Source organism: Plantibacter sp. H53, assembly GCF_001650455.1.
Lineage (GTDB): Bacteria > Actinomycetota > Actinomycetes > Actinomycetales > Microbacteriaceae > Plantibacter > Plantibacter flavus_A.
Map to the genome: position 1 here is coordinate 57,672 of NZ_LWCT01000049.1, position 112,372 is coordinate 170,043.

113 protein-coding genes and 3 tRNA genes (2 of these 116 only partly in view) are annotated in these 112,372 nt (G+C 69.7%); 57 read left to right on the forward strand and 59 right to left on the reverse strand.

Translation table 11 applies throughout. The annotated features are described in order from the left end of the window. Together A4X17_RS16715 and A4X17_RS16720 are read left to right on the forward strand one after the other, a co-directional pair. Positions 1-57, forward strand: partial view of a nuclear transport factor 2 family protein gene (locus A4X17_RS16715; RefSeq protein ID WP_064296788.1) — the final stretch only. It extends 366 nt beyond the left edge of the window; the window shows 57 of its 423 coding nt (coding positions 367-423); the start codon falls outside the window, past its left edge; it ends in the stop codon at positions 55-57. Between the two features lie 144 nt (positions 58-201). After that, the gene (locus tag A4X17_RS16720) at positions 202-909 is read left to right on the forward strand and encodes an MmpS family transport accessory protein (RefSeq protein ID WP_197479112.1); all 708 of its coding nucleotides are present in this window, start codon (positions 202-204) and stop codon (positions 907-909) included. 833 nt (positions 910-1,742) lie between these two features. On the opposite strand, the gene A4X17_RS19050 is transcribed toward A4X17_RS16720, so the two are convergent. Then, positions 1,743-3,050 (reverse strand): AAA family ATPase, encoded by a 1,308-nt coding sequence (locus A4X17_RS19050; protein WP_082916249.1) that lies wholly within the window; start codon positions 3,048-3,050, stop codon positions 1,743-1,745. Positions 3,051-3,360: 310 nt separating this feature from the next. Next, positions 3,361-3,888, reverse strand: a complete 528-nt coding sequence (locus A4X17_RS16725) for a hypothetical protein (RefSeq protein WP_064296789.1) — start codon at positions 3,886-3,888, stop codon at positions 3,361-3,363. Positions 3,889-4,046: 158 nt separating this feature from the next. On the opposite strand from A4X17_RS16725, the gene A4X17_RS16730 reads away from it, so the two are divergent. Further along, positions 4,047-5,159, forward strand: coding sequence for a DNA alkylation repair protein (locus A4X17_RS16730; protein WP_064296790.1), 1,113 nt, complete (start codon positions 4,047-4,049; stop codon positions 5,157-5,159). Between the two features lie 56 nt (positions 5,160-5,215). On the opposite strand, the gene A4X17_RS16735 is transcribed toward A4X17_RS16730, so the two are convergent. Beyond that, positions 5,216-6,268: a hypothetical protein gene (locus A4X17_RS16735; RefSeq protein ID WP_082916250.1), complete on the reverse strand. Its 1,053-nt coding sequence runs from the start codon at positions 6,266-6,268 to the stop codon at positions 5,216-5,218. Between the two features lie 88 nt (positions 6,269-6,356). Here A4X17_RS16735 and A4X17_RS16740 point away from each other — a divergent pair, with 88 nt between their 5' ends. The 3 genes from A4X17_RS16740 to A4X17_RS16750 all read left to right on the forward strand — a co-directional run bounded on the left by A4X17_RS16740 (position 6,357) and on the right by A4X17_RS16750 (position 8,508). Beyond that, a complete protein-coding gene (locus A4X17_RS16740) occupies positions 6,357-7,172 on the forward strand; it encodes a CPBP family intramembrane glutamic endopeptidase (RefSeq protein WP_197479113.1) in 816 nt (271 codons plus the stop codon). A 4-nt stretch (positions 7,173-7,176) separates the two neighbouring features. After that, entirely contained in the window at positions 7,177-7,764 is a 588-nt protein-coding gene (locus tag A4X17_RS16745; protein WP_064296793.1) for a TetR/AcrR family transcriptional regulator, read from the forward strand. Positions 7,765-7,860: 96 nt separating this feature from the next. Further along, positions 7,861-8,508: an NADPH-dependent F420 reductase gene (locus A4X17_RS16750; protein WP_064296794.1), complete on the forward strand. Its 648-nt coding sequence runs from the start codon at positions 7,861-7,863 to the stop codon at positions 8,506-8,508. 117 nt (positions 8,509-8,625) lie between these two features. Here the strand turns inward: A4X17_RS16750 and A4X17_RS16755 are convergent, their stop codons facing one another. Further along, on the reverse strand, positions 8,626-8,985 hold the full coding sequence (locus A4X17_RS16755) for a hypothetical protein (protein WP_064296795.1): 360 nt from the start codon (positions 8,983-8,985) through the stop codon (positions 8,626-8,628). Positions 8,986-8,994: 9 nt separating this feature from the next. Further along, entirely contained in the window at positions 8,995-9,474 is a 480-nt protein-coding gene (locus tag A4X17_RS16760) for a GNAT family N-acetyltransferase (protein ID WP_064296796.1), read from the reverse strand. A gap of 46 nt (positions 9,475-9,520) precedes the next feature. Between A4X17_RS16760 and A4X17_RS16765 the strand changes: the two genes are divergently transcribed. After that, positions 9,521-10,069, forward strand: a complete 549-nt coding sequence (locus A4X17_RS16765; RefSeq protein WP_197479114.1) for a hypothetical protein — start codon at positions 9,521-9,523, stop codon at positions 10,067-10,069. Positions 10,070-10,106: 37 nt separating this feature from the next. On the opposite strand, the gene A4X17_RS16770 is transcribed toward A4X17_RS16765, so the two are convergent. Continuing rightward, a complete protein-coding gene (locus tag A4X17_RS16770; RefSeq protein WP_064296798.1) occupies positions 10,107-11,063 on the reverse strand; it encodes an alpha/beta fold hydrolase in 957 nt (318 codons plus the stop codon). A gap of 152 nt (positions 11,064-11,215) precedes the next feature. Here A4X17_RS16770 and A4X17_RS16775 point away from each other — a divergent pair, with 152 nt between their 5' ends. Together A4X17_RS16775 and A4X17_RS16780 are read left to right on the forward strand one after the other, a co-directional pair. Continuing rightward, on the forward strand, positions 11,216-11,848 hold the full coding sequence (locus A4X17_RS16775) for a hypothetical protein (protein ID WP_064296799.1): 633 nt from the start codon (positions 11,216-11,218) through the stop codon (positions 11,846-11,848). Positions 11,849-11,879: 31 nt separating this feature from the next. Continuing rightward, the gene (locus A4X17_RS16780) at positions 11,880-12,338 is read left to right on the forward strand and encodes a hypothetical protein (protein WP_064296800.1); all 459 of its coding nucleotides are present in this window, start codon (positions 11,880-11,882) and stop codon (positions 12,336-12,338) included. Between the two features lie 257 nt (positions 12,339-12,595). Here A4X17_RS16780 and A4X17_RS16785 read toward each other — a convergent pair whose 3' ends face one another. Further along, positions 12,596-12,892: a helix-turn-helix domain-containing protein gene (locus A4X17_RS16785; RefSeq protein WP_064296801.1), complete on the reverse strand. Its 297-nt coding sequence runs from the start codon at positions 12,890-12,892 to the stop codon at positions 12,596-12,598. A gap of 111 nt (positions 12,893-13,003) precedes the next feature. Between A4X17_RS16785 and map the strand changes: the two genes are divergently transcribed. Beyond that, complete coding sequence (map, locus tag A4X17_RS16790; protein ID WP_064296802.1) at positions 13,004-13,780, forward strand: type I methionyl aminopeptidase; 777 nt, start codon at positions 13,004-13,006, stop codon at positions 13,778-13,780. Between the two features lie 61 nt (positions 13,781-13,841). Beyond that, positions 13,842-14,342 carry a hypothetical protein gene (locus A4X17_RS16795; RefSeq protein ID WP_064296803.1) on the forward strand — a complete coding sequence of 167 codons (501 nt, stop codon included), beginning with the start codon at positions 13,842-13,844 and terminating at the stop codon, positions 14,340-14,342. Between the two features lie 3 nt (positions 14,343-14,345). Here A4X17_RS16795 and A4X17_RS16800 read toward each other — a convergent pair whose 3' ends face one another. Both A4X17_RS16800 and A4X17_RS16805 read right to left on the reverse strand, forming a co-directional pair. Then, positions 14,346-15,098 (reverse strand): SDR family oxidoreductase, encoded by a 753-nt coding sequence (locus A4X17_RS16800; RefSeq protein WP_064296804.1) that lies wholly within the window; start codon positions 15,096-15,098, stop codon positions 14,346-14,348. 27 nt (positions 15,099-15,125) lie between these two features. Beyond that, the gene (locus A4X17_RS16805) at positions 15,126-15,770 is read right to left on the reverse strand and encodes a hypothetical protein (RefSeq protein ID WP_157583587.1); all 645 of its coding nucleotides are present in this window, start codon (positions 15,768-15,770) and stop codon (positions 15,126-15,128) included. Positions 15,771-16,092: 322 nt separating this feature from the next. On the opposite strand from A4X17_RS16805, the gene A4X17_RS16810 reads away from it, so the two are divergent. Further along, complete coding sequence (locus A4X17_RS16810; RefSeq protein WP_064296806.1) at positions 16,093-16,338, forward strand: hypothetical protein; 246 nt, start codon at positions 16,093-16,095, stop codon at positions 16,336-16,338. Between the two features lie 60 nt (positions 16,339-16,398). On the opposite strand, the gene A4X17_RS16815 is transcribed toward A4X17_RS16810, so the two are convergent. From A4X17_RS16815 to A4X17_RS16830, 4 genes are all read right to left on the reverse strand, one after another. Then, positions 16,399-17,664: a GNAT family N-acetyltransferase gene (locus tag A4X17_RS16815; protein WP_064296807.1), complete on the reverse strand. Its 1,266-nt coding sequence runs from the start codon at positions 17,662-17,664 to the stop codon at positions 16,399-16,401. 112 nt (positions 17,665-17,776) lie between these two features. Beyond that, positions 17,777-18,127, reverse strand: a complete 351-nt coding sequence (locus A4X17_RS16820; RefSeq protein ID WP_064296808.1) for a cupin domain-containing protein — start codon at positions 18,125-18,127, stop codon at positions 17,777-17,779. 54 nt (positions 18,128-18,181) lie between these two features. Further along, complete coding sequence (locus A4X17_RS16825; protein ID WP_056013555.1) at positions 18,182-18,634, reverse strand: Lrp/AsnC family transcriptional regulator; 453 nt, start codon at positions 18,632-18,634, stop codon at positions 18,182-18,184. Positions 18,635-18,821: 187 nt separating this feature from the next. Continuing rightward, a complete protein-coding gene (locus A4X17_RS16830) occupies positions 18,822-20,279 on the reverse strand; it encodes an aldehyde dehydrogenase (RefSeq protein WP_064296809.1) in 1,458 nt (485 codons plus the stop codon). Between the two features lie 243 nt (positions 20,280-20,522). Here A4X17_RS16830 and A4X17_RS16835 point away from each other — a divergent pair, with 243 nt between their 5' ends. From A4X17_RS16835 to A4X17_RS16850, 4 genes are all read left to right on the forward strand, one after another. Next, positions 20,523-21,998, forward strand: a complete 1,476-nt coding sequence (locus A4X17_RS16835; RefSeq protein ID WP_082916253.1) for an APC family permease — start codon at positions 20,523-20,525, stop codon at positions 21,996-21,998. A gap of 48 nt (positions 21,999-22,046) precedes the next feature. Continuing rightward, complete coding sequence (locus A4X17_RS16840; protein ID WP_064296810.1) at positions 22,047-23,480, forward strand: FAD-binding oxidoreductase; 1,434 nt, start codon at positions 22,047-22,049, stop codon at positions 23,478-23,480. Between the two features lie 163 nt (positions 23,481-23,643). Continuing rightward, positions 23,644-25,023, forward strand: coding sequence for an NAD-dependent succinate-semialdehyde dehydrogenase (locus A4X17_RS16845; RefSeq protein ID WP_064296811.1), 1,380 nt, complete (start codon positions 23,644-23,646; stop codon positions 25,021-25,023). A 697-nt stretch (positions 25,024-25,720) separates the two neighbouring features. After that, complete coding sequence (locus A4X17_RS16850) at positions 25,721-26,140, forward strand: helix-turn-helix domain-containing protein (protein ID WP_064296812.1); 420 nt, start codon at positions 25,721-25,723, stop codon at positions 26,138-26,140. 166 nt (positions 26,141-26,306) lie between these two features. Here the strand turns inward: A4X17_RS16850 and A4X17_RS16855 are convergent, their stop codons facing one another. Then, a complete protein-coding gene (locus tag A4X17_RS16855; protein WP_064296813.1) occupies positions 26,307-27,869 on the reverse strand; it encodes a PucR family transcriptional regulator in 1,563 nt (520 codons plus the stop codon). A gap of 26 nt (positions 27,870-27,895) precedes the next feature. Between A4X17_RS16855 and A4X17_RS16860 the strand changes: the two genes are divergently transcribed. The 3 genes from A4X17_RS16860 (at position 27,896) to A4X17_RS16870 (ending at position 31,427) form a co-directional block, all read left to right on the forward strand. Next, a complete protein-coding gene (locus A4X17_RS16860) occupies positions 27,896-29,254 on the forward strand; it encodes an aspartate aminotransferase family protein (protein WP_082916254.1) in 1,359 nt (452 codons plus the stop codon). Positions 29,255-29,372: 118 nt separating this feature from the next. Next, a complete protein-coding gene (locus tag A4X17_RS16865) occupies positions 29,373-30,908 on the forward strand; it encodes a CoA-acylating methylmalonate-semialdehyde dehydrogenase (RefSeq protein ID WP_064296814.1) in 1,536 nt (511 codons plus the stop codon). Between the two features lie 228 nt (positions 30,909-31,136). Continuing rightward, entirely contained in the window at positions 31,137-31,427 is a 291-nt protein-coding gene (locus A4X17_RS16870) for a DUF1905 domain-containing protein (RefSeq protein ID WP_064296815.1), read from the forward strand. Between the two features lie 71 nt (positions 31,428-31,498). Here the strand turns inward: A4X17_RS16870 and A4X17_RS16875 are convergent, their stop codons facing one another. The 9 genes from A4X17_RS16875 to fdhA form a co-directional block, all read right to left on the reverse strand. Then, positions 31,499-31,912 (reverse strand): hypothetical protein, encoded by a 414-nt coding sequence (locus A4X17_RS16875; protein ID WP_064296816.1) that lies wholly within the window; start codon positions 31,910-31,912, stop codon positions 31,499-31,501. Position 31,913: 1 nt separating this feature from the next. Beyond that, complete coding sequence (locus tag A4X17_RS16880; RefSeq protein WP_064296817.1) at positions 31,914-33,245, reverse strand: Asp23/Gls24 family envelope stress response protein; 1,332 nt, start codon at positions 33,243-33,245, stop codon at positions 31,914-31,916. Between the two features lie 84 nt (positions 33,246-33,329). After that, complete coding sequence (locus A4X17_RS16885; RefSeq protein WP_064296818.1) at positions 33,330-33,932, reverse strand: hypothetical protein; 603 nt, start codon at positions 33,930-33,932, stop codon at positions 33,330-33,332. Next, positions 33,932-34,507, reverse strand: coding sequence for a hypothetical protein (locus A4X17_RS16890; RefSeq protein WP_064296819.1), 576 nt, complete (start codon positions 34,505-34,507; stop codon positions 33,932-33,934). The genes A4X17_RS16885 and A4X17_RS16890 overlap by 1 nt, the downstream gene beginning before the upstream one ends. Continuing rightward, positions 34,504-34,857 carry a hypothetical protein gene (locus A4X17_RS16895; RefSeq protein WP_064296820.1) on the reverse strand — a complete coding sequence of 118 codons (354 nt, stop codon included), beginning with the start codon at positions 34,855-34,857 and terminating at the stop codon, positions 34,504-34,506. Before A4X17_RS16895 ends, A4X17_RS16890 begins: the two co-directional genes overlap by 4 nt. After that, positions 34,854-35,042: a DUF2273 domain-containing protein gene (locus A4X17_RS16900; protein WP_064296821.1), complete on the reverse strand. Its 189-nt coding sequence runs from the start codon at positions 35,040-35,042 to the stop codon at positions 34,854-34,856. Before A4X17_RS16900 ends, A4X17_RS16895 begins: the two co-directional genes overlap by 4 nt. Then, positions 35,039-35,458 carry an Asp23/Gls24 family envelope stress response protein gene (locus A4X17_RS16905; protein WP_064296822.1) on the reverse strand — a complete coding sequence of 140 codons (420 nt, stop codon included), beginning with the start codon at positions 35,456-35,458 and terminating at the stop codon, positions 35,039-35,041. The genes A4X17_RS16900 and A4X17_RS16905 overlap by 4 nt, the downstream gene beginning before the upstream one ends. Positions 35,459-35,625: 167 nt before the next feature. Beyond that, positions 35,626-36,660: a helix-turn-helix transcriptional regulator gene (locus tag A4X17_RS16910; RefSeq protein WP_064296823.1), complete on the reverse strand. Its 1,035-nt coding sequence runs from the start codon at positions 36,658-36,660 to the stop codon at positions 35,626-35,628. 334 nt (positions 36,661-36,994) lie between these two features. Next, a complete protein-coding gene (gene fdhA / locus A4X17_RS16915; RefSeq protein WP_064296824.1) occupies positions 36,995-38,215 on the reverse strand; it encodes a formaldehyde dehydrogenase, glutathione-independent in 1,221 nt (406 codons plus the stop codon). A 315-nt stretch (positions 38,216-38,530) separates the two neighbouring features. Between fdhA and A4X17_RS16920 the strand changes: the two genes are divergently transcribed. From A4X17_RS16920 to A4X17_RS16930, 3 genes are all read left to right on the forward strand, one after another. After that, positions 38,531-38,779 (forward strand): type II toxin-antitoxin system Phd/YefM family antitoxin, encoded by a 249-nt coding sequence (locus A4X17_RS16920; protein WP_064296825.1) that lies wholly within the window; start codon positions 38,531-38,533, stop codon positions 38,777-38,779. After that, on the forward strand, positions 38,776-39,036 hold the full coding sequence (locus tag A4X17_RS16925) for a type II toxin-antitoxin system RelE/ParE family toxin (RefSeq protein WP_064296826.1): 261 nt from the start codon (positions 38,776-38,778) through the stop codon (positions 39,034-39,036). The genes A4X17_RS16920 and A4X17_RS16925 overlap by 4 nt, the downstream gene beginning before the upstream one ends. A gap of 68 nt (positions 39,037-39,104) precedes the next feature. Then, positions 39,105-39,881 carry an HNH endonuclease family protein gene (locus A4X17_RS16930; protein ID WP_064296827.1) on the forward strand — a complete coding sequence of 259 codons (777 nt, stop codon included), beginning with the start codon at positions 39,105-39,107 and terminating at the stop codon, positions 39,879-39,881. Positions 39,882-40,024: 143 nt separating this feature from the next. Here A4X17_RS16930 and A4X17_RS16935 read toward each other — a convergent pair. Then, positions 40,025-40,097, reverse strand: a tRNA-Arg gene (locus A4X17_RS16935). 269 nt (positions 40,098-40,366) lie between these two features. Here A4X17_RS16935 and A4X17_RS16940 point away from each other — a divergent pair. Further along, positions 40,367-42,046, forward strand: a complete 1,680-nt coding sequence (locus A4X17_RS16940) for a hypothetical protein (RefSeq protein ID WP_064296828.1) — start codon at positions 40,367-40,369, stop codon at positions 42,044-42,046. A 118-nt stretch (positions 42,047-42,164) separates the two neighbouring features. On the opposite strand, the gene A4X17_RS16945 is transcribed toward A4X17_RS16940, so the two are convergent. From A4X17_RS16945 to A4X17_RS16960, 4 genes are all read right to left on the reverse strand, one after another. Further along, positions 42,165-42,683: a hypothetical protein gene (locus A4X17_RS16945; protein ID WP_064296829.1), complete on the reverse strand. Its 519-nt coding sequence runs from the start codon at positions 42,681-42,683 to the stop codon at positions 42,165-42,167. A 119-nt stretch (positions 42,684-42,802) separates the two neighbouring features. Beyond that, complete coding sequence (locus A4X17_RS16950) at positions 42,803-43,129, reverse strand: multidrug efflux SMR transporter (protein ID WP_064296830.1); 327 nt, start codon at positions 43,127-43,129, stop codon at positions 42,803-42,805. Next, on the reverse strand, positions 43,126-43,488 hold the full coding sequence (locus A4X17_RS16955) for a multidrug efflux SMR transporter (protein WP_064296831.1): 363 nt from the start codon (positions 43,486-43,488) through the stop codon (positions 43,126-43,128). The genes A4X17_RS16950 and A4X17_RS16955 overlap by 4 nt, the downstream gene beginning before the upstream one ends. Continuing rightward, positions 43,485-44,021 carry a TetR/AcrR family transcriptional regulator gene (locus tag A4X17_RS16960; protein WP_064296832.1) on the reverse strand — a complete coding sequence of 179 codons (537 nt, stop codon included), beginning with the start codon at positions 44,019-44,021 and terminating at the stop codon, positions 43,485-43,487. The genes A4X17_RS16955 and A4X17_RS16960 overlap by 4 nt, the downstream gene beginning before the upstream one ends. Before the next feature lie 191 nt (positions 44,022-44,212). Between A4X17_RS16960 and A4X17_RS16965 the strand changes: the two genes are divergently transcribed. The 3 genes from A4X17_RS16965 (at position 44,213) to A4X17_RS16975 (ending at position 48,265) form a co-directional block, all read left to right on the forward strand. After that, positions 44,213-45,688, forward strand: a complete 1,476-nt coding sequence (locus A4X17_RS16965) for an LLM class flavin-dependent oxidoreductase (protein ID WP_082916255.1) — start codon at positions 44,213-44,215, stop codon at positions 45,686-45,688. Then, on the forward strand, positions 45,685-46,947 hold the full coding sequence (locus tag A4X17_RS16970; protein WP_082916256.1) for an acyl-CoA dehydrogenase family protein: 1,263 nt from the start codon (positions 45,685-45,687) through the stop codon (positions 46,945-46,947). The genes A4X17_RS16965 and A4X17_RS16970 overlap by 4 nt, the downstream gene beginning before the upstream one ends. A gap of 76 nt (positions 46,948-47,023) precedes the next feature. Beyond that, complete coding sequence (locus A4X17_RS16975) at positions 47,024-48,265, forward strand: acyl-CoA dehydrogenase family protein (RefSeq protein ID WP_064296833.1); 1,242 nt, start codon at positions 47,024-47,026, stop codon at positions 48,263-48,265. A gap of 100 nt (positions 48,266-48,365) precedes the next feature. On the opposite strand, the gene A4X17_RS16980 is transcribed toward A4X17_RS16975, so the two are convergent. From A4X17_RS16980 to A4X17_RS17000, 5 genes are all read right to left on the reverse strand, one after another. Further along, on the reverse strand, positions 48,366-48,815 hold the full coding sequence (locus A4X17_RS16980; RefSeq protein ID WP_157583589.1) for a hypothetical protein: 450 nt from the start codon (positions 48,813-48,815) through the stop codon (positions 48,366-48,368). Positions 48,816-49,199: 384 nt separating this feature from the next. After that, positions 49,200-50,582 carry an LLM class flavin-dependent oxidoreductase gene (locus tag A4X17_RS16985; RefSeq protein WP_064296835.1) on the reverse strand — a complete coding sequence of 461 codons (1,383 nt, stop codon included), beginning with the start codon at positions 50,580-50,582 and terminating at the stop codon, positions 49,200-49,202. 23 nt (positions 50,583-50,605) lie between these two features. Next, complete coding sequence (locus tag A4X17_RS16990; protein ID WP_064296836.1) at positions 50,606-52,108, reverse strand: hypothetical protein; 1,503 nt, start codon at positions 52,106-52,108, stop codon at positions 50,606-50,608. 95 nt (positions 52,109-52,203) lie between these two features. Further along, entirely contained in the window at positions 52,204-52,605 is a 402-nt protein-coding gene (locus tag A4X17_RS16995) for an MmcQ/YjbR family DNA-binding protein (protein ID WP_064296837.1), read from the reverse strand. Between the two features lie 117 nt (positions 52,606-52,722). Then, a complete protein-coding gene (locus A4X17_RS17000) occupies positions 52,723-53,136 on the reverse strand; it encodes a helix-turn-helix domain-containing protein (protein ID WP_064296838.1) in 414 nt (137 codons plus the stop codon). Between the two features lie 79 nt (positions 53,137-53,215). On the opposite strand from A4X17_RS17000, the gene A4X17_RS17005 reads away from it, so the two are divergent. Then, positions 53,216-54,013, forward strand: coding sequence for a hypothetical protein (locus A4X17_RS17005; protein WP_064296839.1), 798 nt, complete (start codon positions 53,216-53,218; stop codon positions 54,011-54,013). Positions 54,014-54,071: 58 nt separating this feature from the next. On the opposite strand, the gene A4X17_RS17010 is transcribed toward A4X17_RS17005, so the two are convergent. After that, positions 54,072-55,109 carry a DUF418 domain-containing protein gene (locus A4X17_RS17010; RefSeq protein WP_064296840.1) on the reverse strand — a complete coding sequence of 346 codons (1,038 nt, stop codon included), beginning with the start codon at positions 55,107-55,109 and terminating at the stop codon, positions 54,072-54,074. 81 nt (positions 55,110-55,190) lie between these two features. After that, entirely contained in the window at positions 55,191-55,433 is a 243-nt protein-coding gene (locus A4X17_RS17015) for a hypothetical protein (protein ID WP_064296841.1), read from the reverse strand. A 38-nt stretch (positions 55,434-55,471) separates the two neighbouring features. On the opposite strand from A4X17_RS17015, the gene A4X17_RS17020 reads away from it, so the two are divergent. Further along, on the forward strand, positions 55,472-55,963 hold the full coding sequence (locus A4X17_RS17020; RefSeq protein ID WP_064296842.1) for a MarR family winged helix-turn-helix transcriptional regulator: 492 nt from the start codon (positions 55,472-55,474) through the stop codon (positions 55,961-55,963). Between the two features lie 27 nt (positions 55,964-55,990). Here the strand turns inward: A4X17_RS17020 and A4X17_RS17025 are convergent, their stop codons facing one another. Continuing rightward, positions 55,991-57,373, reverse strand: a complete 1,383-nt coding sequence (locus tag A4X17_RS17025) for an MFS transporter (RefSeq protein ID WP_064296843.1) — start codon at positions 57,371-57,373, stop codon at positions 55,991-55,993. 142 nt (positions 57,374-57,515) lie between these two features. Here A4X17_RS17025 and A4X17_RS17030 point away from each other — a divergent pair, with 142 nt between their 5' ends. From A4X17_RS17030 to A4X17_RS17060, 7 genes are all read left to right on the forward strand, one after another. Then, entirely contained in the window at positions 57,516-58,787 is a 1,272-nt protein-coding gene (locus A4X17_RS17030; RefSeq protein WP_064296844.1) for a hypothetical protein, read from the forward strand. Between the two features lie 121 nt (positions 58,788-58,908). Continuing rightward, positions 58,909-59,136, forward strand: coding sequence for a hypothetical protein (locus A4X17_RS17035; RefSeq protein ID WP_064296845.1), 228 nt, complete (start codon positions 58,909-58,911; stop codon positions 59,134-59,136). Between the two features lie 220 nt (positions 59,137-59,356). Then, positions 59,357-60,337, forward strand: a complete 981-nt coding sequence (locus tag A4X17_RS17040) for a MetQ/NlpA family ABC transporter substrate-binding protein (RefSeq protein ID WP_064296846.1) — start codon at positions 59,357-59,359, stop codon at positions 60,335-60,337. A gap of 100 nt (positions 60,338-60,437) precedes the next feature. Continuing rightward, a complete protein-coding gene (locus A4X17_RS17045; protein WP_082916257.1) occupies positions 60,438-61,604 on the forward strand; it encodes a methionine ABC transporter ATP-binding protein in 1,167 nt (388 codons plus the stop codon). Beyond that, positions 61,597-62,262 carry a methionine ABC transporter permease gene (locus A4X17_RS17050; protein ID WP_064296847.1) on the forward strand — a complete coding sequence of 222 codons (666 nt, stop codon included), beginning with the start codon at positions 61,597-61,599 and terminating at the stop codon, positions 62,260-62,262. Before A4X17_RS17045 ends, A4X17_RS17050 begins: the two co-directional genes overlap by 8 nt. Further along, on the forward strand, positions 62,259-63,440 hold the full coding sequence (locus A4X17_RS17055; protein WP_064296848.1) for a hypothetical protein: 1,182 nt from the start codon (positions 62,259-62,261) through the stop codon (positions 63,438-63,440). Before A4X17_RS17050 ends, A4X17_RS17055 begins: the two co-directional genes overlap by 4 nt. Continuing rightward, positions 63,437-64,636 carry an acyl-CoA dehydrogenase family protein gene (locus A4X17_RS17060; RefSeq protein ID WP_064296849.1) on the forward strand — a complete coding sequence of 400 codons (1,200 nt, stop codon included), beginning with the start codon at positions 63,437-63,439 and terminating at the stop codon, positions 64,634-64,636. The genes A4X17_RS17055 and A4X17_RS17060 overlap by 4 nt, the downstream gene beginning before the upstream one ends. Positions 64,637-64,708: 72 nt before the next feature. Here A4X17_RS17060 and A4X17_RS17065 read toward each other — a convergent pair whose 3' ends face one another. The 5 genes from A4X17_RS17065 to A4X17_RS17085 all read right to left on the reverse strand — a co-directional run bounded on the left by A4X17_RS17065 (position 64,709) and on the right by A4X17_RS17085 (position 70,190). Continuing rightward, positions 64,709-65,638, reverse strand: coding sequence for a carbohydrate ABC transporter permease (locus A4X17_RS17065; RefSeq protein WP_082916258.1), 930 nt, complete (start codon positions 65,636-65,638; stop codon positions 64,709-64,711). Continuing rightward, complete coding sequence (locus A4X17_RS17070; protein WP_079003469.1) at positions 65,631-66,575, reverse strand: carbohydrate ABC transporter permease; 945 nt, start codon at positions 66,573-66,575, stop codon at positions 65,631-65,633. The genes A4X17_RS17065 and A4X17_RS17070 overlap by 8 nt, the downstream gene beginning before the upstream one ends. Next, positions 66,572-67,906, reverse strand: coding sequence for a sugar ABC transporter substrate-binding protein (locus A4X17_RS17075; RefSeq protein ID WP_231884427.1), 1,335 nt, complete (start codon positions 67,904-67,906; stop codon positions 66,572-66,574). The genes A4X17_RS17070 and A4X17_RS17075 overlap by 4 nt, the downstream gene beginning before the upstream one ends. A gap of 23 nt (positions 67,907-67,929) precedes the next feature. Continuing rightward, the gene (locus A4X17_RS17080) at positions 67,930-69,162 is read right to left on the reverse strand and encodes a Gfo/Idh/MocA family protein (protein ID WP_064296850.1); all 1,233 of its coding nucleotides are present in this window, start codon (positions 69,160-69,162) and stop codon (positions 67,930-67,932) included. 239 nt (positions 69,163-69,401) lie between these two features. Further along, entirely contained in the window at positions 69,402-70,190 is a 789-nt protein-coding gene (locus A4X17_RS17085; RefSeq protein WP_064296851.1) for a DeoR/GlpR family DNA-binding transcription regulator, read from the reverse strand. Positions 70,191-70,365: 175 nt separating this feature from the next. Here A4X17_RS17085 and A4X17_RS17090 point away from each other — a divergent pair, with 175 nt between their 5' ends. The 7 genes from A4X17_RS17090 (at position 70,366) to A4X17_RS17115 (ending at position 77,478) form a co-directional block, all read left to right on the forward strand. Continuing rightward, positions 70,366-71,250: an SIS domain-containing protein gene (locus A4X17_RS17090; RefSeq protein ID WP_064296852.1), complete on the forward strand. Its 885-nt coding sequence runs from the start codon at positions 70,366-70,368 to the stop codon at positions 71,248-71,250. Beyond that, positions 71,247-72,125: an ROK family protein gene (locus tag A4X17_RS17095; RefSeq protein ID WP_064296853.1), complete on the forward strand. Its 879-nt coding sequence runs from the start codon at positions 71,247-71,249 to the stop codon at positions 72,123-72,125. Before A4X17_RS17090 ends, A4X17_RS17095 begins: the two co-directional genes overlap by 4 nt. Then, positions 72,122-73,072: a 1-phosphofructokinase family hexose kinase gene (locus A4X17_RS17100; RefSeq protein ID WP_064296854.1), complete on the forward strand. Its 951-nt coding sequence runs from the start codon at positions 72,122-72,124 to the stop codon at positions 73,070-73,072. The genes A4X17_RS17095 and A4X17_RS17100 overlap by 4 nt, the downstream gene beginning before the upstream one ends. Then, positions 73,069-73,908 (forward strand): class II fructose-bisphosphate aldolase, encoded by an 840-nt coding sequence (locus A4X17_RS17105; RefSeq protein ID WP_064296855.1) that lies wholly within the window; start codon positions 73,069-73,071, stop codon positions 73,906-73,908. The genes A4X17_RS17100 and A4X17_RS17105 overlap by 4 nt, the downstream gene beginning before the upstream one ends. Before the next feature lie 571 nt (positions 73,909-74,479). Continuing rightward, a complete protein-coding gene (locus tag A4X17_RS19355) occupies positions 74,480-74,650 on the forward strand; it encodes a hypothetical protein (protein ID WP_153303529.1) in 171 nt (56 codons plus the stop codon). A gap of 145 nt (positions 74,651-74,795) precedes the next feature. Then, positions 74,796-76,376 (forward strand): sodium:proton antiporter, encoded by a 1,581-nt coding sequence (locus tag A4X17_RS17110; RefSeq protein WP_064296856.1) that lies wholly within the window; start codon positions 74,796-74,798, stop codon positions 76,374-76,376. A gap of 73 nt (positions 76,377-76,449) precedes the next feature. Further along, on the forward strand, positions 76,450-77,478 hold the full coding sequence (locus A4X17_RS17115; protein ID WP_064296857.1) for a YdcF family protein: 1,029 nt from the start codon (positions 76,450-76,452) through the stop codon (positions 77,476-77,478). Between the two features lie 98 nt (positions 77,479-77,576). Here A4X17_RS17115 and A4X17_RS17120 read toward each other — a convergent pair whose 3' ends face one another. Continuing rightward, the gene (locus A4X17_RS17120; protein WP_157583591.1) at positions 77,577-77,951 is read right to left on the reverse strand and encodes a hypothetical protein; all 375 of its coding nucleotides are present in this window, start codon (positions 77,949-77,951) and stop codon (positions 77,577-77,579) included. Positions 77,952-78,077: 126 nt separating this feature from the next. On the opposite strand from A4X17_RS17120, the gene A4X17_RS17125 reads away from it, so the two are divergent. Then, positions 78,078-78,968 carry a hypothetical protein gene (locus A4X17_RS17125; protein ID WP_064296859.1) on the forward strand — a complete coding sequence of 297 codons (891 nt, stop codon included), beginning with the start codon at positions 78,078-78,080 and terminating at the stop codon, positions 78,966-78,968. A 64-nt stretch (positions 78,969-79,032) separates the two neighbouring features. Here the strand turns inward: A4X17_RS17125 and A4X17_RS17130 are convergent, their stop codons facing one another. Continuing rightward, complete coding sequence (locus tag A4X17_RS17130; RefSeq protein ID WP_064296860.1) at positions 79,033-79,545, reverse strand: DUF4190 domain-containing protein; 513 nt, start codon at positions 79,543-79,545, stop codon at positions 79,033-79,035. A 180-nt stretch (positions 79,546-79,725) separates the two neighbouring features. Between A4X17_RS17130 and A4X17_RS17135 the strand changes: the two genes are divergently transcribed. Beyond that, entirely contained in the window at positions 79,726-81,963 is a 2,238-nt protein-coding gene (locus tag A4X17_RS17135) for a UvrD-helicase domain-containing protein (RefSeq protein WP_082916259.1), read from the forward strand. A gap of 102 nt (positions 81,964-82,065) precedes the next feature. Next, the gene (locus A4X17_RS17140) at positions 82,066-82,776 is read left to right on the forward strand and encodes an endonuclease/exonuclease/phosphatase family protein (RefSeq protein ID WP_064296862.1); all 711 of its coding nucleotides are present in this window, start codon (positions 82,066-82,068) and stop codon (positions 82,774-82,776) included. Positions 82,777-82,907: 131 nt separating this feature from the next. Here A4X17_RS17140 and A4X17_RS17145 read toward each other — a convergent pair whose 3' ends face one another. The 3 genes from A4X17_RS17145 to A4X17_RS17155 all read right to left on the reverse strand — a co-directional run bounded on the left by A4X17_RS17145 (position 82,908) and on the right by A4X17_RS17155 (position 85,720). Further along, positions 82,908-83,651 carry an RNase H family protein gene (locus tag A4X17_RS17145; protein WP_064296863.1) on the reverse strand — a complete coding sequence of 248 codons (744 nt, stop codon included), beginning with the start codon at positions 83,649-83,651 and terminating at the stop codon, positions 82,908-82,910. 91 nt (positions 83,652-83,742) lie between these two features. Further along, the gene (locus A4X17_RS17150; protein WP_157583592.1) at positions 83,743-84,711 is read right to left on the reverse strand and encodes a putative RNA methyltransferase; all 969 of its coding nucleotides are present in this window, start codon (positions 84,709-84,711) and stop codon (positions 83,743-83,745) included. 106 nt (positions 84,712-84,817) lie between these two features. Further along, positions 84,818-85,720: a hypothetical protein gene (locus A4X17_RS17155; protein ID WP_197479115.1), complete on the reverse strand. Its 903-nt coding sequence runs from the start codon at positions 85,718-85,720 to the stop codon at positions 84,818-84,820. A 102-nt stretch (positions 85,721-85,822) separates the two neighbouring features. Between A4X17_RS17155 and A4X17_RS17160 the strand changes: the two genes are divergently transcribed. Then, positions 85,823-86,071, forward strand: coding sequence for a DUF2795 domain-containing protein (locus A4X17_RS17160; protein WP_139205375.1), 249 nt, complete (start codon positions 85,823-85,825; stop codon positions 86,069-86,071). A 202-nt stretch (positions 86,072-86,273) separates the two neighbouring features. Here A4X17_RS17160 and A4X17_RS17165 read toward each other — a convergent pair. From A4X17_RS17165 to serS, 7 genes are all read right to left on the reverse strand, one after another. Further along, a tRNA-Ser gene (locus A4X17_RS17165) sits at positions 86,274-86,362 on the reverse strand. Between the two features lie 113 nt (positions 86,363-86,475). Then, positions 86,476-87,816 carry an LCP family protein gene (locus A4X17_RS17170; RefSeq protein WP_082916260.1) on the reverse strand — a complete coding sequence of 447 codons (1,341 nt, stop codon included), beginning with the start codon at positions 87,814-87,816 and terminating at the stop codon, positions 86,476-86,478. 60 nt (positions 87,817-87,876) lie between these two features. Then, positions 87,877-89,181, reverse strand: coding sequence for a hypothetical protein (locus A4X17_RS17175; RefSeq protein WP_064296867.1), 1,305 nt, complete (start codon positions 89,179-89,181; stop codon positions 87,877-87,879). Positions 89,182-89,321: 140 nt separating this feature from the next. Continuing rightward, a tRNA-Ser gene (locus A4X17_RS17180) sits at positions 89,322-89,406 on the reverse strand. A gap of 96 nt (positions 89,407-89,502) precedes the next feature. Next, positions 89,503-90,750: an LCP family protein gene (locus A4X17_RS17185; RefSeq protein WP_064296868.1), complete on the reverse strand. Its 1,248-nt coding sequence runs from the start codon at positions 90,748-90,750 to the stop codon at positions 89,503-89,505. Positions 90,751-90,897: 147 nt separating this feature from the next. After that, complete coding sequence (locus tag A4X17_RS17190) at positions 90,898-91,722, reverse strand: HAD family hydrolase (RefSeq protein ID WP_064296869.1); 825 nt, start codon at positions 91,720-91,722, stop codon at positions 90,898-90,900. After that, entirely contained in the window at positions 91,719-92,984 is a 1,266-nt protein-coding gene (gene serS / locus A4X17_RS17195) for a serine--tRNA ligase (RefSeq protein WP_064296870.1), read from the reverse strand. The genes A4X17_RS17190 and serS overlap by 4 nt, the downstream gene beginning before the upstream one ends. Positions 92,985-93,041: 57 nt before the next feature. Between serS and A4X17_RS17200 the strand changes: the two genes are divergently transcribed. After that, the gene (locus A4X17_RS17200) at positions 93,042-94,010 is read left to right on the forward strand and encodes a diacylglycerol kinase family protein (RefSeq protein WP_064296871.1); all 969 of its coding nucleotides are present in this window, start codon (positions 93,042-93,044) and stop codon (positions 94,008-94,010) included. A 22-nt stretch (positions 94,011-94,032) separates the two neighbouring features. On the opposite strand, the gene A4X17_RS17205 is transcribed toward A4X17_RS17200, so the two are convergent. After that, complete coding sequence (locus tag A4X17_RS17205) at positions 94,033-95,481, reverse strand: aromatic amino acid lyase (protein ID WP_064296872.1); 1,449 nt, start codon at positions 95,479-95,481, stop codon at positions 94,033-94,035. A 160-nt stretch (positions 95,482-95,641) separates the two neighbouring features. Here A4X17_RS17205 and A4X17_RS17210 point away from each other — a divergent pair, with 160 nt between their 5' ends. From A4X17_RS17210 to A4X17_RS17255, 10 genes are all read left to right on the forward strand, one after another. Continuing rightward, positions 95,642-96,361 carry an IclR family transcriptional regulator gene (locus tag A4X17_RS17210; protein WP_082916261.1) on the forward strand — a complete coding sequence of 240 codons (720 nt, stop codon included), beginning with the start codon at positions 95,642-95,644 and terminating at the stop codon, positions 96,359-96,361. Beyond that, positions 96,358-97,449, forward strand: a complete 1,092-nt coding sequence (locus tag A4X17_RS17215) for an ABC transporter ATP-binding protein (RefSeq protein ID WP_064296874.1) — start codon at positions 96,358-96,360, stop codon at positions 97,447-97,449. The genes A4X17_RS17210 and A4X17_RS17215 overlap by 4 nt, the downstream gene beginning before the upstream one ends. Next, positions 97,446-98,096, forward strand: a complete 651-nt coding sequence (locus A4X17_RS17220; protein ID WP_064296875.1) for an ABC transporter permease — start codon at positions 97,446-97,448, stop codon at positions 98,094-98,096. Before A4X17_RS17215 ends, A4X17_RS17220 begins: the two co-directional genes overlap by 4 nt. Next, positions 98,093-98,827 (forward strand): ABC transporter permease, encoded by a 735-nt coding sequence (locus tag A4X17_RS17225; protein WP_064296876.1) that lies wholly within the window; start codon positions 98,093-98,095, stop codon positions 98,825-98,827. The genes A4X17_RS17220 and A4X17_RS17225 overlap by 4 nt, the downstream gene beginning before the upstream one ends. A 75-nt stretch (positions 98,828-98,902) precedes the next feature. Next, positions 98,903-99,829, forward strand: a complete 927-nt coding sequence (locus A4X17_RS17230) for an ABC transporter substrate-binding protein (protein ID WP_064296877.1) — start codon at positions 98,903-98,905, stop codon at positions 99,827-99,829. 132 nt (positions 99,830-99,961) lie between these two features. Further along, positions 99,962-101,623 (forward strand): urocanate hydratase, encoded by a 1,662-nt coding sequence (gene hutU / locus A4X17_RS17235; protein ID WP_064296878.1) that lies wholly within the window; start codon positions 99,962-99,964, stop codon positions 101,621-101,623. Beyond that, complete coding sequence (locus A4X17_RS17240; RefSeq protein ID WP_157583595.1) at positions 101,620-102,837, forward strand: allantoate amidohydrolase; 1,218 nt, start codon at positions 101,620-101,622, stop codon at positions 102,835-102,837. Before hutU ends, A4X17_RS17240 begins: the two co-directional genes overlap by 4 nt. Beyond that, positions 102,834-104,303: a formimidoylglutamate deiminase gene (locus A4X17_RS17245; RefSeq protein WP_064296879.1), complete on the forward strand. Its 1,470-nt coding sequence runs from the start codon at positions 102,834-102,836 to the stop codon at positions 104,301-104,303. The genes A4X17_RS17240 and A4X17_RS17245 overlap by 4 nt, the downstream gene beginning before the upstream one ends. Further along, positions 104,300-105,496 carry an imidazolonepropionase gene (gene hutI, locus A4X17_RS17250; RefSeq protein WP_064296880.1) on the forward strand — a complete coding sequence of 399 codons (1,197 nt, stop codon included), beginning with the start codon at positions 104,300-104,302 and terminating at the stop codon, positions 105,494-105,496. Before A4X17_RS17245 ends, hutI begins: the two co-directional genes overlap by 4 nt. Continuing rightward, positions 105,493-106,125, forward strand: coding sequence for a HutD family protein (locus A4X17_RS17255; protein ID WP_064296881.1), 633 nt, complete (start codon positions 105,493-105,495; stop codon positions 106,123-106,125). The genes hutI and A4X17_RS17255 overlap by 4 nt, the downstream gene beginning before the upstream one ends. 295 nt (positions 106,126-106,420) lie before the next feature. Here A4X17_RS17255 and A4X17_RS17260 read toward each other — a convergent pair whose 3' ends face one another. The 5 genes from A4X17_RS17260 to A4X17_RS17280 form a co-directional block, all read right to left on the reverse strand. Continuing rightward, on the reverse strand, positions 106,421-107,995 hold the full coding sequence (locus A4X17_RS17260; RefSeq protein WP_064296882.1) for an ABC transporter substrate-binding protein: 1,575 nt from the start codon (positions 107,993-107,995) through the stop codon (positions 106,421-106,423). Further along, positions 107,992-109,218 (reverse strand): FAD-dependent oxidoreductase, encoded by a 1,227-nt coding sequence (locus A4X17_RS17265; RefSeq protein WP_064296883.1) that lies wholly within the window; start codon positions 109,216-109,218, stop codon positions 107,992-107,994. Before A4X17_RS17265 ends, A4X17_RS17260 begins: the two co-directional genes overlap by 4 nt. Beyond that, positions 109,215-110,507 carry an FAD-binding oxidoreductase gene (locus tag A4X17_RS17270; protein ID WP_064296884.1) on the reverse strand — a complete coding sequence of 431 codons (1,293 nt, stop codon included), beginning with the start codon at positions 110,505-110,507 and terminating at the stop codon, positions 109,215-109,217. The genes A4X17_RS17265 and A4X17_RS17270 overlap by 4 nt, the downstream gene beginning before the upstream one ends. A gap of 171 nt (positions 110,508-110,678) precedes the next feature. Then, positions 110,679-112,034, reverse strand: coding sequence for an NADP-specific glutamate dehydrogenase (gene gdhA, locus A4X17_RS17275; RefSeq protein WP_064296885.1), 1,356 nt, complete (start codon positions 112,032-112,034; stop codon positions 110,679-110,681). 188 nt (positions 112,035-112,222) lie between these two features. Continuing rightward, positions 112,223-112,372: the 3' portion of an MFS transporter gene (locus A4X17_RS17280; RefSeq protein WP_369808470.1), read on the reverse strand. Its footprint extends 1,140 nt past the window's final position; the window shows 150 of its 1,290 coding nt (coding positions 1,141-1,290); its start codon lies beyond the right edge, outside the window — the gene reads right to left on this strand; the stop codon is at positions 112,223-112,225.

Consider the following 112,372-nt stretch of genomic DNA (forward strand, 5'->3'; position numbering starts at 1 on the left):
ATCGTGCGCTTCGAGCAGTTCGTCGACACGGCCCTCGTCCGCGACGCGAGCCGGTAGCGACTGGGGCCGGCAAGCGAAGGGGCGGGGCTGACATGTCCCGCCCCTTTCGCTGTCGGCATGGACCACGAACCGAAGACGGCAGTGATCCAGGGCGCCGACCTCGGTACGGTGGAAGCAACGCAGCAGAGAGGCACCACGCGCATGTCGTATTCGAATCAGCCGCCCGCCCAGAACCAGCCCTACCCGCTGCCGGTGCCCGGCCCGGCCCCGGTGAAGACCGGAAAGCGCGGCAACGGCCTCGGCATCGCCGCCCTCATCGTCGGTGGGTTCGCGCTCATCGGTGCGTTCATCCCGATCCTGAACTACATCGCCGGGTTCGTCGGACTCGTCGGCCTCGTGCTCGGCATCATCGCACTGTGTCTGAAGAACCGGACGAAGGGCTTCGCCGTCGCCGGAACGATCATCTCGGCTGTCGCGATCGTCCTGAGCATCATCCTCGCGGTCACCTACACGGCCGGATTCGCCGGACTCATCAGTGACGCCGTCAAGACCGCCGAAGCGAAGTCATCCGAAGCCGCCAACAAAGAGATCTCGATCGTCTACGAGGTCAACGGCACCGCCGCCGACGCCTCCATCACCTACTCCACGTACTCGGCCGGCAGCAGCAGCACCGAGCAGTCCTCCGGTCAGGCGCTCCCCTTCATCAAGGAGCTGACCGTCAAGGCCGGTCAGCAGTACGACTTCGCCTCCTACTCCCTCCAGGCGCAGAACGGCGCGGAGGACACCGGGTCCGTCAGCTGCAAGATCACCGTCGACGGCGACGTGGTCGCCGAGCAGACCTCGACGGGCGCGTATGCGACGGTATCGTGCTCCGCGTCGGGTGCCGATGGGGTGTCGGAGAACAAGTAGGCGGTCGCAGGTTGACCGAAGTCCGAGCCCAGGCGTCTCGTGCTCGTGTTCTGCGGCTCGACGCCTCCGCCGGAATGCTGAAGGTCATGAGTGATTATCGCGAGGTGCTTACCGGACCACTCTGGGTAGCGCGCAGGATAGAGCACCTGGCAGCTTGTTCGAAGAACGAGGGCAGCACGCCGCCCTAGGTTCGAACACGCGCTAGTCTTCCCGGGCTGCACGCACGCGATTAATTGCGGCCACTCAAGTATCAGCGAGCCAGCGAGCGCCTCCCACATGACTCTCGGCCAGGAGGCGTTTCTGCAGGCAGCCTCACACAGCACTCGCGCGGACAATCTGAGAGGTCAAGTCACCCGTTACCGCTGGCCGTAGGAATGAAGTTGCCTATCGAAGGTCCAAACCCGAACTTGCGTGTTCGAAAGCCCTTCCTCAATCAAATCCCGTTCGACAAGAATCGCTATGTCCCCGGTTCCCAATGAACCAGCAGTGAGGTGCCCTAGCAGATCTGTACCAGTCGAATCTCCAGCCACGAAACGGTCGAGAAACGCAGAATCCCACGGAACATCTCTGATTGTCCATGGTGGACTCTGCTTTCGCGCAAGTTCCAAGGCATTCAAGAGCCGTTTCGCAGCCGCCCTACGGTCTCCGGAGCCATTGGCGATCAGATTCCCCGTCTCAATAATCGTCGAAACAGGAAGAATGAATGACACCCCACCATCGATGCGACGATCGAATTCAGCCAAAACCTCACTGTGGCGCGCATCTCTCCCGGGAACCTGAATTAGGGCAGCGAACACCGAAGTATCTACGAGGTCAATTAGTCGAGGCATCGCCTAGTCCTCAAACAATGAGCGAAGGTTGCGTCGTTTGGTCTCAGTATCCACAGATCCCGGTCTGAGCCGATCTTGGACTGCATTGGCTCCAAGAGAATCCTTGCCAAGGATTTCGATGTAGTCAGGAAAGTCAACGAGTCGCGTGATCCGACTCCATCCCTCTTCATCTCGGCTAGCCACAACAACCGAGGCGTGATCAGCGCCGTCGAGAGCGTCAAGAATCGCCGGGCTGTGGGTTGTAGCTATCGTCCGCACGGAACGATCCATCGCGGCCGCTTTCAACCGCTGCAGTAGTTGCGCCGCCTGGGAAGGGTGCAGACCGTTCTCGAGTTCCTCAACGACGAGAATACGCCCACCTTCGGAAGATCCATGCGAGGATTCGGGAGAGTCAAGCATTGCAGCAGCGATCGCCAAAAAACGCAACGTACCATCGCTCATAAGGCGGGCCGGGACAGCTTGAGTGACACCGCCAATTAGCTCTTCCACTGTCACCATGACATCGCCCAACTCGCTCGAGACACTGGAAAGGTCTGAGATCTGGGCCTCGGAGAGATTAGCGGTCATTTCGAGAAGGGCGGCCCGCGCCTCGCTCTCCCGAAGGAGCTGGCGGATTACCGCGGAAAGGTTGTCTGCCGTTCGACGCAGCCGACTATCCTTCTCGGGCACATACTCGCGCATCTGATGCGGTATGGGATCAAGGAGAAATACGCCAGATATCGCGGACAGCATGCCCTCAGCAACTTCGTGAACCCTCCTACCGGCAATTGTCGTGGCAGGTACCCGCGTTGCCACTTGGGAGGTCATGAGCTGGTTGGCGCGCATAGTCACGGGCGGGTTTGTGCCACGTTTTCCGTTGTCCCAACGCGCAACAATATCTCCTGAGTGAGGCGTGGGCGGATCTGACTTCAGGTATTCGAGTGGCTCACCCTTGCGATTACCTGATGTGCGCAGAGTCCAAAGTCTCTCACTCAGGATTTGAACGTCAGGCCTGACTCGAATTTCAAGCTCAAGGTGGACAAGCTCGTTTGATATTTCGGCGACGCAGCCGATCCGAAATGAGTCCTGTCCTAGCGGGGCACAACCTTCGGATCCACCTCGAACTACTGGCCCAAGCCGGCCCCCATCGAGCGCATCACGGACATCGGCCCCGCTTGCCAGTGCCGAGAGCACCGCTAAGCCATCGAGGACATTCGACTTCCCGGATCCGTTCCGTCCCACAATCAGCGTCACTGGACCAATAGGCACGACGCCGTCGCGCACGCTCTTGAAGGCGTCGAGTCGGAGTTCCTGGAGCGTTGAGACGGCCATATGCCCAGCCTAGAGGCTTCCCTCGGCTATGCACACTGTCACGCGATGGCTATGTCAAGAGCAGTGTCACTCAGCGCCGGAGGTCTCCAGGGCCACTAGCCGGGCACTTTCGTGCGAGCCTCTGCACGACGTCACGATGCATGGAGTACTCTGCACCCCACCTCGTTTGGAGGATTGGCAGCGCTTTCGAAGGAAGACGAACCTGCCAGGCGCGATCTGCGCCAGGAGCGACGCCCGGAAGCGGAGAAGTTGACGATCATATCCCCCTTGTGAACCGGAGGAGAGACGGGCCCGGCCACCGACGCCGCACTCACATCGAGAGGCGGCGCACGAGCTCTTCGACGGTCGAGAACTTGATCGACTCGACACCCTCTTCGTCGTCCTCGTCGGGCTCGACCTCGACGGCCTCGAACGCGAGGTCGGCGTCGAGCTGCACGAGCACCGAGCTGTCGGGGAACTGCTTCGGCGCGTCGAACGAGAGCAGTACGGCGTCGGTGAAGACGATCACCGAGCGCAGCACGAGGTCGTCACGCAGATCGGCGGTCTCGATGACCTCGTCCGACTCGACGGCTTCCTCGATCTCCGACGCCACGCGGTCGAGCAGCACCTTCCACTCCGCCGTGGGCGTCGACAGGACCCGCTGCGCCAAGTCGGCGAGCGCCGCCGGCTCCGGCTCGCCCTCCTGCTCCTCGGGCTCCGGGTCGACGTTGAGCATGACCTCGGCGTCGATCGCGTCGAAGCGGGCGAGCCCGTACACGAAGGTGTCCTCGATCTCCGGTGAGGCGACGAGGCCCCGACGCGTGAGTTCTTCGGCCAGGGCAGTCAGCGATGCAGTCATGCGCGCCAGGCTATCGCGACCGGGTGAACGGAGGCGGAACGTCCCGTCGCGTTGAGTTGCCCGGATGTGTCGGAAAACGGGCGATACCGGAACAGTTCCGGGCGACTCAGTACAGCCCCGACCCCTTGCCTGTCAGCGGCACACGCCATGATCGCCATATGCCCTTCGCAGACGAGCTCCTCGGCACCGCCGTCGCCCGCACCCTCACCCGCTCGCTCCAGGAGACCGCGCCGGGCACCCCGTTCGACGCCACGGCCCACGCTGCCGAGCGACTCGACGGCCTCGCCCTCCGCGAACGCGCGGACCTCCTGCGCGACGCCCTGCTCGAGGACGTCCCGGGCGACTACGCGACGCTCGCCGGCATCATCCGCACCGCCCAGGCGACGAACCCCGCGTTCACCGGCTGGCTCATCTGGCCGGTGACGAGCGCTGTCGCGGCCCGCGCTGTCGACGAGAGCACCCCCGATGCCTTCGACGACGCCATGCGACTCCTCGCCGAACTCACCGAGCGCCTCAGCGCCGAGTTCGCCATCCGCACCCTGCTCCGCCACGACCTCGACCGTGCGCTCGCAATCGTCCTCGACTGGACCACCTCCGACAACGAGCACGTCCGCCGCCTCGCCAGCGAAGGCACCCGCCCCTACCTGCCGTGGGCGGTGCGCGTGCGGGAGATCGTCGCGAACCCGGGCGTCACCGTCCCGATCCTCGACGCCCTCTACAGCGACCCGAGCGAATACGTGCGCCGCTCCGTCGCCAACCACCTCAACGACCTCAGTCGCGACGACCCCGACCTCGTCGTCGCAACTGCCGACCGTTGGCTCACCGACCCCGACGCCAACACCCCGGCGCTCGTCCGCCACGCACTGCGCACCCTCGTGAAGCGCGGCAACCCGGGTGCCCTCGCGGCCCTCGGCTTCGGCGCGGCGACGACGGAGGTCGAGGGCTTCGCGGTCGACAGCGCCCACATCCCGTTCGGCGGAACGGTCCGATTCGTCGCGACCGTCCGCAACGCCGGCACCGAGACGGCCCGCCTCGCGATCGACTACGTCGTGCACCACCAGAAGGCGAACGGCTCGCAGACGACGAAGACGTTCAAGCTGACGACGACCGAGCTGGCCCCCGGCGAGCACATCCTTCTCACCCGCGAGCACTCGTTCCGCGCGATCACCACCCGCCGCTACCACCCGGGTGCGCACGGGATCGCGCTGCAGGTGAACGGGATCGCAACCGAGCCACTGGCGTTCGAGCTACTGCCGCCGGTGGAGTCCTGATTCAGACGGTCTTACCTGCGGTCAGAAAGGTGCTCTGTCCAGTTCGAGCTGTTCGCTCACGCCCGTCCTCCGACATCACTCTTCGACCACTCGATCCGCAGTTTGCCGCGAGACGCCCTGGCCAGAGCGTCAAGCATCGTCTCCGTGTCCGGGCCTCCCCAGCGCGGTGTCGTCCAGGCGATGTCTCCTTCGCGCACCTCGAGATCGAGCCACCGATGGCCGGGACTGGAATCGGGATACTCCCGCACGAACGCGTCCTGAACGGACTCGCCTGCTCGCGGATGCACAGCGTTCCACCGGTGCCCCCTGGTCGCCGCCCTGATCGAGTCGATGTCAACACCAGCTCGGTGAGCTGCAATGATCGCGAGCTTCACTGCGCCTTGTTTGCTTGAAGCGGTGATGATCTCGTCGCCGAGCACCAGGTCGTATCGCGTGAAATCGCGGCCCGACTCGCGATTCGCTGCCGTCGCAGTCACCTTTCGTCGTTGCTGAATCTGAAAATCTGTGGCCTCTGGCAACGGGATCAACTGCTGCAGATCAACCAACAGCTCGTCGCCGAGTCGATAGGGCGACAGCCTGAAGCAGGCGATATCCGTGCCGTAGTTGTCATTCAGCCACAGCACCGTGCTCGTGACTTCAGTGCTGAAGTCCGCTGAAACGAGAATGATGCGCACTCGGTTCGGCAGTTCCTCAAGCGGCTCCTCGATCCAGTCAGTGAGCTTGAGCTTGGCCTGCTCGAGTTCGACATGGCGTGCTTCTGCATAGGTTTCCACAAGGTGATCGAGCGTCATCGTCGACACCATTGCGGCGTATCGAAGCGACTGGAGATCCATATGGCCACCGTCATCAGTCCGCTTCAATTCGATGACGACGAGATTGCCTCGCCGATCGAGAGCCAGGATGTCGATTCGCCGCGACGAGTCCTTGAACGCTCCGTATTCCTCAGTGATCGCAAGCAGGTCGTCGCCCAGGATCGACAAGTCATTCAGGAGCAGTCGCTGCAGATCCTGGCGTTCGCGGATCTGTTCGGACCCGAAGGTCGTCCGAGGCACGGGCGCGAGGCTGGCTGAGGAGTATCGATAGAGGGGCACGTCGTCATTCTGCTGCACCAGACCCTCGGGCCCAACGCGTGTCGATACACCCGACAGGGGATCCGTGCCGTCACCCAAGTCCGGAATACACATGTATTCTTTCCGCGTGTCCACTCTTTCTTCGCACACTTCCACGCCCGATCTGACCAGCGACCACCCCGCCGCGAGCTGGCGCGTGCGCGCGCCGTGGGTCGCCGCCATCGCCTTCGCGCTCGTCCCCGTGGTGTTCACGGCCGGCGCGTCAGCAGCAGCGCAACTCTCCGGGGCGAGCGAGACCGGAGCAGCCCTCACGCTCGCCGCGGGAGCAGCCGTCTCCGCGATCCTCGGCCTGGTCGTCATGCGCTTGTCGCCGCCTCGAGTCCGCGACTACGGCTTCCGGCGTCCGCGGCGAGCGCGCGTCGCACTCTTGTTCGTCCCGGCCGCAGCCACCGTCCTGATCATCCTCGGCACCCAGGGCATCCGGGTCAACGCACCGACCGTCGCGGCGTACGGAGTCCTCGTCGTCGCCGTCGCGCTGAACGAGGAGACCTGGTTCCGTGGCATCGTGTTCGCGATCCTCCGCGCACGCAGCACCCGCACTGCCGTCGTCGGCAGTTCCGTCCTCTTCGGCGTCCTGCACCTGGCGAACCTCGCTGGCGGCGCGGACGTCGGCTCATCCATCCTGCAGGTGGCGTTCGCAGCCCTGTTCGGCCTCGTCGCCGCCCAACTCCTCGTGCTCACCGGCAGCCTCTGGCCCGCGATCGCCTGGCACGCCGCCTGGAACTTCGTCAGCTTCATCGGCGGCGACTCGACCGACAGCCGGTCGCTCGTCGGACTCGGTGCCGCCTGCGTCGTCATGCTCGGCTACGCGGTGCTCCTCGGGCGACGAACGTCCTCGCGGCCGGACGGCGCAACGACGACCGACGCCCCAGCCCTACCCTGAGAACGTGGACCTGACCGAGCGCCAAACCCAACTCGCCGACGCGGCGCTGCGGATCGTGGCGCGGTCCGGCCTGGGCGCCCTCTCGTTCCGCGCCGTCGCGAGTGAGGACGACTGCTCGCTCGGTTCCGTGCAGAAGGCGTTCCCGAGCAAGCAGCGGATGGTGGCGGCGGCGTTCACGCGACTCCGCGACACCTCGGCACCCCTGCCACCCGGCGAACCGGGCCGCCCGAACCTGCGGCAGTGGCTCGTCGACCTGTTCATCGGCGTCCTCCCGCTCGACGAACCACGCCGAGCCGCACACCGCCAGGGCGAGGTGTTCGCACAAGTCGCGCTGGTCGACCCGGACATCGCCGGCGCCATCGCCGAGAGCGACACCCGACTTCGCGGGCTCATCGCCTCGCTCGTGGCGCGCGGGCGTGCTGAGGGAGAGATCCCCGCGTGGGTCGATCCCGACACCGCCGCCTGGGCCGTCTGGGCGCTCGCGGGCGGCGTCGCCTCCCAGCTCGGCTACGACCCGGAACCCGAGAGCGACGTCCGGAGCAGACTCGATGCGGCGATCGGCGCGCTCCTGGGCGTCGCTGCCACCGACTGACGACCGGCCCATACGACCGATCCAACGCGGATGAACGTCCGCTGAGAATCGCCGAGCGGAGGAATGCCCCACCCCGCCCGAACCGTTCCCCTGAACATGACAACCATCGGAATCATCGGTTCAGGAAACATCGGCTCTCAGCTCGCACGCCTCACGGTGGCGCAGGGTCACGACGTCATCGTGTCCAACTCGCGCGGACCGGAGACGCTCACCGACCTCGTCTCGGAGCTCGGCGAGCACGCCACCGCCGGCACCGCCCTCGACGCGGCCGAGCGTGGCGACATCGTGATCGTGACCATCCCGCTGCACGCGATCGACACCGTCCCCGTCGCACCGCTCGCGGGCAAGATCGTCATCGACACGAACAACTACTACCCCGAGCGCGACGGCCACATCGCCGAGCTCGACGAGGAGACCACCACCACGGCCGAGATGCTGCAGGCGCACCTTCCCGAGTCGAAGGTCGTGAAGGCGTTCAACCACATCTACGCCGCGGACCTCACCACCAAGGGCAAGCCGTCCGGCACCCCGAACCGCCGGGCCCTCGTCATCGCCGGTGACGACGCCGACGCGAAGGCCACCGTCGCCGCCCTCATCGACTCCTTCGGGTTCGAGCCCCTCGACATCGGCGCGCTCTCCGAGGGATGGCGCATCCAGCGCGACACCCCCGGCTACGGCCCGGACGTCGACGCCGACAAGCTGCGCGAACTCGTCGCCGAGGCCAAGCGCTACCGCGACATGTAGGTCACGCCGCGTCGCGAATCGCCCTGGACCGCTCCGAGCCACCGCTCGGCTCGCGGATCAGGGCGATTCGTCGTTCTCGGGGAGTAGGGCGAACGACCTTCGGATGAGCGCGTCCCGTCAGATGAGCGCGTCGACCGCCGCCCAGCCCGCCCCGAAGAGCACGGCGATCCAGCCGGACAGGGCGAGAGCGTCGCGTTCCCTGACGCCGAGCTTGCGAGCGTCCTCGGTCGCGTGGACGACCTGGAGCAGCGCCCCGACGAACAGCAGGAGCGGGGCGATCGCGGGGAGGATCGGCCACTGCTCGACGACCGCGAGTGCTCCGACCACGAGGAGTCCGAGGGTCGGCAGGTTCGTCAGGACGAGGACGGCGAACGCCCGGCCCGACCAAGCCGGCTTGCGGAGGTACTTCATCCACCCGGTGAGGACCACCACGACCGCGAGCGCCAGCAGGGTCAACCAGATCAGTTCTTGAGCCACCGTTGGAGGTTAGCGGGATCCGTCCGACTCGGCCCGCCACTCGAGGAGCAGTGGTGCCCGCTCGAACCCGGCACGGAGGTAGCCCGGCGCGGCGTCCTCGTTCGCGCTGACGGAGACCCGGCCGATGTCGCGAGCGCGTGCGGCATCGAGCAGTCCGTCGATAAGGCGACCGGCGATGCCGCGACCCCGGAACTCCGGGCGGACGAACACGCTCTGGACGTCGCCCGTCAGCCGGCGGAGGGCCCCGATGTTGGGGGCGCGGGAGAACACGACGAGCCACGCCATGCCGACGACCCGGTCGTCCAGGACGGCGACTAGGCACACCCGGGAGTCGGGGTCGACCGCGATCCACGAGGTCAGGTCGTGGGCGAACAGCGCCCGTTCCCAGTCGGCGAGCGGGGCGGCCGGTGGCGACATCAGCAGCTTCAGCTCGGCGAGCCCGGCGGCATCGGCCGGCGTCGCGACGCGGATCTCGACCTCGGGTTCCATGGGTCGAGTGTCGCATGGGCTGGCGGGTCCTGCGTAGGCTGCCCGCATGCACCCGCGAAGCTCGCCCACCCCTGCGGTTCGACGCGCGCTGCGGGTCGCCATCGCTGTTGCGGCGATCGCGGCGCTCAGCTCGTGTGCGCAGACCAACGCCTCGGTTGACGTCGGTGGACCGGCCACCCGCGCCATCTGGAAGCACAAGGATCCGCTGATGAGAGCCCTGGCCGACGCGCGTGCGACCGATCGTGACCGGTTCCTCGCTGAGCTCCGCAGCACTGACGGCAGCTTCCCCAGCGTCTACTGGAATGGCGACGATGACCCGGCGTCGCTCGGGCTGGAGGACGGAGGAGCGGTCGTCCACAACCTGGTCGACGCCGGAGACGAGGCCAGTTTCCAGGGGATCATCGTCACCGGCACCGAAGTCGACCCGGCCGTGTACACCTGCTTCCAGGCGACAGTGCGGTTCGAGCGAGGAGTGGTCGTCGGCTGGAATTCCGACCACGAGGCGGGGCAACCCGACGAACACTGCGCGACGGAGATCGTCGATGTCCTCAGCGAGGATGCGCAGGTGGCGCCGTTCTCGGCATTTGACGGCTGATTGTCGGCCGCACGATGGGGCCGACCGTTCGACAGGCTCAGGGAGCGAGCGCCGCGAAGCGGTCCGAGGCCGCACGCAGCACGGCGCTCTCCTCGGCGCCGCCGTGGCCCTCGGTCTCGACGATCGTCAGCTCGCTCGCCGGCCACAGCTGATGGAGATGCCAGGCGGTCGCGGCCGGTCCGCTGATGTCCCGGCGGCCGTGGACCAGCGCGCCGGGGATGTGCGCGATGCGGTCCATCCGCGACAGCACCGCCCGGTCGCCCGTGAGGAAGCCGTCGTGACTCCAGTAGTGGGTGACGAGCGTCGCGAACGCTTCCCGCTCGGTCGCATCGGCGAACAGCTGGCCGACACGCTCCGGGTGGTCGAGCGACACGTGCGCACTCTCCCAACGGTCCCAGGCGGTCGCGGCGTCGGTGCGCTCGGCCGCGTCGCCCTCGCGGAGACGACGCGCGTAGGCCTCGACGATCCGCTCGCCGTCCCGCCGACCGCTGTCAGCTTCGAACCGCGCCCACTCTTCAGGGAACACACGGCCGACGCCCTCGGTGATCCAGTCGACCTCGTCACGACTCGTGGTCGTCACCGCGACGAGCGCCAGTGCGATCACCCGACCGGGATGCTCCTGCGCGTAGGCGAGGGCGAGGGTCGTCCCCCAGGAGACTCCGGACACGACCCAGCGCTCGACACCCGAGGCGACGCGCACCGCCTCGATGTCGGCGATGAGTCGCTGCGTGGTGTGCTCGTCGAGCTGCTCGCGCGCGTCCACGATGTTCGGCAGGCTGCGTCCGCTCCCACGCTGGTCGATGCCGATGAGTCGGTACCGCGACAGGTCGAAGTGCGAGCGGTACCAGCCGGAGCCGAGCGAGCCGCCGGGGCCGCCGTGCAGCCAGAGCGCGGGAACGCAGTCGGGCTTCCCAGACTCCTCGACGAAGATCGACGCACCGCCGTCCACGTCGATGAAACCGGTGGTGTGCGGGTCGGCTTGCTCCTCGGTCATCCGTGCCACGCTACACAGCTCGGGTCCTGCGTGCAGGCCCTTCGACAGGCTCAGGGACCGGGGGCAGGTGCACCCAGGGACCGGGGAGAGGGCCACCGCCCTTCGACAAGCTCAGGGACCGGAGAATTGGCCCGTCCGTATACTGGGCGCCCATGGGGGAGACGAACGCAGTCACGTCAGGGTCCAAGCAGGTGTGGATCGTCGCCGGAGCACTGATGATCGGGTCGGTCCTGCTCGGCCCGGTCCTGCAGGTGGGTTCCTACCTGGGGCCGACCGGAAGCCTGCTCTCGACCCTGCTCATGGTCGTGTCGATGATCATGTTCGCGATCGGCGCGGACCGTTCCACGAGCGTGACTGCGAGGCGACCGTTCGGGACCGCGGCGCTGATCGGACTCGCCGTGTGGACCGCGGTCGGCACACCCGCGCTCGGCGCCCTGGACACCATGCCCGGCCGCGGCGCCATGATCGGCGTGGGATACGTCGACCTGATCGTCACCTTCGTGCTGGCCGCGATCGCCACCACGCAGATCGCCCGCGCCGGGATCGTGCCCCGCCCGTGGAACCTCGCGCCACTCTGGGTGCTCGTCGCCGCGGCCTCCGTGAGGGTCGTGCAGCTGGTAGTCGTCGTCGCGGCCGGGCCCGACGCGTCGCGATTCGCGCCATTCCTCTCCACCCTCGACAGACTGGGCGGGGCCGTCGCCCCGGTCTTCCTCGGGATCGTCGCGATCGTGCTCGCGAGCCGAGACGCGGGCGTCGCAGCGGCCCACAGGGAGCAGGAGTCGTAGGCTGTCGGGAATCGACCTCGGGGGACGTCACATGCATCGACGCATCGCAGCAGGACTCATCGCACTCACACTCGCCGCCGGACTGAGCGCCTGCAGCGGCGGAGTGACGAGCTACGCCGACCTCGAGCGCGACCAGGCCGATAAGGATCGTCTCCCGGCAAGCACCACCGGAGCCGGGAGCGACGACCCGTTCACGATCGACGCCGACTCCACCCGACTCGTCGCCGTCCAGGGCGACACGGAGATCTTCCTCGCGTCGGCGACGGAGCAGGGTCAATCCCGGATCTGCATCATCGTCTTCGCGGAGACCCAGCCGTTCCGAGCCTGCGGTAGCGGCGACCGCGTCGGCATGAGCGACAGCGTCAACGAGTACACGGTGCTCTCCGACGCCGTCGTCGACACCGCGCTCGACCCCGCCGAGGACTGGACGAAGATCAGCGAGAACGTCTTCACCCGCCCGGTCCAGCCGACGACGAGCGACACGCAGTAACGATCGTCCTCCTGACAGCAGGAGAACGGCCCCGCAGCAGGATGGATGGGCTGCGAGCGTCCTGCTCCCGCGCGGATGTCCGGTTCCCGCGCCCTTCGACAAGCTCAGGGACCGGCGTGGCGCGTCGGGCGGATACGGCCGCGCGATTGCGTGCGCCCTTCGACAAGCTGAGGGACCGGCGTGGCACGTCGGGCGGATACGGCCGCGGGATTGCGTGGGCCCTTCGACAAGCTCAGGGAACGGGAGCGACCGGGGAGCTAGGAGACGAGTCGCTCGCGCAGGCGTTCGCCGGACGGGGCAGTGTCCCGCCGGGTCGGGCTGATCGTCGCCCAGACCTCGTCGAGGGAGAGGCCGAGTACCTCGGCGATGGCGGCGATGGTCGAGAAGGCCGGCGTCGCGACCCGGCCCGACTCGATCTTCCGCAGCGTCTCCGGCGAGAGGCCAGCGTCGAGGGCGATGTCGAGCATCGATCGCTCACCGCGGGCCTCGCGCAGAAGCGCACCGAGGCGCTGACCGCGTTCGACATCGGAGGGGGTGAGCGGGAGGCGGACCATGCGCCCAGTGTAGTACGGGATAGTTTGACCGGTATAGTTATTGGTCGAGCGCCGTTCGCGGCACGAACACCACCGCACCACGAACGCAGCACGCCGATGGAAGGGCCCCGCATGATCGAGATCTTCACCCCCACCGAGGTCGCGAAGGCACGTCGCACCGGCGAGCTCGTCGCGAACATCCTCCACACGCTCAAGCACCGCGTGACGGTCGGCACCAACCTCCTCGAGATCGACCGCTGGGCCAAGGCGATGATCCTCGAGGCCGGCGCCGTCTCCTGCTACGTCGACTACGCCCCCTCCTTCGGTCGCGGTCCCTTCGGCCACTACATCTGCACCGCCGTCAACGACGCCGTCCTGCACGGTCTCCCCCGCGACTACACGCTGGCCGACGGCGACCTCCTCACCCTCGACCTCGCCGTCCTGCTCGACGGCATCGCCGCAGACTCGGCCATCAGCTTCGTCGTCGGCACGGCGACCCCCGAGGACCTCGCGCTCATCGAGACCACCCAGGAGGCCCTCGCCGCCGGCGTCGCAGCCGCCAAGCCGGGTGCGAAGATCGGCGACATCTCCTTCGCGATCGGCACCGTGCTGCGTGGCGCCGGTTACCCGGTCAACATGGAGTTCGGCGGCCACGGCATCGGCACGACGATGCACCAGGACCCGCACGTCTCGAACGACGGTCGCGCCGGCCGCGGCTACAAGCTGCGCCCGGGCCTGCTCCTCGCGATCGAGCCGTGGGTCATGGCCGACACCGACAAGCTCGTCACCGACGCCGACGGCTGGACTCTCCGCAGCGTGACCGGCAGCCGCACGGCCCACAGCGAGCACACCATCGCGATCACCGAGGACGGCGCCGAGATCATGACGCTGCCGACCGTCACGTTCTGAGCACCTGAAGGCCTGTCGAGCACACTCGACCGGCCCGGCACACCGTGTTTAGGCTGGTGACATGACCGACGATCGCCGCACGGTCCTCCGGGGCCGGTACCTGAGCCTCGGCCTCGGTGAGTTGTTCGCTGCCGTCGTGTTCATCTGGGTCGCGTTCGTCTCGGCGCTCCCGTTGCTCGAACAGCCGACCGATGCGCTCGCGTTCTGGTTGGCCCTCCTACCGCTGCTGGTGATCCTCGTGCAGGCCGGCGTCTACTGGCTGCTCGCCCGGCGATGGGTCAGGCAGGGCACGATGCCTCGCGGACTCGCCGCCATCTATCGCGGCTTCCGCGTGCTCGACGCGGTACTGCTGCTCGCCGGACTCATCGGCATCATCGTCTGGTTCCCCGCCCACCCCTTCGCGGTCATCGGCATCCCATTCGTCTGGCTGCTGGGCGTCGTCGAGTACGTGAACTACTTCGTCGTCCGGCTCGCCTACCCACCGTCCGTGTGGTTCCAGCGGGTCGGCGAGTGGCGCACGCCTCGACTCATTCAGGACGTGCGGGCGGCTCTGCGGAGCTGAGGCTCAGCGAGGGGCGCTGAGCGAGCCGACCCATTGCGCGAAGGTCTGCACGCCACGCTGTGCGTCCGGTCCGGCGAGGGTCGTGCCGTCGCGCATCGCCGTGCCGAAACCGCCCGGCAGCGGGATCTGCACGACGGGCCCGCGGATGCCTGTCGCCGCCGTGTACGCCTTGACCATCGCGGCCATCCGCAACTCCTCTGGCCCGGCGAGATCCGCCGGGCGCCCCTGCGGCTCACCCTCCGCCAGCTCCACCAGACGCTCGGCGACTTCGCGCGCGGCGACCGGCTGCGAGGTCATCGTCGGCACCATCGTGACCGGCCCGAAGCGGAACCGCTCGACCATCTGCTGCGCGAACTCGTGGAACTGCGTCGCGCGCAGGATCGTCCACGGGATGCGCCCGGTGCTGACGAGTTCCTCCTGCAGCGCCTTGCCCGCGTAGTAGCCGAAGGGCGCCTTGTCACTTCCGACGATCGACAGCGCGACGTGGTGGGGCACGCCGGCGGCGCCCTCGGCCTCGAGCAGGTTGCGGGTGACCGCCCCGAAGAACCGGCGCGACCGCTGGGCGGACTGGGTGGCCGTCGAGGTCACATCGATGACGACGTCCGCGGCCTCCAGCTGCTGCGCGAGCCCGGCGCCGGTGGCGAGGTCGACGCCGGTGACACGCGACAGCGCGACCACCCGGTGTCCGCGCTCCTGGGCCACCGCGACGACGTGTCGCCCGACCATCCCGCTGCCTCCTGCGACGACGATCTTCATCCGACACTCCCCTTTGCTCGACGGATGTCACTCTATCGGCGGAACGAAGCAGCCGTTCTCGACCGTGATCCGCAGCACGTCGGCATCGGATCGCAGCTCTCGTTCGAAGATGATGGCGTCGTCGCGGAGCTGCGTCGACAGCTCGAGCCCGCCGTGCGACGGCACGATGAGCATCGACCGGAACTCGTCCGAGTCGGCCGCGAGTTCGAGCGGCGGCGCGTACCCGTTGATGAGGTCGACGAGCACGTCCCGACTCGTTCCGACCGGTAGTTCGACCTCGACGGCCATGCGCGCCAGCTTCGTAGCGCGGCCGGACGGCGCCAGACTCCTGCAGGGCGCCTCCGAAGCCTGGGGCGAGAACGCGAACGGCTGTCCGCCCGACGCCGTATCGACCATCCGCCCGAGGAGGTCTGCTGCCACGGCGAACACCTCGTCTCGGGTGGGAAGCTCGTCGTCACGCTGAGGAGCGCTCCGGTCGATCGTCGGCGCCTCTGCCACCGGCGAAGCACGATCACCCCGTGACTCACCGACCTGTGCCGTGCAGGCGACGACCAGTAGCGCGAAGACACTCAGCTGAGCGACCACCGCGACGACGATCGCCACGATCGAACGCCGTCCGAGCGAGCTGGAACGGCCTCCTGGCGGCGCTTCCCCGAGAGAATCGGTGCCCATGTCATCCGGGATCGTGTCCACACCTGCTCCTGTCCTGGCCATGCCACGACGATGGCCGTCGCGATGCTGCAGCGACGGTATCGATCGGGAGCCTCTCGACGGCTCGACAGTTGGTGGGCATGACACGGCGAGCGCGGATCGGGTGCCTGTGGAGCGGTGTCACCGTTGTGCGCCGCCGACGATGCTGCATCGACGAGTTGCAGGCACGTTCACCACGGTGTATAACAAATCTGCACTCCGAGATACAGATCTCAACCCGACCGATCAGGCGTTCCCGGAGCGCACCTCCCGACCGAACCCGACCAGGAACCACCCGACCCCGATGACGACCCTGCAGCACCCCGCCACCACCGGATCCATCCGCACGTCACGCCCGCAGCTCGCGGCACTCCCCCGCACCCTGCGCCGCAGCATCCCGGCGGAGCAGCGTCAGCTGCTCCGCACGCTCGCCGCCACCATCGGCGGCTTCATCCTCGCGACCGGCCTGGTCGGCGCGTTCATCACCGGCTGGTTCGTCCTGCTCGGGCTCCCCGCCGCGGCGATCTTCCTCAGCGCGACCGCGCCCTGAGCGACCCCGCCCTGAGTGATCGCACCCTGAGCGACCAGAGGAGTCGGCGCGGGGATCCCCCTAGAAGTGCGTCCGCAGGAAGGGCGCCTGCTCCGTCGCGAAGGCGAGGTCGAGCGCTCGCACCGCCTCCGACGACCCGGTGATGAGCCCTGCTTCGGCGAGCGCCGACACGCGCGGGCCGCCGAGGATGATGGCCGACAGCTCGTTGATGGTCAGGCGCACAGCGGCGTCGTCGGTCGGCTCCGGCACGTCACCGAGGCGTTCCGCGACCGCGGCCCCGTGTTCGTCGATGCGGAGCGCGAACCGACCGTCGGCGAGACCGAGGGCGTCCTCGACGTCGAGCAGGTGCTCGCGAGGTTCGGACGCCCCGGGGACGGTGAACCGGCGCGCTCCGAGGACGGTCGGCACGTCGACGATGCGGAGCCAGAGCGAGTCGGCTCGCGCGGTGGTCTTGACCGTACGGCGGTCGACGAGTCGCCACTGGATCGCTTCGACCGTCGGAGCCTGGTGGAAGGTGACCTTCGTGGTGAGGCTGATCCCGGTGAGGTGCCGCCAGAGCGCGTAGCGGGCCTCCGGGGTGGTGGCGACGAGGTCGTCGACGACGATCGTGCCCCACTCCTCGCCGACGCGGTAGAGCGCGTAGCCCTGAGGTTCGCCGTCGGCGTCGTCGTAGCGGAGGGCGAGCGTGTCACCCTCACCGTGGCTGAAGTGCCGGATGGTCACCTCACGGAGGGCCTGCTTCCACCAGGCGACACCGCGATCGATGTCGCCGGTGCCGCGGGAGCGCTCGAACAGCGCGGGTGCGATGGTGGCGAGCGAGCGCGGGTCGAGCGTGTGAACGCGGCCGGCGGGCGGCGCACCCCGCCAAGCGACGCGCTTGGGGTCGACCTCGTGCGTGAACTCCCAGGTCGCCGGGGCGAAGCCATAGCGACCGTAGATGGTCGCCTCGCTCGCGGTGAGCGCGACGACCGCGGCTCCGGTGGCCCGCGCGTGGTGGAGTCGGTTCTCCATGAGCGATCGCGCGATGCCTCGACGCTCATGGGAGGTCGAGACGGTCACCTCGGTGATGGCCAGGGCACGGACGGAGCCACCCGGGATCGACAGGGCGGTCGGGAAGGAACCGAGCGTGCCGACGGGGACGAGCGGTTCGGCCGCGGTGTCGTCGTAGACCCCGAGGATGGAGCTGCCGACGAGGAGCTGACGCCGCTCGGCACGCACCGCCACGTCGGTGTCGGGCTTCGACAGGAAGCCGCGGGACGCTGCACCCCACCAGAGGTCGAGGGCGGCGTGGTCCGTGTGGTCGAGCTCGACGGTGCGCAGGTTCATGCGACAAGCCTATTGGGGGTGCTCGGAACGCAGGAGATCGGCGCGAGAGCAGGATGGACGGGCACGAAGCGTCCTGCTGTCGGGCGGATGTCCTGCTGTCGCGCCGGGCGGGTCAGGCGACGTAGACCTTGCGGAGGGTCTCGCGGACGGTCCAGGTGGTGCGGGCGCCGGCGGCGAGTCGGCCGATGGAGCCGGCACGGAGCTCCAGCGACGGGGTGCCGTCGGCGAAGTCGACGGTCGCCTCACCCGAGAGGACCACGAACACCTCGTCGATCTCGGTGTCCTGCACGACACCGACACCCAATTCCCAGACGCCGACCTCGGTGTCACCGACGGCCGCGAGCGACACGATCCCGCTCCGCGGCGACCCCGAGACGACGTCCTGGGGCGCGAGTGGGTTGTCGGCGAGCGCCACGTCAGCGCCCTGGAGCACCGCATTCGGGGCGAGCAGGTGGTCGGTCATGAGGTACCTCTCTGAGCAGGACGGAGGCGGGCGGTGTCGGCGCAGGCCGACGGCCTACCCGACGCCCCAGCCGTAGGCGAGCTTGTGGGCTTCGAGCACGAAGAAGGTCTCGGTCGATCGCACGCCGGGCGTCGGCTGCAGGGTGTCGAGGAGGAACGTCTTGTAGTGGTCCATGTCGCGGCACACGGCCTCGACCATCACGTCGAAGCCACCGCTCGTGAGCACCACGTAGCTCGTCTCCGCGTGCTTCGACAGCTCCTGGCACACCCCGCGCGCCATCCCCGGCTCGCAGCGGATGCCGATGAGCGCCAGGTGGTCGAAGCCGATCGACAGCGGGTTCGCGATGCCGACGATCTGCAGGATCCCGGTGTCCTCGAGTCGCTGGATCCGATAGCGGACGGACGACGCCGGCAGCCCGGTCTCGGTGGCGATCTCGGAGAACGCCTTCCGTCCGTCCTGCTGCAGGATCGCGATCAGCCGACGGTCGATGTCGTCAAGGTCGTTCATGTGGCTCCTCCGGCAGCGGGCGGATGGTCATCTGGCAAGCGTAGCGAGGGAAGCCGTGCGGCTCGGGTGCGGTGTCCGCCCCACCCGAGCCACGAGCCCCGGCCGACCGACCCGAGCGCGGGCGGTCAGCCGAGGCGACGCCGATCGAGCAGACCGAGGGAGGTCGCCGATCGGCGGATCGGTCCGACTAGCGGACGTGGATCGCACCGGTGCGGAGGTCGGTCATGTCGTGCAGCGTGTACATGCCGCCGATCCGACCCCAGCCGGTGCCCTTGCCGCCCGCTCCACCGAACGGCATGTTGATGTCCCACCAGCCGTTGGAGTCGTTGACGATGACCTGGCCGGTCTCCAGCTCCTCCATGAAGCGGTAGGCCTTCGACAGGCTCTCGGTGAACACCGCGGACTGCAGGCCGAGCGCGTCGGCGTTGGCGATGCGGAGGATGTCGTCGTCGTCCTTGGCCGTGAGGATGGGGAGGACCGGGCCGAACGACTCCTCGCGCGACAGCAGGCTGTCCTCGGAGACGCCGTCGACGATCGTGAAGTCGTAGTAGAGGTCCGTCGGATGGCCGGTGGCACGACCGCCGCCGAACAGGATGTCGAAGCCGAGCGAGCGGGCCTCGTCGAGGTGGCGGTCCATCTTCGCGGCGACGCCCTCGTTGTTGAGCGGTCCGAGGTTGATCCCCTCGTCGAACGGGTTGCCGAGTCGTACGGTGGCTTTCGCGTAGGTGAGGGCCGCCTCGACGAAGGCGTCGTGGACGTTGTGGTGGACGATGAGCCGCTCGGTCGCGCAGCAGACCTGCCCGCCGCTGTAGAACGCGGAGTCGACGGCGGCCTTCGCGGCGCGTTCGATGTTCGCGTCCTCGAGGACGACGATCGGGCCGTTGCCGGAGCACTCCATGAGCGAGCGCTTGAGGCCCGCGGTGCGGACGATCTTCGCCCCGGTGGCGGACGAGCCGATGAAGCCGATGGCGTCGATGCCGTCGTGGGACACGAGCTCGGAACCGAACGCGCCGTCGCCGGGGAGGACGCTGACGAGCCCGGCCGGGACGCCCGCTTCGACGAGGCAGTCCATCGCCGCGAGGACCGCGAGGGGCGTGTTGCTCGGCGGCTTGACGATGCAGGCGTTGCCGGTCGCGAGGCCCGGGGCGACGAACTCGCTGAACATGAGGAGCGGGAAGTTCCAGGGCGTGATGATGCCCCAGACGCCGACCGGTGCGCGCCAGGTGAACATGCGCTTGTCGATGTCGCTCGACGGCAGCGTCTCGCCGTACAGACGGAGGGCGTCCTCGGCGTGGAGGTGGAAGAGCTGTGCGGCCTCGGCGATGTCGGCGATCGACTCGGCGAGCGGTTTGCCCTGCTCCAGCGTCTGCAGGCGGGCGAGCTCTTCCACCCGGGCGTTGATCGCGTCGCCGACCCGGTGACAGATCTCCGCGCGCTTGAACACGCCGAGCCTCCGCCACTCCCGCTGCGCCTCGTGCGCACGTCGCACCGCCTCGTCGAGTTCGGCGGTGCCGGCCACGGGGATCGACGCGATGACGTCACCGGTGACGGGGCTGATCACCTCCGAGCGCTCCGAGCTGGATCCGTCGGTGAACTCGCTGGCGATGAAGAGCTGGGTGCGAGTGGGTGTCGGCAACGTGGTCATTCCGGACCTCCTGGTGTCGTGGCTGGGCCGACGACGCCGAACAGCGTCGTGCGGATGTCGTCGGGAGAATGTGGGATCAGCCTAGGACCTTGCGATTCCTCGAACAAGCAGTATTGTTTCGTCAAAGTTACGATTACAACAACGAGACCGGCACGATCTTGTCGTAACAACAATTCTTCGGCACATTGAGTGCACCAGCAGCGAGACAGCGACGTCCCGTCCCCCACGAATCGAGAAGAGCCCATGTCGACCGAACACGTCACCAGCACCGACGAGACCACGCACCTGCCCAAACGGATGCGCTGGTTCGACGGCTTCGCCATGGCGATGACCATGCCAGCCGCGCTCATCGCCACCCTCGGCGCCTCCATCACCGGCCTCGGCGGCTGGGGGGCCGCCGTCCTGTGGGCGATCTCCATGATCCTCGCCATGGGCGTCAACTGGATCTACACCGAGCTCGCCACCATGTTCCCGAACTCCTCCGGCGGCATCGCGCACTACGCGGCCGAAGCGTGGAAGTCGCGCGCACCCTGGGTCGCACCGATCACGGGCGTCGGTTACTGGCTCCCCTGGGGCACCAACCTCGCCACCTACGGCGCGGTCACCGGTGCACTCATCCAGGCGCAGTGGTTCCCGAACGAGGACTGGGTGATCCAGCTCGGCCCGATCTCCATCACCTTCCCGATCCTCATCGGGCTCGGCGTCATCGGCGTGATGTACCTCATCAACGTCATCGGCGTCCGCGTCACGATGGCGTTCGTCTACATCACCGCGGGCATCCTGCTCATCCCGCTGTTCGTGTTCATCGTCTTCCCGCTGTTCAGCGCCGACTGGGCACCGCTCGACCTCACCTGGAAGCTCGAGGGCATCGAGGGCCTGCACACCGCGATCGTCTGGCTGTACATCATGGCGTGGACCACCTTCGGCATCGAGGTCTGCGCGACCTTCGCCCCGGAGTACCGCGACTCGGTGAAGGACACGACCAAGGCGATCAAGGCCTCCGTCCTCTTCTGCCTCGGCGTCTTCTTCGTCATCCCGCTGACCCTCGGCGGCTACGCGGGTGAAGCGGCGATCGCCGACAACCCGGCGACCTTCTTCGTCGCCAGCTTCGCCTCGCTCGTCGGTGGCGCTGCGGACGTCATGGTGCTCTGCCTCATCGCCTCGCTGCTGCTCATCATGACCACCTCGGTGGCCGACGCCTCACGCGTGCTGTTCAACATGGGCAAGGAGCGCGTCACCGTCCCGTCGCTCGGCGTGCTCAACCGTCGCGGTGTGCCGTTCCGCTCGCTCAACGTGATGCTCGTCATGAACGTCGTGATCCTCGTCGTGCTGCAGAACCCGCTCGCGATCATCGTGACCGGCAACCTCGGCTACATCCTCACGCACTTCTTCGCCGTCTCCGGCTTCTTCCTCCTGCGCAAGGACCGCCCCGACGCCGTCCGCCCGATCCGCCTGCCGCGCTTCTTCGTGCCGCTATCGGTCGTGCTCTCGGTGCTCCTCGCGATCATCCTCGTCGTCGGCGCCACCGGGTTCTCCACCACGGGCTACGGCGGGTTCCTCGAGCTCGGTATCGCGCTCGGGCTGCTCGCACTGGGCGTCGTGATCTGGCTGTTCGTGCAGCGGAGCACCAAACGCGACGCGGGGCTCGGGAGCGGCGGGGCATCCGCCGGCACCCCGCGTGCCGAGGCCGAACGCACCGACGCCGCCCGCACCGACTGACCGCACAACACGCGACCGCACCGAACCACGCACCACAGGGGACCCATCATGAGAACCACATACGAACTGGCCGAAGAGCTCGCCGACACCGCACGCCTGCGGGAACAGCTGGCCTCGGCCGAACCGGAGCCGTACTGGCTCGACGACCCGGCACGGCCCGCTCCGCTCCCCCGCCTCGAGGCGGACGTCGAGACGGACCTGGCGATCGTCGGTGGTGGGTACTCGGGCCTGTGGACCGCCCTGCTCGTGAAGGAGCGCGACCCGGACCGCCGGGTCGTGCTCCTCGAGGGCCGGCGCATCGCGTGGGCGGCGTCCGGTCGCAACGGCGGGTTCTGCGAGCCGAGCCTCACCCACGGCTCGTCGAACGGCAAGAGCCGCCTACCGCACGAGTTCGACCGCCTGGAGGAGCTGGGACGCGAGAACCTGCGCGAGATCGGCGAGACCATCGCCCGGTACGGCATGGACTGCGACTGGGAGGAGACGGGGCTGCTGCAGGCGGCGACGGCTCCCCACCACGTCGACTGGCTGCGGGAGAGTGCCGAGGAGCACGGCGCGCGGTTCCTCGACCGCGAGGCGATGCAGGCGGAGGTCCACTCGCCGATCTTCCAGGCCGGTCTGTTCGAGCCGACCGGCGCGGCGCTCGTCAACCCGGCGAAGCTGGCGTGGGAGCTGCGACGCGTCTGCCTCGACCTCGGTGTCGAGATCCACGAGTACACGCACGTCCGCTCGATCCGGTCCGACGCGACGTCGGTCACCCTCACGACCACGCACGGCTCGGTCGTCGCGAAGCACGTCGCCCTCGGCACCAACGTCTTCAAGGCCCTCATCCCGAGTGCCCGGAAGTACACGGTGCCGGTCTACGACTACGCGCTCATGACGAACCCGCTCTCCGCAGAGCAGCTCGAGAGCCTGGGTTGGAAGGGGCGGCAGGGCATCTCCGACCTCGACAACCGCTTCCACTACTCGCGGCTCACGACCGACGCGAACGGGTCTACCCGCATCCTCTACGGCGGCTACGACGCGGTCTACAACTACGGCGGGCGCGTCGAGCCGCGGTTCGACCAGCGCGCGGAGTCCTTCCTCAAGCTCGCCGCCCACTTCGCCCACACCTACCCGCAGCTCGCCGACCTCGGCTTCTCCCACAAGTGGGGCGGGGCGATCGACACCTGCGGGCGGTTCTTCTCCTTCTTCGAGACCGCGCACGGCGGCAAGGTCGCCCACGCGGCCGGGTTCACCGGGCTCGGCGTCGGAGCGACGCGGTACGGCGCGAACGTCATGCTCGACCTCCTCTCCGGGACGCCGACCGAGCGCACGACGATGGACTTCGTCCAGAAGAAGCCGACGCCGTTCCCGCCCGACCCGCTCGCGTTCATCGGTGCGCGCATCTCGCTGTCGGAGATGGCCCGAGCCGACCGCAACGAGGGCAAGCGTGGGCTCTGGCTCCGCACGATGGACGCCGTCGGGCTGGGCTTCGACTCCTGAGCGGGGTTTCGACGCAGGAGCCGCCGTCCAACCCATGACAGGCGGAGCGTGGTTCGATACGGTGCAGGTGGTGGTCCCGCTCACGTCGAACCCGCACAGCTCGCATCGGCCGGCAACGGACACCGCACCGCACCAGCAGCACCTCAGACAAAGGAGCACACCAGTGAGCGACTACGCCGTCGTCAACCCCGCGACCGGAGAGACTCTCCGCGACTACCCGACGATCACGGACGAGGAGCTGCAGCAGGCGATCACCGCCGCGTCCGCCGCCCACGAGGAGTGGTCGCGTCGCGCTCCCGTCGCCGACCGCGCCGCGCTCATCGCCCGCGTCGCCGCCCTCCACACGGAGCGTCGCGAGCAGCTGGCCGAGATCGCCGTCCGCGAGATGGGCAAGACGTATGAGCAGGCGCTCGGTGAGGTCGACTTCGCCGCCGCGATCTACCAGTACTACGCCGACAACGGTGAGGCCTTCTCCGCCGACGAGCCGATCGAGCTGTCCGACGGCACCGGTTCGGCGTTCATCCGTCGTGCGTCGCTCGGCGTGCTGCTCGGCATCATGCCGTGGAACTTCCCGTACTACCAGGTGGCGCGGTTCGTCGGCCCGAACGTGGTCAACGGCAACACCATCCTCCTCAAGCACGCCCCGCAGTGCCCCGAGTCGGCGCTGGCGATCGCGCAGATCTTCGACGACGCCGAAGCCGAGCTGGGCGCCCACGATTCCGTGTACGTGAACATCTTCGCGACGAACGACCAGATCGCGACGGTCATCGCCGACCCGCGCGTGCAGGGCGTCTCGGTCACCGGTTCGGAGCGCGCCGGTTCCGCGGTCGCCGAGCTGGCCGGCAAGCACCTCAAGAAGGTCGTGCTCGAGCTCGGCGGGTCCGACCCGTTCATCCTGCTGTCGACCGACGACCTCGACGCCGCCGTCCAGGACGCCGTCAACGCCCGCCTCGACAACAACGGGCAGTCCTGCAACGCCGCCAAGCGCTTCATCATCATCGACGAGCTGTTCGACGACTTCGCCGCGAAGTTCACCGAGGTCTTCACCGCGAACGCCCCGGCCGACCCGATGGCGGAGAGCACGCAGCTCGGCCCGCTGTCGTCGGCCGCCGCGACGGAGCGACTCGGCGAACAGCTGGGACGTGCGAAGGCGCAAGGCGCGACGATCCTCGCTTCGGGCGAACCGGATGGGAACTTCTTCCCGCCGGCCGTGCTCACCGACGTCACGCCCGAGATGGACGCGTTCCACGAGGAGTTCTTCGGCCCCGTCGCCGCGCTCTACCGGGTCGCGTCCGAGGAGGAGGCGGTGCGCCTTGCGAACGACACCCCGTTCGGCCTCGGCTCCTACGTGTACACGACCGACCAGGAACAGGCGCTGCGGGTCGCGGACGGGATCGACGCCGGCATGGTGTGGATCAACCTCGTGCTCGGCGACGCGGCGGAGCTGCCCTTCGGCGGCGTGAAGCGCTCCGGCACCGGCCGCGAGATGGGCAAGCCCGCCATGGACGAGTTCGTCAACAAGAAGCTCATCCGCATCGCGTAGGTGCTTCGGCCCCGGCCACCGACGCCCCCGTCCGGTCACTGAGCCTGTCGAAGTGCGGTCCCGCCCCATGTCGACCGCCCTTCGACACGCTCAGGGACCGGGATGGGGTGCGCGCGAGGACCGGGACACGGTGCACCCGCTCACTGCGCTCCTCACCCGCGGAACGCTTTCCGGCCACTGAGCTTGTCGAAGTGCCTCGTACGCACCTCGACAAACTCGGTGGCCGAGCTGCGCTCGGTGGCCGAACGTCCCCCACAGGGCGTGCATCACTCCCGTTGTCCACAGGGCGCGCGCACCCGACCAGATGCGATGACGTCGCGAGCTAGCCTTTCGAGGAGGGCGAGGCTCGTCAGTCTGGGGCACGGTCGAGTTGCGTCAGCGGCTTCAAATATCTAGCCCCCTCTTCATCTTGAAATCAATGGGGGGCTTGAGTAGAATGATGCCGAGGCCACAGAAGTACCGCGATGTGGTGAGGTTCCTCAGCTCGAAAGGCTGGGTGCTGCTCCGGTAGCAGAAGGGTTCCCACGAGAAATGGGGCAATCCGGAGAACGGGCGCGAGTATCTGACGATTCCACATCACGAGGTGTCGGCCGGAATCGTGAAGCAGCTCATCGAGATGTTCCCGGATGCGCCGAGCGGGTGGAAGTAGCGCACCGCACCGCTCGACCGCGCCGACAGACAATCAGGAGGCCCGCGAATGACCGCAGCAACCGTGGCCCAGACGCTCGACGTCGTGACCTACCTCGACGGCAAGTGGTGGACGTTCGAGATCCCCTCGCTCACCACCGACTCCCCCCGAGGCGCGGGACACCGGATCGTCGCCATGGGCTCAGCGAAGAGGTTCAAGGACATCGCTGCAGCTGCCCGCGACGTCGCGGCCCTGTGGCTCGATCTCGATGACTACCACGGGGACGTCGTTGTGACGGTCCGGGATGAGGCGGTCGACCTCTGGGGCGAATCCAACACCCTTGAAGAGCAGGCACGCCAGCAGGTGCGCGAGGCAGCGCGCAAGCGCCGCGAGGCCGTCCTGAGCCTCATCGCCAAGGGAGCCAGCCAGAGCGACGCCGCGGCCGTCTTCGGGGTCTCGGTGCAACGTGTGAGCCAGCTCGTGCACTGACGCTCGTCGATCGGCAGTCCCCACCGAGAACCTCCCCGGTCGCTGAGCCCCATCCGGTCACTGAGCCTGTCGAAGTGCAGTCCCGCCCCGATGACCACCGCCCTTCGACAAGCTCAGGGACCGAAGGGGTGAATCTGGGAACGAGGGTGCACGACGCGCGAATTCGTCAGCCGTCGGCGAGCTGGAGGGCGCTCCACAGCTCGGCTCGGTCGCCGAAGCGGGAGAGGTCGAGGTCGAGCAGCGACTCCAGCGTGCCGATGCGCGCTCGGAGGGTCTGCCGGTGGATCCCGAGGCGGCCAGCCGCCTGATCGGTCACGCAGTTCGCCTCCAACCAGACCCGAGCCGTGGTCACGTGGACCGCACGAGCCTCAGCGCCGAGCCCGCCCAGCGGCTCGAGCAGCCGGTTCGCCAGCACCTCCCCGCCCGACGCACTCAGCAACCCGAGCAACCCTTGCTCGGCGAGCGCCTCGTATCGCACGAGTCGCGGCGTCTCCCCCGCCGATGCGCGCGCCCGCTCGGCCTCGGACAGCCCGTCCCGCAACCCCTCCCAGCTCGTCCTCGCCGACACCCCGCCCGACAGCCCGTGGCGGCCGACGACGGCGTCCCAGAGCCCGGTGTCCGCGTCGCTCGACACGATGACGATCCGTTCGTCCTGCTCGGCGAAGAACAGCTTGCCGCCATGCGCCGCGGCCTGCACGTCGAGTTCCGAGAGGAAGCCCAGCTCACCCTCGGGGATGTCGACCACGGCGACGCGGATCGGGTCGGGCGGCAGCGGCCCCCAGAGCCGCTGGGCGGTGCGCTCGGCGACCGCGCGGTCGCCGGAGAGCAGCAGCTCGAGGAGCCCGGAGCGCAGCTGCCGGCGTGCGAGGTCGAGGGCGCTGTGCTGCTCGAGGGCGATGCTCGCGAGGCCGATGACACTGGAGACGAGGTCGTGCTCGGCGTGGTCGAGCGGCACACTGGACCCGACCGCGAGGATGCCCCGCAGCTCGCCTCGGCGGCCGAGCGTCAGCAGCGTCGCGCCCTCCGCTCCGTCCGCGAGGTGCAGTCCGGCCCGCGACCCGCGCCGCAGCACCTCGGCGACGGCGGCCTCCACGCCCTCCGGCACCGGCTCGCGCGTCCTCGTGGTGACCCGGTTGCCGAGCGCGTCGTACAGCGCGACCCAGCAGCCGAGCTGCTGACCCAGCTCCGCGAGGATCGCCGTCAGGCCGTCGGGTCGGAGCGCCGCCCTCGCGACCGCACGCTGGGCGGCGAGCGACCACTCCAGCGACGCCACTCGTGCGGCTGCGACCGCGTCGGCGACGAACCGGATGATCCCGATGAACGGAGTCCGCTCGCCCACCTCGAGCAGGGTGAACCCGTGTCGCTCGCAGGCGAGGACGAGCCGCTGGGGGATGTCGGCGTGGATGATCCCGGTGGCGAACCCGAGCGCGAGCACACCCCGGGCGGAGAGGCGCCGGACGTACTCGTCGGCGCGGCGGTCGGCGAGCTCGTCGCTCATCTCGCCGGTGAACTGCATGCCGTCGGTGAGAAGCAGCTGGCCGGGCTCCAGCCAGGGTGTCGGGTCGCCGAGGTCGGAGCTGTGCACCCAGGCGATGTCGCGGTCGAGGACGTCGGCGTCACCCTCGACGACGAGGCCGAGCTTGAAGACCGGCTCGGCCATGAGCGTGCGCAGGGACACGTTCGAGGACGCACGGCCGACCTCGCCAGCGATCACTGAAGTGGTGGACATGTGCCGAAGTTACCACTGATCCCGCCATGTACATCGGCCGCATCGATTGCCAGGCTGCAGGAGTGATCAATGACTTCCTCTCCGGCCTCGACAACGCCGGCGTCCGCGACGCCGACACCCAGCGCGTCCTGCACTCCTGGTCCGCCCAGAGCACGCTCAAGCCGCTCCCCATCGCGGGCGGCCTCGGCAGCACCGTGTGGGACCACGACGGACGCCACTACCTCGACTTCTCCAGCCAGCTCGTCAACGTGAACCTCGGGTACCAGCACCCGAAGGTCGTCGCGGCGATCCAGGAGCAGGCGGCGCAGCTCACCACGATCGCGCCCGCCGCGGCGAACGCGACCCGCGCCGAGGCGGCTCGTCTCATCCTCGAGCGTGCGCCCGAGGGCTTCGAGAAGGTCTTCTTCACCAACGGCGGCGCCGACGCGAACGAGAACGCGATCCGCATGGCACGCATCGCCACCGGCCGGGACAAGGTCATCTCGACCTACCGCTCGTACCACGGCAACACGGGCGCGGCCATCGTCGCGACGGGCGACTGGCGCCGCATCCCCAACGAATACGCGCGCGGTCACGTGCACGTGTTCGGCCCCTACCTCTACCGCACCGAGTTCTGGGCCACGACGCCGGAGGAGGAGTCGGAGCGCGCCCTCCGTCACCTCGAGCGCACCGTCCAGGCCGAGGGTCCCGGCTCGATCGCCGCGATCCTCCTCGAGACCGTCCCCGGCACCGCCGGCATCCTGACGCCGCCGCCCGGCTACCTCGCGGGGGTCCGCGCGATCGCGGACCGCTACGGCATCATGCTCATCCTCGACGAGGTCATGGCCGGCTTCGCCCGCACCGGTGAGTGGTTCGCGTTCGACGCGTTCGACGTGCGACCCGACCTCATCACCTTCGCGAAGGGCGTCAACTCCGGCTACGTGCCGCTCGGTGGCGTCATCGTCTCCGAGCACATCGCCCGCGTCTTCGACGAGCAGGTGTTCCCTGGCGGACTCACGTACTCCGGCCACCCGCTCGCCGCCGCGAGTGTCGTCGCGACGCTCACCGCCATGGCCGAGGAAGGCGTCGTCGAACATGCCAAGGCGATCGGCGCCGACCACATCGGGCCCGCGCTCCGCTCCCTCGCCGAGCGCCACGAGCTCATCGGCGAGGTCCGCGGCAGCGGCGTGTTCTGGGCGGTCGAGCTCGTCGAGGACCGCGACACCCGCGCACCACTCGATGCGGCGGCGATGGGTCGGTTCAAGACGTCCCTGCTCGAGGCCGGCCTCCTGCCGTTCATCAGCGAGAACCGCATCCACGTCGTCCCGCCCGCCGTCGTGACCGCCGACGAGGTCGCCTCGGGTGTCGCCATCATCGACGCCGCCCTCGGGGAGCTGCGCGCATGAGCGGCGAGCGGGACCCGTTCTGGGACTCGGTGTCGGGACTCCCGACCCCGGCCCCGTCCGCCGCGGCACGACCAACACCCAGCACCCCTGCACCCCACGACGCCCAGGAGCCCTCCGCATGACCACCACCGCCACGAGCACCAGCACCACCACCGACGCCGGCACGCTGCCGGTCGTCCCGCACTGGATCGACGGAGCCGAGGCCCCGTCCACCTCCGGCCGCACCGCCCCGGTCTACGACCCGGCACTCGGTGTCGCGACGAAGCACGTCGCGCTCGCGGACCAGTCGGAGATCGACCGCGCCGTCGCATCCGCCGCAGCCGCCTTCCCCGCCTGGCGCGACCTGCCGCTCGCGAAGCGTCAGCAGATCGTGTTCAAGTTCCGTGAGCTGCTCGACGCGAAGAAGGGCGAGCTTGCGGAGATCATCACGGCGGAGCACGGCAAGGTCGTCTCCGACGCGCTGGGTGAGATCACCCGTGGGCAGGAGGTCGTGGAGTTCGCGACCGGTCTCGCGCACCACCTCAAGGGCGAGTTCTCAGAGCAGGTCTCGACCGGTGTCGACGTGTACTCCACGAAGCAGCCGCTCGGGGTCGTGGGCATCATCTCGCCGTTCAACTTCCCCGCGATGGTGCCGATGTGGTTCTTCCCGATCGCGATCGCGGCCGGGAACACGGTCGTGTTGAAGCCGAGTGAGAAGGACCCGTCCGCGGCGATCTGGCTCGCGAAGCTCTGGAAGGAAGCCGGGCTCCCCGACGGCGTGTTCACGGTGCTGAACGGTGACAAGGAGGCCGTCGACGGGCTCCTCACCCACCCCGACGTCCGCGCGATCTCCTTCGTGGGTTCCACCCCGATCGCGAAGTACGTGTACGAGACCGGCACCGCACACGGTAAGCGCGTCCAGGCGCTCGGCGGGGCGAAGAACCACATGCTCGTGCTGCCCGACGCCGACCTCGACCTCGTCGCCGACTCCGCGATCAACGCCGGCTTCGGCTCCGCGGGCGAGCGGTGCATGGCGATCTCGGTCGTCGTCGCGGTCGAGCCCGTCGCGGACGAGCTCATCGCCAAGATCGCCGAACGCGCGGCGACCCTGCGGATCGGTGACGGCCGACGGAACTGCGACATGGGGCCACTGGTGACGAAGGTGCACCGCGACAAGGTCGCCTCCTACCTCGACATCGCCGAAACCGACGGCGCGACGATCGTCGTCGACGGCCGCAACACGCCCATCGACGGCGACCCGAACGGGTTCTGGCTCGGCCCGACCCTCATCGACAACGTCCCGACGACGTCGAAGGTGTACACCGAGGAGATCTTCGGACCCGTCCTCGCCGTCGTCCGCGTGGCCTCGTATGAGGAGGGTGTCGCGCTGATCAACGGTGGTGCGTTCGGCAACGGGACCGCGATCTTCACCAACGACGGCGGTGCGGCACGACGCTTCCAGAACGAGATCCAGGTCGGCATGATCGGCATCAACGTGCCGATCCCCGTGCCGGTCGCCACGTTCTCCTTCGGTGGGTGGAAGGACTCCCTGTTCGGCGACACCAAGGCCCACGGCGCCGAGGGCGTCCGGTTCTTCACCCAGCAGAAGGCCATCACCTCCCGCTGGCTCGACCCCTCCCACGGCGGCATCAACCTCGGCTTCCCCCAGAACTGAGGTTCCCGGCCCCTCGGCAGTGCTCCTCGCGAGCCTGCCGAGGGGCCGAGTGCTTCCGGGGGCCCTCGACAAGCGGGCCCTAAGGCTGTCTAAGGGCGGGAACGGGGTAGGAAACGCGGTCCCTGAGCCTGTCTAAGGGCGGGACCAGGGACGGTCCCGCCCTTGCCACGGGTCGGACTCAGCCGCGACAATGGCCCCGCCGACCACGACCGACGAGGGGCGCCACCGATGGCCATCGAACCGACCGAGCTCGACCACCGCTTCACCACGCCGATCGGCGTCGATGTGAAGGGCGACGTCTGGTCTTGCGTGGAGATGCCCGGCTCAGCCGAGTTCTTCGGCACCGGCAAGTCCGTCCGCGTCGACGCGACCGTCGACGGTGTCGAGCTCCCGAACGTCGGCCTCATGCCGACCGGCTCCGGTGGTCACATGCTGTCCATCAGTGCGAAGCTCCGGAAGCGCCTCGGCAAGGACATCGGCGACACCGTCGACGTCCACCTCACCCGCCGCCTGAGCTGAGCACAGGAGATCCGCGCGACAGCAGGAGATCCTGAGGGAGAACCTCCTGCTGCCGCGCGGATCTCCGGTGCTCAGCCGCCCGTGACCTGGCGGATGAGGTCCTGGATGAACGGCACCACGTCCGATGCCTGGTCGACGCCCGCGAAGGCGACCGCCAGCAGCGGCCACAGCGACACGAGGAGCGCCGAGATCACCGCGGCGACGGCGAGCACCCAGGAGAGTGCGCCGTTGCGACTGCGGACGCACCCGAGCAGGAACAGCAGCGCGAGGACGTACCCGATGAGGAGCGCGACCACGATGCCGCCGACCGGGACCCTGAGCGCACCGACCGTCGCGCCGTCGGCGGCGCCGATGAGCCCGAGGATCGGGATGAGCACGCCGACGACGATGAGCACGAGCAGGACGACACCCGTGATCGCAGCGGCCCACACGGCACGCGGACGCGGACGCGCACCGTACGACGTGGTCCGGCTGAAGAGCGGCATGTCACTGCTCCTTCGCCGGCGCCGCGGCTTGGGTGGCCGTGACCTCGGCGGAAGCGTCCGCCACCTCGTCGACGTCGGCGACCTTCGGGGCAGACTGGTCGTGCGCGTCCTCGCCGTCCAGCTCGGGGGCCGAAACCGGGTCCGCATCCGAGCCCGTCGCGACGGGCTCTTCCGCCGGAGCGTCCTGGATCGCGTCAGCAGTGCCGGCGGGCTCAGCATCGGCGAGGTTCGGGTCGGCGCCGTGCGTCACCTCCTCGGCGACGGTCGCGAGCGAGTCGGCCGCGGTGGCCAGCTCACGGGCGGCCTCGGCGAGTTCCTCCGACACGTCGTCGGAGGAATCCGACACCACCGCGTCGATCGGTTCACCGGCGACATCGCCGCTGGCCGCGAGCTCGCCGTCGGCACCGGCGGCCGCGCTCGGCTGCTCGTCTCCCAGCGACCGGCCGTCGTCGCCCTCGGACCGGCCGGTCCGCTGCTCGACCGCGTCACCAGCGACATCGGCCAGGTCGGCCGCTCCGGCTCGCGCCGAGTCCACCGCGTCCGCTGCAGCTGTCTTGGCGTTGGCCAACGCTTCTCCAGCAGCCTCCGCCGCGTCGCCGATCGCGGCACCCGTCGCGGACGTCGCATTGCCGACGGCGGCCTTCGCGTCGTCGATCGCCTCGCCCGGATCGGGCTCGATCGGGTCGAACGGCCCGTGGATGTCCGTCACCGTGATGTCGATGTCGACCGGTCCCGGGTGACGGGCCTCCAGCGCGGCCGCGATGTCGGCCCGGACCGTGTCCGCGAGCTCGTCGATGCTGGCCGGGTACTCGGCCACCAGTGAGACCTCGACGTTCAGCACGTCCTCATCGGCCAGGACGTTGACGCCGGGGACGGCGGTGCGACCGAGCAGGCGGGTGCGGGCACTGTCGATGGCGCGGGCCGTCGGGGACCCGAGGGCGTGCACGCCGGGGACCGTCTCGGCAGTCGTGGCGATGACCTGGGCGAGTTCGTCGGCCTCCTGCTCACGTCGCCGGCCGGAGTCGAGCTCGACCACCGGTGCGTCCGCCGCTTCCGGCGGAGCCACCGACTCCGACACCGACACCGTCGGCGTCTCGGCGGAGACCGAGTCGGCCACGGCCGGTTCAGCGGCCTCCGGACCAGCGACAGCCCCGTTCGCCGGCGCGACCACAGGAACGGGCGCGGGCCCACCCGCGTGCTCGCCGTCGTGCGACTCGATGCGACGGACCTCGTCATCGGGATGCGCGGGCACGAGCACCGTCGGGTGCTCCGCCCGGACCTCGGCCGGGGTGGGGATGTGCTGCTGGTCCGGGTGCTTCGTGTCGTCGCTCATGCGATCCTCCTCGCACCGCGTCGGCGGTGCATCGGTCCTACTGCTGTCGGTTCGGGTGCCGCGGCGGCACCGCGGGGTGTCGGGTCAGACGACCCGGTTCGTGCTGGCGAGCCGTGTGCGCAGCCCGCTGACGATCTGGATGACCACCGGGGTGGAGGTCCCGAGGACACCGTCCCACTCGTGGACGGCCGCCTCGATGTCGCGCCGCAGCTGGACGGGCGAGGCGCCACGACGAGCGTGTGCGGTGAGGCGCAACGTGGACTGCTTGCGGATCCGGAAGCCGGTGACGTCGACGGAGACCACGTCGGGGTTGCGCCCGATCGCCTCTTCGAGGACCTGCTCGGCGACCTTCACGTCGAGCACGACGCGACCACCGGTCGGGGTGTCCTTCGTCCGCTGCTCGTCGACCTGCAGCAGCGTTCCGGTGTGCCCGCGGCCCTGCCGGAACACGAACCAGAGGATGACGAGGATGAGCAGCAGGGCGACGACCGCCGCGACCCACAGGATCCACGGCTGGGCGTCGATGGTGTCGTTCGTCGGTCCGACAGCACGCTCGGCGTTCTCGCTGATCGTCCGCTGCACGTCAGGCAGGAGCGCCCCCACGGACAGGGCCGCGCCGGCCGCGAGGACGACGAGTCCGACCACGAAGATGAAGAACCGGTTGAGGAAGCGATTCGTGGAGTTCATCAGGCCACCGTTCCCTTGCTGCTCACGCGGACCTTGGCGCGGAGCGCCGGCCGGTAGTCGTAGGACGCGACCTCCGCGTCCACGGCCTGCTGGATCTCGCGCTGGTCGACGCGTCGGCCGCTCGTCGGCGTGACGTCGACGCGGGCGCTCCTGGCGCCGACGCTGACACTCACCTGCGAGGGGTCGATGTCACCGGCGTACGAGGCGACGCGGGCGAGCGACTGCGCGATCACCCGGTCGTCCACGACCGCCGCCGTGCGCTCGGCGATCGACCCGCGACGCCCTTGGCGGGCGGGAGCCAGCGACAGGACGATCAGCACGAGGCCGACGATCGCCGCGACCGCGCCGATGGCGACGAGGAGTGGGGCCGGGGCGGTCGCCGCGGTCAGCACCGCGGTGACGATGTCCTTCGGCGCGACGAGGAGCGCCGGCTGCCCGATCGCGGCCAGGACCGACTCGGTGCCGAGCCAGGCGAGCACGAGCGCGAGGATGATCGCGATCGTGATCGCGAGCGTCGACCGCGGCGAGTGGGTCTCGCGACGCACCGCGCGGCGATACAGGGCTGGGGTGCTCACAACACCCTCCTTCGTTCTTCGAGCTTCGCGCCCGTGATGTGGAGGTCGACGCGTCCGATCGTCGACCCGGTCAGGTCCAGGCACCGCTCTCGGATGCTGGTCTGTGCGCGTGCCAGGCGTTCGAGGACGGTTCCCGAGGTCCGGGATCCGGCGCCGAGCGGCGACACGTGGATGGGCGTGCTCGCGGTGACCGTGAGGGCCCCCTGGGCGTCGGAGAGCTCGACCGAGACCTCCGACGCCCGCACACCGAGTTCCTCCGCGGTGACGGCAGACACGACGCGACGCACGGCGCGGGAGCTGATCGTGTTGCGACCATGCACGGCCTGTTCGGCCGTCACCGCCGCGGTCACGACGACCGCCGCCCGCGGAGCGCGTCGGCGACACCGCGCAGGTCGAGCTTGCCCTCGAGCACGCGTCCGATGCCGAATCCGATCAGCATGAACAGTGCGACGAGGATCATGCTCCAGAACCCGAATGCGACGGCCGCCAGCGCCAGGACGGCACCGACGAGGATGCCGCGATCGGTCGTGGTCACTGGACGCGGCTCTCGTCAGCGTCGTTGTCGTCGTCCGACGGGATGTGGACGTCGGCGACGGTCACGTTGACCTCGGTGACGTCCATGCCGACGACGTTCGAGATCGCGTCGGTGACGCTGCGACGGACGTCGTCCGCGACGCGCTGGAGGTCGACGGGGTACTCGGCGACGATCACGATGTCAGCGGCGACCTGCTTCTCGCCGACCTCGACCGAGACGCCCTGACCGCGGTCCTGAGCGTTGATGGCGTTGCGGATGGCGCCGATGGCGCGAGCCGCTCCGCCACCGAGGTCGTGCACGCCGGGGACCTCGCGGGCTGCGATGCCGGCGACCTTCTGGACGACGCCATCGGCGATGACGTTCTTGCCCGTGGAGGTCGTTGCGGCGTGGTTCGCGGTGTCGGTGGTGTTCGACATGGTGTTGCTCCTTCGGTGTCTGGTGGTGCTGGTTCACGCTCCGGGTGTCCGGCGGCGGTGCCCGTGTTGCGGGCGACATCTATGAGACTGCGCGTCACGACCGAATCTCATGGTCCGTCTCGAACTTTTCCGGAAGCACTCATTTTTTGGATATCCGGCGACGGGCGTCAGCCGCGCAGGGTCTGGCTCGGGCCCTCGCCGAAGCGGTTCCGGTAGGCGGAGGCGAAGCGTCCGAGGTGGACGAAGCCCCACCGCTTCGCGACCTCACCGACCGTCGTCTCCTGCGGCGAGCTCTCGGCGAGCTCGCGACGGGTGCGGTCGAGGCGGATGTCGCGCAGGTAGGCGGTGGGCGACATGCCGAGTTCACGACGGCAGTGGAGCTGCAGCGTCCTCGTGTGCAGCCCGGCCGCCTTCGCCGCGTCCGCGGGCGTGATGGGCTCCGCCGCGTGATGGTGCAGGTACTCGACCGCGAGGCGTGTGCGCGCCATCGAAGGCTCGCGGAGCGGCTCCGGCAGGTCGACCACCGCCCACGGTGCGAGCTGGAGCAGCGCGAGGGCGAGCGGTCGTTGGGCGTTCACACGGAGCAGCGGAGGCGCCGTCTCGTCGGTGAGCACCGGCGTGGAGGCGTTCAGCGCCACGCGCCAGCGCTCGATCGCCTCGGGTGTCGGCGTCGCCTCGAGATCGAAGGACACCTGCTGACTCGGGCCGGCGTGGATCTCGGTCGCGATGTCTTCGAGGTACGGGGCGGAGAAGAGCACGGAGTTCTGCCGGTGCGGGGTGAGGTGCACCGTGTACGGCCGGTGGAACGGGAGGACGAACGGGTGTCGCGGGATCTCCATCCGTTGGCCGTCGCGGCGCACGATCCAGCCGCCGCCGGTCGTGACCCACGAGACCACGTAATCCGTGAGGCCCGGGGTCTCGCCGGTGACGTGTCCGGTCATCGTCGCGGTGCGGAGCGAGACACGGTCGTCGCCGATCGACACCCACTGGAACGAGAACGGCTCGGTGCCGCGGGTGACAGTGAAGCGGCTGCCGTCGTAGGCGCGCTCGTAGTTCTGCCGGGCGGTGGCCGGGTCGTCGCCGCTGACCGTGACCTTGCGGATCGGAACCGTCGACGCCGTACTGCTCGCACTGCCGAGCAGTGGGCTGGTGTCCGAGTCGCTCTCCGGATCTGATTCGGATGCGAGGAAGGAGTGTTGCATGGTCGTCCTTGTGCGAGTGGGGGTCTCTTCGTCGCGGGACGGGCCCCAGGGCCCCGTCGGTTTCCCGCGTCATTGGAGAGACGGACCGAGAGGAGGGAATCTCACGGTTCACTCATCAGTTCGTCAGACAACGCCGTTCCGGATGCCCTGCGGCAGGCGTTCGGGTGAAAAATCAGTAGTCGGGACCCCCGGTCCCTGCGCCACTCCTCCCGGTCCCTGAGCCACTCCACCCCGGTCCCTGAGCTTGTCGAAGGGCAGCCGAAAGCGCCCGTTCCGTCGTCCTGAAGCTCTTCAGACGACGCAACGGGCGCTCTCGGTGATGTCCCCGTGCCTCCTACGCGGCGTCCAGATACCCGTTCGGGTTGAGGACGAACTTCTGCGCAGCCCCCGCGTCGAACTCGGCGTACCCGCGCGGGGCGTCCTCGAGGGTGATCGCGGTGGCGTTGACGTTCTTCGCGATGTGCACCTTGTCGTGCAGGATCGCCATCATCAGGCCGTGGTTGTACTTCATGACCGGGCACTGACCGGTGGTGAACGACAGCGACTTCGCCCAGCCGGTGCCGAGACTCAGCGAGAGCGCACCCTTCTTCGCTGCCTCGTCGATGCCACCCGGGTCGCCCGTCACGTAGAGTCCGGGGATGCCGAGCGCACCGCCGGCCGCCGTGATGTCCATGAGCGAGTTGAGCACGGTCGCCGGTGCTTCATGACCCGCGTCACCACCGTGACCACGAGCCTCGAACCCGACGGCGTCGACCGCGCAGTCGACCTCCGGGACGCCGAGGATCTGTTCGATCTGCTCCCCCGGCTCACCCTTGGTGAGGTCGACGGTCTCGCAACCGAAGCTCCGCGCCTGCGCCAACCGGTCGGCGTTCATGTCGCCGACGATGACCGCAGCGGCGCCGAGGAGCATGGCCCCGGTCGCTGCGGCGAGGCCGACGGGTCCCGCACCTGCCACGTAGACCGTCGATCCGACGCCGACGCCCGCCGTCACCGCACCGTGGAAGCCGGTCGGGAAGATGTCGGAGAGCATCGTGAGGTCCATGATCTTCTCGAGCGCCTGGTCGCGATCCGGGAACTTCAGGAGGTTCCAGTCGGCGTAGGGCACGAGGACGTACTCGGCCTGGCCGCCGACCCAGCCGCCCATGTCGACGTAGCCGTAGGCGCTACCCGGGCGGTCGGGGTTCACGTTGAGACAGATGCCGGTCTTGCGCTCCTTGCAGTTGCGACAGCGGCCGCAGGCGATGTTGAAGGGCACCGAGACGATGTCGCCGACCTTGATGAACTCGACGTCCGGTCCGACCTCGACCACCTCGCCGGTGATCTCGTGTCCGAGGACGAGGTTCGGCGGTGCCGTGGTGCGGCCGCGGACCATGTGTTGGTCGGAGCCGCAGATGTTGGTCGCGACGGTCTTGAGGATGGCGCCGTGCGGGACTTTCCGGCCGACGTTGGCCGGGTTCACCCCCGGTCCGTCCTTGAGTTCGAAGGTGGGGTAGTCGATGTCGATGACCTCGACGACACCCGCTGCTTTGTAGGCGACAGCTCTGTTACCTGACACGTGATCCTCCTTGATCGCGGGCGCCCGTTGTGGGGCACCCTGTGTCTGCTCGACCCTATCCCGCCAGCGTCCGCAGCGGCAGGGGCGGACGTCCTTCGGTGGCCGCATCAGTCCGGTCCCTGAGCCTGTCGAAGGGCTGCCACCCCGTCCGCTCCCCGATCACTTCCGCCGGTCCCTGAGCTTGTCGAAGGGCACCCCTGTGGAGAGCGCGCTCGGTCGTCGGTACACCTTTGTCTAGGCTCCTCTGAAGCCGTCGAACCACACCTCGGCCACCCCCTCATGTACAGACTGAGGCCCAAAACGTACACTTGCGAGATGTCCCGGATCAACGTCACCGAGGCTCGCGCGAAGTTCTCCGAGCTCATCGCGCGATCCCACACTGAAGCCGTCTTCGTGGAGCGTCGCGGGCGCGCAGAGGCCGTCATCATCAGTCCCGAACAGTACGACCGGATGATGGAGGCGCTCGAAGACGCCGAGGACGCCCGTGCCTTCGACGCGGCGATGGCCGAGGAGGGCGACAGCATCCCGTGGGCGCAGGCGAAGGCCGACCTCGGCTGGGAATGAGTCGATACGACATCGAGCTGCGGCCGGCCGCGATCAAGGCGCTCCGCAGGATCGACCATCAGGACCAGCGACGCATCCGGGCCGCGATCGCTCTGCTTGGGGAGAACCCGCGCCCGCCGAATGCCACGGCGTTGCAAGGACGCCCCGGCTTCCGTGTCAGGGTGGGTAACTATCGGATCGTGTACACGATCGATGACGGTGTGCTCCTCGTGGTCGTCATCACGCTCGGCCATCGGAGCGACGTCTACCGGGGCTGACGTCCGGCGACCTCGTGTCGGCGCCCGCCTCTACGCTGGTGGAGCAGACCCCGAGGAGAGCACCCAGCATGAAGAAGACTCCCTTGGCGTTGCTCGTCGCGCTCCTTGCAGCCGTCGTGGTGATCGTCGCGACGCAGTTCGACGGCGGGATCGTGTTCGGCGAGCCGGGGTCACCAGCGCAAACGTCGCTCGCACCGACGCCCGCGGCGGTCAGCCCGAGCGCACGGGCATCGCTCGAGGCCGCCGGCTTCGCCGTCGTGGACGCGTCCGGGCAGTTGGTCGTCTCGGCCGCCGCAGTCGAAGACGCGCTGGCCGACGTCGACACCGCCACCCAGGTGGCCACCGGCTACGACCGGGACCGGTTCGGCCAGCGCTGGGCGGACATCGACCGCAACGGCTGCGACACCCGCAACGACGTGCTGGCACGCGACCTCGTCGACGTCACGTTCAAGCCGGGGACCCGCGACTGCGTCGTCCTCACCGGCGTGCTGCACGACCTCTACACGGGGTCGACGATCGACTTCCAGCGCGGTGAGCGGTCGAGTCAACTCGTCCAGATCGACCACGTCGTGCCGCTCGCGTGGGGTTGGCGTCACGGCGGGAACACGTGGACGGAGCAGCAGCGGGAGCAGTTCGCGAACGACCCGATCAACTTGCAGGCCGTCGACGGCGCGACGAACTCGTCGAAGTCGGACTCCGGCCCCGGCGATTGGATGCCGCCCGCGGCCGCCTCGCACTGCGAGTACGCGGCACGGTTCGTGCTCGTGCTGATGGCGTACGACCTCACGGTCGACGACGCCGACCGCCAGGCACTCACGGGCACGCTGGGCAGCTGCCGGGCGTAGCGACGTGTGGGAGCCGCACGAGAACAGGACGAACGCCCGAGAACCGGACGTTTCACGCGATTCCATCCGCTTCTCGCGCCGATATCCTGCTGTCAGGCGGCACGAAAAAAGCGGCCCACCGAAGTGGACCGCTTTTCACAATGTGCGCCCGAAGGGATTCGAACCCCCAACCTTCTGATCCGTAGTCAGATGCTCTATCCGTTGAGCTACGGGCGCATTGCTTGCTGAGAGAAGAGAACTTCGGCTCGGCAGGCCGAAGTAGAGCCTACAACACGGAAGCCGAAGACGCGAATCGCCCTTCGACAAGCTCAGGGACCGGGGAAGGTGACGCCCTTCGACAGGCTCAGGGACCGGAAGAGGTGGCTCAGGGACCGGAGGAGGTGACTCAGGGGCGAGTACGGCTCGGAGACCACGGAGGGGCTCCCCATCGACACGACGGGCGCCGACGTGGAACAGTCGATGCGACCACCTGCCGAGAGGACGACGTGAGCGCAGCACCAGGACCGACGAACGACGGCTTCACGATGATCGGCCAACCGCCCGTGCAGGCGAACCTCGTCCTCATCGTGATCCTGTCGGGCATCCTCGGCGGCGTCCTCGGCTGGATCACCGGCAGCGTCATCGACGGCATCTTCGACATCGCGCGCACAGCACTCATCGTCATCCCGGTCTTCTTCGTCATCACCGCCGGCATCTGCCTGTCCTACCTTCGGACCGCCTTCCGCCCGGTCGGCGTCGACGTCGGCCGCGGCACCGCGCTCTTCCGGGGCGAGACGATCCCGTTGCGCTCGATCGTGAGCGGCGAACTCCTCACCCGCAATCCCGCCGCCACCACGCCCGCCCTCAGCCTGCGACTCACGACCGACACCGGTGCACGCGCGCGCATCATCGTGAACGGCGGCTGGCTTCGCAGTCTCCCCACCTCCGACCTCGTGCCACTCGTCGCGCTCATCGCCGGCAGCGGCGTTCCCGACGACACCGGCCAGGATCCACTCGACGTCGGCCGGGAACGCATCTCGCGCTCACTCGCTGGGAAGGGCTCTGACGTCATGATCGGTCGACGCGGGTTCATCGCCGACTGCATCACTGCGGCGGAGTCCACCGGCGACGTGAAACTGCTCGAAGCGGTGGTCCAGGCCGCGGGGCCGCTCGGCCGGAGCATCCGAGACGAAGCGATGCGGGCCGCACAGGGCGCAGTGGAGGACGTCGTGCGCGCGCATCAGGACATCGCTCCGGCGGCGCCCGATGCTCCGAACCCGACTCCCCTCGTGCCGCCTGCGCCGCAGTACGGGTCGATCATCGCTGACGAGGACACGGGGACGGCGGTCGACGACGACACGGACGACGACCGGTTCCGTCGACCGGACGACCCGGCCCGGCTGGCCGCGGAGCAGATCGCCGACCGGGTGCACCTCGACAAGCTCGGTGACCGGAATGGGGCGCTCGGCAATCGGGATGCGGAGCGCGTCGGCCCGGACGACGGACGCGAGTTGCCATCGTGGATTCCGCCACAGGATCGGACGAGGGTCGGCTCCTGGCTCGCGGACGACGACGAGGTCGTCCACCTGCAACCGATCCCGGAGACGGTGGGCGCACGCACCCTCCGGAAGGTCTGCGACTGGATCCTCATCGGGCTCGCCGGCGTCGGCCTGCTCGCGATCTTCGGCGCAGCCATTGCCGAAGGCGTCATCGACCGCCTCCTGCCGTCCGACGCGAACGCGCTCGTCGCCGTCGCCGTGGTCGGCTCGGCGCTGCTCGCGTTCGTCGCGTGGATCGTCGGCGGCATCGCGCGGGCGAGGGAGATCCACCTCGCCCAGCGGTTCTCCCTCGACTGGCTCGAGCGGCGCGGGCCGGAGCAACGCCGCCGCGGACTCCCGCCCGTGCTCCTGCAGCACTTCCTCGGCCCGATCCCCGCGTCGCGCCTGTTCGCGGCCGGAGCGTACTTCGGCACCTGCGTCGGTGGCGTCGGGGTCCTCGCGGGTGCCTTCCTGTCGGTCGACCCGGAGGAGCTGGGCGCGACCGGACCGGTCATGCTCGGCGTCAGCCTCCTCCTCACGGCCGTCGGGACGGTGCTCTTCATCGTGCGATGGCGACGGGTGAAGCGGCAGCGGGCGCTGGCGATCGAGCTCGGCGGCGAGCGCCTGGCCTATCTCGGGAACCTGTAGGCGAGCGGGCGATCGGCGGGCCCTTCGACAAGCTCAGTGACCGGTAGAAGACACCCAGCCCTTCGACAAGCTCAGGGACCGGAAGAGGTCCGACCGCCCGTGGCGAGCTCAGGTGTCGTCACTGAGCGACGACCTTGGCGAGCACCCAGCGCGCCTTGTCGAGGGTGTTCGCGGGTGCCGGCAGGTACTGGAACGCCCGAGCACCACGCTGCACCGGCACGCCCTGCGCCTTCGCTGCCTCCTCCAGCTGCGTGGCGAAGCGCTGCCAGCCGTCGAGGCCCTGCGGGAAGCCGAGGTACTCCGTGAGCGACGTCACCACCACCTCGGAACCTGCGCCCGTCGACTGGACCTCGATCGTGACGTCGTCTTTGGCGACGTAGTCGATGCCCCACACGCCGGGCCGCAACGACTTGGCCTTGCGCTTCGGCAGCCCCTCGATGAGCGCGGTCGCACCGGCGGGGTCCGTGCCGAGGACGACCGAGCGCCCGAACTCCTGCAGCATCTCCGGCACCTTTGTGGCGCGACGGTTCGTCGCCGTCTCGCGCAGCTTCCGGCGACCGAGCCCCTTCAACACCCCCAGCCCGACGATGGCGAGCAGGACGAGAATGGCGATGATCGCGAGCACGTTGCTGTCCACAGGAGCCCCCCAAGGCTGTCGATTGCGGGCGGTTCGCCCAGGACGAGGATGCCTCAGTCCCGCCCCACGCTCAATGGGTACCGCTCCCCACCCTCACGCGCGGGAGCGATCCGCGTGGGTCAATGCGCCTGCGAACCGAGCTCGATGACGAGCACACCGACCGCGATCAGGCCGATGCCGACGATCATCTTCGGCGTCAGCTTCTCCTTGAAGAGCACGCGCGCTCCGATGGCCGTGAGCGCGACCCCACAGGCGGCCCAGATTCCGTAGGCGATCCCGACGGGCATCCCGTTCGCGAGCGCGATGGTCAGCAACCCGAAGGCGGTCACGTAGCACACGGCGACGGGAGCGATCCACCGCTTCTTGCGCAAGCCTTCCGAGGCGCGCAGGGAGAGCGTCGCCGCGACCTCGGTGACGATGGCACCGGCCAGGAGCAACCAGGTCATGCGCCGACCTCCTCGTTCGTCGCGCCCGGCTTCGGTGACTCCGGGGCGTGGCCCGTCTCCACGAGCACGACGCCGGCGATCACGATCGCGATGCCGAGCCCGATCATGAAGGTGAACTGCTCGCCGAACACGAGCGACGCGAGCACCGCGGTGAGCGCGACGCCGGCCGCAGCCCAGATGCCGTAGACCACCCCGATCGGCACCCCCATCCGGAGCAGGAGCGACAGGGCGACGAAGGCGCCCGCATACCCGGCCACCGCGAGGATCGACCACCAGGGGTTCTCGATGGCGCCACGGAGCGAGAGGGTCGCCGTGACCTCCAGCAGGATGGCGGCGGAGAGGATCAGCCACTTCTTCATCGCGCTTCACCTCCAGCGAGCGTCAGGAGTCGCGCGACCAGGTCGGCGCGCTGGTCGCGGCCGACGTCGAGGATGCCGGTCGCCTCGGCGATCCAGAGACCGTTCGCCGCCAACCAGACGAGCAGGAGGGAGGTCGAATCGGTGTCCTCGCCGAACCCGAACCAGGTCCGGAGGTACTCGAGCCAGGGAGCGGCGAGTTCGGGACGCCTGACCGCCTCGGCGAAGACGACGAACTCGCCCTGGCTCGCACCGCCCTCCCCGGCGAAGGCGACGAAGGCCCGCACCCGCTCCGCGAGCGTCGACGTCTCGAGCGGCGCCCCCAACTCCTCCACGAGCTCGCGCTGCCAGCGGGCGACGACGTGCTCGATCACCGCGATCATCATCGCGTCCCGCGAGGGGAAGTGGTAGCGCAGGCCGGCCTTCGTCAGACCGACATCCTGCGCCACCGCCTCGTAGGTGATGTTCGCCTCTCCGGAGGCGTCGACGACGCGGACGGCCGCATCGAGGATCTCGTTCCGTGCACTGGGTCTCATGGGAGTTACTTTAGCTTACGTAAGGTAAAGTAATCCTGGGAACGAACCGTGAGGAACAAACGCCCGGCGGCCCATGTGACGCTCTGTTTCGGGCCCCTCGCGAGCACCCGAGCCCCCGAGTACCGTCGTGCTGGACGGCGCCGTGATCGCCGTCGGACCCAGCCTCGACGAGACGACCCGGTGGTATCCCTGTGAGCAAGCGCATCATCCTCAACGCGTTCGACATGAGCTGCGTGACCCATCAGGCGCCCGGCCTGTGGAAGCATCCTGACAATCAGGCGCACCGCTACAACGACATCGACTACTGGATCGACCTCGCCAAGCTCCTCGAGCGGGGCACCTTCGACGCCCTGTTCATCGCGGACGTCGTCGGCATCTACGACGTCTACCGTCACTCCTCCGCGCCCGCGCTCATCGACTCGGCGCAGCTGCCCGTCGGCGATCCGATCATCCAGGTGTCGGCCATGGCGAAGGCGACCGAGCACCTCGGCTTCGGTGTCACCGTCGCGTCCACCTACGAGCTGCCGTACGCCCTCGCCCGCCGCTTCTCGACGCTCGACCACTTCACGAAGGGTCGGGTCGGCTGGAACGTCGTCACCTCCTACCTCGACTCCGCCGCCCGCAACCTCGGCCTCACCACCCAGATCAAGCATGACGACCGGTACGGCATCGGCGAGGAGTTCCTCGACGTCACCTACAAGCTGTGGGAGGGCTCCTGGGAGGACGACGCGGTCGTCATCGACCGGGAGAACGGCGTCTACACCGACCCCACCAAGGTGCACCCCATCAACCACCGGGGCGAGCACTTCCAGGTGCCCGGCATCCACCTCTCGGAGCCGTCGCCGCAGCGCACGCCCGTCATCTTCCAGGCCGGCGCCTCGGCCCGCGGTCGCCAGTTCGCGGCCACGCACGGTGAGGCGGTGTTCATCAACGGGCTCGTCCCGGAGCTGACGCGCAAGACGACCGACGACATCCGCGACCGCGCCGAGGCCCTCGGACGCCCGCGCGACAGCGTGAAGATCCTCACCCTCGCCACGGCGATCGTCGCCGAGACCGACGAGGAGGCGCAGGCCAAGTACGAGGAGTACCAGCAGTACATCTCGCTCGACGGCGCCCTCACCCTCTACGGCGGCTGGTCAGGCCTCGACCTCTCGTCGTTCGACCCCGACAAGCCGCTCAAGTACGTCGACACCGATGCGGCCCGCTCGGCACTCGCGATCTTCACGCTCGCCGACCCGGAACGCGAGTGGACGCCGCGCGACATCGCCCACTACATCGGCATCGGCGGCATCGGTCCCGTGTTCGTCGGCAGTGCCGCAACGGTCGCGGACGAGATCGAGCGCTGGATCGACGTCGCCGGCACCGACGGCTTCAACCTCGCCTACGTCATCACGCCCGGCACCTTCGAGGCCGTCGTCGACCTGCTCGTGCCCGAGCTGCGTCGCCGTGGTCGGGTCTGGGACGAGTACCCGGAGGGGACCCTCCGCGGCCGCCTGAACGGCACCGGCTCCCCCGTCGTGCCCGAGTGGCACCCGGCCCACCGGTACCGCGGTGCGTACGTCGGGCAGCCGTCCGCCGCCGACGACACGGCACCCTCCCTCTTCGAGACCGACAACGCCGACGCGGCAGACGACAACGTCTACGCCACCGAAGGAGCCTCCGCATGAGCACCGACACGATCAGCACTTCGACCGGCCCAGTGACCGGGCAGCCGGTCCTTGAGAGGCGCACCCACTGGTCCGGCACCGCCGACGACGCCGAGCTCGCACACTGGGACGCCGTCGCCACCGAGGTCGCCACCAAGCTCGCGGTCGACGTCCTCGAACGCGACCGCGCGAACCTCGACCCCACCACCGAGCTCGACCTCCTCCGCGAATCGGGCCTCGTCAACCTGCTCGACCCCGCAGTGTTCGGCGGTGGTGGCGGCCACTGGGAGAGCGCCTTCCGGGTCGTCCGCATCCTGTCGCGCGTCGACGCCTCCATCGGCCAGCTGCTCGCCTACCACTACATCAACGCGGGCAACATCGGCTTCACCGCCGACCCGGCCACGCAGGCCGAGTGGCACCGCAAGACCGTGGAGGGCCGGTGGATCTGGGGAGACTCCGTGAACCCGACGGACCCCGACCTCTCGCTCACCCAGGACGGCGACGCGTTCCGCCTCAACGGGCTCAAGCGGTTCTCGACGGGCGCCTCCGCCGGCGACGTCATCCTCGTCAACGCGGTCGTCCGCGGCGGCGACCACGACGGCACGATCTTCCAGTTCGTCCTCGACCACGACCGCGCCGGCATCACCTACCTCGGCGACTGGGACGCGCTCGGCCAGCGGCTCTCCGCCTCGGGGTCCGTGCGGTTCGAGGACGTGCTCGTCGAGCAGGCGGACATCCTCGGCACCGTCGGCGACGAACCGTTCTCCTCACTCGTGACGCCCGGCATTCAGCTCGCGTTCGGCAACCTCTACCTCGGCATCGCGGAGGGTGCGCTCGCGCAGGGCACGGAACTCGTCCGGGCACGGAAGAACGCCTGGTTCCTCAGCCACGCCGAGACCTACCGCGACGACCCGTTCGTGCAGCGCGTGATCGGCGAGTTCGTGTCGTCGATCGCCGCCGTCGAGGCGCTCGCCGACCGCACGAACGCCCGCTTCGACCGCATCATCGAGCGGGGAGCGGCGGTAACCGTGGAGGACCGTGGTGCCATCGCCATCGAGATCGCCAAGCTCAAGGTCGTCTCCACCGAGCTCGGCATCGAGGTCGCGAACCGCATCTTCGAGGTCACCGGGTCCAGCTCGGCGAAGGCCTCCGTGGGACTCGACCTGTTCTGGCGGAACGTGCGCACGCACTCCCTCCACGACCCGGTCGACTACAAGAAGCTCGAGGTCGGTGCGAACCACCTGAACGGCGAGCTGCAGCCGATCTCGCTCTACACCTAGGGGCTCGTCTGGTCCCTGAGCTTGTCGAAGGGCCCACCACACGACCAGCCCACCGCCGCCTCCGGAACGGAACCACATGACCTCCGCCACCACCTCCACCACCGCCCGCCCGGTCGGCTTCGCGGCCGCCCGGGAGCTGCTCCTGCCGCTGTTCGCTGAGATCCAGGCAGGCGCCGTGGAGCGCGAACTCGAGCACCGGCTCCCGCGGGAGGAGGTGCGGAAGCTCGCCGCCGCCGGCTTCGGCGCGCTCCGGGTCCCCGCCGAGTTCGGCGGTTCGGGACTCACCTTCCCGGAGTTCACCGAGCTCCTGATCGAACTCGCAGCGGCGGACTCGAACCTCCCGCAGATCTTCCGCGGCCACATCGCCCTCGTCGAGGACCAGCTGGTCGCGGCCCCGAGCGACCGCCGCACCGCCTGGCTCGAGCGGTTCGTCGCGGGTGAGATCGTCGGCAACGCCTGGAGCGAGGTCGGCTCCGGCGCACTCGGCGTCTCCGGAACGGTCGTCACCGAGCGCGACAGCCGCTACGTCGTGAACGGCCGCAAGTTCTACACGACGGGCAGCATCTACGCCGACTGGACGGACGCCACCGCGCGCCTGGTCGTCGACGGGCAGCCCGACACCGAGGTCACCGTGCTCGTCCGCACGAACCAGCTGGGTGTGACGATCGCCGACGACTGGGACGGCTTCGGGCAGCAGCTCACCGGCACGGGGACGATCGTGTTCGAGGACGCCGTCGTCGACGCCGACCAGCTGCACCCCTTCACCGACCGGTTCCGCTATCAGACGGCGCTCTACCAGCACGTGCTCATCGCGGTGCACGCGGGGATCGCGGCGGCGGTCGAGCGCGACGCCGGGGAGCAGATCCGTGCGCGCACCCGCGTGTACACGCATGGTCTCGCGCCGCTCGTGAAGGACGACGGGCAGATCCAGGCGGTCGTCGGCGAGATCTCGTCGATCGCGTTCGTCGCGAAGCAGACCGTCCTCGGGGTCGCCGCGGCGATCGAGCGTGCGTCTGAGACGGCCGCCGACCGGGATTCCGCGGACGACCTGCAGGCGAACATCGAGGCCGAGATCCGCTCCGCCCAGGCGCAGGTGGTGCTCTCGGAGCTCGTGCCACGCGCCGCGACGCTGCTCTTCAACACGCTCGGGGCCTCGGCCGTCAGCCGCACGAGCGCCCTCGATCGCCACTGGCGCAACGCCCGCACGGTCGCGTCGCACAACCCCGTGATCTACAAGACGCGGATCGTCGGCGACTGGTCCATCAACGGAACGCCGCCGCCATTCGTCTGGGCCGTCGGTACGGCCAAGCCGGAGTAGGCCCCGCGGCACGAGGACAGGACAGCCGCCCGAGAGCAGGACATTCCGCGTCGAAACGTCCTGCTCTCGGGCGGATGTCCTGCTGCCGCGCCGACGCGTGTCAGCTAGCGGACCCGTCGGCGGACGACACGACGTCCGGTCGGAGCCGTGGCGCTCCTGCAATGAACAGCCAGACACCGATTCCCGCCGACGCCGGCACGAACAGCCAGTACGTCAGAGCCCATTCAGGCGACGTCGCGAGCCCGAGGAGGAACACCGCCACCCCGCCTACGAGGACGACCGCGCCGAGGATCCGCAGGGCGACGACTCCACCGTCGAGCCAGTCAGCCGGCACGCGGGCCTGTCGCGCGCTCGTGGCGAGGACACCCACAGCGATGATGAACCCGAGGGGTCCGATGATGAAGAGCGCCGGGGCGTCCAGCACCTTCGTCGATGCCAAGGAAGGCAGAGACCCGAAGACCGAGATAGCCCCCGAGGCGACGATGCGTCGAGCCTCACCAGCGGGCATCGGCCCCCGGTGCGGAGCAGCGATCGTGGTAGCGGTGGTCATCTGAGCCTCCCTCGGTTCCGTGCGGGCCACCATACCTGGCGACCCAGGCGCATGCCACCGACCGCCGCCGGGTAGCGCGGCGAGGCCGCAGGAGCCAGACGGCATGCAACCCCAGAACACAGCCGGTCCCTGAGCCATACGCGGTCCCTGAACCGCAGCCTCGCCGGTCCCTGAGCTTGTCGAAGGGCAGCCCCACCGGACGAGCCCTTCGACAAGCTCAGGGACCGGAGGAGGTCACTCGATGGTCGGGGACCGGGACGTCACACCGGAGGCCACCTGCCGGCAGCCCGCGGCACGAGGGCAGGACATCCGCCCGAGAACAGGACGTTTCAACGGGAAACGTCCTGTTCTCGGGCGGATGTCCTGCTGCCGAGCGGGCGGGGGTCAGCGGCCGGCGAAGGCGCCCCGGTAGGCGCGCAGCGGGTGCGTCTCCGGGAGGGTGGGCTCCGCGCCGAAGAGTTTCTCTCGGAGCGTTCCCGGCGCGTATTCGCGCTGGGCGAGCCCGCGCTCCTGCAGCACCGGCATGACCTCGTCGACGAAGACCTCGTAGGAGTGCGGGATCATCCAGTTGGCGACGTTGATCCCGTCGATCCCGGCCGCGCGCCACTCGGCCAGGTGGTCGGCGATCTGCTCCGGCGTGCCGACCACACGGCCACGCAGCTTCGCGGTGAGCTTCGCGAGGTCGCGGACGGTCGGCTCGCGGTCCGGCGAGAGGGCCTTCAGTGCCTCGAGCATGCTGTGCCCGCCCTGGGTCTCGACGTCCTTCAGCGGAGTGTCCGGGTCGATCGGCTTCCCGGTCGCCTGGTCGGTGCCGAGGTTCGAGTGCGCGAGGAACGCGTCGGCCGACAGGAGGTCGTCGTACTCGGCCTCGATACGCTTCGCCTCCTCCTCGGTGCTGCCGATGATGAACGACATCGCCTGCCAGAACTTGACGTCGCGCGGGTCGCGGCCGGTCTCGGCGACGAGCGCGCGCGTCGACTCCGCGGACGCCCGCGCCGCCTCGATGCTGGGCGCCATCATGAACTGCACCTCGGCGTAGTTCGCGGCGAACGCCTTCCCCGCACCGGACGAGCCGGCCTGGAACAGGAGCGGCGAGCGCTGCGGTGACGGCGACGACAGGTGCGGGCCTTCCACTCGGTACCGTTCGCCGACGTGGTCGATCCGGTGCACCTTGGTGGGGTCGGCGAAGACGCCGCTGGCCTTGTCGGCGAGGAGTGCGCCGTCGTCCCACGACCCCTCCCAGAGCTTGCCGACGACCGCCACGTACTCCTCGGCCCAGGCGTACCGCTCGTCGTGCTCGACGAGACGGTCGAGCCCATAATTGCGCGCGGCGTTCTCGAGGAAGCTCGTGACGATGTTCCAGCCGACCCGCCCGCCGGACGCGTGGTCGATCGTCGAGATCTTCCGGGCGAAGGTGAACGGGTGCTCCTGCAGGATCGACGAGGTGAACGCGAGCCCGAGGTGCTCGGTGCTGATCGCGAGCGCCGACAGCAGCATGGACGGATCGTTGCTCGGCAGCTGCATGCCCTCACGCGCGTTCACATCGAAGGACGCCCCGGCGCCGCCGTAGACCCCGACGACGTCGGCGAAGAAGATCGTGTCGAACCGGCCGCGCTCGAGCGTCTTCGCGAGGTCGACCCAGAGGTTCACGTCGTCGAAGGTGTGCTGCTTCGCGTCCGGGTGGCGCCAGAGGCCGTGCTGCATGTGGGAGCCCGTGTTCATCACGAAGGCACCGAACTGGAGGCGGGAGGACTGAGCGGCGGTCATGCCCTCACGCTACCGGCAGCGGCTCAGCCGAAGGTGCCCTCGAGGTCCTGGTCGGTACCGGAGGTGTTGATCGAGTAGTCGACCGGATATCCGGACGGACTCGTCCCGACGAGCGCCGGGTCCTGCAGGATGGCGACGATCGCGGCGCCCTGCTCAGGCGTCACGTCGGTGATCCAGAGCTTCGGTTGCGTCGTCACCTCGATCTCGACGCCGGGGGTGGCCTCGACCACGGCGAGGATGGCGTCGACCATCGGCATGCTCAGCTCGCTCGGGTCGTCCGCCATGGAGAAGCGTTCCGGCACGCGGTAGTGCGCGCCGTCCGGGTAGATCGCCCGGAGTTCCCTGACCGCAGCGGGAAGGGTGTCCATGGAGAAGACGGTGATGAGCGGTGCCCCCTCCGTGACGGCGATCGACACCTGCAGCCGCTCCGTCAGCATCAGCTGCTGCAGTTCGTCGGCGAGCTCGTCGATGCTCTGATCGCTCGGCACGAGCTGTACACGCCACGGACCGCGCGGCGGATCCTGTTGCTGGGCCAGCGAGGTCGGGTCGGCCTCCCGCTGGATTACGACGATCGCGATCCCCTCGAGCTCCTCGCCGGCCCGCTTCGCCGCGTCTGCCGCGCCGAGCACCTGCCCGACGCCGGCGTCGAGCGACATCGTCACCGTCGCACCGTGACCGACGACCTCGATGTCGGCGATCCCGTCGATGTCGGCGAGCGCGCGGGTGAATCCGTCCACAGCCTCTGAGCGTTGCGCTGCGGCCACCTCACGCGCGGGCGGCGGACGGAACGCGCCGGTCGACGCAACGATGACGGCGACGACGACGAGTCCGGCGAGCCCAGCGGTCACGACCCGCACCCGCCGGCGGCCGATGGCGAACGTGAGGAGCATGATGACCGCGGCGACCATCAGCACGGGGATGCCGTAGGCGATGAGCCCGAAGAGGAGGAACGCGAGCGCTGATCCCAGGTTGGCACCCAGCCACGTCCACGGCGAGATCCCGAAGATCACGAGGACGCCGAAGCCGATCCCGGCGCCCACGACCGCCGTCAGGCCGCCCAGGTAGGCGAGCCCGCGAGAGGGTGTCACGCGACGGATGACCTCCATCACGGGTTGGACGATCACGAGCATGACGCCGACGGCGACGAGGATCCACCCGCCGAGCGAGCCGAGCATCTGGTACCAGAGCTCCGACGGTCCGCCGAGCACGATCGGTGCGTCCGGGCCGTACGACCCGGTGGGCGGTTCGGGACGCAGACCCTGGCCGATGAGGTTGAACAGGGTGGTGATGACGCCCCCGACGCCGACGATCAGGACGGCCGAGACGGCGAGGTCGAGGGAGCGGGTGAGGTACGCGATCAGGAATGCGACGCGCGGCGATCGGCCGGCGGGGTACTGCGGGTCCGTTGACGCGTCGTCGGGCTCGGACGAGGTCGCCACGGTCGAGGTCGCGACGACGGGTCCGACGTCGCTCACCTCGGCGTCATCGCGCTCCGACGATGCCCCGGCTGCGCCCCCGTCGCTCATGGCTCCCCACTTCCGATGCGTCTCGATGACGCTCCCCCGGTCGCCAGTCTCGCACGGCCCTTCCGAGATGCTGCCGCGGCCGGGCCGGCCCCCGGTCAGCGTGCATCGAGCGCCCGGAGCTGTCGCTGGAGGGCGACCTGCCGGTACGAGGTGTCGATGAGTTCGGCGATCAGCGCCCAGTCGACGTCGTCGAGCGTGCGGCTGTCGTCGCCGTCGAGACCGGCGTCGAACGCGAGCTTCCCCGACGGGCCGTCGTACTTCGGCGACCAGAACCGCCTGTCCTCGAGCCAGGCGCCGCGCTCCTCCTCGGCCGGCGTGAACGTGATGCTGTGCGGGATGCGCATCTCCGACCCGACGGTCACGAACACGCGCTTGCCCGCCTTGAACCGTGGGCGTCCGTGGCCGAACGTTTCGACGGCCTCCGGATAGGCGAGGCACAACCGTCTGACACGTTCGACGAACGGGTCGTCGGGTTCGTGCACGATCGGATGCTCCATGCACCGACGCTACTCCGCGCGGGCATCACGCGACAGCCCATCGAGCGTGCCTGTTCTGCGCTTGCTTGGCGCTTCAGACAACAGAACGAGCACTCTCGGTGCGAGGCGCGACAGCGATCACCGGATGCGGTGCCCCGGGTGGGCGGCGTCGTACGCCGAACGCGACGCCGCGATCGCCGGCCGTTGCTCGAGCGACCAGTCGGCGAGCGTCTTGATCAGGTGGGAGAGCCCCGCACCGGACGGGGTGAGGGCATAGGACACCTGCGCGGGCACCGTCGGGTACACGGTCCGGTCGACGAGGCCGTCGCGTTCGAGTCTGCGGAGGGTCAGCGTCAGCATGCGTTGGGATATCCCGTCGATCGCCCGCTGGAGCTCACGGAACCGGCGGTCACCCGACGCGAGCTCGACGACGACGAGGACCGACCAGGTGTCTCCGATTCGGTCGAGGACGTCCCGGATGCCGCAGTCCGGGTGGTCCTCCTTGCCGCAGGGTTCGAGGTCGGCGGTTACCGCGGTGTGCGTGAGTGACATGGAAGTGCCTTCTTGTGGGGCCGGAACAGGGGACGCAGACTCGTCCGAGTCATCAATCCGAACACCGAAAGGCCCTGAAATGATCCTCGTCACCGGAACCACCGGCCAACTCGGCGGCGCGATCGTCGATGCGCTCACCACCCGTGGGGCTGCACCGCTCGCGAGCAACCGCAGCGGACAGGGTGGCGCACGACGGATCGACTTCGACGACCCCGACACCGTCTCCTTCGTCGGGGTCGACACGCTCGTCCTCGTATCGGCGGGCGAAGCCGAGGACGACGTCGTGATCGCCCGACACGAGACGGCGATCACCGCGGCCGAGCGGGACAGGGTGCAGCACGTCGTGTACACGAGCCTCACCTCGGCCGGAGACCACCTCGCGTTCGCGCTCGCGCACCGGTGGACCGAGCGTCGGCTGCAGCGCAGCAGCCTGTCCTGGACGATCCTGCGGAACGGCCTGTACGCCGAACTGTTCGGGTCGCTCCTGTCCTGGTCGGGCGACTCGCTCGGCTCGGCGTTCGGCGACGGGGCGCTCGCCGCCGTCGCACGAGCCGACCTCGCTGAAGCCGCGGCCGTCGTCGCGATGTCCCCGTCGGACCACGTCGGTCGCGGTTACGACCTCGTGGGCGAACCGATCACGGCCGCGCAGGTGGCCGATCGGCTGGCCGTCCCGCACCGCACCGTCTCCCTCGCCGAGCAGCGGACGGCGCTGGCTGAGGCCGCACTCAAGCCGTTCCAACCCGCCATGCTGATGTCGATCTTCACCGGCGTCCGGCACGGATTCCTCGACGGCGCGGGCGACGACCTCCGAACCCTGCTCGGACGCGAACCGGCGGACACGGTCGCGGTCGCCGCCGCCTCCCTTCCGCCCCGCTGAGTCGCCCGGAACTGCACGAATCCGAGCCCAAACCGCGCAGTTCCGGGCGACTCAGCGCTCAGGCGGCTGGCAGCGCAGCACCCCGTAGCGGGACGGCGCGACGCCAGGTGGCCATCCGCCAGACCCACTCGACCGGCCCGTAGCGGTAGTGCCGCAGCCAGAGGCGACTGAGCACCGACTGCACCGCGATGAGCACGAGTGCTCCGACGCTCACCGCGGCCAGGTCGTCGATCTCCCGGAAGGGGACGAGCAGCCCGACGACGACGAACACGGCGCTCGCGGCGAGGTAGTTGGTGAGCGCCATGCGGCCGAGGGGTTCGAAGACGGCTGCGAGGACTCGACGCACCGGTGTCTGCCAGAGCAACGCGAATCCGGTGACGTACACGACGGCCAGGATCCCGCCCGCGATCCCACCGGCGTTCGTGAACCGTGGGTCGCCGGGCTCGGTGGTCTGCCACACGATGGCCGGGACGGCGAGGGCCGTCGCCACGAGGAAGGTGATCCACACGGGCCGTCCGCCGGCGTCGAGCACCTTCGGCAAGCCGTACGCCGCCGCCCCCGCACCGGCGAGGAACAGTCCGGGCAGGGTGGTGAGGCCACCACCGGTGACCGCATACGCGGCGACGGTGAGCACGACGCCGGACCAGAGCAACGCCCAGCGCGGCAACCACAGCATGAGGGGGAGCATGAGGATCCCGCAGATCGCGTACTCGCGGAGGATCTCCCCCGGGTAGAGGAACCCGTGCGCGATCCCGATGAGGAGGAGTGTTCCGAGACGCAGCAGCATCGGGACGAGCGCGCCGGTGCCGCGGCGGCGGGCGGACTGGATCACCAGCATTGCACTCAGCCCGAAGAGGAAGGCGAAGATGGGGACGAACCGCGTCTGCACCGCGAACTCGAGCACGGTGTCCATGAGCGTCGACTGTCGTCGGTCGAACGGGATGTCGCTGCCGAGCCGTGTGATGTCGGGGACGTTGACGAAGAGGATCCCGACGAGCGCGAACCCACGGAGGGCGTCGATGAGGTGCCACCGACGCGATGAGGCGTCGTCGGTGGACGGGATCGGCGGCGCGGAGGAAATGTTGACCTGAGACATATATCACCAGTTCAGCAGCTGTGGTGGGGCACCGCATGCACCCACGGGATGACGTCCTGCCACCCGGGATGGAGATCGCCCTCAGGCGGCCGGGGCCTTCGGGCAGTGCAGCTGCGTGCGCGGGCCGGTCGTGCGGTCCACGATGTGCTCCGACATGGCATGGCCGCAGATCGGGCACCCCGACTGTGCGGCCGGCGGCAACGGCTCCTCGTTGTAGGGACCGAGGGGCGGCGGTCCGAGCACCTTCCACATGCGGCCGTTCACCCAGCCGTACAGACCACCAGCCTCGCGCACGGACTCCCGGAAGGATCGTTTCTCGCTCATATTGATGAGTGTACTAATCATTTGGGTACGATGGGACCGTGACCGCCAACGAATCCACCACCGTCGCCACGGCCGACGATCTGCTCCAGCTCGAGAACCAGGTCTGCTTCGCGCTCGCCGTCGCGTCGCGCAGCGTCATCTCGCTCTACCGACCGATCCTCGAACCGCTCGGTCTCACCCATCCGCAGTACCTCGTGATGCTCGCGCTCTGGCAGCACAGCCCGCGCTCGGTCAAGGACCTCGGCGGAGCACTGCAGCTCGAGCCGGCGACGTTGTCCCCGCTCCTCAAGCGCCTCGAGACCGCAGGGCTCGTCCGACGCGACCGCAGCCGACTCGACGAGCGCGTCCTCGACGTCTCGCTCACCACCGCCGGCCGTGAGCTCCGCGCCCAGGCGGAGGCCATCCCGCACCGGGTCATGAACGAGCTCCGCATGGACGCCGAGCACCTCACCCAGCTCCGCGAGATGCTCCACGCGGTGATCGGGGCGGCCACCACCGCGCCCGCCGTCACGGGGGCCGACCCGCTCTGATCGAGATCCCGGCGCCCGGCGAGGTCGTCAGGCCTGCGACGAGGTCGTCGTCTCCGGTGCGGTCGCGGTCCGCGGGTTCCGGATGCCGACGAACGACACCACGCCACCGACGAACATGAACACGGCGGTCGCCAGGACCACCCGCGGGAACCCGTCGACGCCGAGCGCGCCACCGGCGATGATGCCGACCAAGGCGATCGACACGAGGCCCGCCACGCGCGACACCGCGTTGTTGACCGCCGATCCGATGCCCGCATGGGCCGGGTCGATCGACCCGAGGATGCCCGCGGTGAGCGGCGCGACCGTGATCGCGAGGCCGAGACCGACGAGCAGGATGCCCGGGAACAGCTGCACCCAGTAGTTCAGATCCTGCTGGGCACCCATCATCAGGAGGAAGCCGACGCCGGCGATGATCGGCCCGACCGTCATGAACAGCCGCGGTCCGTGCTTGCCGGCCAGCTTGCCGAACCACGACGACAACGCGAGCATGACGAGCGTCGGCGGCAGCGTCGCGATGCCGGCCAGCGTGGCGCTGAAGCCCGCCGTCTGCTGGATGAAGACCGCGATGGCGAAGAAGCCGAGCGAGAGGGCACCGTAGATGAAGACGGTCGCGATGTTGCCGTAGCCGAAGTTCCGCACGCGGAAGAGCGACAGCGGCAGCATCGGGTCGGGGTGGCGGCGCTCCCACCAGAGGAATGCGACGAACGACACGACCCCGCCGATGAGCGGCACGAGCAGCATCGGGCTCGACCAGCTGTAGCGCTCCTGCTCGATGAGCGCGAAGACAGGGCCGCCGAGCCCGACGGCGCCGAGCACCGCGCCGACCACGTCGATGCGGGGACGGTGCTCAGGCTCGGGTACGCGATCGGTGCGCATCATGAGCCACAGGGTCACGAGGATCGGAACGATGTTGATGGCGAAGATGAGGCGCCAGGACAGCGTGTCGACGAGCACGCCGCCGAGCAGCGGGCCGGTGATGCCCGCGGCTCCCGTCCACGCCGTCCAGGTGCCGATCGCCTTGCCCTGCGCGACGCCGCTGAAGGTCGAGATGATGATGGCGAGCGAGCTCGGGACGAGCAACGCGGCGGCACCACCCTGCAGCAGCCGCGCGATGATGAGCACCTCGGCGGTCGGTGCGACCGCGCACAGGATCGAGGTGACACCGAAGCCGATGAGCCCGATGCGGAGGATGCGGATGCGCCCGAACGCGTCGGAGAGCGAGCCCGCGAGCAGGATGAGCGACCCGAGGGTGATCAGGTAGGCGTCGACCACCCACTGCTGCACGATGAGCCCACCGCCGACTTCCTTCGTCATCGCAGGGAGCGCGACGTTCACGACCGAGCCGTCGAGGAACGCCACGAACGAGGAGAGGATCGCGATCGTGAGCACGAGGCGCTGCTGGCGGGTCATGGGTTCAGGGTAGCCCCGCGGACCGACGTGTCGAGCGCGATCCCGAGGAGGCTCGACGGGCGTCGGAACACCGTCGACGACCGACGCCCGACGCCACGTCCTTCCCAGCCGATCCCCGCTCCGCGTTCATAGACTGGAGCCCATGGACGACCTGTGGTGGCTCCCCTCGCTCATCGTGTTCGGCGGCGTCGGCATCATCGTCTGGTTGCTCGTCACCCTGCTGCGTCGGCGCCATCCGAAGACCCCCGTCGCCTCCATCGACGACCTCCACCGCCGGGCGGGCATCGCCCTCGTCCGCACCGACGATGCCGTCCGCGAGGCCGAGGACGAGGTCGGATTCGCCGAAGCGGAGTTCGGACGTGAAGCCGCTCGCGGGTATGCCGCCGACGTCGCCTCGGCGCGCTCGGCGCTCGGGGAGGCGTTCCGGCTCCGCCAGTCGCTCGAGGACGAGATCGCCGACACGGAGGCGCAGCGTCGCGCCTGGAACGAGCGGATCATCAGCGTCTGCGAGGACGTCGAACGCACCCTGAGCGCCCGGCTGCGCGGCTTCGACGAACGCCGTGGAGCGGAGCGCTCGGCCCCCGACCTCCTCGACCGGCTCGAGCGACGCATCGAACGCGCGCGCGAACGACTCACCACCACCGGCCTCGCGATCACCTCTGCGGCCGAGCGCTATGCGGCGAGCGCCGTCGAAGACGCCCGGGTGCTCCGCCGGACCGCGCAGGACACGGTCGATCGGGCGTCGGACGATGCGGCGACGACGAAGGATCGGATCGACACCGGCCGACCGGCCGCCGCGGCACTGCACGCCCTGGGGCGCGAGCTGCAGCAGGCGGAGGACCGGTTGGACGCCGTCGAGCGTTCGCTCGCGGGCATCGCCGCAGCGGAGACCGAACTCGCCGCAGCGGGGCGTGAGCTCCGCACGGTGATCGCCGAAGCGGAGGCGTTGGGTGCGACGGTGGAACGCGCGGAGACAGCCGCCGTCATCGCGACCGCCGTCGAGCGGGCGAACCGCGCACTTCTGGAGGCGGAGTCGACCACATCCCCGGACGGCGACCGCGTCCTGCCCGATCCGATGCGACGTCTCGAGGTGGTTCGCGCAGCCGACATCGACCTCGACGCAGCTCTCGCGACCGCCCGCAGCACGCAGCAACGTCTCGACAACGCACGCGAGGCGATGCGCGGGGCGTTGTTCACCGCGGACAGCAACATCCGCGTCGCCGTCGACGTGATCTCCGCGCACCGAGGCAGGGTCGGTGCCGACGCGAGGACCCGCCTCGCCGAGGCACAGCGGCAGCTCGCACTCGCGGAGGCGGCAGCGGTCGACGATCCGGTCGAGGCGCTCGACGCCGCCCGTCGGGCCTCTCGGATCGCCCAGGACGCGGACGCGCTGGCGCGATACGACGTCGGGTGACCCTCGCGACGTGCCGAGCCTGGCCGTTCACGCCTCATTCATGTTCTAGAATATGAGTATCGCTGTCGTGAGGCGGGCCCACCGGATCGCGCAGTCTCCAATCGACCCCTGAGAGGATCCCGTGCCCAGCTCGTCCGCGCGCCAGCCGCTCTCCCCGTCCCCGATCTTCACGACGCTCACCCACGGGTTCGACGCGCGGGTGACGTCCTCTCCTCCCGAGCAGACCCGCCTGGCCGGAGCGACGACCGAGCACGGGTCGCCGCTCCCCTCACCCGACTGCCCGATCTTCGATCAGCTCGCCGGGCGACGCCTCGCCCGCCGCCGCAGCAACTTCATCCACCCCGCCTGACCCCACCCTTCGACAAGCTCAGGGACCGCAAGAGGCGCGTCCAGGGACCGGCGGTGCGGAGCGCCGCAGTGTAGGGACGATCGCCCGTCCGTGCTGCGCGTTTACGTTTCATCTCGAACGGTGACGGTCCGCGGTAACGCAACGGGCGTCACTCCGCCTGCCTGTGGAGACTGGCTCCGTGCACGCACCAGTGCACCCACAGACAGAGCCGAGGACCATCATGAGTGAGCACACGGGACCAGAACCGAGCGAATTGCGGGCGTCGATCGCCTCCGGCAAGCGGAAGCGCCGGAACCTGCTGATCGGCGGTGTCGCGGTCGTCGCCGTCGCCGCGATCGCCGTCGTCGTCTCGGTCGTCGTCGGTGGCCAGAACGGGACCGCCGACGCGGCGACCGGTTCCGGCGCACCCGCCGAGCGCCTCAGCGTGAAGATCGCGGTGTCCGAGGACACGCAGTTCCAGGACGCCGTCAAGGAGGTCGCCGCCGAGAAGGGCCTCGACGTCGAGTGGGTGAACGTGAAGGACTGGGTCCTGCCCAACACCGAACTCGTCGCCGGCACCGTCGACGCGAACGCCTTCCAGCACATCCTCTACCTCTCGGCCTTCAACGCGGAGAACGACGCCGACCTGACGCCGGTGTTCTCGACCGTCATCACGCAGTGGGGGATCTTCTCGAAGACGCTCACCGACGTCGAGGACCTCGCCGACGGCGCGCGCATCGCGATCCCGGACGACCCGTCCAACGGCGGTCGTGCCCTGAACATCCTGGCTGCGGCCGGACTCATCGAGATCGCAGCGGACGCGGGGAACTTCCCGACGGTCGAGGACGTCACCGCGAACGACAAGAACCTCCAGTTCGTGCCGCTGCCGGCGACGAGCATCCCGCAGCAGTTCGACGACCCGTCGCTCGCGGCCGTCGTCGTCGGGACCTCCTACTTCGACCCGAGCCAGGGCATCACGAAGGACGACGCGCTCTTCCTCGACGACTCGCTCTCCGAGAAGAATCTGCCCTACGTCAACGTCATCGCCACCCGCGAAGAGGACAAGGACAACCCGGCCTGGAAGATCCTCGAGGACACCTACGCCGACCCGCGCGTCGCCGAGGCGCTCGACGACGAGTTCGCCGGGAACTCGATCCTCGTGAAGGTTCCGGTGAAGGACCTCCGCGACAAGCTCGCCGAGCTCCAAGCCGAAGCCGAGTAGGACGACGGCGGCCGATCATCGCCTCCCGCGATGACCGGCCGCCACCACGCAGTGGCCGTCCGGGGTCTCCCGGACGGCCCTCCCGCGAGAGGAGCAGGTGATGAACACAGCAATCGTCTTCGAGGGCGTCAGCAAGACGTTCGAGGTGAAGGGCCGCGCCTTCGAGGCGCTGCGGAACGTCGACCTGGCGGTCGAGCGGGGCGAGATCTTCGGCATCGTCGGGTACTCCGGCGCCGGGAAGTCGACGCTCCTGCGCACCGTCAACGCCCTTGAACGGCCGACGAGCGGGCGGGTGGTCGTCGAGGGCCTCGAGATCTCCGCGCTCGCCGGGCAGGCGCTGTACGCCGCGCGTCAACGGATCGGCATGATCTTCCAGCAGTTCAACCTCCTGGAGTCTCGGACCGTCTACAAGAACATCGCCTACCCGCTCAAACTCGCGAAGGTGCCGGACGCCGAGATCCTCGACCGCGTCGAAGAACTGCTCGCGTTCGTCGGGCTGAGCGACAAGGCGCTCGCCTACCCGTCGCAGCTCTCCGGTGGGCAGAAGCAGCGGGTCGGCATCGCCCGCGCCCTCGCCACCCGCCCGGAGATCCTCATCTCCGACGAGGCCACCAGCGCCCTCGACCCGCAGACGACCGGCGAGGTCCTCGAACTCCTTCGGCGGGTGAACGAGGAGTACGCCGTCACGATCCTGCTCGTCACCCACGAGATCGACGTCATCCGCGAACTCGCCGATCGGGTCGCCGTCATGGAGGACGGCGAGGTGGTGGAGCAGGGCAGCGTGTACGAGGTGTTCTCGGCGCCACGCACCGCGACAGCGCGACGCTTCGTCTCGTCGGTGCTCCACCACATCCCCTCCGAGGAGGTGCTCGCGAAGATCCGAGCCGTGCACCACGGGCGCCTCGTCCAGCTGCACGTCGAGGACCGCGACACCAACCACCCGTTCCTCTCGCGGGTCGCCCGCGACAACGACATCGACTTCAACGTCGTGTTCGGCGGCGTCGACGAACTGCAGGGGCGACTGTTCGGCAGTCTCACGGTCGAGCTGCTCGGACCGGACGACCGCGTGGACGCCGCCATCGCGGGGCTCCGCGCCACGGCGACCGTCACCGCGATCGACCCTGCCCCGACCGCGCCGGTCCCTGAGCCTGCACCGGTCTCTGAGTCCACGCCGGTCCCTGAGCTTGCTTCAGTCCCTGAGCCTGTCGAAGGGTATGAACCGCTCGCCGAGGACCCCGACACCCTGAAGGAGCACACCCATGCGTGACTTCGATCCCGACGCGTTCTTCCCGCGTCTCCTCAAGGCCATCGGGGAGACCGGCCTCATGGTGTCCGTCTCCTTCGCCGTCGCGACGGTCATCGGGATCCTACTGGGCCTCCTGCTCTACGCGAGCCGGCCCGGCAACCTCCTGCAGAACCGCGTCGTGTTCGGCGTCCTGAACGTCATCATCAACGTCGTCCGACCGGTACCGTTCCTCATCGTCGCGATCGCGCTCATCCCGCTCACGCGGCTTGTGTTCGGCACCGGCCTCGGACCGCTTCCGGCGACGATCCCGCTCATCCTCGTCGCGAGCGTCGCCATCGGGCGCGTCTCCGAGTCGAACCTCGTCGCCGTCTCACCGGGCGCCATCGAGGCCGGCGCGGCCATGGGTGCGAGCCCCGTGCGGGTGCTGTTCACGATCGTCGTGCCCGAAGCGCTCGGCCCGCTCATCCTCGGGCTGACGTACATCCTCGTCGCCCTCGTCGATGCGACGGCCGTGGCCGGGGTGCTCGGCGGCGGCGGCCTCGGTGACCTCGCCATGACCTACGGCTACCAACGGTTCGACTGGATCGTCGTCGGACTCGTGGTCGTCACGCTCGTCCTGCTCGTGCAGCTCGCCCAATTGCTCGGCAACGTGCTGGCGAAGCGGGTGCTGCACCGATGAGCGCCGACGACTTCGACTCCTTCCTCTCCGCCATCCGCGGCGGCGCCATAGCGCGCGAGACCGACCGGCGCCTCCTGTTCGACGAGGTCGCCGAACTGAAGCACCTGGGCTTCGCAGCAGCCAGGGTCCCCATCACATCCGGGGGTGGCGGACTCACCCTCGAGCAGCTCTTCGAGCGGCTCATCGACCTCTCGGCGGCCGACTCGAGCCTCGGGCACGTCTGGCGAGGGCACATCCTGTTCGTCGAGGCACTGCTCGCCTCCCCCGACGACACCTATCGGGAGCACTGGTTCGCCCGGCTGAACGCCGGCGACCTGGTCGGGAACGCGCAGTCGGAGCGGCACGCGACCGCCCACCTCGAGACCGTCCTCGACCGCGACGGCGAGTCGCTCACGGTGACCGGCACGAAGTACTACACGACCGGCAGCATCTACGCCGATTGGATCTACTTGTCCGCGCTCGACGGGACCGACCGCGTCGCGGTGACCGTGTCCGCGCACGATCCGGGAACCCGCTCGGTGGACGACTGGGACGGCTTCGGGCAGCCGTTGACCGGGAGCGGGACGACCACCTTCGACCGCGTGCCGGTAGACCAGCGCGACCTCGTCGTCCACAGCGGCGACGCGGCGGCGTGGCACCGGACGGGCGCACTCCAACAGCTCATCCTGCTCGGTGTCGTCGCCGGCATCGCGCAACGCGCCCTCGAGGACACCGTCGACTACGTGCGCGCCAGGCGACGGACCGTCGGCCACGCGGGCGAGCACCTGCCGCGCGAGGATCCGCTCGTGCAGTCGATCGTGGGCCAGCTCAGCAGCGTCGTGCACACGGCCCGCGCGCTCGTCCTCGCGTCCGCTCGAACCTTGGACGGGCCGGCCACCGATCCCGACGCCGCCCGTTCGGCGCTGCTGGAGGTCTTCCGCGTCCAGCAGGTCGTCCTTCCGCTCGTCCTCGACGCGCTCAGCCGCCTGTTCGAGGTCGGGGGTGCCTCCGCTGTCGGCCGGTCGACCGCGCTGGACCGGCACTGGCGGAACGTCCGGACGATCGCCTCCCACAATCCCGCCGTCCAGCGTTCGGCGGCGCTCGGGCAGTTCGAACTCAACGGCACCCTGCCCGAGTGGCAGGCTCCGGGGGCGCGGCCCGAGACCGAGCCCGTTCCGGCGGATGGAGAGCGGGCATGAGCGAGACGGCGACGGTCGACCGCGACCTGGCGCAGCGCTTCGCGCCGCTCTTCGACGAGCTCGGGCGGGACGCCGTCGCACGGGAGCGAGAGCGCCGGCTGCCGTATGCCGAGGTGGAGGCGCTCCGAGCGGCGGGCTTCACCCGCGTGACGCTGCCGCGACGGTACGGCGGCGAGGACGCCACGCACGGGGAGCTGTTCGAGCTCCTCGCCGAGCTGGCCAGGCGCGATCCGAACCTCGCGCAGCTGTTCCGCTCCCACTTCTCCTACATCGACCGCACCCTGCACACGCCGTCGTCGGCGGACCGTGAGGCGCGTCTGGCCCGACTGGCCGACGGAGCCATCGTCGGCAACGCGAGCCACGAGCGGTCGGCCGCGAAGGTGGGCTCGCTCGCCACCCGGCTCACCGAGACGCCGGGCGGTCTCCGACTGAACGGAACCAAGTTCTACAGCACGGGGACGCTGTTCGCCGACCTCGTCGGGGTCGCCGCTGAGCAGGACGGCGAGTTCGTCTCGGTGCTCGTGGAGACGGACGCCGCGGGTGTCGATCGGATCGACGACTGGACCGGGTTCGGCCAGCGACTGACGGGTAGCGGCACCACCGTCTTCACCGAGGTCCCCGTCGAACCGTCGACGGTGACCCGGCGCGAGCCGGAGCGCCCCTCGCATGGCGGCGCGTTCGTGCAGCTGGTCCTGCTCGCGGCGGTGACGGGCATCGGCCGCGCGATCGTCGACGACGCCGGCGCGTTCGTCCGGACTCGGACCAGGACCTACAGTCACGGCGCGGCCGCGACCGCCCAAGCTGACCCGATCGTGCAGGAGGTCGTCGGCGAGCTGTCGGCGAAGTCGTTCGCCGCCGATGCCGCACTGGCCGCCGCGACGACTGCACTCGGTCGTTCGAGCGCGGCGATCCTCGGTGCCGACCCGGATCTCGTCCAGGAACGGATCGCCGACGTCGAACTCGCGACGGCGCGCGCGCAGCTGGTGATCCTGCCCGCCGTGCTCGACGCTTCGACTGCCCTGTTCGACGTCGGCGGCGCGAGTGCCGTCGAGACGCACCGGGCGCTCGACCGGCACTGGCGGAACGCCCGCACGATCGCCTCGCACAACCCGTCCCGCTTCAAGGCGAGGGCGATCGGCGACCACGTCGTGAACGGGACACCGATCGCCTCCTGGTGGAGCACCGGCGAGGCCTGACGCCCCACCGGTCACGCCCTTCGACAGGCTCAGGAACCACCCTTCGACAAGCTCAGAGACCGGGGCGAAGTGCTACTTCAGCCCGGAGAACGCCAGCCCGTCGATCACCCGGCGCTGGAGGACGATGAACAGGATGAGCACGGGCGCCATCGCGAGGATCGACGCCGCCATCATCACCGGGTAGTCCGTCGTCTTGTCGCTCGAGAGCGTCGCGAGACCGGCGGCGAGCGGCATGGAGTTGGCGTACGTGGACACCACGAGCGGCCAGAGCAGTTCGTTCCACGACCACAGCACGGTCGTGATGGCGAGGACGCTGATGCTGGGCTTGGCGAGCGGCAGCATGATCTTCCAGAAGATCTGGAAGGGTCCGGCGCCGTCGATCCGCGCCGCCTCCTCGAGCTCCGTCGGCAGGTTCAGGAACGCCGTCCGCATGAGGAAGGTTCCGAACGCGCTGAACAGGCCGGGTGCGACGATGCCGAGCGTGGTGTTCAGCCACCCGAAGCCCTGCACGATCTGGTACTGCGAGATGAGGTACGCCTGCGACGGCACCATGAGGATCGACAGCGTCACGGCGAGCAGCACCGCGCGTCCGCGGAACCGCATCCGCGCGAACGCGTACCCCGCCATCGTGCAGAGGACGATCTGCGCGAGCGTCCTGATCACCGTGATGACGATCGACGTGCGCAGCTGATCGAGGAACGGAAGACGCTCGAACACCGCGGCGTAGTTCTGCCACTGCAGTTCGGCCGGCCAGAACGTGGGGACCACGCTCTGCACCTCCGCGTTCGTCGACAGCGACATGATGATCTGCCAGATGAACGGGAACGCCATGATGAGGCCACCGACGCCGAGCACGATGTGGGCGACGACGTGCGACCCGCGCCGCTGGCCGGGCCGACCGGCCTCGCGGCGTCGCGCGGACGCGGCGGACGGACGGCCCGAACCCGGAACGGTGACGGCACGGGTGGTGAGCGGTGCCGTGGCGGTGAGTTGCTCAGTCATTGTTCACCCATCGTTTCTGGAGCCGGAACTGCAGGAGTGTGACGAGTCCGATGATCAGGAAGATCACGATCGCGATCGCCGCCGCGTAGCCCTTGTCGTTCTGGACGAAGCCCTGGTCGTAGAAGAAGTAGACGAGCGACATGCTCTTCGGGAGCACCGGGTTGGTACTGCCGAGGATCGCGTACAGCAGGTCGAAGAGCTGGAAGCTCGAGATCACCGTGATGATCGTGACGAAGAAGATGCTCGGGGTGAGCAGCGGCACCGTGATCGAACGGAACTGCCGCCACCGGGTGGCGCCGTCGAGCTCGGCCGCCTCGTAGAGCTCCGGCGCGATGTTCTTGAGTCCGGACGCCAGGATGATCATCGAGAAGCCGAGCGACGACCAGAGACCGACGATCGCCACGGCGAACATCGCGGTGCCCGGCGTGCTGATCCAGTAGGGGCCGTCGACACCGACGAGCGACAGCGTGTAGTTGAGGATGCCGAAATCACCGTTGAAGATGATGCGCCAGACGATGGCCACGGCGGTCGGCATCGCGACGTACGGCAGGAAGAAGAGCACCCGGTAGAAGCTCGCGAACCGCAGGCCGGGGAGGTTCAACAGGCTAGCGAGGTAGACGGCGATCGGGATGCCGAGGAGCACCACCGCCGTGTAGATCAGCGTGTTGCCGAGGGAGGCGTAGAGCCGCGGGTCGGCGAACAACCGGACGTAGTTCTCGACGCCCGTGAAGGTGGTTCCGCCGAAGACTCCCCACTCGGTGAACGAGTAGTAAGCGGTCTGGATCATCGGCCAGATGAAGAAGACGCCGATGCCGGTGAGCAGCGGGAGGACGAAGACCCACGGCCAGGCGCCGTCGCCGCGGGCGGCACCCCGCCGGGCCACGCTCCGCGAGGAGCGTGGCGCCGACGGGGTGCGCAGCACGGTCTGACCGGTCACTTCTTGGCCAGCGCGGCGTTCATCTGTTCGGCGAGATCCTTCGCCACGTCGGCGACCGGCTTGTCACCGCTGAACGCGTCGGGCAGGAGCTCGACCTCGAGGGCGTTCCAGGCGGCGGTGTTCTCCGACACCGGCAGCGGCTTGGCGTAGTCGAGCGCGTCGAGGAAGACCTGCAGGTTCATCGTCGGGTAGGAGTCGACGAACGACTGCTGCGTACCGGTGTAGGCGGGGATGACGGCGCCGAGGTCGCCCTGCTGCTGCTGGGCCTCCTCGCTCGCCAGGAAGACCTGCAGGGCCTGTGCAGCCTGCTTGTTCTTGCTCGCCGACGCGACGACGTTGGAGACGCCGTGGATGACCGTCGCCTGCTCCTTGCCGGTCGGCAGCGGGAAGGCCTGGGCGGTGGCGGCGACGTCGGACTCACCGACGAGTGGACGCAGCCAGCTGCCGCCCCAGTACATGGCGAGCTTGCCGGAGGTGAACCACTGGTCGGCCGGCGTGTCCGTCAGCTGCTGGATGCTGGGCGAGGAGCCGTCCGCGATGAGGTCCGTCCAGAACTGGAGCCCTTCCTGGGCCTCGGGGCTGTCGTACTCGGACTCGGTCTGGTCGGCGTTGATGACCTCGCCGCCGGCCTGCAGGATCGTGTTGTAGTAGGTGGTCTGGCCGTCCATGCCGCCGGCGGCACCATAGACGCCCTGGTCCTTCAGCTTCGTCGAGATCTCCTGCGCGGCGGTGTCGAAGTCGTCCCAGGTCCAGCCGTCGGCGGGCAGCGCGACGCCGGCCTGCTCGAAGAGCGCCGTGTTGACCCAGACACCGATCGTGTCGAAGTCCTTCGGCACGCCGTACTGGGTGTCGTCCAGGGAGTACAGCTCGTTCAGGGCCTCCGGGTAGTTCTTCGGGTCGATGTCGCCGGCCTTCACGGCCCCGGTGATGGGCTCGATCTTGCCGTTCGCCGCGTAGACCTGGAAGTTCGGCCCGTTCAACCAGAAGAGGTCGGGCAGGGTGTCGCTCGAGGCCTGCGTCTGGAGCTTCGACCAGTACGAGGCCCAGGGCGTGACGTTCACGTTGACCGTGATGTCGGGGTAGACCTTGTTGAAGGCCTCGATGTTGGCGTCGATCGCCTCGACCTGGGCCTGGTCCCAGACGCCGTAGGTGATCTCGGCCTTCAGGTCCTTCGGGGCGGCGGCGTACTCGCCACCGGTGGCGCCCCCGCCACCGGTGCTGCAGCCGGCGGTGAGCGCGGCGGCGGCGAGGAGGCCGATGCCGCTGAGGACGGCCCGGCGGCGGGCGCGACCGCCGGATGCGTTGTTGCGGTTCATGAACGGCGAAGGCATGACTGGAGTCCTTTCGAGGTGCGCTACCGGGCGGCGGCGTCGAGGGAGTGCGGTGCGGTGCGGGCGGTGAGGGAGGAGAAGTACTCGACGAGTGCGGGGTCGAGCGGCGGGACGTCGAGCGGGATCGAACCGTTGCGGAGGGAGTGTGCGGCGAGGGCTCCGGCTGCGACGGCCTGTCGCGCGGCGACCGGCGACAGCGTGGTGGGGGTGCCCTCGGCGACGAAGGCGAGGAACTCGTTCATCGTGTCGAGGTCGGCGTCGGCATGGCCCTCCTCGACACCCGCGATCGGGTACTCCACGTCGCCCTCGGTGCTCCAGGTACGACGACGGTTCCAGACCTTGACGGTGCCACCGGCGGTGTCGCCGATGTTCTCGAGCCTGCCGTGCGTCCCGATGACGGTGTAGTTCCGCCAGTAGTCGGGGGTGAAGTGGCACTGCTCGTAGCTGGCGGTGATCCCGTGCTCGAGGGTCATGAGCATCATCGAGACGTCCTCGACGTCGACCACGGGGTTCAGACCGCGCTGCGCCTCGGGCGGCCAGTTGTCGTAGGAGAACCAGTCGGCCACGGTCTGGCCGCTGCGGTCCTCGTGGTCGTCGATGTCGCCGTAGACCGCGAGGTCGCCCATCGCGACGACGCGCTGCGTGTACGCGCCGGCGAGGAAGTGGACGACGTCGATGTCGTGGCTCGCCTTCTGCAGGAGCAGGGTGTTCACGCGCGAGCGGTCGGCGTGCCAGTCCTTGAAGTAGTAGTCGCCGCCGTTGCCGACGAAGTGGCGGACCCAGACGGACTTGACCGCGCCGATCTCGCCGCGCTCGATGACCTCGTGCATGAGCCGGACGACGGCGGCATGCCGGAAGTTGTGCCCGACGTAGAGCGGCGTCCGCGACTCGTAGGCGGCCTGGAGGACCGCGTCTGCGTCGTCGAGCGTGATCGCGAGCGGCTTCTCCAGATAGACCGCGATGCCGGCGCGCAGCAGGTCGACCGCGATCTCCTTGTGGGTCCAGTCGGGCGTCGTCACGATCGCCGCGTCGACACCGCCCCGCGCGATGAGCGCTTCGTGGGAGTCGAGGACCTCGATGTCGTCGCCGAACAGCTGCCGAGCCCGACCGCGACCGATCTCGGTGGTGTCGACCGCCGCGACGACCGAGGCGGACGTGGGGCTCGTGGCGACGTGTTCGGCGATGTAGGCCCGCTGGCCGGTGCCGATGACGGCGACCCGGAGGCCTTCGGGGGTGGTGGCTGGTGCAGTGCTCACTCGATCACATCCGCTTCCTTGCGTGAAGTTGATTCATATGATGCCAAAACGATCATGAAATGACAATAGGCGATCACAGCGCTGACGCAAGCGCGGGGTGGCTGATGTGGAGAGGTTTTACCGCGCCGAAACATGGGGAGCGCACTTCGACAGACTCAGTGACCGGGGGCGGCTCAGTGGCCAGGAGGAGATGGCTCAGTGGCCAGGAGGGGGCGATGCAGTGACCGGGAGGGGAGGACTCAGGCGGCGATGATGAGCTCGACGCCGGCCGCGGCCAGGGCGTCGGCGAACGCCGGATCCACCGGCTGGTCGGTGACGAGCACGTCGATGCGGTCGAGCGGGCAGATGCGGGCGAAGGTCGCCTTCGTCATCTTGGTGCTGTCGGCGACCACGATGACCCGCTTCGCGACCTTGACGAACTCCTGGCTCACCGACGCCTCACCCTCGTGGAGGGTGGTAGCGCCGAACTGCGCGCTCAAGCCGTCGACGCCCAGGATCGCGACGTCGAGGGCGATCTCGGCGAGCGCCCCCGCGACGAGCGAGCCCACGAGTTCGTAGGACTGGCGTCGTGCGACGCCTCCCGTCACGACGATCTTCACGTGCGAGCGCACGGACAGTTCGAAGGCGATGTTGAGCGCGTTCGTCACGATCGTGACCGAGGCGTCGCCGTCCGAACGGACGAGGTGCTCGCTCCGCCCGATCACCCGCGCAACCTCGCTCGTGGTGGTGCCGCCGTTGAGTCCGACGGCGTCGCCGACGTTGATCAGGGCGGCCGTGGCCTTCGCGATGGCCATCTTGGCGTCCGCCTGGCGGGCGATCTTGTACTGCAGCGGCAGCTCGTAGCCGGTGCCGAGGGCGGCGGCACCGCCGTGGGTCCGCGTGACGAGTCGCTGCTCGGCGAGCGCCGTCAGGTCGCGACGGGCGGTGGCCGCGGAGATGCCGAGCGCTTCGCCGATCTCCGCGATCGTCACATTGCCGCGTTCGCTCACGAGCTCGAGCAGGGCGTTGAGTCGCTGTTGCTGCGTCATCTGTCCTGCTTTTCCGGTCGGGTCGGGCGTACTGTGACCATCATATGGGCGCTCAGCCAGCGCCAGTCTGATTGATTCTGACGATTTTCACTGGTATCGATCAGATTCGATCCGGTATGGTTGCGGCAACGCATCGCCACGCTGCGATCGCGTCCCCTCACGTGAAAGGCACGTCATGTCCGAGACCTTCGTCGCCGCCGAACTGGCGTCGCAGCCCGAATCCTGGCGCACCGCCGCCGCCCTCGTGCCGGAGGCCGTCGCCGTGCTGCCGCAGCCGGGAGAGCGGGTCGCGGTGGTCGGGTGCGGCACCAGCTGGTTCATCGCGATGAGCTACGCCGTGTTGCGCGAGCAGGCGGGGCTCGGTGTCACGGACGCGTTCGCCGGCTCGGAGTTCCCCGGCGTCCGCGACTACGACCGCATCGTCGCCATCTCACGCTCCGGCACGACCACGGAGATCGTGCACCTGCTGGAAGCGGTGGGCGACTCGGTCACCACCGTCCTCATCACCGCGGTCGACGACTCCCCCGCGACCGTTCCGGCGGCACACGTGATCGCCCTCCCCTTCGCCGACGAGCGTTCGGTGGTCCAGACCCGCTTCGCCACGACGACGCTCGCGCTCCTCCGCGGCTCGCTCGGACACGACGTCGAGGCACTCGCCGCGGAAGCCGAGCGGGCGCTGCAGATCCCGATCGACGAGTACCTCGGCGCCGACCAGGTGTCCTTCATCGGACTCGGGCACGCTGTGGGCCTCACCTTCGAGGCCGCGCTCAAGACCCGGGAGGCGGCACAGTTCTGGGCGGAGTCCTACCCCGCCATGGACTACCGCCACGGCCCCATCGCGATCGCGCAGCCCGGCCGACTCGTGTGGTCCCTCGGACCGACGCCCGCCGGCCTGCCGGAGGACGTCGCGGCCACCGGAGCGACCTTCGTGCAGCACGACCTCGACCCCATCGCCGGGCTCGTCGTCGCGCAGCGCTTCGCGGTCGCGTTGGCCGAGGCCCGCGGCCTCGACGCCGACCACCCCCGTTCGCTCACGCGCTCCGTCATCCTGACGCCGTGACCGAGCGGGCGGTCCTCGGCATCGACGTCGGCGGGACCGGGATCAAAGCCGCACTGACGGATGCCGACGGCACGGTCCTCGGGCGCTGGCGCGAAGCGACGCCCTCGGGCGACACCTCAGGCGTCCTGACTCGCGACATCGTCCTCGGACTCGTCACCGCCGCGAGCCGCGTCACGGCCCCAGCGGCCGTCGGGGTGGTCGTGCCCGGCGTCGTCGACGAGGAGCACGGCGTCTGCATCCACGCGGTCAACCTCGGTTGGCGCGACCTGGCCTTCCCCGAGCTCCTCCGTCCCGCACTCGTGGTGCCGCTCGCCTTCGGGCAGGACGTCCGCGCCGGGGCGCTGGCGGAAGCGGTCTCGGGCGCTGCAGCCGACGTCACGGGCACGATCGCGTTCGTACCGGTCGGGACCGGCCTGGCCTCGGCGCTCGTCATCGACGGCGTCCCCTTCGCCGGCGGCGGCTGGGCCGGCGAGATCGGCCAGCGCGTGATCCAGGACGGCCCGCACCGCGGACTCCGGGTCGAGGAACTCGCCTCAGCGGGCGGCATCGCACGACGCGCGGGCGCCCGCGACGCGAAGACCGTCGCCGACGCCGTCGCCAGCGGTGACGCCGCCGCCATCGCCATCTGGAACGACGCCGTCGATGCACTCGCCGAGGCCCTCGCCGGCATCACCGTCGTCGCAGCGCCCACCGCCATCGTGATCGGCGGTGGGCTCGCCCTGGCCGGAGCCGCCCTCTTCGAGCCGCTCCAACACGGACTCCGCGAGCGGCTCGACGTCGTCCGCGTTCCGCAGCTCCTGCCCGCTCGCCATGGCGACGAGGCGGCAACGGTCGGTGCGGGGATCCTCGCCCGCCGACTGGTGACGGCGCGATGACGACCACCCCCGCACCGCGTCGCGTCGTGGTCGTGACGCCGAACCCGGCCGTCGACATCACCTACACGGTCGCCGAGCAGCAGCTCGGGGTCACGCAACGCGTCCAGTCCGTCGTCCGGCGTGCCGGTGGGAAGGGCGTGAACGTCGCTCGCGTCCTCGAGTCACTCGACGTCCCGACCCTGCAGGTGCTGCCGCTCGGCGGTGCCTCCGGCACCTGGCTCGGGGACGCCCTCGCGGCCGACGACCTCCCCGCCCAGGTCGTGGAGCTCCGCGCCGAGACACGCTCGACGGTCGCGGTCGTCGACGGCATCCAGCATCCGACCCTCTACGCCGAGGCCGGACCGGCGGTGACGCCCGAGGAGTGGGCGGCCCTGACGACCGAGCTCAGGCGCTCACTGCACGACGCGAGCGCACTCGTCATCTCGGGCTCGCTCCCGCCGGCCACGCCCGACAGCGTCGTCGAAGCCCTCGTCCGAACCGGGCACGACGCCGGCGTCCCCGTGATCGTCGACGTCAGCGGCACGGCGCTCCTCGCCGCGGCACGCGCCGGTGCGACGATCCTCAAACCCAACCTCGACGAGGCCCTCGAGGCGACGGGCGCGGCCGACCTCGCATCGGCTCGCGCGGCACTCCTCGCACTCGGCGCCCGCGCGGTCGTCATCTCCCGCGGTGCCGACGGCCTCACCGCCGGCGACGCCGACGGCGCCCACGAGGTCCCGGCCGTCCCCGGCGTCAGCGGCAACCCGACCGGCGCCGGCGATGCCGCAACGGCCGGCCTGGTCGCAGCACTCCGCGCGGGAGCCACACTTCCCGAGGCACTCCGCACAGCGGCGGCTGCAGGTGCGGCGGCCGTGCTCGAACCGATCGCCGGCGCGATCGACCTCGCCGCCTTCCACCGATTCATCGACGCACCCGCCGCATCCGACCCCATTGGAGCAACCGAATGACCACCGCCCTCGACTTCACCGCGCTCCTCGCCAACGCCTCGGACTCGAACGCCGGCGTCGCGGCGTGCAACGTCGTCCTCCTCGAGCACGCGGAGGCGATCGTCGCCGGCGCCGAGGAGGCCGGGCTGCCGGTCATCCTGCAGATCAGCGAGAACTGCGTGCGGTACCACGGGTCGCTCGCGCCCATCACGCTCGCCTCGCTGGCCATCGCCCGTGCAGCGACGGTCCCGGTCCTCGTCCACCTCGACCACGTGGAGTCGGCCGAGCTCGTGCACGAGGGCGTCGATCTCGGCGTCGACAGCGTGATGTTCGACGCCTCGACCCTGCCGTACGACGAGAACGTCCGCGCGACGAAGGAGATCGTGGACTTCTGCCACGCTCGCGGCGTGGCCGTCGAAGCGGAGCTCGGCGAAGTCGGCGGGAAGGACGGCGTCCACGCTCCGGGCGCGCGCACGGTGCCTGCAGAGGCCGTCGCGTTCGTCGCAGCGACCGGCGTCGACGCGCTGGCCGTCGCCGTCGGCACCTCGCACGCGATGACGAGCCGGGAGGCCGCCGTCGACCACGCGCTGATCGCGCAGCTCCGCAGCGAGGTGCCCGTTCCGCTCGTGTTGCACGGCTCCTCCGGACTCCCCGACGACGAACTCCGCGCGGCGGTGCGTTCCGGGATGACGAAGATCAACCTCTCGACGCACCTCAACGGATTGTTCACCCGGGCGGTGCGCGACGTCCTCGACGAGCAACCGAAGCTCGTCGACCCCCGCACCTACGTCCGGGCCGGTCGCAGCGCGGTCGCGACCGAGACGGCGCGGATCCTGAGCCTCCTCGCCACCGACTGAGCACTCCCAGGAATCCCACAGCAACACGCAACGCTGAGCTGTTAATATATATTGCGTTGGAGTTCTTCCAGCGCCTCCACCGGTAACCGATCGTCCCCCGCGATCACCCTCCGGCCTCCCGAGCCCGATATCCCTTCGGGTGCGCGGGAGATACGGCCACCCCTCCCCTAGGTGCGGTGGCCCGGAGCTCTGCGACACCGCCGGTCGATGCTCGGGTCTGACCTCGGGCATCGACCCGCGCAAGCAGTGAAGCCCGTTCTTCCCAGGTCGTTCTCAGCTTGGTCGCGTACGTTCGTCCGTCGAGTGCCGATGTCACAACCGGCTTCCGTGTGCAGAGTCCACACCTCCACGGATACGCCGATGCTCCCGACACGTCACCACCAGCCGCCCTCCAGAACGGCGAAGAACGATCCACCGGACGGCCCCAGCCGACCAGCGCAGCCGAATCTCGGCGCAGCTGCATTCCGGACGGTCTCGTCGCTCCATCCATGCGACCTGCACCGATCGTCATCGCATTCCCCTTCTGGAACCGGCCCATCCATCATCCGCAACACCAGAATCGAGAACCACCATGTCCATCACCCAGACTCGGACCCCAGCGTCCTCCAACCGTTCCGCGGGCACCGCCGTCCACGGCCGCGGTCACTCCACCGAGAAGCTCACCTACCGCTTCGGTCTCCGCACCCGCGAGACCGGTGCGGAGCAGCGCGGTTCCAGCAGCGCGGCCAACCGCCGCGGCTGAGCCGCCTCACCGTTCCAACCGACGCCCCCGCACGGCTTGACCGTGCGGGGGCGTCGTGCGTTCGGGACCGGCGCCGCTCACGGCCGGTCCGGAGTTCGGACGATCGTACGGACGACCACGGCCTCTCAGGTGGGAGAATCCCCACATGGATCCCGTCGCGCTCATCTCGTGGATCGTCGTGTTCGTCGTCGTCACCGTCATCGTGTCGGGCCTGTCCGGCCGAGCGGGCGTCTCCGCCCCGGTGGCCCTGGTGCTCGTCGGCGGCGTCGCGTCGTTCATCCCCGCCGTCCCGACCGTCGAGATCGAACCCGACCTGATCCTCTACGGCCTGTTGCCGCCGCTGTTGTTCGCGTCGGCGATCCGGATCTCCCTCATCGACATCCGTGCCCGTAACGACGGCATCATCCTGCTCTCGGTGGGTGCGGTCGCGTTCACCGTCGTGTCGGTCGGGTTCGCCAGCTGGCTCCTCATCCCGTCGATCACCCTCGCAGCGGCGTTCGCGTTCGCAGCGGTCATCGCGCCGACCGACGCCGTCGCCGTGAGCGCGATCGCCGGACGACTCGGACTCCCCCGCCGTGTGCTGACGATCCTCGAGGGTGAGAGTCTGCTCAACGACGCCACCGCTCTCGTGGCACTCAACGCCTCGATCCTCGCCATCACGAGCGTCGTCAACCCGGTCATGATCGCCGGCGAGTTCGTCATCGAGGTCGTCGCCGGCGTCGGTGTCGGTCTCGCGGTCGGTTGGGTGCTGTCCGAGGTCCGCCGACGCCTGCGCGCCCCGGTCCTCGACACCTGTCTCTCCCTCATCACCCCGTTCCTCGCGTTCCTCCTGGCGCAGGCGATCCACGGTTCGGGTGTGCTCGCGGTCGTCACCGCCGGACTGCTGCTCGGCTACCGGGCGCCCATCGTGCAGTCGGCCGAGGCGCGCATCGCCGAGTCCCTCAACTGGCGCACCATCCAGTTCCTGCTCGAGAACGCCGTCTTCCTGTTCATCGGGCTCAACCTGGCCGGCATCCTCGAGGGGGCGATCCAGACCGGTCCGGGGCTCTGGCCGACCGTGTTCATCAGCATCGGGGTCCTCGCGGCGCTCATCGTCTCGCGATTCGTGTGGGAGATGACGGTCACGGCGATCTACCGGCTCGGTCCCAGACGGCTCCGTGAGCGGAGCTGGTCCTGGGGCAACGGGATCGCCGTCTCCGCAGCCGGCGTCCGTGGCGTGGTGACCCTGGCGGCGGTGTTCCTGCTGCCCGAGGACACCCCGTCGCGCGAGTTCCTGCAGTTCCTGGCGTTCGTCGTCGTGGTCGGCACACTCCTCTCGGGGCTCGCGCTCCCCCGGATCATCCGCGCGCTGCACCTCCCGCCGCCGAACCACAGCCAGGAGCGCGTCGAGCAACTGATGCTCATGGCGGAGGTCCAGACGGCCGGCCTGGACCGCCTCGACGAGCTGACGACCGAGGCGGACGAGGAACAGGTGCTGAACCGTCTGCGGACCAATGCGAGCTTCGTGGCCAACGCCCTCGAGCAGTACACCGGTGACGGCTCGGAGCTCCGGACGGTCGCGTTCGCCCGACTCCGCCGCCAGATGATCGCGGCGGAACGCGAGGCACTCCTCTCGGCGCGCGCCGAGGGTCGCTACCAGGAACCGGCGGTCGCGGCTGTTCTGGCCGCGATCGACGCCGAGGAGGCGACGCTCAAGGCGATGACGCCGAAGCCGCCGCGGTCATAGCACCCCGACCGGTCCGCTCGCACGCCCCGTCCACCAGGCCCGCGCACGACGAACGGTCGGGCAGGATGAGCGCATGATCATGTTGTTCCCGGCCGCCGTCTTCGCGATGCTCTACGTCGTGAGTCGACGCAGCGACGCCCGCCGCCTGCGCAACGGGGTCTTCCTGGTCTCCGCGATCGCCTGTGGGCTGGTGGCGCTCCTCTCGGAGGCGTCCCGCACGACGCCGTTCACCGTGCTCCTCGCCGCGTTCGGCACAGTCCTGCTGGTGGGTGTGCTCGGGGTCCTCCTCATCGGCAACGGCATCACGATGCTCCGGCTCGAAGGACGCAGCCTGGGCAACCTGCTCTCGCTGTTCGCCGGGGTCGCGATCCTCGTCCTGCCCGTGCTGGCCGTGCTGCTGGTCCTCGGAGCGCACCCGCAGTCCCTGCCCTCGTGGCTGACGATCGTCCTCGTCGCCCTGGGTCTCCTGCTCGGGTTCGGGTGCTTCTACGCGGCGGCGACGTTCGCGGCCTTCGGCGTGTACTCACTCGTCTACAGCCGCTATCGGCACATGCGGACGCCCGACGCCCTCGTCGTCCTCGGGTCCGGCCTCATCCACGGTGAGGTCCCGCCGTTGCTGCGCAGTCGCCTGGACCTGGCGCTCCGCATCTACCGGGCCACGTCACCTGGGGCGACGCGGCCGCTCCTGATCCCGTCCGGCGGACAGGGCGACGACGAACCCCGCCCGGAGGGCACCGCCATGGCCGAGTACCTCGTCGCGAACGGCGCGGACCCGTCCGACGTGCTGCCGGAGACCGCGTCCACGAACACGCGCGAGAACCTGTTGCTCTCCCGCGACCTGCAGCAGTCGGTCGGACGGGACGGCGAGACGATCGTGGTGACGAACAACTACCACGTCCTCCGCGCGGCCCTCCTTGCACGTTCGATCGGGAGCGAGGCCCAGGTGATCGGCTCCCCGACGGCCGCCTACTACGTGCCGAGCGCGTTCCTCCGCGAGTACGTCGCCATCATGGTCGAGCACCGCCTGCTCAATGCGCTGGCGATCGCCGGCGTCGCGGCCCTGATCGCCCTCGCGGTGGTCTGGTCGCTCCTGCCGATCTGAGCCGCCCTCCCAGCCCGAGGCCGACGACGCCCGCAACGCGCGACGGGCCGTCGTCCGAATGGATCGGATGACGGCCCGTCGTGCGTGTGGTGCGCGACTCAGTCGGGTGCGGTGTCGTAGACCTCGCGGGCGTCGTCGGTGGCCTCGGAGGCCGGCCCGGAGTCGGGCTGGTGTTCGGCCGAGCCGTCGGCGTCGCCACCCTCGCCCTCGGCCAGCGGTGCGTCGAGTTCGGTCGAGGGCTCCGGGGTCTCGACGGCCTCCTCGGTCGCCTGCTCCTCGTCGGGAGCCGCGTTCTCCGAGCCGGTGCCGTCGACGGTCTGGCTCGACCCGTCCGAGCCCGGTCCGGCGGTCGTCTGGTCGGAGCTCACGAGCTCTGCGGTGTCGATGTCGGCACCCTCCCAGGCTTCCTGGTCCGCTCCGGCCGCACCGGTCGCGAGGTCATCGCCTGAACGCTGGTCCTGCTGATCCGTCATGTTGCACTCCTCTCCGCGGAACGCGTCGCGCTCCGTGTCCTCGGACTCTACGACGTGATCCTCCACGGTCTCCCGGGGTTGACAGCCGCCGACGGGCGTCCGGGCCGGTCGCGATAGCGTGGGGACATGAGCCTCCCCGTCACGGACACGCGCGTCACCTATCCCACCGGAGCCCTCGTCTCGACGGGCACGGTGCTGCACGTCGAACCCGTCGGCGATCACCTCGCCGTCGTGCTCGACGAGACGGCCTGCCACCCGGTCGACGCCGCGTGGCCCGACCAACCTGCGGACTCGGCGACCATCACCTTCGGTGAGGGCACCAGCGCCGTGGAGGTCGCCGTGACCGACTGCGTCGTCGCCGCGAGCGACGGGACCCGGCTGTACCTCGGCGCCGACATCCCTGTGAAGAAGGGCACCGAGGGGTGGGCCTTCCTCGTCGCCCACCTGGTCTCCATCGACACGGCACGGAGCGCTGTCGAGGGCGCGACGGCCCGCATCGAGGTGGACGCGTCCACCCGACACGCGCTCTCCGCCGGGCACACCGGGTGCCACCTCGCATCACTCGCCTTGAACGCCGCGCTCGCCGACGCCTGGCGCAAGGAGGTCGTCCCCGATGCCCTCGGAGCCCCGGATTTCGACGCGCTCGCCTGCGAGTCGTCGCGGATCGCCCCCAACGCGTCGACCGACCGTTACCGCATCGGGAAGTCGCTCCGTCGGAAGGGGTTCGACCCGGCCGCCCTCGACGACCTCGACGCACTCGGGTCACGCATCCGGAACACGCTCGACGGCTGGCTGGACAGCGGCGCCGCCGTCCGGATCGATCGCGAGGGCGAGCTGCTCACCGATCGGCGCAGCTGGCACTGTGAGCTGCCGGGCGGCCCTGCGGTCATCGCCTGCGGCGGCACCCACGTGGCGTCGTTGGGCGAGTTCTCGACGATCGCCGTCTGGCTGGAACGCGAAGAGGTCGACGGCGCCGTGGTGCTGTCGATGGTCAGCACGGTCGTCCCGGCCGGCTGACCGGCGGCCACGCGACTGACCGGCGGCCCAGCGACTGACCGGCGGCCCAGCGACTGACCGGCGGTCAGGCGGCGATGCCCGTGGAGGCCGCACTGCCGACGCCGGCGAGCAGCCCGCCGATGACGAACACCCAGAGCAGCACGAGCGCCGCCCAGACGAGCAGGAACAGTCCGTTGAGCACGACGCCCGTGATGGCCATCGCCCGACCGGCGGGCTCGCGGCGGAGCCCCATGAGCCCGAGGACGAATCCGACGACCGGGAGCACGAAGGTGAACCCGAAGAACAACGACACCAGGCCGATGACCATGCTGGAGATGCTGAGCCCCTTCGGCGGCGACGCCGGGTACGGGTAGGGCGCGGGGTACACGGGCGTATACGGCTGCGCGTACGCCTGCATGCCGTACTGGGGCGGGTAGGGCTGCTGCGGCGGGTAGGGCGCCTGCTGGGCGTACGGCTGCACCCCGTACTGCTGCGGCTGGAGCTGCTGTTGCGGGTACGGATGCGGCGGAACCGACTGCTGCGAGTGTGCCTGCTGCGGCGCCGAGGGCTGCGGCTTCGATCCGTCCGGTGTGCTCATGCCCGTCAGCCTATCGACGAGCACGCACTCGGTACCCGAATCCGCGCCCCGACGGCAGCCTCCAGCTCTCTGAGAGCTCACGCTCAAGGGCGATGAGGGGCCCGGAAAGCGACTACCGTATTCGTGCGGTCCTCGCAGGGAACCCGGAACACGGACCGCGCCACACCCAGAAGGAGCACCGTGCAGAACGACGCGATCGCCGAGGAACAGGACCATCTCGATCGGCTGCACGACGTCATCCGGTCGCAGTCGGACCTCGAGGAACGGCGCTCCGAACTCGCCCTCCGCGCCTTCGACGGCGACGACGACTCGAGCTTCTCGGAACGCGACGCCCTGGTCGCCCACCACCGCCAGCGGATGGTCGAGCTGCGTTCGTCCAGCTACGGACTCCTCTTCGGCCTCCTCGAACGCGAGACCGACGAACGGCACCACATCGGCCGCATCGGGCTCCGCGACCCGGAGAGCGGCGACCAGCTTTTGTTGGACTGGCGCGCACCGGCCTCGCGCCCGTTCTACACGGCGACGCCACTCCGCCCCGAAGGCCTCCGCCTGCGCCGCCGCATCGGCACGGCCGGTCGCCGCGTCACCGAGGTGCACGACGAGGTCCTCGACACGACCATGCTCAGCGACGACGAGCCGAGCGGCATCGGCGAGTCCGGTGCGCTGCTGGCGGCCCTCGGTCGCGCTCGTACCAAGCACATGGCCGACATCGTCGACACCATCCAGGCCGAACAGGATGCGATCATCCGGGCGCCCCTCCCCGGCACGCTCCTCGTCCAGGGTGGTCCGGGCACCGGCAAGACCGCCGTCGCCCTCCACCGTGCCGCCTATCTCCTCTACGAGCACCGCGAGCGACTCATGCGCAGCGTCGTGCTCATCGTCGGGCCGAACTCGACGTTCCTCGACTACATCAGCCGTGTGCTGCCGTCACTCGGCGAGACCGCCGTCGTCCTCGTCACACCGGCGACCCTCGTGCCCGGACTCGACGCGCACGCCGAGGACTCGCTCGAGGCCGCCGAGCTCAAGGGCCGGCTGCGCATGGCCGACGTCGTCGCCCGGGCCGTCCGCGAGCGCCAGGTGCCGCTCGACCAGCCGGTCACGATCCGCATCGCCGGCGACGGCCCGCTCCGCGTCACGCCGGGCGTCCTCCGCCGGATCAAGGCCGGGATCGAGCGATCGGGCACCCCGCACAACGAGGCCAAGCTGCGGTTCGACCGCGCCGTGCTGACGCACCTCATCGGGCTCGAGGCGAAGCGCGACGGCTTCGAACCCCGCACGGGTGAGGACGCCGACGAGCGGCGACAGGAGCTGAGCGAGGAGCCCGAGGTCGAAGAGCTGCTCGACACGATGTGGCCGATCCTCGAGCCGGCCGAGATCATCGACCGCCTCTTCACCGATCCCGAGCTGCTGGCTCGCGTCGCTCCCGACCACACCGAGGAGGAGCGTCGCCTGCTGCTCCGTCAACCCGCCGCCGGAACGGACGGCGCGGGTGAGGTCGACTGGGCCGCGCGGCTCACGCCCGGCGACATCGCCCTCGTCGACGAGGCCGCCGAGCTCATCGGCGAGGATCAGCGCCCCGAGCTGGAACGGCAGCGCCGCGCCGCCTACGAACGCCGTCACGACGTCGAGTACGCGCGCAGTGTGCTCGAGATGATCGGTGACATCAGCATCGACGACGAGGCCCAGGACGACGACTACCTCCGTTCCGCCCAGGACCTCGCCGACCGCCAGACCGTGGAGGACGACCGCAGCCCCGCCGAACGCGCCGCGAGCGACCGCACCTGGGTCTACGGGCACGTCATCATCGACGAGGCACAGGAACTCACCCCCATGCTGCTGCGCGCCGTCCTGCGACGCGGTCCCAACCGCTCCATGACGCTCGTCGGCGACATCAACCAGCAGAGCACCTCCGCCACCCGCTCCAGCTGGCAGCAGCTGCTCGGCCCGCAACTCCCGCGCTGGACCGAGGAGCTGCTCACCGTCAACTACCGGACGCCCGAGCAGATCATGGCGCTCGCCGATCCCGTCCGGCTCGAACTCGACCCCGACTCCCCGGCGCCCGTCTCGATCCGACGCGGCGAGGAGGAGCCCGTGCAGCTCACGGTCGAACCCGCCGCGCTGGCCCCGACGGCGGTCCGCGCCGCCGTCGACGCGATCACCGCACACGCCGGTATCGCGGGTGTCATCGCTCCCCGCTCGCTCCTGGCGGAGATCGACGCCCTCCTCGCCGACGCCGGAGCCGATCGCGCCCGGGTGTGGACCGGCACCGCGCGCGAGAGCAAGGGCCTCGAGTTCGACAGCGTCGTCCTCGTGCAGCCCGACGCGCTGGGCGGGACGGGCCACGCGGCCCTGTCGCTCCGGTACGTCGCACTCACCCGCGCAACCCAACGGCTCACGGTCGTCGACTCGTCGAAGTGACCGTGGGCAACCGGCGACGCACCGTCGTCCGGACCGCTCCAGAGCACCGGGCGACGGGAAGGACCGTAGGCTTGGGCTCTGCCAACAGAATGTGAGGCTGGGATGAAGGTCATCAGCTACAACCTCCGCAAGAACAAGGCCAGCGGCGAGCTCGTCGCACTCACCGAAGAGTTCGGCCCGGACGTCCTCGCGTTGCAGGAGGCCGACACCCTGCAGCTGCCCGCCGAGCTCGGCGGCCTGCATCTCGCCGACAGCACCCACCGGAACCGGCTCGGCCTCGCGATCTACTACCGCCGCGACCGGTTCACCGCCGAGTCGACGCAGACGTTCGCGCTGAAGAAGTCGCTGCACGACATGGTGCTCGCGCCGGCGCACGAGCGGCTCATCGGCACCCGCCTCACCGACGTCGAGGCCGGGCGCGAACTCATCGTCGCCTCGTTCCACGCGGCCCCGCTCACCGCGCTCAACTCACTGCGTCGGCACCAGATCAAGGCCGCGCACGAGCAGCTGCACGCGATGGGCGACGTCCCGACGCTCATGGTCGGTGACTACAACTACCCGCTCTTCCAGAAGGGCCTCGGCACCAAGATGCAGGAGAGCGGCTACGATCTGAGCCTCAGCGACCGCAGCACCTACACGCGCTACAAGATGTTCCGTGGACACTTCGACTTCGCGACGTCCGTGGGCCTGAAGATCGACCGGGTGCAGACGCTCCGCCGCGGTATCTCGGACCACCTGCCGATCCTCGTGGACGCCACCTACGGTGCGGCCGTGCCGGTCGACGACGACGCTCCGGAGTCCGCCGCCCGCTGACCCGGTCGCCTGCCCCTGCGCGCGCGCCGTCCGGTTCGCAATTCAGGATGCGCTCGGCGCGGTGCCCTCCGCCGCGGCGTGTCACGCGGGACACGCCGCGCTCGTCCTGAGTTGTGAACTCGGAAGCGACGTCAGATGAGGCCGCGGAGGAACTCCTGGACACTCGTCCCGGCCTCGCGGGCGCGACGGACCAGGCGCTCGTGCTCGTCGGTCGTGAGGTCGAGGGTGAGCTGGTGCCACGTCGGCTCGACGTCGAGTGAGAACAGCGCGCCGTCGTCCTCCGCGTCGAACACGGGGGCGGTGCGTTCCTCCTGGACCTCGAGCTCGGCGAAGAGCTCCGGCTCGGTCGTCTCGGGAGCGTCTTCAGCGTCGGCATCAGCCTCGGGGGTGGACAGGGTCTCCGCAGCTCCGGCGCCGGTCCAGCCTGGTCCCTCAGGGACCGGCGTCTTGCGCTGGAACGCCTCGGCTGCCGTTCGGGCACGGATGTCGGCGGCCTCGTTGAGTCGGTGACCGACGTGACCCTTCACCCACTCGAACCGGTAGCGCCGCCCGGCGATTGCGGCGTCGATCTCCTGCATGAGCTCGAGGTTCATGACGGGCTTGCCGTCGCCCTTCTTCCAGCCCTTCTTCTTCCAGCCCGGCATCCACTTCGTGATCGAGTCGATGACGTACTTGCTGTCGCAGAGGATGTGCAGGTCCTCGTCGAGGTGCTCGGTGGCGCGGAACAGCTCGAGGACGGCGCGCAGCTCGCCCATGTTGTTCGTGCCGTGCGGCCAACCCCCGGCTGCCCAGCAATCGTCGTCGACGTACCAGGCCCAGCCGGCGGGTCCGGGGTTGCCGAGGGCGGAGCCGTCTGCGGCAGCGGTGATCGTCATGAGCGCCTTTCGATGAGTGCCCTCCATCGTATCGACGCACAACCGACGCCCCGACGCCGGTCCCGCGGTGCCGGTGTCGGGCTGGCCGGCGTCAGGCGGGCGCGAAGACGCTGAGCGTGACGGCGACCGTGACCGTCGTGTAGCCGGGCAGGTCGGCGATCGCCTGCTCGAAGACGTCGTCGTCGAGGTGGTGGGCGCTCGGCCCCATGCGAACCTCGTCGCGCACCTCCTCCGGCATGAGTTCGACGGCGTAGTCGAGCGCGTCGCGGGAGCGGAGCGTGAAGCCGTCGAGCTGCGCGTCGAGGCGGGCGTCCTTGCGCTCGGCGATCCCGATCATGCCGAGCCGGTCGCGCAGCTCGGCGAGGTGACCGGGTTGCGGCGTCACGACGGTGAGCAAGCCGTCCGGGCGCAACACCCGACGCATCTCGGGACCGTTGCGTGGGCCGAAGATGCTCAGCAGGTGGTCGACCGAGGCGGTCCGGAGCGGGAAGGGTGCCCAGGCGTCGGCCGTGGCGGCTGCCGCTCGTCCGTGCGCACGCGCTGCGCGACGTGCTGCGAGCGGCGACAGGTCGAACCCGAACCCGCGCCAGGCCGGTCGGGCGTCGAGGATCCGGCCCAGGTAGTAGCCGGTCCCCCCGGCGATGTCGACGACGAGTGGGGCGCTGTCGTCGTCGACCGAGCCGTCCGGGAGGAAGCGCGCGAGCGGCAGGGTCGTGGCGACGTGGTCCGCGATCGGCTCGTAGTGCTCGGCCTCGAGGAACGCTGCGCGGGCCGCGACCATTTCCTGCGTGTCGCCGGTCTTCGGCGTCCGACCGCCGACGACGAGCGAGGCGTACCCCTGCCGGGCGATGTCGAAGCTGTGACCGGCGGGGCAGCGCAACACGCGGTCGCCGAGCTCGAGGGTCGCGGTGCAGATCGTGCACGCGAGATCGGGGGCGACGAGGCTCAGCCGATCGTGCTGCGGGACGTCAGCGAGGATCGGCATGCCTTCGAAACGCTCCGCTTCCAGCTGCTGTGTCCGTCGCTGCCGCGATGCTTCCGGTTGTCGCACTTCACCCACACGGTGAGTCTAGGCGCGTGCCGCATGGTGCGTGCGCCGGAACATTCGAGCGGCGATCGGTCGCGGCGGGGCTTCGGCACCGCGGTGACTCGATCAGCTCGGTGACTCAGTCCTCGAGCGCGCTCCGCAGACGCTCGACGTCCTCGTGTGCTGCGTCGCTCACACGCTGCGCCCGGTCAGCCTCTCGTTGGCGTCGGGCCCACTCGCGCTCGGCGTCGGCGATGTCCGCGTCGAGCTCCTCGAGCCGCCTCGCGAGGTCCTCGCGGTCACGCAGGAGTCCCGACCGCCGGACCGCCGACTCGTCCAGGAAGGCGGTCGCCTCCTCACTCGCGCTGGACGCTGCCTCCTCGTCGCGCTCGGCCGCCTCCAGCCGGGCCCGAAGGCGTCGGCGTCGGTCGTCGTCTTCGCCGGAATGGTCGCCGTCTCCGTCGCCCGGCCTCCCGACGGAGCCGTCGGCGGTGGAGCGCCTGCCGGGGGTGCCGGCCCCGCCGACCACACCACCCCACCCCGCTCCGCTCGAGGTCGGGGCGTCGGTCAGCCGCCCGGACGACACCTGCGCGGCGAGGTCGGCGTCAGCACTCGCCGCTTGCAGACTCTGGCGGACGGTCTCGATCACCGCGCCCGAAAGCGACGCCCCCTCCGCTGCGGCGGCTTCGACGGTGGCGGTGACGAGCGTCGCGATCAACGAGCGACGTTCGGTGCCGAGCGTGCGGAGCGCTGTGGCGTCCCCGGAGCGTTGAGCGTCGCCGAGCGCGGAGCCGAGTTGTTCCAGTTCGCTGAGCAGGTCCGGGCGGTGCGCCGTCAACACGTTGAGCGCCCAGGCGGCGACCGTCGGTTTGCGGAGCGCGAGGATCGCCGTCGCCAGGTCGTCGTACCCGTCGTCGCGCGCTGCGACGGCCAGGCGTCTGCGCTCCGCCACGAAGCCGCTGAGCGGGACGCGCAGTAGCTCGACGGCGGCAGACGCCAGGTCCGTCGGGGCCGGCGTCCCGGTGTCGCGGTCGTCGGGCACGGTGCCGCTCCCTCGCATCATTTCACGTCAGGCTAGCGCCCTCTTGCGCCAGAACGGAGTCCGACTGTCGCCTTTTCGGGGGACGCTACCGACAATGTGGACATGGATGCCAGACCTTACCCCGACACGGTGGAGCCGCCTGAAACAGCGGCCTGCGCCGATTTGAAGTCACTCCTCAGGACCGTGGACTTCCCGATCTCACGCCGCGAACTGCAGTCGATCGCCGTCCGTTCCGGACTCGACCGCGGGACCCTCGCCGCGCTCAACACGCTCACCGAAGAGCACTACGCCGGCTCGTTCGGCATCCTCCGCGAACTCCGCCATCACGGCGAGCTCCGTCGCTCCGCCTGACCGCCCGTCCGACACCTGGTGGATTCCCCAGCGCGGTGCGCTGACGTGAGCGCGGGTCACAGACGCGGGCGCGGGTCTCCGGAGGGACGCGCTCACGCCTACGGGGCGCGGTGACGTCAGCGCACCGCGCTGGCGATTCCGACAAGCGTCGTGCAACGCAGAAACCCCCGCCGAGGCGAGGGATTCGAGCTGAGATCCAGTGCGGAGACGGCGGGATTTGAACCCGCGGTCCCCGTGAGGGGACTCCACCTTAGCAGGGTGGTGCACTAGGCCGAACTATGCGACGTCTCCATGTGCGCTCGCAAGCGGACGCACGACGACCAGCATAACCGGAGATGGGCGTGGTGACGAATCCCCGGGTCCGCGACGCCCTTCGACACCCTCAGAGAACGAGGTCGGGACGCCTACTGGTCGTCGAGGGTGCGACCGCGGGAGCAGGTGCGCTGGTCGGCGGTCTGGCCCGTCACCGTCGACGGGAGGACCACCGCACCGCCGGCGGACGTGTCGGTCGCATCGGCAGGCGGAGCCGTCGCGGCAGGATCGCCACCTGCATCCGCACCTTCGGCGGGATCGACCGCGGTCGGGTCGGTCGGATTCGCCACCGCACCGGCGCCGGTCGCGCCCGAGAGCTGGATGGGCTGGTCGTTACCGAGTGCCTCGAAGAGCGCGGCGGCCGCGTCGTCGATCGGTTCGACCCCGCCATCGACGGCGGCGTTCGGGTACTGCACGAACGCGATGTTCGACAGGTCGACGTCGCGCAGCGTCATGGCGATCGCGATCATCGTGTCGAGGCTCGTCAGGCTGTCGGACAGCTGCATGTTCTGCGCCGCCGCCTTGGCCAGGGAATAGAGGGTCCCGGGGTTGGTCAGCGTCTCGGCACTCTTGACCTGCTGCATCATCGCCGACAGGAACACCTGCTGGTTGCTGATGCGACTGAGGTCGCTGCCGTCCCCGACACCATGCCTGGTGCGGAGGAACTGCAGCGCCTCGTAGCCCTCGAGGGTGTGCTCGCCCGCCGAGAGGAAGGTGCCCGTGTACTCGTCCTCGATCGGGTCGGCGACGCACACCGTCACCCCGCCGAGTGCGGTCGACATCGCCATGACGCCGCTGAACTGCACCTCTGCGGCGAACGGGATCTCGAGACCGGTGAGCTGCGACACCGTCAGCGCCGTGCACGCGAGCCCGCCGTAGCTCAAGGAGGTGTTGATCTTCTGCCGGCTCATCGAGTCGAACGAGCCGCCGGCCGGGTCGGGGCAGGACGGGATGGGGACGAACATGTCGCGCGGGAAGCTGACGACCGTCGCGTTGCTGTGGTCCTCCGAGATGTGCACGAGCATCGTGACGTCGTTGAGGTTGCCGGTCTCCTCCTCGGCGTCGCCGAAGACGGGGTCCTGGCCGGCGCGGGAGTCGCTGCCGACGATGAGGAGATTGACGCCGCCCGGATACGCTCCGATCGCCGGGAGGTCGGTGACCGCCTCACCCTGCGAGTCGACGAGCGCGACACCGGGCTTCACCGAGGCGGCGACGTCCCAGAGGGCGATCCCCGCGACGATGCCACCGCTGACCAGCGCGACGGCCAGGGTCGAAGCGATGATCTTCAGGCCGGTCCGCACGGCGCTCGGTCGCTGCAACCGCCCGTGACGGGCGATGGTGCTGAGCTTGCGGGAACGTCCCTCACGACCGGTTGCGCCACGGCCCGTGCGGTTCCGCGCGGGCTCGACGGCGTCAGACGTGATCGGGGGCATCGGAACAGTAAAGCAGGTCCGGCTGTGAACGAGGGTGCGCGACCGGGTTTCCGCGACGCATCAGTCCCAGCGCACCACCGGGGTTCCCGAGGTGAAGTCCACCTGCGGCGAGCCGAGCGAGGGACCGAACAGGATGTCGCAACCGCCAGTCGCTCCGTTCTGCGTGCAGCTCGTCGAGGACGCCTTGACGCTCCCGATGTAGTCGCCGTAGACCTGGAGCGGGTTGACGAACGTCTCGCGGGGCTCGAGGTTGGCGAGGTTGGCCTGCGCGTCCGCACTCAGCGTGCGCGTGATGGTGCCGTCCGCGACCGCCGTGCCGTCCGACAGTGTGGCCGGGATGTCGAGACCGCACCCTGCGGTGAGGCTGGTCGAGGCGATGCAGGCGTTCACCGCTTCCGTCACGGCGTCGCGGAACTGCTTGACGCCTGCCTCGTTGAGCTCGACCTTCACGTCCGAGAGGAGGTCGTAGGAGTCACCGGCGGCGACGAGGTCGTCTGCTCCGGAGATCGAGAACGATTCCTCGAGTGTCTTGGGGAGCGCGAGCTGGTAGGCGCCGGGGAACACCGTCCAGGAGTCGCCCTTCGCCTCCTGTCCGTTGACCGTTACGGTGACGCCGTCGAGCATCGACGGGTACAGGCTGACCGTTCCCCCCGAGAGGATGGAGTAGCCACCTTTGTACGCCTTGTAGACGGTGAACTCCTGGGTCACGGGGGTGGAACCGACCGAGAACGTCGCCGTGACCGTGGTGGTGGATCTGGATTCCTTCGCGGAGGTCAGCTTGACCTTGCTGATCTTGCCGAGCTTCGCGGACGCTTTCAGGACGTCGTCGGTGAGCAGCGTCTTGTCGCTGATCGACTCGTCGAGGTAGCTCAGTGCCTGCTTGGCGTCGCCGTCCTGCAGGGCGGTGAAGTAGTCGGTGACGATGCTCTTCGGGTCACCCTGCGCCCCGCGGATCGCGGAGCTGATGCCGATACCGGCGGCCGTGACCACGATGATGACGAGGACGACCGCCCCCGCGATGATGCCGATGAGTCCGCCGCGGGACAACTTGCGCCGCTTGGCGGGACCGGCGACTCCGGGGGCGTAGGGGGACGGTGCACCGGCGTAGGGGTTCTGGGACGCACCGTACGGATTCTGCGGAGCGCCCGCCGGGCTCTGGGACGCACCGTACGGGCTCTGCGTGGCACTGACGGGGTACTGGGACGCACCGTACGGATACTGCTGGGCCCCTGCACCGTTCTGCGGCGCATCGGCGCGCGGCGTGGATCCGTCGATCGACGGGTGCTGTGGAACGGGGCCCTGAGGCGGCGGCACCTGCCCGCCCGTCTCCTGTGGTTTCTCAGGCTGGTCGGATGGCTCGGTCATCGCTGGTTCTGCTTTCGAATCGTCCGCCGACACGAGTCGACGAGTACGAACTCGAGCCGCTCCATGTCTGCATATCAGTCGATGAATATCATACCGATGAACTGTGCAGCGCAGGCCCACCCGGCCATCTCGAGTACGTGCGGAGGGCGTGGGATTCGAACCCACGAGACATTTCTGCCCACCAGTTTTCAAGACTGGCTCCATCGGCCGCTCGGACAGCCCTCCTGATGGTCGATCGCCCGCGATGACGCAGCTGACGACCAGGATCGAGTGTATCGGATGGGGCCAGCGGCGAGGCGGCCCCATCCGATCACGCGGTGACTACTGGTCTTCCTCCGGACGACCGGCCGTGCAGGTGTTCTGGGCCGCGTTCTGGCCGGTGATCGTGTCGGGCAGGGCGACGGGGCCGGCGGCGGACGGATCCGCGGGCGCAGCCGGGTCCGCCGTGGCAGCGGGATCCGCCGCGGCGTCGGTCGTCGCCGGGTCTGGCGTGACCGGTGCGTTCGGGTCAGTCACGACGTACTTGCCGGTGGCGGACAGCGCCACGGCCTGGTCGCTCTGCAGCGCCGTCCACAGCACATCCGCATCGGACGTCGCCTCCACGCCACCTTGGACCGTGGCCGTCGGCGTCTGCACGAACGCGACACGGTCGAGCGGGATGTCCTTGAGCGCTGCGGCGATCGACACCATCGTGTCGATGTTGTTCAGGCTGCTCGACAGCGTCACGTTCTTCAACGCCGCACGGGCGATCGAGTAGAGCTTGATCGGGTCGGAGAGCGTCTCACTGCTCTTCAGGGTGCGGACAAGTGAGGAGAGGAACACCTGCTGGTTCGAGATGCGCGAGAGGTCACTGCCGTCGCCGACGCCGTGACGCGAGCGGAGGAAGGCGAGGGCGGACGCGCCCGAGAGGTCGTGGGTGCCGACGTCGAGGTTGATGCCGCTCCAGGCGTCGTTGAGGGGTTCGGTGACACACACCGGCACGCCGCCGACCGCGTTGGACATCGAGATGACACCGTCGAAGCCGATCTGCGCGGCGAACGGGATGGAGAGCCCGGTGATGCCCTCGACCGTGGAGACCGCGCAGGCGAGCCCGCCGTCGGCCCCGCCGTACATGAGGGCGGTGTTCATCTTGTCGCGACCGTTGCCGCCATCGGCGCAGTCACCGATCTGCACGTACATGTCGCGCGGGAAGCTGACCACGGTCGCGCTCGAGTGGTCTGCCGAGATGTGCATGAGGATCGTGACGTCGTTGAGGTTCTCCTCGCGATCGCCGTACGCCGCATTGCCGTCGCCCGAGTCGCTACCGACGAGGAGCAGGTTGACGCCGCCCTCGATCGCGCCGATGTTGGGCGGCGGTGCACCCGGCGTCTCGTTGTCGAGGTGGGCGACGGGCTTCACGCTGTTGGCGAGGTCGAGTGCGGCCACACCGGCGACCGCGATACCACTCACGCCGACGACGGCGGCCGTCGCGGCGACGATCTTCGCGACGGTGACGAACGGGTTCGACTTGCGGAGTCTGCCGTGACGGACGGCGGCGCGCGGTTTGGACGCGTCGGCGTTGCGGGTCATGGATCTCGCTCTCGTCTCAGGAACAGGGGTTGCCGGAACCCTGGAGACCGGGCTGCGGCGAGTCGTCCGGCGGACACCTGCAGCAGGCTCGCACCGACGCCCCGTGCCCACCGGAAACGGCGTGACGACACGGAGCTTTGGACGATGCTAACCCGAAATGCTCCTCAGGAGCTGAGAGAGACCGTCGTCGGTGACCGTCCCGGTGACCTCCGACGCGACCGCGAGGACCTCCTCGGGTGCCTGGCCCATGGCGACACCACGTCCTCCCGCTGCCGCCCAGCCGAGCATGTCGACGTCGTTGCGGCCGTCGCCGACGGCGACCATCTGCGAGCGCTCGAGCCCCAGCCACTCCCGGACACGCTCCAGCGCGGTCGCCTTGTTGACGCCCTTCGGCGCGATGTCGAGCCACGCCGTCCACCCGATCGCGTAGCTCACCTGGCTGAGCCCGATCTCGTCGACGATGCGGAGGAACTCCTCCTCGTCGTGGCTCGGGGACACGACGACGACGCGCGTCACCGGGCTCGTCACGAGTTCCTCGAACGGCACCTCGATCGCGTTCTCGAGGTTCCAGTCCTCCATACCGACCGTGTACTTGCGGAAGCCGTCGGGGTACTCGACCATGTAGCTGCCCTCAGAGAGGTGCGGCTGGATGAGCCCGAGGACCTCGGTCGGGTCGAAGGTCTCCGTGAAGAAGCGCTCGTAGGAGTCGGGCTTCGACTCGTCGCGCTTCATGATGAGCGCACCGTTCGCGCAGACGACGTACTGCGGCGTCAGCTCGAGCTCCTCGAGCACCGGGCGCGTGCTCTCCCAGCTGCGACCGGTGGCGAGCGTCACGATGTGGCCGAGTGAGACCACGCGACGCACCTCGTCGGCGACCGACAGGCTGAGCGAACCGTCCTCGTGCAGCACGGTGCCGTCGATGTCGAGGGCGATGAGCAGCGGGGTCGCGGTGGTCGTCGTCTCGTCCGTCATCGGATCGGCCTCGCGACCTCGATGCCGCCCAGGTACGGACGCAGCACCTCGGGGATGACGACGCTGCCGTCCTCCTGCTGGTGCGTCTCGAGGATCGCGACGATCCAGCGGGTGGTCGCGAGCGTTCCGTTGAGCGTCGCGACCGGCGTGGTCTTGCCCAACTCCGTGCGGTACCGGGTGTCGAGGCGACGTGCCTGGTAGGTGGTGCAGTTCGAGGTGCTGGTGAGTTCGCGGTACGCGTCCTGCGTCGGCACCCAGGCCTCGACGTCGAACTTGCGTGCCGCACTCGACCCGAGGTCGCCGGCGGCCGTGTCGATGACCCGGTAGCTGAGGCCGAGCGACTGCAGCATCGCCTCCTGGTACGACAGCAGGCGCTCGTGCTCGGCGGCGGCGTCCTCCGGCTTCGTGTAGACGAACATCTCGAGCTTGTTGAACTGGTGCACCCGGATGATGCCGCGGGTGTCGCGTCCGTAGGACCCGGCCTCCTTGCGGTAGCAGGTCGACCAGCCGGCGTAGCGGAGCGCGCCCTGCTCGAGGTCGAGGATCTCGTCGGAGTGGTACCCGGCGAGCGCCACCTCGCTCGTGCCTGTGAGGAAGAGGTCTTCGCCGGCGATCTGGTAGACCTCGTCGGCGTGTTCGCCGAGGAAGCCGGTGCCCTTCATGATTTCAGGGCGCACGAGCGTCGGGGTGATGAGCGGGACGAAGCCGGCCTCGATCGCGCGGTCGAGCGCGAGGTTCATGAGGGCGATCTCGAGGCGGGCGCCGATGCCGCGGAGGAAGTAGAAGCGCGAGCCGCTGACCTTGGTACCGCGCTGCATGTCGATGGCGCCGAGGAGTTCGCCGAGCTCGAGGTGGTCGCGGGGGGCGAAATCGAAGGAGGGGCGTTCGCCGACCTCGCGGAGCGTGATGAAGTCGGCCTCGCCGCCGGCGGGTACGCCCTCGAGGACAGGGTTCTGGATGCGGCCGGCGACGTCGGCGAAGTAGGCCTCGGCCTCCGTCGCGACCTGCTGGGCCTCCTTGACGCGGGCGGCGAGCTGCTGCGCCTGGGCGACGAGGGCGGCCTTCTCCTCCTTGGGGGCCTTGGCGACCTGCTTGCCGAACGCGTTCTGCTCGGCACGGAGTTCCTCGAACCCGGTGATCGCGGCGCGGCGTGCGGTGTCGGCGTCGATCGCCTGGTCGACGAGGTCGACGGAGGACCCTCGCTTCTGCTGCGACGCTCGGAGGACTTCTGGCTGTTCGCGGAGGAGTACGGGATCGATCACCCGGCAAGTCTAGCGATCGAGGTCGATGACGAGGCCCCGGGACAGTACCGTTGGGCCATGCCGACTCCCGCGCACGCCGCGCTCGTGTACAACCCGGTGAAGGTCGACGCCACCAGGCTGCGGAGCGCGTTGGAGGCGCGGTCGCAGGAGGCGGGATGGGCGGCTCCGCACCTGTATGAGACGAGTGTCGACGACCCCGGTGTCGGTCAGGCGCGGCGCGCGGTCCTCGACGGCGCCCGGGTGGTGCTCGTGGCCGGCGGCGACGGGACCGTGCGGGCCGTCGCCGAGGGGCTGCGCGGGAGCGGTGTGCCGCTGACCCTCATCCCCTCGGGGACCGGCAACCTGCTCGCGAGGAACCTGAAGCTGCCGCTCGGCGACCAGGTTGCCGCGATCGGGACGGCGTTCACCGGCGACACGCGCGCGATCGACATCGGCGTCGCCATGATCACCCGCGCCGACGGGTCGGAGGAGGAGCACGCGTTCGTGGTGATGGCCGGCATGGGCATCGACGCGATGATGATCGCCACCGCGAACCCCGACCTCAAGAAGTCGCTCGGCTGGCTCGCCTATGTCGAGTCCGGTCTCCGCTCGATCGCCACGGCCGCGCCGTTCCGCATCCACTACCAGTTGCGCGGGCACCGTCAGCATGCGGCGACCGTGAGTTCGGTGCTCGTCGGGAACTGCGGCACGTTGCAGGGCGGCGTGCAGCTCATGCCGGACGCCGAGCTCGACGACGGCTTCCTCGACGTCGCGGTGCTGCAGCCGAAGGGTGCCTTCGGCTGGCTGCTCGTGTGGCGGAAGGTGACGTGGGAGAACCGGGTCCTGCGGCGGACGGCCGTCGGGCGGCGGATGATCCGGTTCACCGAGGGCCGTGGTGGGAACACCGTGACGAACCTGCGTGCTGAGGCGTTGACCGTGCGGGTCGACGAGGCGCAGGACCTCGAGCTCGACGGCGACGCGTTCGGCATGGCGACGATGGTCGCGTTCGACGCGCACCGCGGCGGGCTGCTCGTCAAGCTCCCGTAGTCGGCGACACCGCTGAGCCCGGCTACCCTCCTTCGACGAGGTCCGCGATCTCGGCGAGGAGCGCCGTCGCCCGCTCGAGGTCGGGACGGAGGTCGCGGTCGGCGTCGTCCGAGCCGAGCGACGTCAATGCCCGGGCGAACACCTCGGCGAGCGCCCCGGTCAGTCGATCGGCCACACCGCGACGCCGCACGACCCGCACCGCTCCGAGGAGTTCGCAGGCGATGAGCGTCCTCGTGGCGACGAGCGCGTCCTCCAGCTGGGCGACGGCCTGCGCGGCGAACGGCGCGTCCTCCTCGGCTCCGCGCGACAGGACGACCGTGCCGAGCGCCGCCGGTTGCGCCGCGTGTCGGATGTCGGCGACCGCGCCCGCCGCGACGTACTCGACCATCATCAGTCCTGAGGCACCCGGTTCCCCGTCGCCGAGGAACGGCGCCAGCCCCGTGAACGCGGGCTCGTTCAACAGTCGCAGGCGGGAGAACGTGACCGTCGACGTCTGCGCGAGCGCGAGCGCGGTCGCGTCGAGCTCGGCGGCGAGCTGCGCCTGGAAGAAGGCGCCATGGTGGAGGACCGCGCGTGATCCGTCATCGGCACCGAGGACGTACAGCGGGTTCTCCTGCGCGGCACCGATGAGCGCTTCCACCTGGTCCGCGAGCCGGTCCGCCGCCGTCACCACCACGCCCTGCGTGATCGCCGCGATGCGGAGTGCGAACGGGTCCTGGATCCGGGCCGGTTCCGGCACGGGTCCGATGAGCGCGCGCACCGCCGCAGCAGCGGCTTCGACACCGGGTGCGGCGGACGCACCCGCGGCCGCCTCGGCATACGCCTGCGCGTTGCCGTCCAGCGCGTGGAAGCTGAGCGCACAGACCGCCGACCAGACCTGGTGGAGCTTCCGCAGCTCCGTGACCGCGAGCGCCGCGCGCGCGATGGTCAGGGCGCTGCTGCTGATGAACGACAGGGCGCTCTCCGAGCCCCAGGCGCCCAGCGGCTCCAGTGGCGTCGACGCCGGCCGTTCGCCGAGGAGGGTCAGCGCCGTACCGGCGAGCGCGGTGAGGTCGCCGGTCCCGATCGACCCGAGGGTCCGGACGGTCGGCAGTGCGTCGCGGCGCAGCATCTCGGCGAGCGCCGCGACGACCGCGGGCTCGACACCCGATCCGCCGACGGCGAGCTGGTTGAGCCGGACCGCGAGCATCGCCCGCACGACCCGGTCGGGGACGACCTCCCCCGCGTCGACCGCGTGGCTGCGGAGCAGGCGGCGTGCGTGGGCATCGCCGTCGTCGGCCACCGCGGTGTCCTTGTTCGCCCCCACGCCCGTGCTCCTGCCGTAGACGGCCGCGTGCTCGGCGAGGTCCCGCGCGTCGTCATGAGCGGTGGCCAGCCGGTCGAGCACCGCGCGAGGCACCGAGGCCTCCTCCTCGAGGTCCGCGATCCGCCGCAGCTCGTCGATGCCCAGTGCTCCCGCGATCTCGATCATCCCGACACCCTCTCTTGCGCTCCGCCGTCGTGTGCACCATCCTTGCTCACACGGCGAACGTCCCACCAGATGAAATTCGAGTTTTACCTGACGGAAACATTCGAGGCGGTTCGCTGAAACGGCGGAGCCATAACGTGGTGGCTCGACAGAGAGGGATCTGATGGCTGAATCATCGACTCGAACCGTGGAGCGTGCACTCTCGCTCCTCGCCGTGGTGTGCGACCGCGGCCGCACGACCCTCGCCGAGAGCGCGCGACTCGTCGACCTCTCGCCGAGCACCGCTCTCCGGCTCCTCCGCACCCTGGAGTCCACGGGGTTCGTCCGGAAGGACGCCGACGGCAGCTACCGACCCGGCAGCCGCGTCGTCCAGCTCGGCACGCAGGCACTCAGCAACGAGTCGCTCGTCGGCTTCTGCCACACGGAGATGCTCGACCTCGTCGAACGCACCGGCGAGTCCGCCTACCTGAGCGTCGAGGGTCACGCGTCCACCGCGCTCTACCTCGCGATCACCGAGGGCACCCACTCCGTCCGTCACGCGAGCTGGGTCGGTCGCACGATCCCCCTCGACGGGTCGGCCGCGGGTGCCGCACTCACCGGTCGGACCCCCACCGCCGGCTACGTCACGGTCGAGCGGGGCGTCGAGTCGGACGTCACCGCGATCGCCGCACCCGTCCGCTCGGGAGCTCGGGTCGTCGCGGCGCTGAGCCTCGTCATCCCGAGCTACCGGATGACCGACGACCTCATCGCCTCCTACGGCGAGCTCCTCGTCGCCGCCACGGACCGGCTCTCCAGCGGGCTCGCCTCGTACACCGGCCCCATCGACAACACCGCCGCGACCGTCCCCGACGACGCCGCTGACCTTCTGGAGGGACGCGCATGATCCGCTTCACGAACGTCAAGAAGGCCTACCCGGACGGCACGGTCGCCGTCCACGACCTCTCCTTCGAGGTGCCGACCGGATCCCTCACGGTGCTCGTCGGCCCGTCCGGCTGCGGCAAGACCACCTCGCTCCGGATGATCAACCGCCTCATCGATCCGACCTCCGGGTCGATCCTGCTCGACGACGTCGAGACCCAGTCGCTCGACCGCGTCACCCTCCGTCGTCGGATCGGCTACGTCATCCAGAACGCCGGTCTCTTCCCGCACCGCACCGTCGTCGACAACGTCGCAGCCCTCCCGCGCCTCCTCGGCGGCTCGCGTCGGGAGACGCGCACGGCGGCCCTCGAACTACTGGAGCGCGTCGGTCTCGACGAGAAGTTCGCGAAGAAGTACCCGTGGCAGCTGTCGGGCGGTCAGCAGCAGCGCGTCGGCGTCGCCCGCGCCCTCGCGACGAACCCGCCGTTCCTCCTGATGGACGAACCCTTCAGCGCGGTCGACCCGATCGTCCGGACGCAGCTCCAGGACGAGTTCCTGCGTCTGCAGGCCGACATCTCGAAGACGATCGTCATGGTCACCCACGACATCGACGAGGCACTCAAGCTCGTCGACCAGGTCGCGGTCCTGCGCGAGGGCGGCCTCCTCGCGCAGATCGCGCCGCCGGTCGACCTCCTGACCCGCCCCCACGACGCGTTCGTCGCCGACTTCGTGGGCGAGGCCCGCGGCTACCGTGCACTCGGCTTCCTCGGACTCGACCACGACGACGCCCTCCACCGTGAGCCCGTCGCCCGGCTCGGCGACACCGCCGTGACCGGCGTGCATGCGAGCGGCTGGGTGGTGGTGACGGACGACGAACGCCGTCCCCTCGGCTGGTTCGACACGGCAGCCGGTCACGGCTCCGTCTCGACCGACACCATCAGCGGTCACGGCCTGTTCGTCCCGCGCACGGCGTCCCTCCGCATCGCGCTCAACGCAGCGCTCGCGCACCCGAGTCGACGCGTCGGCCTCCTCAACGACGACGGCCGACTCACCGGCACCATCGCCGCCAGCGAACTGCTCGAGCGTCCCGCCCCCGAGCGGAGCCTCCGATGACGATCGACTGGATCTGGGAGAACCTCCCGCTCATCGGCGACCTCACGCTCAACCACCTCTGGTTGACACTCACCCCGACGGTGCTCGGCCTCCTGGTCGCCCTCCCGTTCGGCTGGTGGGCGCACCGCTCGCGTCGCGGCCGACCGTTCATCGTCGGTACCGCCGGGCTGCTGTACACGATCCCGTCGCTCGCGCTGTTCATCATCCTGCCGACGATCCTCGGCACGAAGATCCTCGACCCGATCAACATCGTCATCGCCCTGACCGTCTACACGGTGTCGCTCCTCGTCCGCGTCGTCTCCGACGGACTCTCCTCGGTGCCCGTGGACGCGGTGCAGGCGGCCGAGGCCATGGGCTACCGGTCCTGGCAGCGACTCGTGCTCGTGGAACTACCCGTCGCCGTCCCGGTGATCGCCGCCGGCCTACGCGTCGCGGTCGTCTCCAACGTCAGCATCGTGACGATGGCCGCCCTGCTCGGCATCCCGCAACTCGGGACGCTGTTCACCCAGGGCTTCCAGCTCCGCCTGTTCGTGCCGCTCGTCACCGGCATCCTGCTCTGCGTCCTCCTCGCCGTGATCCTCGACCTCGTCATCGTCCGGCTCGGCTCGCTCGCGACGCCCTGGCGTGATCGGACGGTGGTGGCATGAGCGTCATCGACTGGCTGACCGACCCCGCCAACTGGACCGGCCCCGACGGCATCCCCTCGCAGATGGGCTACCACCTGCTGTACACGGGCATCGCGCTCGTGATCGCCGCTGCGATCGCCGTGCCGCTCGGCATCCTCGTCGGCTACACCGGCAAGGGCGAGCGTCTCGTCGCCGGATCGGCCAACGCCCTCCGCGCCCTGCCGACCCTGGGCCTCCTCATCCTGCTGTTCCTCCTCATCTCGCCGGTGGTCCCCGGGCAGCTCGTCTACGTCATCCCCACGATCGTCGTCCTCGTGCTCCTCGCCGTCCCGCCCATCCTGACCGGGACGTACACGGGCATCCAGAGCGCCGATCCCGACGCGGTGGGCGCCGCCCGCGGCATGGGCTACACGAGACTGCAGATCCTCTGGCACGTCCAGCTCCCCTGCGCCCTCCCCCTGCTGCTGTCCGGCATCCGCTCGTCCACCCTCCAGGTCGTCTCGACCGCGACGGTCGCCGCCTACCTCGGCCTCCAGGGGCTCGGCCGGTACATCATCGACGGCCGCGCCCAAGCCGACTTCTTCCAGATGGCCGGCGGCGCGATCCTCGTCGCCGCCCTCGCCTTCGCTCTGGAGATCGCCTTCACCCTCCTCGGCACCCTCATCGTCTCCCCCGGTCTGCGGCGCACCAGCCGCAGGCGGCGGACGGCGGCCCCGACCACCGTCACCGGGGCGATCCCCCGGCCGGCCTGAGCCGCACCCGCACCGCACGACCACCTCCGCACGACCGCACCACCGATCCGTCCATCTCACCGAATCGAGGTCCTCATGCCCTTCCCCACCTTCCCCCGTCGACTCGCGGCCATCGCCGCGACCACCGCAGCCGCCGCTCTCGTCCTCACCGGCTGCGGCGGCCAGGACGCCCTCAGCAGCGACGGCGCGTCCGGCTCCTCCGGCGACGCCGTCATCATCGGCTCAGCCGACTTCACCGAGAGCCAGCTCATCGCCACCATCTACTCCCAGGCGTTGCAGGCCGAGGGTGTCACAGTGAAGGAGCAGTTCAACATCGGCAGCCGCGAGGTCTACATGGCCGCGCTGCAGGACGGCTCCATCGACCTCCTCCCCGAATACTCGGGCGCACTGCTCAAGTACCTCGACTCCGAGTCGAAGGCCAGCACGAGCGAGGACGTCGTCGCTGAACTCGGCGACAAGCTCCCGAAGGGTGTCAGCATGCTCGACATCTCGCCCGCGGAGGACAAGGACGTGCTCGCCGTCACCCAGGAGACGGCCGACAAGTACGACCTCAAGACGATCTCCGACCTCGTGCCGTACATGTCCGAGCTCAGCCTCGGCGGCCCGCCGGAGTGGAAGACGCGCGTCAACGGCGTCGTCGGCCTCGAGCAGGTCTACGGTCTCACCTTCAAGGAGTTCGTCAGTCTCGACGCCGGCGGGCCGCTCACGATGACCGCGCTCACGAGCGGCCAGGTGCAGGTCGGCGACATCTTCAGCACCGACCCCGGGCTCACCGCGAACAAGCTCGTCGCCCTCGAAGACGACAAGTCGCTCTTCGCGGCCGAGAACATCGTCCCGGTCATCAGCACGAGCAAGCTCGACGACACGATCTCGAAGACGCTCGACAAGGTCTCCGCGGCCCTCACCACCGAAGACCTCATCGAGATGAACGGCAAGGCGTCCGACGGCACGAGCCTGAAGAGCATCGCCGAGGAGTGGCTGAAGGACGCCGACCTGGGCTAGCAGCACCCCTCGACGGGCTCAGGGGCCGAGAAGCAGCTCAGGGCCGAGAACCGGTTCAGGGCCGGTGACCCGCCCCTGAGCCCGTCGGAACCGCACCACCACCACCGCACCGCAGACGTAAAGGACCAGCGCATGCCGACCATCACCCGGACCATCCGTGCCGCCCGCGGCACCACCCTCACTGCCAAGAGCTGGCAGACCGAGGGCCCGCTCCGGATGCTCATGAACAACCTCGACCCCGAGGTCGCCGAGCACCCCGAGGACCTCGTCGTCTACGGCGGCACCGGGAAGGCCGCGCGGAACTGGGAGGCGTACGACGCGATCGTCCGCACGCTCGAAGGGCTGGAGGCCGACGAGACCCTGCTCGTGCAGTCCGGCAAGCCCGTCGGCGTCTTCCGCACGCACGAGTGGGCGCCCCGCGTGCTCATCGCGAACTCCAACCTCGTCGGCGACTGGGCGACGTGGCCCGAGTTCCGCAAGCTCGAGGCCGAAGGTCTCACCATGTACGGGCAGATGACCGCCGGCTCGTGGATCTACATCGGCACGCAGGGCATCCTCCAGGGCACCTACGAGACCTTCGCCGCCATCGCCGACAAGCGGTTCGGCGGCACCCTCGCCGGGACGCTGACCCTCACCGGCGGCGCGGGCGGCATGGGCGGGGCACAGCCGCTCGCCGTGACGCTCAACGAAGGCGTCGTGCTCATCGTCGACGTCGACCCGAGCCGCCTGGAGCGACGCGTCGAACACCGCTACCTCGACGAGATGACGGACGACCTCGACGACGCCGTCGAACGCGTGCTCGCCGCCAAGGCCGAACGGCGCCCCCTGTCGGTCGGTCTCGTCGGCAACGCCGCGACCGTCTTCCCCGAACTGCTGCGGCGCGGTGTCGCCATCGACATCGTCACCGACCAGACGAGCGCTCACGACCCGCTCGCCTACCTGCCCGAGGACACGGCGCTCGCCGACTGGCAGACCGAGGCGGCGGCCGACCCGGTCGACTTCACGCGCCGCTCGCGACTCGCCATGGCGAAGCAGGTGCAGGCGATGGTCGACTTCCAGGACGCCGGCGCCGAGGTCTTCGACTACGGCAACTCCATCCGCGCCGAGGCGAAACTCGGCGGTTGCGAGCGCGCCTTCGACTTCCCCGGCTTCGTGCCCGCCTACATCCGACCGCTCTTCGCCGAGGGCAAGGGCCCGTTCCGCTGGGCGGCCCTCTCCGGCGACCCGGCGGACATCGCCGCGACCGACCGCGCCATCCTCGAACTGTTCCCCGAGGACGAGAAGCTGCGCCGTTGGATCACCTCGGCCGGCGAGAAGATCGCCTTCGAGGGGCTGCCAGCCCGCATCTGCTGGCTCGGCTACCAGGAGCGCCACCTGGCCGGCCTGAAGTTCAACGAGATGGTCGCCTCGGGTGAGCTGAGCGCACCCGTGGTCATCGGCCGCGACCACCTCGACTCCGGTTCCGTCGCCTCGCCGTACCGCGAGACGGAGGCCATGGCCGACGGCTCCGACGCGATCGCCGACTGGCCGCTGCTCAACGCCCTGCTCAACACGGCGTCCGGCGCGACCTGGGTGTCGATCCACCACGGCGGCGGGGTCGGCATCGGCCGGTCCATCCATGCCGGTCAGGTGATCGTCGCCGACGGGACGCCGCTCGCCGCCGAGAAGATCGCGCGCGTGCTCGTCAACGACCCGGGCACCGGCGTCATGCGTCACGTCGACGCCGGCTACGAGCGGGCGGCCGAGGTCGCCCGCGAACGCGGCCTGCGGGTGCCGATGTGGGAGGGCGAGTGACCGACGGCCTGATCGCCCACGGTCGACTCGCCGGGCTCGACGAGATCACCGGCGTCGGGGTCGATCCGGCACGCGGCGGGTACTCCCGGCATGTCTGGACGCCGGCAGAGTTCGAGCTTCGCGAGTGGTTCACCGCTCGCGCCGCCCGACTCGGTCTCGACGTCGAGACGGACCGGAACGGCAACCTGTGGGCGTGGTGGGGCGCGCCTGGGCCCGACGCGGTCGTCACCGGCAGCCACCTCGACTCCGTCCCGGGCGGCGGCGCGTTCGACGGGCCGCTCGGCGTCGTCTCAGCGCTGGACGCCGTCGCGCGTCTGCAGGCCACCGGGTTCCAGCCGTCGCGTCCCGTCGCCGTCGTGGTGTTCGCCGAGGAGGAGGGGTCCCGGTTCGGCGTCGCCTGCCTCGGATCCCGGCTCCTGTGCGGGGCGATCACCGCGGACGCCGCCCGAGCGCTGACGGACGCGGACGGGGTCACCGTGGCGGAGGCCGCAGCGGCCGCCGGGCTCGCTCCCGAGCACCTCGGCCGCGACGACGAGGCGCTCGGCCGCATCGGACTCTTCATCGAGTTGCACGTGGAACAGGGTCGCGGCCTCATCGACCTCGGCTCGCCCACCGCCGTCGCCTCGTCGATCCTCGCCCACGGCCGCTGGCGCCTCCGGGTGAGCGGTCAGGGGAACCACGCCGGCGCTACCGGTATGCGCGAGCGCCGTGATCCCGTGGTCGCCGCAGCACGTGCTGTCCTCGCGGTCGAGCAGGCCGCCCTCGCGACGGACGACGCCCGCGCCACCGTCGGCCGCCTGCGCATCGTGCCGGGTGGCACCAACGTCATCGCCTCCCAGGTCGACGCCTGGGTGGACGCCCGCGCGGCCACCGACGCCGGCACGCGCGCCCTCGTCGCGGACATCGAGGGCCGGGTGCAGGAGGCCGTCGTCGACTCCGGCTGCGTGGTGGAGCTGATCGAGGAGTCCTGGTCGGGCGTCGTCGAGTTCGACCCCGAGCTCGCCGCGCGACTCGCCGGCACGCTCGGCGGGGTCCCACTGCTGCCGGCGGGCGCAGGCCACGACGCCGGGGTCCTGAGCGGCGCGGTGCCGACCGCGATGGTCTTCGTCCGGAACCCGACCGGTGTCTCGCACTCGCCGGAGGAGTTCGCCGAGACGGCCGACTGCGTCGCCGGCGTCGAAGCGCTCGAAGCCCTGCTCCGGGGCGTCCTGTGACGGTCGCGAGCGTTGACCCCGGCGCGGCGGACGCGCGGGCTCCCATCTGGGCCGCGACGGCGATCATCGACGGTCGCCCGACCGGCCGCGTGCGCTTCACGTCCGACGACTCCGGACGGATCGCGACCGTCGAGCGCGGCGTCGAGCCGGAGGCGGGCGACCGCCGCCTCGGAACGGTCGTCCCGGGCATGGGGAACGCCCACTCCCACGCGTTCCACCGTCTGCTGCGCGGACGCACCCACGCCGACGGCGGTGACTTCTGGCAGTGGCGCGAGGCGATGTACGCGGCGGCCGCGAGCCTCGACCCGGACCACTACGGCCGGGTCGCACGTGCCGTGTTCGGCGAGATGCTCGTCTGCGGCTGGACGGCCGTCGGCGAGTTCCACTACGTGCACCACCAGGCCGACGGCACCCCGTACCCGACCGCCCACGCGATGGAACTGGCGGTCGCCGAAGCCGCCGCCGACGTCGGCATCCGGCTCACCCTCCTCGACACGGCCTACCTCGCAAGCGGCCTCGGGCCCGCCGGGGGTCCTGCCGCACCGCTGCTCACCGAACAGCTCGCGTTCGGCGACGGCGACGCGGCCGACTGGCTCGCCCGCTGGCATCGACTGCGCGACGCACTGTCCGGCTCCGTCGGTACCGCCGCACTCGTCACGCTCGGTGCCGCGCTGCACTCGGTGCGTGCCGTGCCCGTCGACGCCATGCGCACGATCCTCGCCGGCCTGCCCGACGACGTCCCGCTGCACGTCCACCTGTCGGAGCAACCGCAGGAGAACGTCGACACGCTCGCGAAGACGGGCAGGACGCCGACGGGCGTGCTCGCCGCGCTCGGAGCGCTCGCCCCGCGCATCAGCCTCGTCCACGCGACACACCTGACCGACGCGGACGTCACGGCGATCGGACGGTCCGGCGCGACCGTCGTCATGTGCCCGACGACCGAAGCCGACCTCGGCGACGGCATCGGACCGGCCCGCCGCCTCGCGGACGCGGGGGCCCGGATCGCCGTCGGCTCCGACCAGAACGCGGTGGTCGACCCGCTGCTCGAACTGCGTGGTCTCGAAGCCGGGGAACGGCTCGCCTCCGGCAGACGCGGCCGGTTCTCGCCCGCCGAGCTCCTCCAGGCGGGCACCGACCACGGCTACCGTTCGCTCGGACTCGGGCGGCACGCGCTGGATCCGGGTGATCCGCTCGACCTCGTCGAGGTGTCGACGTCGAGCCTCCGCACCACCGGCATGGACCCGGCGCAACTCGCCCTCGTCGCGACCGCGTCCGACGTCGAGCGTGTCGTCGTCGGCGGGCGGCTCGTGGCGGAGCGAGGTCGGCTGCTTGCGACATCACGGGAGTCGACGCCGGAACAGCTCCTCGCGGTGGCGCTGACAGAGCTGGCAGCATCGACGGAGACGCCCCGGGCGGCCGCCTCGCACCCGACACCCGATCACCCCTCGCAGGAGAGGCAGCCATGACCAGCGAACTCATCACCGGCATCGCCGAGCTCACGACCAACGCGGGCTCCGGGCCGGGCGACGTCGACGGCAACCGGATCACCGCTGCGGCGGTCGTCATCGAAGACGGCCGGATCGCTTGGCTCGGCGCAGCGGCCGACGCACCCGACGCCGACACGCGGACCGACGTGGGCGGACGCGCCGTGCTCCCGGGTTGGGTCGACACGCACACGCATCTCGTGTTCGCGGGCGACCGCTCGGCGGAGTTCGAGGCGCGCATGGCCGGCGGCCGGTACGCGGCGGGCGGGATCGCGACGACCGTGGCCGCCACTCGGGCCGCATCGGAGGAGCAGCTCGTCGCGGGTGCGCAGCGGTTGCGAGCGGAGGCGCTCGCGCAGGGGACGACCTTCCTCGAGGCGAAGACGGGCTACGCGCTCGACGTGGAGGGCGAGGCGCGATCCGCTCGGGCGGCGGCCGAGGTCGCCGACGTCGTCACCTTCCTCGGGGCCCATCTCGTGCCGGCCGGCGTCGACCGCCGCGACTACCTCGACCTCGTGACCGGACCGATGCTCGCGGCGGTGGCCCCGTTCGCGTCGTACATCGACGCGTTCTGCGAGGTCGGGGCCTTCGACGTCGAGGAGTCGCGTGAGGTGCTGCTCGCCGGTCGCGCTGCGGGCCTGGGCGTCCGGGTGCACGGGAACCAGCTCGGCGAGAGCGGCGGGGTGCGCCTCGCGGTCGAGCTGGAGGCTGCGAGCGTCGACCACTGCAACCACCTGTCGGACGTCGACGTCGACCTCCTGGCCGGTTCGTCGACGGTCGCGACCCTGCTCCCGGCCTGCGACCTGTCGACGCGCGAGCCGTTCCCGCCGGCGCGCGCGCTCATCGACGCCGGTGCTTCGATCGCGCTCGCGACCAACTGCAACCCGGGCACCTCGTACACGACGTCGATGGCGTACTGCGTGGCGACCGCCGTGCTGCAGATGCGGCTGACGATCGCCGAGGCGGTGTGGGCGGCGACGCGGGGGGCCGCGGTGGCGGTCGGTCTCGAGCACGGTGCCGAGGCCGTCGGATCGCTTCGCGTGGGTGGTCTCGCGGACCTGCAGGTGCTCGACGCGCCCTCGGTGTCGCACCTCGCCTACCGACCCGGTGTGCCGTTGACGGTCGGCGTCCGGCACCGCGGCGAGCGTGTCACGGCAGGGACGACGCAGCGGTGAGCGGCGCGACGGAGGGCCACGCACTCGTGTTGCTGCCGGCCGACCGGCATCGGAGCTACCGCTGGCGGAACGGGCTGGGGACCGCGACGGAGATCGCCGTCGAGGCCGTCGGGCTCCGGACCGATGGTGGGCTCGGCGACGGTGTCGGTGACGCACCGGCCGCTCCGGGGTGGACGCTGAGCATCGCGACGGTCGAGTCGGACGTCGCCTTCTCGTCGTTCCCGGGCGTCGACCGTCAGCTGATGGCGTTGTCGGCGGGTGGACTCGGACTCGTGATCGATGGTCAGCCGGTCGAGTTGGACCGGTGGCGGGTCGCCGCCTTCGACGGGGCCTCAGCGGTGTCGTCGCGGGGCGTGGTCGGGCCGACGCTCGATCTCAACCTGATGGTGTCGCGGGACCGGTTCCGTGGATCGCTCGAGGTCGGCGTCGTCGACGGGTCGAGGCTCGTCACCACGCCCCCTGGTGCCACCACGTTCGTCGTGTTCCTCGATGGGCTGCTGTCGGCGGAGGGGCCAGGTCTGGACCCTCGAGCGCTCCGGCGGCACGACACCCTCCGACTCGAGGCCGGCACCCTGTCCCTGACCGGCGATGCCACGATCGCGCTCGCCCGGATCCTCCCCCGTCGGTGATGGGTGCCAGCGCGGTGCGCTGACGCGAGCGCGCCCCACAGCCGCGAGCGCGGGTCTCCGGAGGGGTGCGCCGACGTCGCTGACCCGCACTCACGCCGACTCGTCAGCTCTCGCGCCAGCGCACCGCGCTGACCTGAGACCTCCCCACCGGGTGCCGGCGCGGTGCGCCCGCGTGAGTGGCGCACACCCGGCGTGGGCGCTCCCCACGCGCGTGAGCGCGGGTCTCCGGAGGGGCGCGCTCACGTCACAGACCCGCGCCCACGTCAGCGCACCGCGCTGGCGCAACCGGACCGGACTACTTCGTTCGGTCGAGGACCGCGAAGCGGAAGGTGTAGGTGGCGTCGAGCGTGTCCTCGAGGCCCGTCACGTTCTTCTGGGCGAGGACCGTCTCGGTGCCCTGGAGGAGCGGGATGATCGGAGCCGCGGTCGCGGTCAGCGCCTGGATCTGCTCGATCGCCGCGATGCGCGCCGCCGGGTCGGTCGCCGTCGCCTCGGTGTCGATGAGCGCGTCGACGGCCGGATCCGAGTACCCGTTGGCGACGGACGCCCCGGTCGTCGAGTACGCCGAGCGCAGGAAGTTGTCGGGGTCCGGGTAGTCCGGGAAGAACCCGAGCTGGTACGCCGGGTAACCGGACTCCGGGTTCAGCTCCTTCACGTAGCTCGTCCACTCCGTCGACTGCAGGTCGACGGTGAACAGACCGGACTCCTCCAGCTGCGACTTGATGAGCGCGTACTCCTGGTCGGAGTCGGGGCCGTAGTGGTCGCTCGTGTACTGGATCGGCAGGGCGACGGGGGTGCTGACGCCCGCGGCCGCGAGGATCGCGGCAGCCTTCGCCGGGTCCGGCGCGTCACCGTACGCGGTCTGGAACGCGGGCGTCGCCCCCGTCTGCCCGTCGAGCACCACCGAGTAGGCCGGCGCGTAGGTGCCCTTGTAGACCTGGTCGGCGATCTCCTCACGATCGACGAGCGACGCGACCGCCTGCCGGATGGCGAGCTTCTGCGCGTCGTTCGCACCCGGCTGGGTGTTCAGGTTGAACGTGAGGAACCGCACCGAACCGCCCGGCCCCTCGACGACCTGCAGGTCGGAGTCGCTCCGGAGGTCGGCGACGTCCGTCGCGGTCAGCGAGCGGTAGGCGATGTCGACGTCGCCCTTCTCCAGGTCGAGCCGCAGGTTCGACGCCGTCGTGTACGGCTTGAGCACGACGTGCTGCGTCTTCGCGCGGGTCCCGGAGTAGCGCGAGTTCGCCTCGAGCGAGAGCAGCCCGCCCGCCTGGTAGCTGTCGACGGCGTAGGGGCCGGAGCCGATCACGTCGTCGTCGCTCAGCAGCTCGTCAGCCGGGAAGACCTCTTCGTCGACGATCGGCCCGGCCATGCTCGTGAGCACGTAGGGCCAGGTCTGGTCGTTCGGCACCGTGAGGTGGAAGACGACCTGGTTGTCGTCACCCTCCTCGACGCTGTCGAGGTTCGCGAGCAGCGGCGACGGGCCGTTGTCGGCGGCGATCTCACGGACGCGGGTGAAGGAGTAGACGACGTCCTCGGCCGTGAGCGCGTGACCGTTGGAGAAGGTCAGCCCCTCCTTGACCGTGCAGACGTAGGTGGTCTCGTCGGTGAAGTCGCACGATTCCGCCGCGTCGGGCGCGGGGACGACGTCGCCCTCGTCGTAGCTGAGGAGGTGCTGGTAGATCTGGTTCTGCGGCGTGAAGGATCCGCGATCCCAGGCACCGGCCGGGTCGAGCGAGACGATCTGATCGGTGGTGCCGATGACGAGCGCGGTGGTCGTGGTGGTGCCGCCCTGGGCCGTGCAACCGGTGAGGGCGGCGACGACACCGAGGCCGACGGCGACCGTGGCGAATCTGGCGGATCGGTTCATGGAGCGGTTCCTTCGGGTGACTGCGGGAGAGCTGATGCTGATGGCGCGACGGGTACCGCGTGGGCGGCGAGCGCGAACCTCGGGTGCGGTTCGGCTCCGTCGACGAGATCGGCGATGAGGCGTCCCAGTACCGGGCCGAACTTGAACCCGTGACCGGAGAATCCCGTCGTGACGATGATGCTGTCGATCCGGTCGATCACGAAATCCTCGCTGGGGCTCAGATCGTAGAGGCAGCTGATGGTATGGGGTGCGGACGCGTCGACACCGGGCACCCATTCGGCGACGTAGGCGGTGAGCCGCGCGAGTTCTTCGGGTTCGGCGAGGCCGTCGCGTTCGTCGGGGTGGGCGTGGACGGCACCGCCGTGCAGCCCGACCTTGACCCCCTCGCCCGGCGTCAGCAGCCCGTACACGCTCGACCCCTCGGCGGGGTAGTGGACGAAACTCGGCCAGGCGTCGGCGTGCAGTCCGCTCGGGAAGTGCGCGGGCTGGACCTGCGTCACGACGATCTCGGGCAGCGGACGACCGACGCTGCGAGCGAGTGCGCCGACGAGGTCGGGCGCCCAGGAGCCGGCCGCGACGACCACGTGGTCTGCGACGACGTCGCCCAGCTCAGTGCGGACGACGGCACCGCCGACACCGGCGGTCGGATCGTTCGACGCAGTCGGATCGACGCCCGCCACCCGCACGCCGAAGCGCAGGGTCGCTCCGGCCACCTCGGCGAGGTCGAGCAGGGCCTCGATCGCTTCGGCGGAGAACAGTCGACCTCCGGTCGCGTGGTGGAGGACCTCGCGGTCGAACCGCAGTCCGGGCCAGCGGTCGCTCGCCTGATCCGGGGTGAGGCGCTCCGACGCGACCCCACCTCGGGTCATCGCCGCCTCGATCGCTGCGAGCATCTCGGGGCGGCCGTGGTCGAGCGCGCCGGTGAGGTCGAGCAGCGTCCGCCCGCTCGCCGATTCGAGCTCCCGCCAGGCCGAGAGCGCCTCCGACGTCAGGGCGACGTAGTCGTCGGCGTCGTAGCCCTGACGGAAGATGCGGGTCGCTCCGTGGGAGGAGCCGTGCTCGTGACCGCGCGGGTACCGCTCGAGAAGCAGGACGTCGCGGCCCTGCTCGGCCAGCGAGCGTGCAGCCGCCGCACCGACGATCCCGGCACCGATGACGACGACCTCGGCGCGCGCCGGCAGCGCGGTCTGCGTCGCGTCCGCTGCCGGACCCGGCGCGGTCATCGGCCCGACTCCGCAGGCAGGCCCGACTCCGTCGTGACGCGCTTCGCTGCGTTGGCGCGCGCGTCGACCGCCCGACGAGCCGGCATCGCGGCGGCCACGGCGGCCTCGTCGGCGAACGGACGGGACGGGAACCGACCGGGGGCGTACCGCGACGCGTCGACGAAGGGGCTCTCACCTGTGACGATCAGCTCGGCGAGCATCCGGCCGAGTCCAGGGCCGTGCGTGACCCCGGACTCGTTGTCGCCGGCCACGACGAACAACCCGTCGAGCTCCGGGACGGACCCCGCGATGAAGCGGCGGTCCGCGGTGTACGACACGATCCCCTGCACGGCTTCGGCGTCGTCGACGACGGGCGCGGCGGCCGGGATGAGCTCGGAGACGATCGGCGACAGGTGCTCGCGCATCGCCTCGACGAGGTCGGGGCGGTCCGGACGACGATCCGCGGGGCTGTCGCGCACCGCGAGCGCCTCGTAGCCGACGCCGTTGCCGTACGTGAGACCACCGAGGTGTTCCCTGATCCACAGTCCGTCCAGCTCCGGGATCATGAGGGTCGGCACCTCGCCGAGGCCGAACGGGGCGGTGGTCAGGCGGCTCGCGATCACCCGCGCGAACGGCAGCACGCGGTCCGTCGCGGCGAGGAGCTCGTTCGTCCAGGACCCTGCGGCGAGGACGACCTCGTCGCCGAGGACGCGCTCGCCGGTGGCGGTCAGCACGCCGACGGCTCGGCCACCTTCGGCGAGGAGATCGACGACGGGTGTCTGCTCGATGATCTCGACACCCTCGGCCCGGGCGAGCGCCGCGAGCGCGATTCCGGCGTCGGGCGCGCTGATCTGGATGCCGTCGGGATGGATGAACGCCCCGACGATCGCTTCGGGGTCGAGACCCGGAACGAGTTCAGCGGTCTCGACGGCGGTGAGCAGGCGGGCGTCCTCGGGGCGGAGCGGGTGCTCGGCGAACGGCAGCAGGTGGTCGAGCACGGCCTGCTCGGTGAGGGCGAGCCACACGTTGCCCGTGTTCCGCAGCCCGATGTCGTATCCGGCAGCGTCGAGCCCGCGGTAGAAGTCGAGGCCGGCCTGCTCGAGGGCGAGTTCCGACTCGTCCCAGTACCAGGCGTAGCCCGCCGCCCAGAGGCCGACGAAGCCCGCTCCGGCTGCGGTCGTCGCACCGGCGGCGGTGCCCGACTCGAGGACCGTCACCCGTCGACCGGCGCGGGCGAGGTGGACGGCGGTCGCCAGGCCGAAGAGGCCGGCGCCGACGATGACGGTGGTTGCGGGGCGGGGGTCGGTCACCCTTCGAGGCTAGTCACTCGCCGTCCAGGGGCCGACCACCCCGTCGCAATCCGACACCCGCCGCGTCCCTCGCCGGCGGGTTCCGCGTCCCCGACTCAGGAGGTGTACGGCGCGCCGGGCCCCTCAGCGGTCGACTCGCCGCGGGACTCCTGAGTCGGGGACAGAGCGGGGCTAGATGACCCCCTGGGCGAGCATCGCGTCAGCGACCTTCACGAACGCGGCGGTGTTCGCCCCGACGACGTAGTCGCCCGGCCGGCCGTAGCGCTCGGCGGCCTCATAAGCGGCGCGGTGCACGCCGTGCATGATGCCGCGCAGTTTCACCTCGCTGTCATCGAAGGACCACCGCTGCCGGGCCGCGTTCTGACTCATCTCGAGCGCCGAGGTCGCCACACCACCGGCGTTCGCCGCCTTCCCCGGGCCGAAGAGGACGCCGGCCTGCTGGAACACCCGCACGGCCTCGGGCGTCGACGGCATGTTCGCGCCCTCCGCGACCGCGATGACGCCGTGCTTCACGAGGGCGATCGCGTCGCGTTCGTGCAGCTCGTTCTGCGTCGCGCTCGGCAGCGCGATCTCCCCTGGGACGTCCCAGACACTGCCGCCGGCGACGAAGTGGGCGCCCTGACGGCGGGCGGCGTACTCGGAGATCCGGCCGCGCTCGACCTCCTTGATCTGCTTGAGGAGCTCGAGGTCGATGCCGGCGTCGTCGACCACGTACCCGGAGGAGTCCGACGCGGTGACGGCGGTACCACCGAGCTGGTGGACCTTCTCGATCGCGTACGTCGCGACGTTCCCGGAGCCCGACACGATGACGCGCTTGCCCTCGACCCCGCGGCCGTCGACGGCGAGCATCTCGTCCACGAAGAACACCGTCCCGTACCCGGTCGCCTCGGTGCGCACCTCGGCGCCACCCCAGCCGACGCCCTTGCCGGTGAACATGCCCGACTCGTGACGGTTGGTGATCTTCCGGTACTGGCCGAAGAGGAAGCCGATCTCGCGCGCGCCGACGCCGATGTCGCCGGCCGGGACGTCGGTGTGCTCGCCGAGGTGGCGGTAGAGCTCGTTCATGAAGCTCTGGCAGAAGCGCATGATCTCGGCGTCCGATCGCCCGTGCGGGTCGAAGTCGCTGCCGCCCTTGGCGCCGCCGATGCCCTGCGCGGTGAGAGCGTTCTTGAAGATCTGCTCGAACCCGAGGAACTTCACGATCGACAGGTTCACACTCGGGTGGAAGCGCAACCCGCCCTTGTACGGGCCGAGCGCCGAGTTGAACTGGACGCGGAAGCCGCGGTTCACCTGCACCCGGTTGCGGTCGTCGGTCCACGGCACGCGGAACACGACCTGCCGCTCGGGTTCGACGAGGCGTTCGAGGATGCCCGCCTCGAGGTACTCCGGGTGTTCGTCGAGGGCCGGGCGGATGGACTCGAGGACTTCGAGGAGCGCCTGGTGGAACTCGGGTTCGCCCGCATTGCGCCGCAGGGCGGCCTCCGCGACGGCGTGGACGGGGTCGGTGGACGTGGTGGTGCCGGTCACTGTGGTGCTTTCTGATCGGCCGACCAGGCGTCTCCGGCTGTCGCTCGACGGTGGTCGGAGGCAGTGGAGCGCGACTCGCCGGCGGGGAGGTACACGGGCCGTCGTGGGGCCTCGGCAAGCCTGGCAGCCGCGATAGATATCCGTCAAACGTCGACTAGACGAGCCGACCGGACCGGTGGGACGACGGCCTAGAGGTGGTCGTGCTCCGCGGCCTCGCTCGGGATGATCGGGATCGCGAGGGCCGGGAGCACCGCGACCGCGAGGAAGGCGAGCGGATAGCCCACCAGGCCGATGAGCGCACCGACCGCCGGCCCGACGACCGACGCGGCGATGAACTG

Bases quoted from the DNA above. Each gene is read 5' to 3' on its own strand.
- A4X17_RS16725 (WP_064296789.1), bottom strand. From the start codon at position 3,888: ATGACTGCATCGCTGACTGCCCTGGCCGAAGAACTCACGCGTCGGGGC.
- A4X17_RS17120 (WP_157583591.1), bottom strand. From the start codon at position 77,951: ATGACGGATCAGCAGGACCAGCGTTCAGGCGATGACCTCGCGACCGGT.
- A4X17_RS17075 (WP_231884427.1), bottom strand. From the start codon at position 67,906: ATGCCTTCGCCGTTCATGAACCGCAACAACGCATCCGGCGGTCGCGCC.
- A4X17_RS17175 (WP_064296867.1), bottom strand. From the start codon at position 89,181: ATGACCGAGCCATCCGACCAGCCTGAGAAACCACAGGAGACGGGCGGG.
- A4X17_RS16995 (WP_064296837.1), bottom strand. From the start codon at position 52,605: ATGGAGCATCCGATCGTGCACGAACCCGACGACCCGTTCGTCGAACGT.
- A4X17_RS16760 (WP_064296796.1), bottom strand. From the start codon at position 9,474: ATGGAACCCGAGGTCGAGATCCGCGTCGCGACGCCGGCCGATGCCGCC.
- A4X17_RS16820 (WP_064296808.1), bottom strand. From the start codon at position 18,127: ATGACCGACCACCTGCTCGCCCCGAATGCGGTGCTCCAGGGCGCTGAC.
- A4X17_RS16815 (WP_064296807.1), bottom strand. From the start codon at position 17,664: ATGAACCTGCGCACCGTCGAGCTCGACCACACGGACCACGCCGCCCTC.
- A4X17_RS16765 (WP_197479114.1), top strand. From the start codon at position 9,521: ATGCACCCGCGAAGCTCGCCCACCCCTGCGGTTCGACGCGCGCTGCGG.
- A4X17_RS16990 (WP_064296836.1), bottom strand. From the start codon at position 52,108: ATGAGCGACGGGGGCGCAGCCGGGGCATCGTCGGAGCGCGATGACGCC.
- A4X17_RS16880 (WP_064296817.1), bottom strand. From the start codon at position 33,245: ATGAGCGACGACACGAAGCACCCGGACCAGCAGCACATCCCCACCCCG.
- A4X17_RS16785 (WP_064296801.1), bottom strand. From the start codon at position 12,892: ATGGTCCGCCTCCCGCTCACCCCCTCCGATGTCGAACGCGGTCAGCGC.
- A4X17_RS16930 (WP_064296827.1), top strand. From the start codon at position 39,105: ATGAAGAAGACTCCCTTGGCGTTGCTCGTCGCGCTCCTTGCAGCCGTC.
- A4X17_RS16805 (WP_157583587.1), bottom strand. From the start codon at position 15,770: ATGGGCACCGATTCTCTCGGGGAAGCGCCGCCAGGAGGCCGTTCCAGC.
- A4X17_RS17065 (WP_082916258.1), bottom strand. From the start codon at position 65,638: ATGACTGAGCAACTCACCGCCACGGCACCGCTCACCACCCGTGCCGTC.
- A4X17_RS17145 (WP_064296863.1), bottom strand. From the start codon at position 83,651: ATGACGATCACCGCTGCCGCAGACGGCTCCGCCCTCGGCAACCCCGGA.
- A4X17_RS16920 (WP_064296825.1), top strand. From the start codon at position 38,531: ATGTCCCGGATCAACGTCACCGAGGCTCGCGCGAAGTTCTCCGAGCTC.
- A4X17_RS16870 (WP_064296815.1), top strand. From the start codon at position 31,137: ATGGCCATCGAACCGACCGAGCTCGACCACCGCTTCACCACGCCGATC.
- A4X17_RS16730 (WP_064296790.1), top strand. From the start codon at position 4,047: ATGCCCTTCGCAGACGAGCTCCTCGGCACCGCCGTCGCCCGCACCCTC.
- A4X17_RS17000 (WP_064296838.1), bottom strand. From the start codon at position 53,136: ATGTCACTCACGCACACCGCGGTAACCGCCGACCTCGAACCCTGCGGC.
- A4X17_RS16905 (WP_064296822.1), bottom strand. From the start codon at position 35,458: ATGTCGAACACCACCGACACCGCGAACCACGCCGCAACGACCTCCACG.
- A4X17_RS16775 (WP_064296799.1), top strand. From the start codon at position 11,216: ATGGGGGAGACGAACGCAGTCACGTCAGGGTCCAAGCAGGTGTGGATC.
- A4X17_RS17105 (WP_064296855.1), top strand. From the start codon at position 73,069: ATGACCACCGCCCTCGACTTCACCGCGCTCCTCGCCAACGCCTCGGAC.
- A4X17_RS16925 (WP_064296826.1), top strand. From the start codon at position 38,776: ATGAGTCGATACGACATCGAGCTGCGGCCGGCCGCGATCAAGGCGCTC.
- A4X17_RS17190 (WP_064296869.1), bottom strand. From the start codon at position 91,722: ATGACGGACGAGACGACGACCACCGCGACCCCGCTGCTCATCGCCCTC.
- A4X17_RS17005 (WP_064296839.1), top strand. From the start codon at position 53,216: ATGATCCTCGTCACCGGAACCACCGGCCAACTCGGCGGCGCGATCGTC.
- A4X17_RS16875 (WP_064296816.1), bottom strand. From the start codon at position 31,912: ATGCCGCTCTTCAGCCGGACCACGTCGTACGGTGCGCGTCCGCGTCCG.
- A4X17_RS17100 (WP_064296854.1), top strand. From the start codon at position 72,122: ATGACGACCACCCCCGCACCGCGTCGCGTCGTGGTCGTGACGCCGAAC.
- A4X17_RS16720 (WP_197479112.1), top strand. From the start codon at position 202: ATGTCGTATTCGAATCAGCCGCCCGCCCAGAACCAGCCCTACCCGCTG.
- A4X17_RS17130 (WP_064296860.1), bottom strand. From the start codon at position 79,545: ATGAGCACACCGGACGGATCGAAGCCGCAGCCCTCGGCGCCGCAGCAG.
- A4X17_RS16970 (WP_082916256.1), top strand. From the start codon at position 45,685: ATGAGCACCGACACGATCAGCACTTCGACCGGCCCAGTGACCGGGCAG.
- A4X17_RS19355 (WP_153303529.1), top strand. From the start codon at position 74,480: ATGTCCATCACCCAGACTCGGACCCCAGCGTCCTCCAACCGTTCCGCG.
- A4X17_RS16980 (WP_157583589.1), bottom strand. From the start codon at position 48,815: ATGACCACCGCTACCACGATCGCTGCTCCGCACCGGGGGCCGATGCCC.
- A4X17_RS16910 (WP_064296823.1), bottom strand. From the start codon at position 36,660: ATGCAACACTCCTTCCTCGCATCCGAATCAGATCCGGAGAGCGACTCG.
- A4X17_RS16865 (WP_064296814.1), top strand. From the start codon at position 29,373: ATGACCACCACCGCCACGAGCACCAGCACCACCACCGACGCCGGCACG.
- A4X17_RS16800 (WP_064296804.1), bottom strand. From the start codon at position 15,098: ATGAAGATCGTCGTCGCAGGAGGCAGCGGGATGGTCGGGCGACACGTC.
- A4X17_RS17205 (WP_064296872.1), bottom strand. From the start codon at position 95,481: ATGATCGAGATCGCGGGAGCACTGGGCATCGACGAGCTGCGGCGGATC.
- A4X17_RS17210 (WP_082916261.1), top strand. From the start codon at position 95,642: ATGGCTGAATCATCGACTCGAACCGTGGAGCGTGCACTCTCGCTCCTC.
- A4X17_RS17215 (WP_064296874.1), top strand. From the start codon at position 96,358: ATGATCCGCTTCACGAACGTCAAGAAGGCCTACCCGGACGGCACGGTC.
- A4X17_RS17265 (WP_064296883.1), bottom strand. From the start codon at position 109,218: ATGACCGCGCCGGGTCCGGCAGCGGACGCGACGCAGACCGCGCTGCCG.
- A4X17_RS17125 (WP_064296859.1), top strand. From the start codon at position 78,078: ATGAGCCTCCCCGTCACGGACACGCGCGTCACCTATCCCACCGGAGCC.
- A4X17_RS16885 (WP_064296818.1), bottom strand. From the start codon at position 33,932: ATGAACTCCACGAATCGCTTCCTCAACCGGTTCTTCATCTTCGTGGTC.
- A4X17_RS17030 (WP_064296844.1), top strand. From the start codon at position 57,516: ATGGACGACCTGTGGTGGCTCCCCTCGCTCATCGTGTTCGGCGGCGTC.
- A4X17_RS17025 (WP_064296843.1), bottom strand. From the start codon at position 57,373: ATGACCCGCCAGCAGCGCCTCGTGCTCACGATCGCGATCCTCTCCTCG.
- A4X17_RS16770 (WP_064296798.1), bottom strand. From the start codon at position 11,063: ATGACCGAGGAGCAAGCCGACCCGCACACCACCGGTTTCATCGACGTG.
- A4X17_RS17115 (WP_064296857.1), top strand. From the start codon at position 76,450: ATGATCATGTTGTTCCCGGCCGCCGTCTTCGCGATGCTCTACGTCGTG.
- A4X17_RS16840 (WP_064296810.1), top strand. From the start codon at position 22,047: ATGAGAACCACATACGAACTGGCCGAAGAGCTCGCCGACACCGCACGC.
- A4X17_RS16835 (WP_082916253.1), top strand. From the start codon at position 20,523: ATGTCGACCGAACACGTCACCAGCACCGACGAGACCACGCACCTGCCC.
- A4X17_RS16975 (WP_064296833.1), top strand. From the start codon at position 47,024: ATGACCTCCGCCACCACCTCCACCACCGCCCGCCCGGTCGGCTTCGCG.
- A4X17_RS17225 (WP_064296876.1), top strand. From the start codon at position 98,093: ATGAGCGTCATCGACTGGCTGACCGACCCCGCCAACTGGACCGGCCCC.
- A4X17_RS19050 (WP_082916249.1), bottom strand. From the start codon at position 3,050: ATGGCCGTCTCAACGCTCCAGGAACTCCGACTCGACGCCTTCAAGAGC.
- A4X17_RS17085 (WP_064296851.1), bottom strand. From the start codon at position 70,190: ATGACGCAGCAACAGCGACTCAACGCCCTGCTCGAGCTCGTGAGCGAA.
- A4X17_RS17110 (WP_064296856.1), top strand. From the start codon at position 74,796: ATGGATCCCGTCGCGCTCATCTCGTGGATCGTCGTGTTCGTCGTCGTC.
- A4X17_RS16830 (WP_064296809.1), bottom strand. From the start codon at position 20,279: ATGACCACGTTGCCGACACCCACTCGCACCCAGCTCTTCATCGCCAGC.
- A4X17_RS16855 (WP_064296813.1), bottom strand. From the start codon at position 27,869: ATGTCCACCACTTCAGTGATCGCTGGCGAGGTCGGCCGTGCGTCCTCG.
- A4X17_RS17010 (WP_064296840.1), bottom strand. From the start codon at position 55,109: ATGTCTCAGGTCAACATTTCCTCCGCGCCGCCGATCCCGTCCACCGAC.
- A4X17_RS16955 (WP_064296831.1), bottom strand. From the start codon at position 43,488: ATGAAGAAGTGGCTGATCCTCTCCGCCGCCATCCTGCTGGAGGTCACG.
- A4X17_RS17140 (WP_064296862.1), top strand. From the start codon at position 82,066: ATGAAGGTCATCAGCTACAACCTCCGCAAGAACAAGGCCAGCGGCGAG.
- A4X17_RS17260 (WP_064296882.1), bottom strand. From the start codon at position 107,995: ATGAACCGATCCGCCAGATTCGCCACGGTCGCCGTCGGCCTCGGTGTC.
- A4X17_RS17050 (WP_064296847.1), top strand. From the start codon at position 61,597: ATGCGTGACTTCGATCCCGACGCGTTCTTCCCGCGTCTCCTCAAGGCC.
- A4X17_RS17060 (WP_064296849.1), top strand. From the start codon at position 63,437: ATGAGCGAGACGGCGACGGTCGACCGCGACCTGGCGCAGCGCTTCGCG.
- A4X17_RS16850 (WP_064296812.1), top strand. From the start codon at position 25,721: ATGACCGCAGCAACCGTGGCCCAGACGCTCGACGTCGTGACCTACCTC.
- A4X17_RS17160 (WP_139205375.1), top strand. From the start codon at position 85,823: ATGGATGCCAGACCTTACCCCGACACGGTGGAGCCGCCTGAAACAGCG.
- A4X17_RS17220 (WP_064296875.1), top strand. From the start codon at position 97,446: ATGACGATCGACTGGATCTGGGAGAACCTCCCGCTCATCGGCGACCTC.
- hutI (WP_064296880.1), top strand. From the start codon at position 104,300: ATGACCAGCGAACTCATCACCGGCATCGCCGAGCTCACGACCAACGCG.
- A4X17_RS16985 (WP_064296835.1), bottom strand. From the start codon at position 50,582: ATGACCGCCGCTCAGTCCTCCCGCCTCCAGTTCGGTGCCTTCGTGATG.
- A4X17_RS17185 (WP_064296868.1), bottom strand. From the start codon at position 90,750: ATGACCCGCAACGCCGACGCGTCCAAACCGCGCGCCGCCGTCCGTCAC.
- A4X17_RS16810 (WP_064296806.1), top strand. From the start codon at position 16,093: ATGACGACCCTGCAGCACCCCGCCACCACCGGATCCATCCGCACGTCA.
- A4X17_RS16860 (WP_082916254.1), top strand. From the start codon at position 27,896: ATGTACATCGGCCGCATCGATTGCCAGGCTGCAGGAGTGATCAATGAC.
- A4X17_RS16750 (WP_064296794.1), top strand. From the start codon at position 7,861: ATGACAACCATCGGAATCATCGGTTCAGGAAACATCGGCTCTCAGCTC.
- A4X17_RS17015 (WP_064296841.1), bottom strand. From the start codon at position 55,433: ATGAGCGAGAAACGATCCTTCCGGGAGTCCGTGCGCGAGGCTGGTGGT.
- A4X17_RS17230 (WP_064296877.1), top strand. From the start codon at position 98,903: ATGCCCTTCCCCACCTTCCCCCGTCGACTCGCGGCCATCGCCGCGACC.
- A4X17_RS16960 (WP_064296832.1), bottom strand. From the start codon at position 44,021: ATGAGACCCAGTGCACGGAACGAGATCCTCGATGCGGCCGTCCGCGTC.
- A4X17_RS16825 (WP_056013555.1), bottom strand. From the start codon at position 18,634: ATGAACGACCTTGACGACATCGACCGTCGGCTGATCGCGATCCTGCAG.
- map (WP_064296802.1), top strand. From the start codon at position 13,004: ATGATCGAGATCTTCACCCCCACCGAGGTCGCGAAGGCACGTCGCACC.
- A4X17_RS17200 (WP_064296871.1), top strand. From the start codon at position 93,042: ATGCCGACTCCCGCGCACGCCGCGCTCGTGTACAACCCGGTGAAGGTC.
- A4X17_RS17045 (WP_082916257.1), top strand. From the start codon at position 60,438: ATGAACACAGCAATCGTCTTCGAGGGCGTCAGCAAGACGTTCGAGGTG.
- A4X17_RS16950 (WP_064296830.1), bottom strand. From the start codon at position 43,129: ATGACCTGGTTGCTCCTGGCCGGTGCCATCGTCACCGAGGTCGCGGCG.
- hutU (WP_064296878.1), top strand. From the start codon at position 99,962: ATGCCGACCATCACCCGGACCATCCGTGCCGCCCGCGGCACCACCCTC.
- A4X17_RS17040 (WP_064296846.1), top strand. From the start codon at position 59,357: ATGAGTGAGCACACGGGACCAGAACCGAGCGAATTGCGGGCGTCGATC.
- A4X17_RS17055 (WP_064296848.1), top strand. From the start codon at position 62,259: ATGAGCGCCGACGACTTCGACTCCTTCCTCTCCGCCATCCGCGGCGGC.
- A4X17_RS17090 (WP_064296852.1), top strand. From the start codon at position 70,366: ATGTCCGAGACCTTCGTCGCCGCCGAACTGGCGTCGCAGCCCGAATCC.
- A4X17_RS16780 (WP_064296800.1), top strand. From the start codon at position 11,880: ATGCATCGACGCATCGCAGCAGGACTCATCGCACTCACACTCGCCGCC.
- A4X17_RS17170 (WP_082916260.1), bottom strand. From the start codon at position 87,816: ATGCCCCCGATCACGTCTGACGCCGTCGAGCCCGCGCGGAACCGCACG.
- A4X17_RS16795 (WP_064296803.1), top strand. From the start codon at position 13,842: ATGACCGACGATCGCCGCACGGTCCTCCGGGGCCGGTACCTGAGCCTC.